The 114171-nt window shown below is 64.4% G+C and carries 104 protein-coding genes and 1 riboswitch (2 of these 105 only partly in view); of the genes, 50 read left to right on the top strand and 54 right to left on the bottom strand.

Annotated features, from left to right (window positions below; all coding sequences use genetic code 11):
* The 4 genes in view from FJ950_RS15825 to FJ950_RS15810 are tightly spaced (each overlapping or abutting the next) and all read right to left on the bottom strand, a layout consistent with a single transcriptional unit that may run on beyond the window.
* A protein-coding gene (locus tag FJ950_RS15825; RefSeq protein ID WP_181171260.1) for a branched-chain amino acid ABC transporter permease crosses the window boundary here: on the bottom strand, window positions 1-614 show its 5' portion. 370 nt of this gene lie to the left of the window's left edge; the window shows 614 of its 984 coding nt (coding positions 1-614); the start codon lies at window positions 612-614; the stop codon falls past the left edge of the window.
* Window positions 611-1519: a branched-chain amino acid ABC transporter permease gene (locus tag FJ950_RS15820; RefSeq protein WP_140617455.1), complete on the bottom strand. Its 909-nt coding sequence runs from the start codon at window positions 1517-1519 to the stop codon at window positions 611-613. The genes FJ950_RS15825 and FJ950_RS15820 overlap by 4 nt, the downstream gene beginning before the upstream one ends.
* Window positions 1516-2265, bottom strand: coding sequence for an ABC transporter ATP-binding protein (locus FJ950_RS15815; RefSeq protein WP_015319025.1), 750 nt, complete (start codon window positions 2263-2265; stop codon window positions 1516-1518). Before FJ950_RS15815 ends, FJ950_RS15820 begins: the two co-directional genes overlap by 4 nt.
* Window positions 2262-3062, bottom strand: a complete 801-nt coding sequence (locus FJ950_RS15810) for an ABC transporter ATP-binding protein (protein WP_140617454.1) — start codon at window positions 3060-3062, stop codon at window positions 2262-2264. The genes FJ950_RS15815 and FJ950_RS15810 overlap by 4 nt, the downstream gene beginning before the upstream one ends.
* Before the next feature lie 127 nt (window positions 3063-3189).
* Between FJ950_RS15810 and FJ950_RS15805 the strand changes: the two genes are divergently transcribed.
* The 7 genes from FJ950_RS15805 (at window position 3190) to FJ950_RS15775 (ending at window position 9154) form a co-directional block, all read left to right on the top strand.
* Complete coding sequence (locus tag FJ950_RS15805) at window positions 3190-3924, top strand: GntR family transcriptional regulator (protein WP_140617453.1); 735 nt, start codon at window positions 3190-3192, stop codon at window positions 3922-3924.
* The gene (locus tag FJ950_RS15800) at window positions 3921-4403 is read left to right on the top strand and encodes a DUF3830 family protein (protein WP_140617452.1); all 483 of its coding nucleotides are present in this window, start codon (window positions 3921-3923) and stop codon (window positions 4401-4403) included. Before FJ950_RS15805 ends, FJ950_RS15800 begins: the two co-directional genes overlap by 4 nt.
* A 1-nt stretch (window position 4404) precedes the next feature.
* Window positions 4405-4758 carry a TIGR04076 family protein gene (locus FJ950_RS15795; RefSeq protein ID WP_140617451.1) on the top strand — a complete coding sequence of 118 codons (354 nt, stop codon included), beginning with the start codon at window positions 4405-4407 and terminating at the stop codon, window positions 4756-4758.
* On the top strand, window positions 4755-5810 hold the full coding sequence (locus FJ950_RS15790) for an aldo/keto reductase (RefSeq protein ID WP_140617450.1): 1056 nt from the start codon (window positions 4755-4757) through the stop codon (window positions 5808-5810). The genes FJ950_RS15795 and FJ950_RS15790 overlap by 4 nt, the downstream gene beginning before the upstream one ends.
* On the top strand, window positions 5807-6238 hold the full coding sequence (locus FJ950_RS15785) for a DUF4440 domain-containing protein (protein ID WP_140617449.1): 432 nt from the start codon (window positions 5807-5809) through the stop codon (window positions 6236-6238). The genes FJ950_RS15790 and FJ950_RS15785 overlap by 4 nt, the downstream gene beginning before the upstream one ends.
* Window positions 6239-6285: 47 nt before the next feature.
* On the top strand, window positions 6286-7545 hold the full coding sequence (locus FJ950_RS15780) for an ABC transporter substrate-binding protein (RefSeq protein WP_140617448.1): 1260 nt from the start codon (window positions 6286-6288) through the stop codon (window positions 7543-7545).
* 214 nt (window positions 7546-7759) lie between these two features.
* A complete protein-coding gene (locus tag FJ950_RS15775) occupies window positions 7760-9154 on the top strand; it encodes an FAD-binding oxidoreductase (RefSeq protein ID WP_140617447.1) in 1395 nt (464 codons plus the stop codon).
* A 3-nt stretch (window positions 9155-9157) separates the two neighbouring features.
* Here the strand turns inward: FJ950_RS15775 and FJ950_RS15770 are convergent, their stop codons facing one another.
* From FJ950_RS15770 to FJ950_RS15735, 8 genes are all read right to left on the bottom strand, one after another.
* Complete coding sequence (locus FJ950_RS15770) at window positions 9158-9958, bottom strand: ABC transporter permease (RefSeq protein WP_015319016.1); 801 nt, start codon at window positions 9956-9958, stop codon at window positions 9158-9160.
* The gene (locus FJ950_RS15765) at window positions 9955-10827 is read right to left on the bottom strand and encodes an ABC transporter permease (RefSeq protein WP_140617446.1); all 873 of its coding nucleotides are present in this window, start codon (window positions 10825-10827) and stop codon (window positions 9955-9957) included. The genes FJ950_RS15770 and FJ950_RS15765 overlap by 4 nt, the downstream gene beginning before the upstream one ends.
* Window positions 10824-11927: an ABC transporter ATP-binding protein gene (locus tag FJ950_RS15760; RefSeq protein ID WP_140617445.1), complete on the bottom strand. Its 1104-nt coding sequence runs from the start codon at window positions 11925-11927 to the stop codon at window positions 10824-10826. The genes FJ950_RS15765 and FJ950_RS15760 overlap by 4 nt, the downstream gene beginning before the upstream one ends.
* A gap of 76 nt (window positions 11928-12003) precedes the next feature.
* Window positions 12004-13029 (bottom strand): ABC transporter substrate-binding protein, encoded by a 1026-nt coding sequence (locus tag FJ950_RS15755; RefSeq protein ID WP_023782299.1) that lies wholly within the window; start codon window positions 13027-13029, stop codon window positions 12004-12006.
* Between the two features lie 53 nt (window positions 13030-13082).
* A complete protein-coding gene (gene araD1, locus FJ950_RS15750) occupies window positions 13083-14081 on the bottom strand; it encodes an AraD1 family protein (protein WP_140617444.1) in 999 nt (332 codons plus the stop codon).
* Between the two features lie 32 nt (window positions 14082-14113).
* A complete protein-coding gene (locus FJ950_RS15745; protein WP_140617443.1) occupies window positions 14114-14893 on the bottom strand; it encodes an SDR family oxidoreductase in 780 nt (259 codons plus the stop codon).
* A gap of 11 nt (window positions 14894-14904) precedes the next feature.
* Window positions 14905-16632: an IlvD/Edd family dehydratase gene (locus tag FJ950_RS15740; protein WP_140617442.1), complete on the bottom strand. Its 1728-nt coding sequence runs from the start codon at window positions 16630-16632 to the stop codon at window positions 14905-14907.
* Window positions 16629-17429: a FadR/GntR family transcriptional regulator gene (locus FJ950_RS15735; protein ID WP_224622742.1), complete on the bottom strand. Its 801-nt coding sequence runs from the start codon at window positions 17427-17429 to the stop codon at window positions 16629-16631. The genes FJ950_RS15740 and FJ950_RS15735 overlap by 4 nt, the downstream gene beginning before the upstream one ends.
* Before the next feature lie 71 nt (window positions 17430-17500).
* On the opposite strand from FJ950_RS15735, the gene FJ950_RS15730 reads away from it, so the two are divergent.
* Window positions 17501-18412, top strand: coding sequence for an aldose 1-epimerase (locus tag FJ950_RS15730; RefSeq protein ID WP_246681321.1), 912 nt, complete (start codon window positions 17501-17503; stop codon window positions 18410-18412).
* A gap of 219 nt (window positions 18413-18631) precedes the next feature.
* Here the strand turns inward: FJ950_RS15730 and FJ950_RS15725 are convergent, their stop codons facing one another.
* Both FJ950_RS15725 and FJ950_RS15720 read right to left on the bottom strand, forming a co-directional pair.
* The gene (locus FJ950_RS15725; protein WP_140617441.1) at window positions 18632-19915 is read right to left on the bottom strand and encodes a D-tagatose-bisphosphate aldolase, class II, non-catalytic subunit; all 1284 of its coding nucleotides are present in this window, start codon (window positions 19913-19915) and stop codon (window positions 18632-18634) included.
* Window positions 19912-20865: a sugar kinase gene (locus tag FJ950_RS15720; RefSeq protein WP_140617440.1), complete on the bottom strand. Its 954-nt coding sequence runs from the start codon at window positions 20863-20865 to the stop codon at window positions 19912-19914. Before FJ950_RS15720 ends, FJ950_RS15725 begins: the two co-directional genes overlap by 4 nt.
* Before the next feature lie 257 nt (window positions 20866-21122).
* Between FJ950_RS15720 and FJ950_RS15715 the strand changes: the two genes are divergently transcribed.
* Window positions 21123-22157: a LacI family DNA-binding transcriptional regulator gene (locus tag FJ950_RS15715; protein ID WP_140617439.1), complete on the top strand. Its 1035-nt coding sequence runs from the start codon at window positions 21123-21125 to the stop codon at window positions 22155-22157.
* Here the strand turns inward: FJ950_RS15715 and FJ950_RS15710 are convergent.
* From FJ950_RS15710 to FJ950_RS15700, 3 genes are all read right to left on the bottom strand, one after another.
* Window positions 22145-23098 (bottom strand): alpha/beta hydrolase, encoded by a 954-nt coding sequence (locus FJ950_RS15710; protein ID WP_015319004.1) that lies wholly within the window; start codon window positions 23096-23098, stop codon window positions 22145-22147. The two genes, FJ950_RS15715 and FJ950_RS15710, sit on opposite strands and share 13 nt — an antisense overlap.
* 76 nt (window positions 23099-23174) lie before the next feature.
* Window positions 23175-24323 carry a Gfo/Idh/MocA family oxidoreductase gene (locus tag FJ950_RS15705; RefSeq protein WP_140617438.1) on the bottom strand — a complete coding sequence of 383 codons (1149 nt, stop codon included), beginning with the start codon at window positions 24321-24323 and terminating at the stop codon, window positions 23175-23177.
* A 265-nt stretch (window positions 24324-24588) separates the two neighbouring features.
* A complete protein-coding gene (locus FJ950_RS15700; RefSeq protein ID WP_015319002.1) occupies window positions 24589-25350 on the bottom strand; it encodes a DeoR/GlpR family DNA-binding transcription regulator in 762 nt (253 codons plus the stop codon).
* A 156-nt stretch (window positions 25351-25506) separates the two neighbouring features.
* Here FJ950_RS15700 and FJ950_RS15695 point away from each other — a divergent pair, with 156 nt between their 5' ends.
* The 12 genes from FJ950_RS15695 (at window position 25507) to FJ950_RS15640 (ending at window position 37209) form a co-directional block, all read left to right on the top strand.
* Window positions 25507-26307: a class I fructose-bisphosphate aldolase gene (locus FJ950_RS15695; RefSeq protein WP_023771143.1), complete on the top strand. Its 801-nt coding sequence runs from the start codon at window positions 25507-25509 to the stop codon at window positions 26305-26307.
* A gap of 3 nt (window positions 26308-26310) precedes the next feature.
* On the top strand, window positions 26311-27261 hold the full coding sequence (locus tag FJ950_RS15690) for a PfkB family carbohydrate kinase (RefSeq protein ID WP_015319000.1): 951 nt from the start codon (window positions 26311-26313) through the stop codon (window positions 27259-27261).
* Window positions 27262-27350: 89 nt separating this feature from the next.
* On the top strand, window positions 27351-28496 hold the full coding sequence (locus FJ950_RS15685; RefSeq protein WP_140617437.1) for an ABC transporter ATP-binding protein: 1146 nt from the start codon (window positions 27351-27353) through the stop codon (window positions 28494-28496).
* Window positions 28497-28609: 113 nt separating this feature from the next.
* The gene (locus tag FJ950_RS15680) at window positions 28610-29857 is read left to right on the top strand and encodes a sugar ABC transporter substrate-binding protein (RefSeq protein WP_140617436.1); all 1248 of its coding nucleotides are present in this window, start codon (window positions 28610-28612) and stop codon (window positions 29855-29857) included.
* A gap of 118 nt (window positions 29858-29975) precedes the next feature.
* A complete protein-coding gene (locus tag FJ950_RS15675) occupies window positions 29976-30872 on the top strand; it encodes a sugar ABC transporter permease (protein ID WP_015318997.1) in 897 nt (298 codons plus the stop codon).
* Between the two features lie 6 nt (window positions 30873-30878).
* Window positions 30879-31721, top strand: coding sequence for an ABC transporter permease subunit (locus FJ950_RS15670; RefSeq protein WP_015318996.1), 843 nt, complete (start codon window positions 30879-30881; stop codon window positions 31719-31721).
* 196 nt (window positions 31722-31917) lie between these two features.
* Window positions 31918-32739, top strand: a complete 822-nt coding sequence (locus FJ950_RS15665; protein WP_140617435.1) for a sugar phosphate isomerase/epimerase — start codon at window positions 31918-31920, stop codon at window positions 32737-32739.
* A 4-nt stretch (window positions 32740-32743) separates the two neighbouring features.
* Window positions 32744-33820: a Gfo/Idh/MocA family oxidoreductase gene (locus FJ950_RS15660; protein ID WP_140617434.1), complete on the top strand. Its 1077-nt coding sequence runs from the start codon at window positions 32744-32746 to the stop codon at window positions 33818-33820.
* On the top strand, window positions 33820-34638 hold the full coding sequence (locus tag FJ950_RS15655) for a sugar phosphate isomerase/epimerase (RefSeq protein WP_140617433.1): 819 nt from the start codon (window positions 33820-33822) through the stop codon (window positions 34636-34638). The genes FJ950_RS15660 and FJ950_RS15655 overlap by 1 nt, the downstream gene beginning before the upstream one ends.
* Entirely contained in the window at window positions 34638-35468 is an 831-nt protein-coding gene (locus tag FJ950_RS15650) for an alpha/beta hydrolase (RefSeq protein WP_140617432.1), read from the top strand. The genes FJ950_RS15655 and FJ950_RS15650 overlap by 1 nt, the downstream gene beginning before the upstream one ends.
* Window positions 35465-36187 carry a ribulose-phosphate 3-epimerase gene (locus FJ950_RS15645; protein WP_140617431.1) on the top strand — a complete coding sequence of 241 codons (723 nt, stop codon included), beginning with the start codon at window positions 35465-35467 and terminating at the stop codon, window positions 36185-36187. Before FJ950_RS15650 ends, FJ950_RS15645 begins: the two co-directional genes overlap by 4 nt.
* Window positions 36187-37209, top strand: a complete 1023-nt coding sequence (locus tag FJ950_RS15640; RefSeq protein WP_140617430.1) for an ROK family protein — start codon at window positions 36187-36189, stop codon at window positions 37207-37209. Before FJ950_RS15645 ends, FJ950_RS15640 begins: the two co-directional genes overlap by 1 nt.
* Before the next feature lie 173 nt (window positions 37210-37382).
* On the opposite strand, the gene FJ950_RS15635 is transcribed toward FJ950_RS15640, so the two are convergent.
* Window positions 37383-38711, bottom strand: coding sequence for a dicarboxylate/amino acid:cation symporter (locus tag FJ950_RS15635; RefSeq protein ID WP_140617429.1), 1329 nt, complete (start codon window positions 38709-38711; stop codon window positions 37383-37385).
* A gap of 165 nt (window positions 38712-38876) precedes the next feature.
* Between FJ950_RS15635 and FJ950_RS15630 the strand changes: the two genes are divergently transcribed.
* Genes FJ950_RS15630 through FJ950_RS15620 form a run of 3 tightly spaced genes read left to right on the top strand, consistent with a single transcriptional unit; the run spans window position 38877 to window position 42637 of the window.
* Complete coding sequence (locus tag FJ950_RS15630; protein ID WP_140617428.1) at window positions 38877-40832, top strand: sensor histidine kinase; 1956 nt, start codon at window positions 38877-38879, stop codon at window positions 40830-40832.
* Entirely contained in the window at window positions 40829-42184 is a 1356-nt protein-coding gene (locus tag FJ950_RS15625) for a sigma-54 dependent transcriptional regulator (protein ID WP_140617427.1), read from the top strand. Before FJ950_RS15630 ends, FJ950_RS15625 begins: the two co-directional genes overlap by 4 nt.
* Window positions 42185-42211: 27 nt before the next feature.
* Entirely contained in the window at window positions 42212-42637 is a 426-nt protein-coding gene (locus FJ950_RS15620) for a GNAT family N-acetyltransferase (RefSeq protein WP_140617426.1), read from the top strand.
* Here the strand turns inward: FJ950_RS15620 and FJ950_RS15615 are convergent, their stop codons facing one another.
* From FJ950_RS15615 to murA, 9 genes are all read right to left on the bottom strand, one after another.
* Window positions 42638-43753: an anhydro-N-acetylmuramic acid kinase gene (locus FJ950_RS15615; RefSeq protein ID WP_140617425.1), complete on the bottom strand. Its 1116-nt coding sequence runs from the start codon at window positions 43751-43753 to the stop codon at window positions 42638-42640. It lies immediately after the preceding gene.
* The gene (locus tag FJ950_RS15610; RefSeq protein WP_140617424.1) at window positions 43753-44760 is read right to left on the bottom strand and encodes a serine hydrolase; all 1008 of its coding nucleotides are present in this window, start codon (window positions 44758-44760) and stop codon (window positions 43753-43755) included. The genes FJ950_RS15615 and FJ950_RS15610 overlap by 1 nt, the downstream gene beginning before the upstream one ends.
* Window positions 44761-45010: 250 nt before the next feature.
* Window positions 45011-46759, bottom strand: a complete 1749-nt coding sequence (locus FJ950_RS15600) for an ABC transporter ATP-binding protein (RefSeq protein ID WP_140617423.1) — start codon at window positions 46757-46759, stop codon at window positions 45011-45013.
* Entirely contained in the window at window positions 46756-47595 is an 840-nt protein-coding gene (locus FJ950_RS15595; protein ID WP_140617422.1) for an ABC transporter permease, read from the bottom strand. The genes FJ950_RS15600 and FJ950_RS15595 overlap by 4 nt, the downstream gene beginning before the upstream one ends.
* Window positions 47595-48554 carry an ABC transporter permease gene (locus tag FJ950_RS15590; protein ID WP_140617421.1) on the bottom strand — a complete coding sequence of 320 codons (960 nt, stop codon included), beginning with the start codon at window positions 48552-48554 and terminating at the stop codon, window positions 47595-47597. Before FJ950_RS15590 ends, FJ950_RS15595 begins: the two co-directional genes overlap by 1 nt.
* A gap of 31 nt (window positions 48555-48585) precedes the next feature.
* Window positions 48586-50097 (bottom strand): ABC transporter substrate-binding protein, encoded by a 1512-nt coding sequence (locus tag FJ950_RS15585; protein ID WP_140617420.1) that lies wholly within the window; start codon window positions 50095-50097, stop codon window positions 48586-48588.
* 120 nt (window positions 50098-50217) lie between these two features.
* Complete coding sequence (gene murQ / locus FJ950_RS15580; protein WP_041163516.1) at window positions 50218-51141, bottom strand: N-acetylmuramic acid 6-phosphate etherase; 924 nt, start codon at window positions 51139-51141, stop codon at window positions 50218-50220.
* Between the two features lie 168 nt (window positions 51142-51309).
* Window positions 51310-52191 (bottom strand): N-acetylglucosamine kinase, encoded by an 882-nt coding sequence (locus FJ950_RS15575; protein WP_140617419.1) that lies wholly within the window; start codon window positions 52189-52191, stop codon window positions 51310-51312.
* Entirely contained in the window at window positions 52188-53444 is a 1257-nt protein-coding gene (murA, locus tag FJ950_RS15570; RefSeq protein ID WP_140617418.1) for a UDP-N-acetylglucosamine 1-carboxyvinyltransferase, read from the bottom strand. The genes FJ950_RS15575 and murA overlap by 4 nt, the downstream gene beginning before the upstream one ends.
* 150 nt (window positions 53445-53594) lie before the next feature.
* On the opposite strand from murA, the gene FJ950_RS15565 reads away from it, so the two are divergent.
* Window positions 53595-54455 (top strand): MurR/RpiR family transcriptional regulator, encoded by an 861-nt coding sequence (locus FJ950_RS15565; RefSeq protein WP_015318976.1) that lies wholly within the window; start codon window positions 53595-53597, stop codon window positions 54453-54455.
* 5 nt (window positions 54456-54460) lie between these two features.
* Here the strand turns inward: FJ950_RS15565 and FJ950_RS15560 are convergent, their stop codons facing one another.
* From FJ950_RS15560 to FJ950_RS15550, 3 genes are all read right to left on the bottom strand, one after another.
* A complete protein-coding gene (locus FJ950_RS15560) occupies window positions 54461-55816 on the bottom strand; it encodes a glutamine synthetase family protein (protein ID WP_140617417.1) in 1356 nt (451 codons plus the stop codon).
* A gap of 242 nt (window positions 55817-56058) precedes the next feature.
* Window positions 56059-56757, bottom strand: a complete 699-nt coding sequence (locus tag FJ950_RS15555) for a GntR family transcriptional regulator (protein WP_140617416.1) — start codon at window positions 56755-56757, stop codon at window positions 56059-56061.
* Window positions 56758-56942: 185 nt separating this feature from the next.
* Window positions 56943-59003: a N,N-dimethylformamidase beta subunit family domain-containing protein gene (locus FJ950_RS15550; RefSeq protein ID WP_140617415.1), complete on the bottom strand. Its 2061-nt coding sequence runs from the start codon at window positions 59001-59003 to the stop codon at window positions 56943-56945.
* Between the two features lie 455 nt (window positions 59004-59458).
* Here FJ950_RS15550 and ftsZ point away from each other — a divergent pair, with 455 nt between their 5' ends.
* On the top strand, window positions 59459-60496 hold the full coding sequence (ftsZ, locus tag FJ950_RS15545; RefSeq protein ID WP_015318972.1) for a cell division protein FtsZ: 1038 nt from the start codon (window positions 59459-59461) through the stop codon (window positions 60494-60496).
* Window positions 60497-60571: 75 nt separating this feature from the next.
* Here the strand turns inward: ftsZ and FJ950_RS15540 are convergent, their stop codons facing one another.
* Complete coding sequence (locus FJ950_RS15540) at window positions 60572-61297, bottom strand: MgtC/SapB family protein (RefSeq protein ID WP_140617414.1); 726 nt, start codon at window positions 61295-61297, stop codon at window positions 60572-60574.
* 264 nt (window positions 61298-61561) lie between these two features.
* Here FJ950_RS15540 and FJ950_RS15535 point away from each other — a divergent pair, with 264 nt between their 5' ends.
* The 10 genes from FJ950_RS15535 to FJ950_RS15490 all read left to right on the top strand — a co-directional run bounded on the left by FJ950_RS15535 (window position 61562) and on the right by FJ950_RS15490 (window position 73376).
* A complete protein-coding gene (locus tag FJ950_RS15535) occupies window positions 61562-62536 on the top strand; it encodes a sugar-binding transcriptional regulator (protein ID WP_015318970.1) in 975 nt (324 codons plus the stop codon).
* Window positions 62537-62581: 45 nt separating this feature from the next.
* Window positions 62582-64027, top strand: a complete 1446-nt coding sequence (locus FJ950_RS15530) for an extracellular solute-binding protein (protein WP_140617413.1) — start codon at window positions 62582-62584, stop codon at window positions 64025-64027.
* Between the two features lie 158 nt (window positions 64028-64185).
* Window positions 64186-65109, top strand: a complete 924-nt coding sequence (locus FJ950_RS15525; RefSeq protein WP_015318968.1) for a sugar ABC transporter permease — start codon at window positions 64186-64188, stop codon at window positions 65107-65109.
* 9 nt (window positions 65110-65118) lie between these two features.
* The gene (locus tag FJ950_RS15520; RefSeq protein ID WP_015318967.1) at window positions 65119-65976 is read left to right on the top strand and encodes a carbohydrate ABC transporter permease; all 858 of its coding nucleotides are present in this window, start codon (window positions 65119-65121) and stop codon (window positions 65974-65976) included.
* A 2-nt stretch (window positions 65977-65978) separates the two neighbouring features.
* Window positions 65979-67097, top strand: a complete 1119-nt coding sequence (locus tag FJ950_RS15515) for an ABC transporter ATP-binding protein (RefSeq protein WP_140617412.1) — start codon at window positions 65979-65981, stop codon at window positions 67095-67097.
* Window positions 67094-68218, top strand: a complete 1125-nt coding sequence (locus FJ950_RS15510; protein ID WP_140617411.1) for an ABC transporter ATP-binding protein — start codon at window positions 67094-67096, stop codon at window positions 68216-68218. Before FJ950_RS15515 ends, FJ950_RS15510 begins: the two co-directional genes overlap by 4 nt.
* The gene (locus FJ950_RS15505) at window positions 68218-69771 is read left to right on the top strand and encodes an FGGY-family carbohydrate kinase (protein ID WP_140617410.1); all 1554 of its coding nucleotides are present in this window, start codon (window positions 68218-68220) and stop codon (window positions 69769-69771) included. The genes FJ950_RS15510 and FJ950_RS15505 overlap by 1 nt, the downstream gene beginning before the upstream one ends.
* Window positions 69772-69781: 10 nt before the next feature.
* Complete coding sequence (locus FJ950_RS15500; RefSeq protein WP_181166358.1) at window positions 69782-70822, top strand: 2-hydroxyacid dehydrogenase; 1041 nt, start codon at window positions 69782-69784, stop codon at window positions 70820-70822.
* 46 nt (window positions 70823-70868) lie between these two features.
* The gene (locus tag FJ950_RS15495) at window positions 70869-72386 is read left to right on the top strand and encodes a glycerol-3-phosphate dehydrogenase (protein WP_140617409.1); all 1518 of its coding nucleotides are present in this window, start codon (window positions 70869-70871) and stop codon (window positions 72384-72386) included.
* 48 nt (window positions 72387-72434) lie between these two features.
* A complete protein-coding gene (locus FJ950_RS15490; protein WP_140617408.1) occupies window positions 72435-73376 on the top strand; it encodes a TIM barrel protein in 942 nt (313 codons plus the stop codon).
* A gap of 54 nt (window positions 73377-73430) precedes the next feature.
* On the opposite strand, the gene fba is transcribed toward FJ950_RS15490, so the two are convergent.
* The gene (gene fba / locus FJ950_RS15485; RefSeq protein WP_140617407.1) at window positions 73431-74495 is read right to left on the bottom strand and encodes a class II fructose-bisphosphate aldolase; all 1065 of its coding nucleotides are present in this window, start codon (window positions 74493-74495) and stop codon (window positions 73431-73433) included.
* A 271-nt stretch (window positions 74496-74766) separates the two neighbouring features.
* On the opposite strand from fba, the gene FJ950_RS15480 reads away from it, so the two are divergent.
* The 3 genes from FJ950_RS15480 to FJ950_RS15470 are packed head-to-tail and all read left to right on the top strand — an operon-like array spanning window position 74767 to window position 76798.
* Complete coding sequence (locus tag FJ950_RS15480) at window positions 74767-75537, top strand: DeoR/GlpR family DNA-binding transcription regulator (RefSeq protein ID WP_140617406.1); 771 nt, start codon at window positions 74767-74769, stop codon at window positions 75535-75537.
* A gap of 36 nt (window positions 75538-75573) precedes the next feature.
* Entirely contained in the window at window positions 75574-76332 is a 759-nt protein-coding gene (locus FJ950_RS15475) for a triose-phosphate isomerase (RefSeq protein WP_140617405.1), read from the top strand.
* A gap of 25 nt (window positions 76333-76357) precedes the next feature.
* Window positions 76358-76798 carry an RpiB/LacA/LacB family sugar-phosphate isomerase gene (locus FJ950_RS15470; protein WP_140617404.1) on the top strand — a complete coding sequence of 147 codons (441 nt, stop codon included), beginning with the start codon at window positions 76358-76360 and terminating at the stop codon, window positions 76796-76798.
* Here the strand turns inward: FJ950_RS15470 and dhaL are convergent.
* From dhaL to FJ950_RS15450, 4 genes are all read right to left on the bottom strand, one after another.
* The gene (gene dhaL, locus FJ950_RS15465) at window positions 76795-77430 is read right to left on the bottom strand and encodes a dihydroxyacetone kinase subunit DhaL (protein ID WP_140617403.1); all 636 of its coding nucleotides are present in this window, start codon (window positions 77428-77430) and stop codon (window positions 76795-76797) included. The two genes, FJ950_RS15470 and dhaL, sit on opposite strands and share 4 nt — an antisense overlap.
* Before the next feature lie 10 nt (window positions 77431-77440).
* On the bottom strand, window positions 77441-78448 hold the full coding sequence (locus tag FJ950_RS15460; protein WP_140617402.1) for a dihydroxyacetone kinase subunit DhaK: 1008 nt from the start codon (window positions 78446-78448) through the stop codon (window positions 77441-77443).
* Window positions 78449-78523: 75 nt separating this feature from the next.
* Window positions 78524-78997, bottom strand: a complete 474-nt coding sequence (locus FJ950_RS15455) for a 6,7-dimethyl-8-ribityllumazine synthase (RefSeq protein ID WP_015318954.1) — start codon at window positions 78995-78997, stop codon at window positions 78524-78526.
* Window positions 78998-79074: 77 nt separating this feature from the next.
* Window positions 79075-79219, bottom strand: a riboswitch (FMN riboswitch).
* A 101-nt stretch (window positions 79220-79320) separates the two neighbouring features.
* Window positions 79321-80496, bottom strand: a complete 1176-nt coding sequence (locus FJ950_RS15450) for an MFS transporter (protein WP_140617401.1) — start codon at window positions 80494-80496, stop codon at window positions 79321-79323.
* Window positions 80497-80544: 48 nt separating this feature from the next.
* Here FJ950_RS15450 and FJ950_RS15445 point away from each other — a divergent pair, with 48 nt between their 5' ends.
* Window positions 80545-81084, top strand: coding sequence for an Lrp/AsnC family transcriptional regulator (locus tag FJ950_RS15445; protein ID WP_015318952.1), 540 nt, complete (start codon window positions 80545-80547; stop codon window positions 81082-81084).
* 17 nt (window positions 81085-81101) lie between these two features.
* Here FJ950_RS15445 and FJ950_RS15440 read toward each other — a convergent pair whose 3' ends face one another.
* Window positions 81102-82430, bottom strand: coding sequence for a four-carbon acid sugar kinase family protein (locus FJ950_RS15440; protein WP_140617400.1), 1329 nt, complete (start codon window positions 82428-82430; stop codon window positions 81102-81104).
* A gap of 2 nt (window positions 82431-82432) precedes the next feature.
* The gene (gene oiaX / locus FJ950_RS15435; RefSeq protein WP_140617399.1) at window positions 82433-83683 is read right to left on the bottom strand and encodes a 3-oxo-isoapionate-4-phosphate decarboxylase OiaX; all 1251 of its coding nucleotides are present in this window, start codon (window positions 83681-83683) and stop codon (window positions 82433-82435) included.
* Between the two features lie 212 nt (window positions 83684-83895).
* Between oiaX and FJ950_RS15430 the strand changes: the two genes are divergently transcribed.
* Window positions 83896-84609, top strand: coding sequence for a transcriptional regulator NanR (locus tag FJ950_RS15430; RefSeq protein WP_140617398.1), 714 nt, complete (start codon window positions 83896-83898; stop codon window positions 84607-84609).
* Here the strand turns inward: FJ950_RS15430 and FJ950_RS15425 are convergent.
* The 10 genes from FJ950_RS15425 to FJ950_RS15380 form a co-directional block, all read right to left on the bottom strand.
* On the bottom strand, window positions 84585-86444 hold the full coding sequence (locus FJ950_RS15425) for a hypothetical protein (RefSeq protein WP_140617397.1): 1860 nt from the start codon (window positions 86442-86444) through the stop codon (window positions 84585-84587). The two genes, FJ950_RS15430 and FJ950_RS15425, sit on opposite strands and share 25 nt — an antisense overlap.
* Window positions 86441-87475: a Gfo/Idh/MocA family oxidoreductase gene (locus FJ950_RS15420; protein WP_140617396.1), complete on the bottom strand. Its 1035-nt coding sequence runs from the start codon at window positions 87473-87475 to the stop codon at window positions 86441-86443. The genes FJ950_RS15425 and FJ950_RS15420 overlap by 4 nt, the downstream gene beginning before the upstream one ends.
* 2 nt (window positions 87476-87477) lie before the next feature.
* Window positions 87478-88542 carry an ABC transporter permease gene (locus tag FJ950_RS15415; RefSeq protein WP_140617395.1) on the bottom strand — a complete coding sequence of 355 codons (1065 nt, stop codon included), beginning with the start codon at window positions 88540-88542 and terminating at the stop codon, window positions 87478-87480.
* Window positions 88542-90083, bottom strand: coding sequence for a sugar ABC transporter ATP-binding protein (locus tag FJ950_RS15410; protein ID WP_140617394.1), 1542 nt, complete (start codon window positions 90081-90083; stop codon window positions 88542-88544). The genes FJ950_RS15415 and FJ950_RS15410 overlap by 1 nt, the downstream gene beginning before the upstream one ends.
* Window positions 90080-90742, bottom strand: a complete 663-nt coding sequence (locus FJ950_RS15405) for a DUF2291 family protein (RefSeq protein ID WP_015318944.1) — start codon at window positions 90740-90742, stop codon at window positions 90080-90082. Before FJ950_RS15405 ends, FJ950_RS15410 begins: the two co-directional genes overlap by 4 nt.
* 138 nt (window positions 90743-90880) lie before the next feature.
* Window positions 90881-91822, bottom strand: coding sequence for a D-ribose ABC transporter substrate-binding protein (locus FJ950_RS15400; RefSeq protein ID WP_015318943.1), 942 nt, complete (start codon window positions 91820-91822; stop codon window positions 90881-90883).
* 269 nt (window positions 91823-92091) lie between these two features.
* Window positions 92092-92919, bottom strand: coding sequence for a phosphogluconate dehydrogenase C-terminal domain-containing protein (locus tag FJ950_RS15395; RefSeq protein WP_015318942.1), 828 nt, complete (start codon window positions 92917-92919; stop codon window positions 92092-92094).
* Between the two features lie 95 nt (window positions 92920-93014).
* A complete protein-coding gene (locus FJ950_RS15390) occupies window positions 93015-94022 on the bottom strand; it encodes an ABC transporter permease (protein WP_140617393.1) in 1008 nt (335 codons plus the stop codon).
* A complete protein-coding gene (locus FJ950_RS15385; RefSeq protein WP_140617392.1) occupies window positions 94019-96496 on the bottom strand; it encodes an ATP-binding cassette domain-containing protein in 2478 nt (825 codons plus the stop codon). Before FJ950_RS15385 ends, FJ950_RS15390 begins: the two co-directional genes overlap by 4 nt.
* Before the next feature lie 72 nt (window positions 96497-96568).
* Window positions 96569-97591 carry an ABC transporter substrate-binding protein gene (locus FJ950_RS15380; RefSeq protein WP_140617391.1) on the bottom strand — a complete coding sequence of 341 codons (1023 nt, stop codon included), beginning with the start codon at window positions 97589-97591 and terminating at the stop codon, window positions 96569-96571.
* A 353-nt stretch (window positions 97592-97944) separates the two neighbouring features.
* Here FJ950_RS15380 and nanR point away from each other — a divergent pair, with 353 nt between their 5' ends.
* From nanR to FJ950_RS15360, 4 genes are all read left to right on the top strand, one after another.
* A complete protein-coding gene (gene nanR, locus FJ950_RS15375) occupies window positions 97945-98661 on the top strand; it encodes a transcriptional regulator NanR (protein WP_015318938.1) in 717 nt (238 codons plus the stop codon).
* A 101-nt stretch (window positions 98662-98762) separates the two neighbouring features.
* A complete protein-coding gene (locus FJ950_RS15370; RefSeq protein ID WP_318011714.1) occupies window positions 98763-100028 on the top strand; it encodes a ribulose-bisphosphate carboxylase large subunit family protein in 1266 nt (421 codons plus the stop codon).
* 46 nt (window positions 100029-100074) lie between these two features.
* Window positions 100075-100920 (top strand): phosphogluconate dehydrogenase C-terminal domain-containing protein, encoded by an 846-nt coding sequence (locus tag FJ950_RS15365; protein WP_140617389.1) that lies wholly within the window; start codon window positions 100075-100077, stop codon window positions 100918-100920.
* An 18-nt stretch (window positions 100921-100938) separates the two neighbouring features.
* The gene (locus FJ950_RS15360; RefSeq protein ID WP_140617388.1) at window positions 100939-101766 is read left to right on the top strand and encodes a sugar phosphate isomerase/epimerase; all 828 of its coding nucleotides are present in this window, start codon (window positions 100939-100941) and stop codon (window positions 101764-101766) included.
* 11 nt (window positions 101767-101777) lie between these two features.
* Here the strand turns inward: FJ950_RS15360 and mtnA are convergent, their stop codons facing one another.
* Together mtnA and mtnK are read right to left on the bottom strand one after the other, a co-directional pair.
* Complete coding sequence (gene mtnA / locus FJ950_RS15355) at window positions 101778-102872, bottom strand: S-methyl-5-thioribose-1-phosphate isomerase (protein WP_140617387.1); 1095 nt, start codon at window positions 102870-102872, stop codon at window positions 101778-101780.
* Window positions 102869-104143 (bottom strand): S-methyl-5-thioribose kinase, encoded by a 1275-nt coding sequence (gene mtnK, locus FJ950_RS15350; protein ID WP_140617386.1) that lies wholly within the window; start codon window positions 104141-104143, stop codon window positions 102869-102871. The genes mtnA and mtnK overlap by 4 nt, the downstream gene beginning before the upstream one ends.
* Before the next feature lie 137 nt (window positions 104144-104280).
* On the opposite strand from mtnK, the gene FJ950_RS15345 reads away from it, so the two are divergent.
* The 3 genes from FJ950_RS15345 to FJ950_RS15335 all read left to right on the top strand — a co-directional run bounded on the left by FJ950_RS15345 (window position 104281) and on the right by FJ950_RS15335 (window position 107968).
* Window positions 104281-105792, top strand: a complete 1512-nt coding sequence (locus tag FJ950_RS15345; protein WP_140617604.1) for a sugar ABC transporter ATP-binding protein — start codon at window positions 104281-104283, stop codon at window positions 105790-105792.
* 81 nt (window positions 105793-105873) lie between these two features.
* Window positions 105874-106869 (top strand): ABC transporter permease, encoded by a 996-nt coding sequence (locus FJ950_RS15340; RefSeq protein WP_140617385.1) that lies wholly within the window; start codon window positions 105874-105876, stop codon window positions 106867-106869.
* Window positions 106870-106918: 49 nt separating this feature from the next.
* A complete protein-coding gene (locus FJ950_RS15335; protein ID WP_140617384.1) occupies window positions 106919-107968 on the top strand; it encodes a substrate-binding domain-containing protein in 1050 nt (349 codons plus the stop codon).
* A gap of 69 nt (window positions 107969-108037) precedes the next feature.
* Here FJ950_RS15335 and FJ950_RS15330 read toward each other — a convergent pair whose 3' ends face one another.
* From FJ950_RS15330 to FJ950_RS15315, 4 genes are all read right to left on the bottom strand, one after another.
* The gene (locus tag FJ950_RS15330; protein WP_224719646.1) at window positions 108038-108343 is read right to left on the bottom strand and encodes a type II toxin-antitoxin system RelE/ParE family toxin; all 306 of its coding nucleotides are present in this window, start codon (window positions 108341-108343) and stop codon (window positions 108038-108040) included.
* Complete coding sequence (locus FJ950_RS15325; RefSeq protein ID WP_181171256.1) at window positions 108318-108578, bottom strand: type II toxin-antitoxin system ParD family antitoxin; 261 nt, start codon at window positions 108576-108578, stop codon at window positions 108318-108320. Before FJ950_RS15325 ends, FJ950_RS15330 begins: the two co-directional genes overlap by 26 nt.
* 109 nt (window positions 108579-108687) lie before the next feature.
* Window positions 108688-110742 carry a bifunctional aldolase/short-chain dehydrogenase gene (locus tag FJ950_RS15320; protein WP_140617382.1) on the bottom strand — a complete coding sequence of 685 codons (2055 nt, stop codon included), beginning with the start codon at window positions 110740-110742 and terminating at the stop codon, window positions 108688-108690.
* A gap of 86 nt (window positions 110743-110828) precedes the next feature.
* Entirely contained in the window at window positions 110829-111794 is a 966-nt protein-coding gene (locus tag FJ950_RS15315; RefSeq protein WP_140617381.1) for a sugar-binding transcriptional regulator, read from the bottom strand.
* A 203-nt stretch (window positions 111795-111997) separates the two neighbouring features.
* On the opposite strand from FJ950_RS15315, the gene FJ950_RS15310 reads away from it, so the two are divergent.
* Complete coding sequence (locus FJ950_RS15310; RefSeq protein WP_140617380.1) at window positions 111998-113638, top strand: acyl-CoA synthetase; 1641 nt, start codon at window positions 111998-112000, stop codon at window positions 113636-113638.
* A 187-nt stretch (window positions 113639-113825) separates the two neighbouring features.
* Window positions 113826-114171: the 5' portion of a TetR family transcriptional regulator gene (locus tag FJ950_RS15305; protein WP_015318925.1), read on the top strand. The gene runs 260 nt beyond the window's last position; 346 of the gene's 606 nt are visible here — the first part of the coding sequence; it begins with the start codon at window positions 113826-113828; its stop codon lies off the right edge, out of view.

Genomic DNA, 114171 nt, shown 5'->3' with positions numbered 1-114171 from the left:
GCGCCGCCGACGGCAAACGCCTGGACGCGGTAGAAGCGCGCGCTCTTGCCGAGAGAAATCGCCGCCCGCTCGTCTTCGCGGAGCGCCTTCAGCACACGGCCCCACGGACTGCGCGACAGGTGCTCCAAGGCGAGATAGGCAATCAGCGTCACAGCACAGACGACGGCGAGGTTCGACAGGTTGAACAGCAGCGGCGTCTCCGCCAGGCCGCCGAAGGGGCGCGGGATGAAGCCGATGCCGAAAGGTCCGCCGGTCAGTTTCTGCGCGTTGAGCGCGACCAATTGCACGACGACGGCCACGCCGAAGGTGGTGATCGCCAGATAGTCGGATCTAAGACGCAACGTCGCCATGCCGGTAAGCGCGGCCGCAATGCCGCCAACGATCATGGCACCCACCCAGCCGGCGAGGATGGGCAGGCCAAAGCCGCCGAGCCGCGCGGGATCGTCCGGTGTCGTCAGCAGCGCCGAGGTGTAGGCGCCGATGGCGACGAAGCCCGCCAGGCCGACATTGAACAGGCCGGTCAGGCCCCATTGCAGGTTGAGCCCCAGCGTGACCAGTGAGAAGATCAGCGCCGTGGTCAGGAAGAAGGCGCCGTATCCGACCAGATCGATCATCTTTCCCGAACTCCGAAAAGGCCGATCGGCCGCACGAACAGCACAGCCATCAGGATGATGAAGGAAACGGCGGCGCGCCATTCGGCGCCGATCAGCTGCACCGCGCCGGCTTCGGCGAGACCGATGATCAGGCCGCCGAGCACCGCGCCCGGGATGCTGCCGATGCCGCCGAGGATGGCGGCGGCGAACATCGGCAGCAGCATGTCGAAGCCCATGAACGGGCGGATCTGCACCAGGATGCCGATCATCACGCCAGCCACGCAGGCGAGCGCGCCGCCGATGATCCACGTCACCCGCACCACGCTGGCAACGTCGATCCCGACGACGCGGGCCAGTGCCGCGTTCTGGCTCAAGGCCTGCATGGCGCGGCCAGTCTGCGTGCGCGTCATCAACAGATGCACGCCGAGCACGAGTATGGCGGTCAACACGAGCAATGCGATCTGGTCGGGCGTGATGCGGATGCCGAAGCCGACCGGCATGGCGATCTGGATCGCCCGGCTGAAATAGGTCGGCCGTGAGGTGAAGGTGAATTCGAGCAGGCTGCGTAGCGCCATCGAGGCGCCGAAGCTCGCCATCACCACGATGATCGCCTGGCCCTGCGAGCGCAGCCGCGAAAACAGGATCTTGTCGAGCAGCAGTGCGAGCAAGGCGGTGAATGCCATGCCGACGATCAGGGCAACAAGAAGCGGCCAGCCGAAGGATAGCGGCCCGATCGGTGCCACCTTGCCGAACATCGCACCGATGGCACTGACCACGGCCAGCGTCGCATAGGTGCCCCAGGCCATGAAGTCGCCATGGGCGAAGTTGGAGAAACGCAGGATCGAATAGGTGAGCGTCACGCCGATGGCGCCGAGGCCGATCATCGAGCCGGTCAGCAATCCGTCGACGATGAATTGCAGGCTCATGCCGCGCCTCCCTTACCTACGTGAGAAGGGCGCTGGCCAAGATAGAGTTCGGCGACGACAGGGTCGTTCCACAATTCGGAGGCTATGCCTTCGTGCCGGTCCTTGCCTTCGGCCAGCACATAGGCGCGGTCGCCGATGGCAAGCGCTGCCTTGGCATTCTGCTCGACCAAAAGGATGGTGACTCCGGACTTGCGGATGCCGGCCAGCATCTCGAATACCATCGCGACGAACTTCGGCGACAGGCCGGCGGACGGCTCGTCCAGCACCAGCACCTTGGGATGGACGATCAGCGCCCGCGCCACGGCAAGCATCTGCCGCTGGCCTCCCGACAGATTGCCGGCGGCGGTGCGGCGCTGGCGGACAAGGTCGGGGAAGGCTGCGTACATTTCCTCGATGCGGGCCGGGATGTCGCGCCGCTCAAGGATGCCGCAGGACACCTTGAGATTGTCCTCCACCGACATCAGCGGAAAGATGTTCTCGGTCTGCGGCACGAAGGCGAGGCCAAGCCGCACCATGGTGTGGGCGGGCGCGGCGGTGATGTCCCTGCCGTCCAGCAGCACCGTGCCGCCGGTGATCGGCACGAGGCCGGCGATCGCCTTGATGAAGCTCGACTTGCCAGCGCCGTTGGGGCCGAGCACGACGACGATCTCGCCTCTGTCGACGGTGATCGAGGCGCCGCGCACGATCGGCACGCCGGGCTCATAGCCGGCTTCGAGGTCGCGCACATCGAGGACGGTCTCGCTCATGCGGTGCCTCCGAGATAGGCCTCGATGACGCGCGGGTCGCGAGCGACCTCTTCCGCCGTGCCTTCGCTCAGCAGTTGGCCGCTCGCCATGACAAGGACACGGTGACAGAGCCGCGTCACCATGTCGATGTTGTGCTCGATCAGCAGGAAGGTGATGCCGCGCGCGTTGATGTCGCGGATGCGGTCGATGATGACTTCGAGCAGCGTCGCGTTGACGCCGGCGGCGGGTTCGTCAAGCAGGATGATCGCCGGGTCGGCCATCATGACCCGGGCAAGTTCGAGCAGCTTGCGCTGGCCGCCGGACAGCACGCGCGCCGGCTCATGGGCGAGATGGCTGAGGGTGACGAGTTCGAGCAGCTCGAGGGCTTTCGTCCGGGCGGCTTTTTCCTGTGCCGCCACCCGCCACGGCGTGAGGAAGTTAGCCAGCAGCTTTTCGCCGGCCTGACCCTGTGCCGCGAGCATGATGTTTTCGATCAGCGTCAGATTGGGCAGCGGGCGCGGGATCTGGAAGGTGCGGCCGAGCCCTCGGCCGATGCGCAAATGAGCGGCTTCGCCGGAGACGCGCGTGCCGTTGAGAAGGATGTCGCCGCTGGTCGGCAGGATGCTGCCTGCGAGCAGGTCGAACATGGTCGTCTTGCCGGCCCCGTTGGGTCCGATCAGGCCAAGGATTTCGCCCGCTTTGACATGAAACGAGACATTGTTGACGGCGACAAGGCCGCCGAACCGCCTGACGACGTTGCTTGCCGTCAGAACCGGGACAAGGGTCTCCTTCCCCTGCCTTTCCGCTGCCTCGCTCATCAAACCCTCTGGCCGAAGACGGTCGTCGCCGTTCTTCTGATTATGATTTGTGATCACACTTGCTTTGATCACGCTATTCGGCTTTAATTTCATCTGCAAGCCGAAAACCCGCCGAGAACGGAATTTCATGCAAAAGGCTGCCATCGAAAAAAACAACGAGGCGATCGCGGCCCAGCTCGCGCCGGTCGGCCGCGAGACGGTGCAGGATCGCGTCTATTCCGAACTGCGTCGCGCCTTGATCGGTGGCCTGTTCGAACCAAGCCAGGTGCTGACCATCCGCGGTCTGGCCGATGCGCTGGTCACTTCGACCATGCCGGTGCGCGAGGCGCTTGGCCGCCTGATCACGGAGAAGGCGCTGGAGGCGCTGCCCAACCGCTCGGTGCGCGTGCCGCCAATCACGCTGGAGCGCCTCGACGATCTCCTGCGCGCCCGCGTCCTGATCGAGGGCGAGGCGATCGCGCTGGCCGCCGCCCGCATGGGGCCGCGCCAGATCTCCACCATCGAAACCATTCTCGGGGAGTGGGACGAGATGCGGGCGCTGAAACACAAGAAGGATGTCGACCGCGAAGTGACGCTCAACCAGAGCTTTCACTTCGAGATCTATCGCTCCTGCGGCTCGGCCGTGTTGATCCCGATGATCGAGAGCCTGTGGCTGCAATCAGGTCCATGCATCCGCGTCGCCATCTACGCTTTCTCGGAAGCCGGCGAGGTCGACACCGCCCAGTATCACCGCCGCATCGTCGAGGCGCTGGCCACGCAGGATGCTCGGGCGGCGCGCGAAGCACTGGTCGCCGACATCAGCCGGCCCTTCACCTTCCTGCGCAGCAAACTGCAATCCGCCGCCGCGAAAGGCCAGATATGACCTCCATCAGGATCAGCGAGCCCTGCTCCAAGCTTTCCGTCACTGCGCTGCTGCTGCCGGAAAAGGCGCCGGAGAATGCGGCCTTTCTCACAGCCTATCTCGCCACGCCACGTGTCGTCCCCGCCATTCACGCCATGTGGACGGGACCTGAGATCTCCTCTCCGGTTCCATCAGCCGATCTCGAGGGGCAGGCCTATGCCCAGCCGCTGCCGGCGGAGAACGCGACCCTGACGCCGCAGCCGGGCGACATCGTGTTGTCCTACGTGCCGCCGCGCATGTGGGGCGGCAACCCCAATGCCATCTTCGACATCGGCCTGTTCTATGGGCAGGGCGCGCGTCTGCTGTTCCCGATCGGCTGGCTGGCCGGCAGCGTCGTCGCGCAGGTGAAGCCCGAGGAGCGCGATCAATTCGCGGCTGCCTGCGGCATCATCCGCCGCAACGGCGCCTGCGACATCACCTTCAGCCTGGTGGAGGCCTGAAATGGCTGACGACAGTTTCGAACTCTTCGATCTCCGCGTCGAGGCGGTCATTCCGCGGGGCAAGCCGATCTATTGCGGCGCCAGGGCCGGCGACTATTTCGAGCTCAAGGGCGAGATGCTGTCGATGCCGGCCGGGCAGGGCTTTTCGATCTATTCGATCTCGGCGGTGCTGCCGCTCCTGGCGGCGAAGCAGCGCCCGACCCACCCGAACGACTGGATGACCTCGGACGCGGAGATCGCCTGTCCCGATCCCAACTGCGCCAGCAGGCTGCGGATCGTCAGGCTGGCCAAGCGGCGATTCAGCCATGCCGAAACCACGGCCGTGCCGCTGCCGAAAGGGAATGACCTGACATGACCGCCAAGACATTCGAGCTCAGCCCGGGCTACACGATTTCGCGCGTCATACGCGGTGGCTGGCAACTGGCCGGCGGCCATGGCGCCATCGATCGCAGCCAGGCCGTGAGCGACCTGATAGCCACCTTCGATGCCGGCATCTGGACCTATGACTGCGCCGATATCTACACCGGCGTCGAGGAATTGATCGGCGCCGCGCGCTTGCGGCTGGCCAATGAGCGCGGTCTCGATGCAGCCGCCAAAATGAAGGTGCACACCAAGCTGGTGCCCGACCTTGAACGGCTCGCTACGATCAGCCGCGACTATATCAGGGGCATCGTCGACCAGTCGCTGCGCAGGCTTAAGACCGAGCGGCTCGACCTCGTGCAGTTTCACTGGTGGGATTATGCGCAGCCGCGCTATGTCGAGGCGATGGGTTGGCTCAACGAGCTTCGGCGCGAGGGCAAGCTGCGCAATCTCGGCACCACCAATTTCGATACGCCCCGGCTTGCCGAAATCCTGTCAGCCGGCATCCCGTTGGTCAGCCAGCAGCTGCAATATTCGGTGCTCGACCAGCGTCCGGCGAACAGGCTCGCGACGCTTGCGGAGGAAAACGGCGTCAGCTTCCTCTGCTACGGTTCTGTGGCCGGCGGCTTTCTCAGCGACAAATGGCTTGGTGTCGCCGAACCCGGCACGCCGCTCGAAAACCGCTCGCTGGTCAAATACAAGCTGATCATCGACGATTTCGGCGGCTGGGACCTGTTCCAGCAACTGCTTCGCGCACTGAAGGCGGTGGGCGACCGCCACGCCGCCGACATCGCCACCATCGCCAGCGCCTGGGTGCTGGAGCAGCCGCGAGTGGCCGCGGTCATCGTCGGTGCCCGCAACCAGGCGCATGCGCTGGCCAACGCCAAGATCATGGATGTCGCACTCGACGCCGATGACCGTGCGCGGATTGCAGCCGTGATAGCGAGGGGCAATGGCCTTGAGGGAGATGTCTACACGCTGGAGCGCGATCGCCACGGCCGCCACGGCTCGATCATGCACTACAATCTCAACGCGGGCCGGATATGAAGACCATCGACGACAGGCTGTTTTCGCAGGCCAGCGCCGAAGTCGTCGCCCTGCATCGCTTTTTCGTCGACTGGTTCGTCGCCTCGCGCGCCGACAAGGTGGATTTCGGCCGCTTCGAAGCCGTCATGGGTGAAGGCCTGACCATGATCGCACCGGGCGGCCAGATCCTCGACCGCGATGCCGTGATCGACCATGTGCGCTCCAGCCGCGCCACTTGCGACGACGGCTTTGCCATCTCGATCGAGGACATCCGGCCCGGCTGGCAGAATGGCGATACGATCGTCGTCCTCTATGTCGAGGCGCAGCTGCGCGCGGGCAAGCACAGCCGCCGCCAGTCGAGCGCGGTCTTCACCACCCGTTCATCGGCGCCCAACGGCGTCCAATGGCGGCATCTGCATGAAACCTGGCTGCAGGCGCCGGAACACTGAGACTTTCCAGACGTCAAATCAGTTCGTGTAACTCAAGGGGAACAACAATGAGAAAGACGTTACTCCAGCTCACCACGGCACTTGCTCTCGTGACGATGGCGGGTGCCGCACAGGCCGCCGACTGCAAGATCACCGTCGGTCTCGTCATGGAACTGACCGGTCCGGCCGGCGAATACGGACAGGCCGGCGCCAAATCGGTCGAAATGGCCTTCCGCGACATCAACCAAGCCGGCGGCGTGCGCGGCTGCGATCTCGTCACCGACACGCGCGACAGCCAGAGCCAGGGCAACATCGCGGTCGATGCCGCCACCCAGCTGGTGCAGGTCAAGAAAGTGCCTGTGATCATCGGCGGCATCATCTCCTCGGTGTCGATCCCGATCCTGACCTCGGTGACCGCGCCGGCCAAGATCGTCCAGGTCTCGCCGGCGTCGTCCTCGCCGACGCTGACGACACTCGGCCGCGACGGCAAGACCAACGGTATTTTTTTCCGCACCATCACCTCGGATGCGCTGCAGGGCGTGGCCGCCGCCAAATATGCCGTCGACAAGGGTTTCAAGAAGCTGGCGATCATCCACGTCAACAACGACTTCGGCGTCAACATGGTGGCCGAATTCTCGCGTGCCTACAAAGCGCTCGGCGGCACCATCGTCTCCGACACGCCCTACAACGAGAAGCAGTCGAGCTACGCCTCGGAAGTCACCGCGGCGATGGGTGGCGAACCGGATGGACTGTACCTGGTCAGCACGCCCGTCGACGGCGCCACCATCGCCCGCACCTGGATTTCGCAGGGCGGCGTGCAGAAATTCCTGCTCAATGACGGCATGAACAGCCCCGATTTCATCGAGTCCGTCGGCGCCGATTATCTGAAGGACGCCTATGGCACGTCTTCCGGCACAAGCCCGACCGCCTCGACGGAGTATTTCACCAAGAACTACAAGGCGTTTTCCGGCATCGAACCGTCAAATCCCGCGGCAGACCGCTCCTATGATGCCGGCGCCATTGTCGGGCTCGCCATCGCGATTGCCGGCTCCGAGGACCCGGCCAAGATCAAGGACGCCATGTACAAGGCAGTCGATCCCGCCGGCACGTCGATTTATGCCGGCAAGGAAGAATTCGCCAAGGCGCTCGGCCTGATCAAGGACGGCAAGCCGATCCGCTATGAAGGCGTCATCGGTCCCGTCGCCTTCGACAAGTTTGGCGACATCACTGGCCCGTTCCGGCTGTGGAAGATCGCCGACGGCAAGGTGACGACTGATGGTGAAATGACCACCGACGACGTCAACGCGCTGCAGGCCAAGCTTCAGTAAGCCGACGCTGTACTTCCGGCATCGATCTCGCCCATCGCGATCGATGCCGGCATAGTCTGAGACAGCTCGATATCGCTTGCACGACAAGCGGGCGCGATTAGGATCGGCTGGCTGCAGTTCAGGGGATGGCGAGCGTGCTGGACAAGGATACTCATCGGGCGATCCGGTTGTTGGATGCTGACGCTGCGCCCTGTCACGCAGGCCCCTGAGCCGGATGTCGCCTGAAACACAACGGCTGCTCTCCGCGCTTGGCAACAGGCTGGGCGCGGGCGGCATGCTCGCCGGCTCCGACGTGGACCAGCGCTATCGTGACGATCCCGACGGCAAGCTCGGCGTGCTTCCCGAAGCCGTGCTGCGCCCGCGCGATGCCGAGGGTGTCGCGGCGGCACTCGCCGCGTGCAACGCTCTTGGCCAGCCGGTCGTCGTCCAGGGCGGGCGCACCGGGCTGGCCGGTGGCGCGCGCGTCCAGCCGGGCGAGGTCGTGCTATCGCTGGAACGCATGACCGGCCTAGCCGCCCCGGATCGTCAAACCGCCACCATCGTCGCCGAAGCTGGCGCGACGCTGCAATCGGTGCAGGAAGCGGCCGACGGCGCCGGGCTGATGTTCGGCGTCGATATCGGCGCGCGCGGCTCCGCCACGGTCGGCGGCAACATCGCCACCAATGCCGGCGGCATCCGCGTGCTGCGTTATGGCATGTACCGGGCACAGGTGCTGGGGCTGGAGGCGGTACTCGCGGATGGCACCGTGCTGACGTCGCTCAAGGGCCTGCCCAAGGACAATTCCGGCTACGACCTCGGCCAACTCTTCATCGGCGCGGAAGGGACGCTTGGCGTCGTCACCCGCGCCGCGCTCCGGCTGCATCCCAAGCCCGCATCCGAGGTGAACGCCTTCTGCGCGCTGCCTTCGCTCGATGCGGCGATTGGCCTGCTTGGGCTGCTGCGGCAAAAGCTCGGCCCGCTTTTGTCCGCCTATGAGGTCAATATCGCGCCGCTCTATGACGTCATGGTCGCCAGCATGGCCATGCCGGCGCCGCTTCCGGCCGGATCACCCGTCTATGTGCTGGCCGAAATCCAGGGCAGTGAGCCAGAACGTGACGGCGAGCGCTTCGCCGAGGTCTTGATGCAGGCGGTCGAGGACGGCGTCGTCGACGATGTTGTCGTCTCCCAATCGCCGCGCGAATTCCGCGCGCTGTGGGATGTGCGGGAGGACGCCAACCGCGTCCTGTTTTCGATGAAAGGCCTGATCGGCGTCGACATCAGCATCCCGTTGGCGCGAATGGGGGCGTTCCTGCAAGAAGCGGATGCCGCCATCCGCGCGGTCGATCCCGGTGCCGACATCTACGTCTTCGGCCATCTCGGGGACGGCAACCTGCACTATCAGGTGCTGACGGCGGACCCGGCGGCGGCCTACAGTATCATCTATCGCGGCGTGGCGGCGACCGGAGGTGGCGTGTCGGCCGAGCATGGCATCGGCCTCGACAAGAAGCAGTGGCTGAATCTGGTGCGCAGTGACGCCGAGATCGCCACGATGCGGCGGCTGAAGACGGCGCTCGATCCGAAGAACATCCTCAATCCCGGACGAGTCTTCGACCTTGACCCAACCGCTTGAAACTCAGGTACGTTCCGTCGCCATTTGCCTGGGAATGAGAAAACGGGCGGCGAGCACGCACAGCAGCACGGTGAACATCAGGATCAGCGCCACCAGCGCGTTGATGTCGGGCGAGAAGCCTAGCCGCATCATCGCCCACAGCCGGACCGGCAGCGTGCTTTGCGTGCCGGTGACCAGGATGGTGATCATCGTCTCGTCGAACGACAGCGCGAAGGCCAGGATGGCGCCGCCGACCATGGCGCTCGACAGGTTCGGCAGGATGATGCGCCAGAAGGTCTGCCAACCGCTGGCGCCGAGATCGTAGGAGGCTTCGACCAGCGTGCGGCTCATCGACTGCAGCCGCATCAGCACAGTGCGGTAGACGATCGCCAGCACGAACACGGTGTGGCCGATGACAACCGTCAGCAGCGAGCGTTCGAGGCCGATCTCGCGGAAGAAGATCAGCAGCGCCAGGCCGCTGATGATAGGCGGCATCAGGAATGGCAGGAAGATGATGAACTGCAGAACCGAACGTCCCGAGCGGCGGCCGTGATAGTAGAGCGCCAGCAGCGTCCCGCTGACCACCGACAGGATCACGGTACAGACGCCGACGATCAGCGTGGTGCGCAACGCGGTCAGGATGTCATGGTTTTCAGCCAGCGCCACATAGGTCGAAAAGGTCGGCGACGACCAGTCGACATTGCCATGCGAAATGGTGAAGAACGACGACACGATCGGCACGAACAGTGGGCTGTAGAGCAGCACCGCGACCAGCGTCGTAATCGCGGCCAGGAAGATGGTGGACGGCCGGGGCAGCGCGCTCATACCGACGTCCCCCGGCTGCGCCCGAACCGTTCGCCAATGAGAATGGCGGCGATCACCACGATCGCAAGCGCCACCGACAGCGCGGCGCCGAACGGCCAGTTATAGGCCGTGCCGAACTGGCTGTAGAGGATGCGGCCGAAGGTGAAGCCGCTGATCCCGCCGACCATCTGCGGTGTCAGGAAATCGCCGATCGCCAGTACGAAGACGAAGCTCGCCGCCGAGGCGACGCCGGGCAGGCTCAGCGGCAAGGTGATGCGCAGGAATGTCTGCAGGCTGCTGGCGCCCAGGTCATCCGAGGCGCGCAGCAAGGTCTGCGGAATCCGCTCCAGCGACAGGAAGATCGGCAGGATGGCGAACGGGATCAAAAGCAGGCTGAGCGTCAAGAGGATGGCGTTCATGTTGAAGACGAAAAGCGTCGACGGCTGATCCAGGATGCCGAGCGCCACCAGCGCGTTGTTGAGGAAGCCGTTGAGGCCGAGGATGCTGCGGATCGCGTAGATCTTGATGACGTAGCTCATCAGCAGTGGCACCAGCAGCAACATCAGCAGGGCATAGCGCCACCGCCCTTTCAGCGTCGTCAGGAAGCAGGCGGCGGGATAGGCGAGAAGGATACAGATGACGGCCACCGATACGCACAGCACGATGGTGTTCCAGAACACCGGCAGAAAGATCGGGTCGGTGAAGAACCTGACATAGTTGCCGAGCGTCGGTGTATGGACGATCGTACCCTGGTCGACGCTGAAGAAACTGTAGACCAGGAAGATTGCCAGCGGCACGAGGACGAAGATAACCGGCAAGGCGAATGCCAGCACCGTCACCAGCCCTGACAGTCGCCGTTGCGCGGCGTGTGTCGAGCCGGTTCCGCTCATGCCAGCACCAGATGGCCTTCATGCGGCGCAAACGAAAGCCAGACCGTCTCGCCGGATTTCAAGATGCTGCCGTCGATCCGGCTCGGCATGCGCAGCCGCAGGCGCTGCGCGGCATCGTCCGCACCCGCCATGATCGTGGCGACCGTCGACGAGCCGGCAAAGGCGAGATCGGCAATGGCACCGGAAAAGCGATTGGCGCCATCACGGGCGTCCGCGAGATGCAAGGCTTCGGGGCGGAACGCCGCGAAAGCCGCGGCGCCATCCGGGGCAATCTTCAGATGCGGCTGGTCGCTGATCGAGCACACCAGCCGTCCAAGTGTCGTCTCGATCGGTCGCTGCTCGCCTTGCACCGGACCGAGTTTTCCGGCCACCAGATTGTTCTCGCCGAAGAAGCGCGCCACGAATTCGCAATTCGGCTTGTAGTAGAGCTCATGCGGCGTGCCGAGCTGGCGGATATGGCCGGCCTGCATGACGCAGATCCGATCGGCCATGCCGATCGCTTCTTCCTGGTCGTGGGTGACGAACAGGAAGGTGGTCTTGATCTCGCGCTGGATGGATTTCAGGAACTCCTGCATCTGCCGGCGCAATTCGAGATCGAGTGCCGCCAGCGGCTCGTCGAGCAGGATCAGGCGCGGCTGGCAGATCAGCGCCCGGGCGAGCGCGACACGCTGGCGCTGGCCGCCGGAAAGCTGTGCCGGAAAGCGCTCGGCGAAACGTCCGAGCTGCACCAGATCGAGGGCTTGCGCCACGCGGCTGGCGATCTCCTTGCGCTTGATATGGCGCACCGAAAGCCCATAGCCGACATTGCCGGAGACGGTCATATGGGGGAACAGCGCATAGTCCTGGAACACCGTGTTGAACGGCCGCTTGTTGATCGGCATGCGGCTGATGTCCTGGCCGTCCAGCCGGATCTCGCCGGACGTCAGCGGCTCCAGCCCGCCGATCAGCCGCAGGACCGTGGTCTTGCCCGAACCCGACGGCCCAAGGACGGTGAGGAACTCACCGTCCCGGAGCGACAGGTCGATGCCGTGCAGCACGGGAACCGTGCCGTAGGATTTCGAGACGGACCGCAGCGTCAAGAGGTCGGTGTTCTGGCTCATGGGATATTCTCGCATACGCTTCGGCGGTCCGGAACGTCCGGACCGCCGGGTCCTTCGAAGTCAGGCGCGGAAGGGATCAGGGCGTCGCCTTGACCTCGTTCCACAAGTCCGAACGCTTGAGCGGATCCTCGACATTGTTGAGCCAGACCAGCTTGTCGTTGCCGCCCGCACTGCTCGACTCGACCACCGTGTTGCCGAATCCGGTGCGCTCGGAAAGCGCGCCGCTGACCTTCTTCGTCAGCATGAAGTCGATCCATTTCTCGGCCGCGGCATTGTCGCGGACACCCTTGGAGATCACCCAGTTGTCGAGCCAGGCAAGCGCGCCTTCGCTCGGATTGACGTAGGCGACATGGGCGCCGATCTTCTGCAGTGCCTTCACCTGCTGCTGGCCATAATTGGCCCAGATCAGCGCAACATCATTGTTCTGGTAGATCTGCTGCGCCTCGTCGGCGGTGGTGTAGAAGCTCAGCACATTGCGCTTGAGCTCGACCAGCTTGGCCTTGACCGCCGCCATTTGTTTTTCGTCGAGGTTGAACGGATCCTTGTAGCCGAGCGTCAGCGCGGTGAACGAGAAATTGTGCTCGCCATTGTCGTAGGCGAGGATCTTGCCCTTGTAGGCCGGATCCCACAGGACGGACATCGAGGTCGGCGCCGGCTTGACCTTGTCGGTGTCGTAGATCAGCCCGATGGAATCGAAGCAGAATGGAATACCATAGACCTTGCCGTCCTTGGTGTCGCCGCTGACCTGAGACAGATCGCGGAAGCGCGGCAGCACGTCCTTCTGGTTCGGCAGCTTGGTGATGTCGATCGGCGACACCAGATCGGCCTTGATGTAGCGCTGCAACTGGGCGGTGTTGACGGCGAAGACGTCGAAGTCCTGCCCTTCGCTGCCCTTGATCTTGGCCCAGATTTCGTCATCGCTGCCGATGAAGACGACATCGACGCCGATGCCGGTGGCGGCGGTGAAGTCCTTCACCCAGTCCGGGTCGGCATAACCGTCCCAGGCCAGCACGCGAAGGTTCGCGGCCAGCGCCGCCGACGTCATCAGGCCGATGCCGAGCCCGATGGTCGCTAGTCTCAGAAACGCTTTCTTCAGTCCCATTTTTAATCTCCCATTGTCGTTCTGGTGGACCGTAATTTCCGGGGCTATCGCCGTCACAGCTGGGTGACGGCGACCAGTCCCTCGTCCGGCACCGACACCATCCGGTTGCGCAACGGCTTGCCGAATGTCTGTGTCTGGATTTCATACTCGTCGCCGGAAGCCGTCTTGACGCCGGAGGCGTAGCTCATCACCGCCGCTCCGAAGAAATAGGCGTGCAGGTCGCCCGCCCTGCGGTGCATCGGGTAGCGGAAATGGAAGTGTTCGAGATTGGCGATCGAATGCGACATGTGCGCTTCGCCCGACAGGAATTCCTGTTCCCAGATAACAGTGCCGTCGCGCAGAATGCGGGAATGGCCACGCACTTCTTCGGGCAGGTCGCCGATCAGAAGCTCCGGTCCGATCGAGCAGGAGCGGAGTTTCGAGTGGGCGAGATAGAGGTAGTTCTCGGCCTCCGTCACATGGTCGGAATATTCGTTGCCCAGCGCATAGCCGATGCGATAGGGGCGGCCATCCGGCCCATTGAGGTAAAGGCCGACGATCTCGGCTTCTTCGGCGCCGGCTTTCGCGAAGGCAGGCATCGGCAGATCGGCGCCAGGCGGCACGACACAGGTGCCGACGCCCTTGAAGAACCATTCGGGCTGGATGCCGATCTTGCCGGCGCCGGGCTTGCCGCCTTCCAGGCCCATGCGGAAGATCTTCAGCGAATCCGATTCCTCGGCGTCCTCGCCATGGGTCAGCACATGCATCTTGTCGCGCGCGGCGGCACTTCCGGTGTGGGTGAGGCCGGTTCCGGTGACCAGGAAGCGCGCCGGTTCCGGATGGTCGACGGGAGCGAGCACGCGGCCACCGCGCAGCAGTTCGCCATAGTCGATCGTGGCCGCACCCGTCCGCTTCTCCACCAGCGCCGCGATCGATGCACCCTGGGCGACCGCCGCTTCGGCGAGCTCCAGCACGGTGCTTGTCTTGTCGAGTGGATGCAGGCGATTGCCGTCATCGGAAACGCGGCCGACCCGCCTGCCGCCATCGATCGTTGTGTACTGAACAAGACGCATGAAATACCTTTCTTCCCTAGGGGCCGTACCGGTCACACCCAGCCCGCGTCGACGATGAACTGTTGGCTCGTGCACATCAGGCTGTCGTCGGCGGCGAGGAACAGCGCCATGCGCGCAATGTCGGATGGCTGCAGCCGGTCGGGCAGGCACTGCCGCTCCGCGATCTGGCGTTCGCCGGCGGGGTTCAGCCATAGCCGCATCTGGCGCTCTGTCATCACCCAGCCAGGCACCATGCAGTTGACGCGGATGCGCTCGGGGCCGAGTTCGCGGGCCAGCGCCCGCGTCATGCCGTAGACAGCGGCTTTCGCGGTGACATAGGCAGGGCAGTCGGGATCGCCGACCATCCAGGTAATGGAACCGAAATTGATGATCGAGCCGCCGCCCAGCGAGCCCATTTGCGGGCGCACCGCCTGGGCGGCGAAGAACTGGTGGCGCAGATTGACCGCCATGCGGTCGTCCCAATAGGCCACCGTGACGTCCTTGGTCTGGTGGCGGTCGTCATTGCCGGCATTGTTGCACAGCGCCTGGATCGGACCGTTGTGCCGCATCGCCTCGACGGTCGCCGCCTGCAGCTGCTCGACATTGCGCAGGTCGCAGGGAATGAACAGCGGCGCGGCATGCCCTTCGGCCGCGATCGTATCGACCAGGCGCCGTGAAGGCTCCTCGGCCAGATCGACGAAGGCGACGCGGCTGCCTTGCGCGCAGAAATGGCGCACCAGGCTTTCACCGATGCCGCTGCCGCCGCCGGTTATGAACACGCTGCGGCCCTTCAGGCTGGGGTAGGTCGCGTAGCTGCCGATCTGATCCGTCATCGCGCCCCTCTCTAATGGGAATGCCGGGGAATGCCGGCATCGCGCCGACCGACGAGAAAGTCGAAGTCGCAGCCCTTGTCGGCCTGCAGCACGCGCTCGACATAGAGGCTCTGGTAGCCACCCTGCGGCGGCTCCGGCGGCTTCCAGTCACGGCGGCGGATCGCCAGTTCCTCGTCCGAAACCAAAAGCTCGAGACGGCGGCCGGCGACGTCGAGCTCGATGAGATCGCCGTCGCGCACCAGGGCCAGCACACCACCGGCCGCGGCCTCCGGCGCCACATGCAGCACCACCGTGCCGTAGGCGGTACCGCTCATGCGCGCGTCCGAAATGCGCACCATGTCGGAAACGCCTTCTCTGAGCAGCTTGGTTGGCAGCGGCATGTTGCCGACCTCGGCCATCCCGGGATAACCGCGCGGTCCGCAATTCTTCAGCACCATCACCGAGGAGGCGTCGATATCCAGCTCCGGATCGTCGATGCGGGCATGGTAATGCTCGATGTTCTCGAAAACGACCGCCTTGCCGCGATGCTGCATCAGTTCGGGCGTTGCCGCGGACGGCTTGATGACCGCTCCGTTGGGCGCCAGATTGCCACGCAGGATCGAGATGCCGCCCTCCTTGGTCAGCGGCTCGCGCAGCGGCCGTATGACCTCACGGTTATAGTTGGGCGCGCCGTCGATCAGTTCACCGATGGTCTTGGCGCTGACGGTCATGGCGTCGCGATGAAGAAGCCCCACTTCATCAAGCGACGCCATGACCGCAGCTAGCCCCCCGGCATAGTAGAAATCTTCCATCAGGAACCGGCCCGACGGCATCAGGTCGACAATGGTTGGCACGCCGCGGCCAAGGCGGTCCCAGTCATCGAGGCCGAGATCGACACCAACCCGGTTGGCGATGGCGATCAGATGCAGCACCGCATTGGTCGAGCCGCCGATCGCGCCATTGACGCGAATGGCATTCTCGAAGGCTTGCCTGGTAAGGATCTTTGCAATCGTCACGTCGCGGTGGACAAGATCGACGATCTGCCGTCCGGCCAACTGGGCAAGCACGCTTCGGCGCGAATCCACCGCCGGGATCGCGGCGTTGTCGGGCATGCCGATGCCGAGCGCCTCCACCATGCTGGCCATGGTCGAGGCGGTGCCCATCGTCATGCAGCTGCCGGCCGACCGGCTCTGGCCCTGCTCGGCGGCAAGGAAGTCGGCGACCGGCATGCGGCCGGCCTTGACCTCCTCGGCGAATTTCCAGACATGCGTGCCCGAGCCGATATCCTGTCCGCGGAACTTGCCGTTCAGCATCGGCCCACCGGAGACGGCGATGGTTGGCAGGTTGCACGAGGCAGCCCCCATCAAGAGCGCCGGCGTGGTCTTGTCGCAACCGACAAGCAGGATGACGCCGTCGATCGGATTGCCGCGGATGGATTCTTCGACATCCATGCTGGCAAGGTTGCGAAACAGCATGGCGGTGGGGCGCATGTTGCTCTCGCCCAGCGACATCACGGGAAATTCGAACGGCAGGCCGCCAGCCTCATAGACGCCGCGCTTGACGTGATCGGCGAGCGCCCGCAGATGCGCATTGCACGGGGTCAGTTCCGACCACGTGTTGCAGATGCCGATGACCGGGCGGCCGTCGAAGGCGTCAGCGGGAATGCCCTGGTTTTTCATCCAGCTGCGGTGCATGAAAGCGTTCTTGCCTTCACCGCCGAACCAGGCTTCCGACCGCAATTTGCGTTTGGTCTCGGTCACGATTGCAGACCCCGCTCGTTGCGGCGTTTGTTGCGGTTCTCGACGCTGCGGCGCACGTCATCCTCGGCATTGTCGATAAGCACCAGCAATGCCTTTTGCGCGCCGGCGGCGTCGCCGTCGGCAATCTTCTCGGCGACTTTCCGGTGCAGCGGCAAGGAATGGCGCTGCCCTTCCGGATTGTCGTTGGAGAGGCGAAAGCTCATTACCAACGCGGTCTCGACCAGTGCGGCCAGCGAGCCGATCAGCTCGTTGCCGGTCATGCGCAATATGGTCTGGTGGAACACCAGATCGGGCTTGGCGAAGCGGTCTCCGTCATCGCTCAGTGCTTCCATTTCGGCCAGCGCTGCATGGATCTCGGCGATCTGAGCCGGCGTCGCACGCTGCGCGGCAAGAGCCGCCGACATCGGCTCGATGGCGCGGCGCAGTTCAAACAGCGCCCGCACATCCTCCGCACTGACACCGCCGGTATAGCGCCAGGACAGGACGTCGGGGTCGAGGAAATTCCAGTCGGCGCGAGGACGCACCCGCGTGCCGGTCTTCGGCCTGGATTCGACCAGCCCCTTGCCCGCCAGCACCTTGATCGCCTCGCGCAGCACTGTGCGACTGACCCCCAGCATCTCGCTGGAATCGTCGGCATTAGGCAGCGCCTCGCCGGGCAGGAAGTCGCCCTGCACGATGCGCAGCCCGATCTGCTCGACGACCGTGGCGTGCAGCGCGGTGGAACCGCTGGAAACCGCGACCGCGACTCGTGACGTGCGGGCTGTGCTGAATGATTTTCTATTCTTCATACTATTCATATGATATGTCTTATAGCCGTGGGGATTGGAGTCAAGGGATTGGAGGAGTGCCGATGACAAAGAATTTCGCTGTGGCCGTCGCGCAGTACACGGAACTGGTCTCGATCAGCGACGGCATCGCGACGGTCGAAATTGCTCCCGCCGCTGGTGGAGCGCTGGCGTCGTATCGATGGTGGCAGGATGGTTCGGCCGTGGATTGGCTGCGTGCGGCTCACCCAGCGGCGATCGGCCATGGCGATGCCGGCGCCATGGCCTGCTTTCCGCTCGTGCCCTATTCCAACCGCATAAGGAATGGCCGCTTTGAATTCGCGGGGCGCCCCATTCAATTGCCGACGGCCCCGGACGATCCACATCATGAGCACGGCCATGGCTGGCGTCACCCGTGGGCCGTCGTGAGCCATGAAGCGAGCATGATCGTCCTGCGCTATCGCCACGCCGCCGATTCCTGGCCATGGAGCTACGAAGCCGAGCAAGTGATCTCGCTGGCCGAAGGCAGGCTTTGCATGACCATTGCCGTGCGCAACCTGTCGGACGCGCCGATGCCGGTTGGCCTCGGTCTCCATCCTTACTTCCCGTCGACGCCGTGGACGCATGTCCAGGCACGGGTATCAGGCATGTGGGAAACCGATGCGGAGGTGCTGCCCATCCGGCATGTCCCGCCGCCCGTGGGGGCCGATCCATCCATCGGCTTTGACGTATCGGAAGTGGAGTTCGACACGGTCTTCACCGGATGGGCGCGCCGCGCCCGGATCACCTGGCCCGAACACGGGCGGCAGCTGGACATTGAGGCAGAGGCGCCGCTCGACTTCCTCGCCCTCTACACGCCGCCGGGCGAACCGTTCTTTTGCGCCGAGCCGGTCAGCAACATTACCGATGCTTTCAACCGGAGGGGCGACAAGGAGATCGACACCGGTTGCATTGTGCTGGCCCCTGGCCAGAAACAATCCGCAAGCGTCCGCTTTATACGGTCGCTGGCTGTTTGATCTTCGCCGCGACTTGCCCGAAGCGAGGCCATTGCAGAACGGATAGTGCTGGCCCGGGTCCTCGATCGTCACGCGGCGCAAATCGGTGAATTCGGCGATCGAGGCCTTGCCGCCGAAGCAACCATAGCCGGAGCCCTTGACGCCGCCGCTGACGCGCATCGCGATCTGGCGTTGCGCCGCACCACGCGCGCCCTGGTGCCACAGCCATGAAAGTCGGGATCAGCCGGTTGCGCTGGCATAGATGTCGAGAACGTCCGTCACGCCTGCGATGAGGAGTTCCCTAGCCTTTGGCGCGACGGATCCGCTCGCTACCGCGCTGTCGAGGCGGCCGAGATACTGGCTGATCAGGGGTGAGGGGATGTCGCGCTCGCCCAGCGCCTGCATCAGCGCGTTCACGGACTGCCGCGCCGCCGGCGCAGGCCAGTAGTAGCGGATACGGTCGCTGTAGGAAAAATGCCGCTCGATCCGCTGCTTGGCCTCGGAGCCGTGATAGTAATTCTTCCAATTGCCGGGCGCCGCCAGCATGACGCGCTCCATGGCCGCCGGCAGGCTTTCCCGCGATGGATCGGGAACCAGAATGTCGGCGATGTGGCTCAGGCCGTAGAGGGCTTCCCGCAGCGCGAAGGTCAGCCATGGCCCGACCTTGAGTATGGCAAAACCGTCGTCGACCAGCGCGCTCAACGCCATGACCGGCTGGTAGTCGGTCGAGTGGGCCTCGAAGACGAATTGCGACAGGTCTCGCAGCGTGCCGGCAAGCGCCCGGGCGCGTTCCGGCCGGTAGGTGATGACCTCGGCATTGCCGAATTCGACGCCCGGCTGCACGACGACGCCGATCGCCCGCGAGAAAGCCTGGTCGAGGCCGCGCCGGCTAAAGGCATCGTGGTGGATGCGAACCGTCTCACCCGCGGCCTCCGGTGTCGTCACCGCCAGATGGTCCATGGCCTCCTGTGCGCCGCCCGGCACCGGCACTTCCGTGCCGATGACGTAGACAGGCCTGGTGCCGCCTGTTCGTTCAACCGCGGCCTCCGCCACCTCGGCCAGTTCGGCGGCGCGCGCGGCGATGGTGGCGTCGGGCGGTGCCGCGCCTTCGCCGGCGCAGCCCATGCTGGCGTCCAGGTGGATCTTGGTGAAGCCGGCCTCGGCATAGGCATCCACCATGCGTGCGGCTTTTTCCATCGCCGCGGGCGCCGGCAGGTGCTTCCAAGGATTGGGGCCCAGATGATCGCCGCCGAGCACCAGCCTGTCCAGGGGAAAGCCAGCCTTGCCGGCGATCGTCTCGACGAAGCGGCGGAAATCGCGCGGTGTCATGCCGGTGTAGCCGCCCTCGTGGTTGACCTGGTTGCAGGTGGCCTCGATCAGCACATCGGCGCCGCGCGCCTTGCCGTGGCGCAGCGCCGCTTCGACGACCAGCGGATGGGCCGAGCAGATCGAGGCGATGCCACAGCGTTCGCCGGCCGCACGGCGCGTGGCGATGCCAGCCAGTCGATCGGTCGCCTGGCTCATGCCGGTGCTCCGGTCCGGGCGGTTTCGATGAACGCCTCGACGGTGGCGAGCGAGGCGATGCCTTCCATTGGTCCCTTCTTCGTCACCGCCAGCGCGCCGCAGCCATTGGCTATTCGCAGCGCCCTTTCCGGTGCCTCTCCACGCAGCCAGAAGGAGACAAAGGCCGCGGTAAAGCAGTCTCCGGCGCCGGTCGGATCGATTTCCTCGACGACGAAGCCGGGTGAGGCTGTGCGCCCCGACTGGGCGTAGTGGACGGCGCCCTGCGCGCCCTTCTTGACGACGATAGTGGAGATGCCGCGGTCCAGCATTTCGCGTACCGCGCTTTCCTCGTCGTTTGCCTCGGCGAAGGTGAAGAGTTCCGGCCCGCTCGGCAGGAACACGTCGGTCTTTGACAACACGAAGAGCAAGGCGTCGCGCATGCCCGGTAGATCGAGCATCTCCTTGCGGATGTTGGGGTCGAAAGAGACCGTGCCGCCGCGCATCTTGACGGCTTCGATCCCGTTGCGGGCAATTTCGATCACCTCGGGCGAGAACAGCGATGTCCCCATGACGTGAAAATGGTCGGCGCCGGCCAGCAGCGCGCGCGCTTCCGCGCCCATCTCGATCAGGCCGGCGGCACTCTGCTTGATGTTGTAGACGAAGTGCCGGCTGCCATCGCTCTCATAGGTGACGAAGGCGGTTCCGGTCGCGGCACCGTGATGGACGGCAATGGCCGAGATGTCGGCGCCGTCGGCACGCAGGCGCTCGATGTTCAAATGGCCGAAATCGTCGTCGCCCACTGCCGCGATCAGCCCCGCCGGCTGGCCGAGCCGCGCCGCCTGATCGACGAAGATGGCGGGAGCGCCTGAGGGAAACGGACCGACCAGCGGGCCGGGGGCGCGAAAACTCTGGCCGATCCGCTCGGCCATGATCTCGACCAGGATCTCGCCGGCACAAACCAGTTTCTTCATGTCCTCACCATCTGCCGGACGGACGGCCTCCGCTTGGCCAGAAATTCCTTTATCCGTGCATGTTCAAAACCTAAGTTGTCGTTTTCGGAGCGTCAATAAATAATTTGACGTGCGCAATGCTTTTGCGTTGTACTGGAAATATGGAAATTTGACTGAATAAGTCCGCTCAAGCAATGCTGCCTCACCGCGACGATCGCAAGACTGATTCTCGCCAGAGCGTTAAGGCTGGCATCGAGGATAAGGGGCCTGAAATATAGATGGCGCAAAAGACCCACCGGACGATGGATGATTTCGCCAGGGCGTCCGGCGTTTCGCGGCCGACCCTGTCGAAGTATTTCGACGATCCGGCCAGCGTGAAGCCGGCGACCCGGGCGCGCATCGAGGCGGCGCTTAGTTCGTCCGACTATCAGCCGAATGTTTTTGCCCGCAACCTCAACCGCAAGCGCACCCGCAATGTCGGCATCGTCGTACCGGCGATCACCGATCCGTTCTACGCCGAGATGGTCAGCCGCATCGAACGGCGCTGTCGCGACGAAGGGTTTTGGCCGATCGTCATCTCCTCGCACGGTTCGCCGAAACTGGAGGCGGAATCGGTCAGGACGCTGATGTCGCTGAAGGTCGCGGGCGCCATCGTCGCGCCCTTGGGCTTGGTCTCCGAACCCGGCGTCTTCGAACGGATGAGCGAGGACATCCCGATCGTCTATTTCGACACCTATATCGAAGGCGACACGCCATTCGTCGGGAATGACAACCACCAGAGCACCTCGACCATCGTCGATTATCTCTGCCGGTCCGGCGAACCGCCTGTCTATGTCGACATCCCGCACGTCAACCACAATTCGGGCGAACGCCTGCAGAGCTATATCGACGCGATGCAGGCCGCGGGCCTGGAGCCCACCGTTCTCAAGGCGGCGGGCGACTATAGCTGGGACTTCGAGCGCATCGGCCATGAATGGATGGACAGGACGCTCGAGAAAGGCGGCCTGCCGGCCCGCACGCTGCTCTGCGCCAATGACCGTCTCGCCTTCGGTGTGATGGCGGCCGCCTTTTCGCGCGGGCTGAAGATCGGCCGCCGCGCCGATTGCGATTTTCGCGTCGCCGCCCACGATGATCATCCGTTGAGCCGCTACACCTGTCCCGCGCTGACCACCATGGCACAGGACTTCACCGCCATGGCCGGCCGCAGCGTCGAGATCCTGCTGGCGTTGCTGGACGAGGCCGATCCGTCCGGCCATGATCTGGCGCGCAACGTCAAGCTTGGCGCCACCCTGGTGATGCGTCAGTCGGCCTGAGTGATCGGCTCCGGCGTCTGTAGGCGGAGCCAGGCCGCCGCCTCGCTTACCGTTTGCCGCGCGGCCAGGATGTGGCGGCCCATCGAGACGAAGCCGTGGATCTGACCCGGCCAGTGTCGCAACGCCAGCGGCACTCCGTCGGCGCGCAGGCGCTCGGCATAGGCCGTGCCTTCGTCGGCAAGGATGTCGTGGCCGGCGATCACGACGAAGGCCGACGGTGCGCCGGCGAGGCTGGAGGCCAGCAGCGGCGATACGCGCCAGTCCGCGATATCATCGGGCGTTCGCACATAGTGGTCGCGGAACCAGGCCATGGTGGCGGCGGTGAGTCCGAAGCCTTCGCCGAAACGCCGGTAGCTGTCCGCCGTCTGGCGGGCATCGGTGTTGGGATAGATCAGGATCTGGGCGGCGAGCGGCGGCGCCAGCCTGTCTCGGGCGAGCAATGCCAGCACGGCGGCAAGGTTGCCGCCGGCACTGTCGCCAGCGACGGCAATACGGGTAGGGTCGATGCCGAGTTCTCCAGCGGCCATGAAGCGCAGCGCTGCCGCGCAATCCTCGAGCCCGGCGGGAAACTTGTGCTCCGGCGCCAGCCGGTAATCGGGACAGACGACGACGGCGTTGCCGAGATTGGCCAGCCAGCGGCAGATATCGTCATGCGAGGAGAGATTGCCGATCACCCAGCCGCCACCATGCAGATAGAGCACGGCGCGCGCCCCCGTCCGCGGCGCGCCGATACCGCGATGGATGCGGATCGTCACCGGGCCGTTCGGCCCGTCGATCTGCTGCTGCTCGGTTGCCGCGACCGGCTCGTGCTCGCCCTGCAGCGTCGGGAACGAAGCGTTGTACGTGGCCCGCGCCGCCGCGACGCTGTCATTCTCGAAGGGTTCGCCGCCGGCGGCACGGCCGATTTCCAGGGCACGCAGCGCATCTGGGTCGAGCGTCATCGTCATCTCCGTCAAAGCAATTCCAGGAAAAGTGTGCAGCGGTTTTCCGTCCGGATTGCGTGAAAACAAGGAACGCTTAGGCGAGCAGGCCGCGCGCTTCGTCTTCGCCAAGCAGGGCCGGCTGGACGACGTCACCTGTCATGGCGACCGAACTCCCCGTCTCGCCCGAATGCAGGATCGCTTCCATGATCTCCAGCACATGCAGCGCCAGATTGCCGGAAGCGCGGGGCGTCGCGCCTGTCTGCAGCGAACGCACCAGGTCGGCGACGCCGAGCATGCGGTAGTTGGCGCGGTCGGGCGCCGCGTAAGGCCAGTTGCGGGCGCCGTAGAGTTCGCCTTCGCTGGCGAAATCCTTCCAGTCGGCGCCGCGTTCCGACAGCGACACCGTGCCACCGAACGTATCCGGGTCGGGCAGCCGCAGCGAGCCTTCCGTGCCGTGCAGTTCGATCGGATGGTTGGAATGCCTGAAGACATCCCATGAAGCGCCGAAAGTGACGGTCGCGCCGGAGCGGAATTCGAGCAGCGACAGCACATTGGTCGGCGTGCCGACCTTGAATTTGGTGTTCTTGAACGGCCCTTCGGCCGATATCAGCCGTTCCTCCTGGCCCTTCGTCGCCATCGCCATGACGCGCGCGACCGGGCCGAGCAGGTTGACCAGCATCGTCAGATAGTAGGGACCCATGTCGAACACCGGGCCGCCGCCCGGCTGGTAATAGAATTGCGGATTGGGATGCCAGTGTTCCATGCCACGCCCCATCATGAAGGCGGTGCCGGTGACAGGGCGGCCGATGGCGCCCTCGTCCATCAGGCGGCGCGCTTTGCGTCCGGCTGCACCAAGGAAGGTGTCCGGAGCCGAGCCGAGCAGCAGGCCGCGTTTGGCCGCCTCCGCCACTAGGCGGCGGCCGTCGCCGGCCGAGGTTGCGAGCGGTTTTTCAGTGAAGACATGCTTTCCCGCCGAAAGGGCGGAGAATGAAATGTCGAAATGAGCCGCCGGAATGGTCAGGTTGAGGACGAGGTCGATCTCGGGATCGGCCAGCAGCGCATCGACGCCAAGGGGCCGGATGCCGTATTCCTTGGCCCGCAGCGCCGCCATCTCGGCTGAAATATCGGCGCAGGCGCGCAATTCGATGCCGCCGAAAAGCGCGGCATTGCGCAGGTACGTCATCGAGATGTTGCCGCATCCGATGACGCCGATGCCGAGTTTGGCTTGTGAGTTTGCCTGCATTTCTGTCGTACCTCCCAATGCGATCACGTCTGCCCGATCCCTCGCGACGGTGCCGGATCGGGCTCGAAATGGCTATACAACATTTTAAATATTGACGCGCGTAAAATTTTTATAGAACATGCGGAAATGCTGGCGCGGTGTCGGGAGGCTGCTGGCCCTGGGAGGAGAAAATGACTGACATGAAAACCGGCCGATCGCAGGCGCCAAAGCCCGTGGGTCATCCGCGCGTCGGACATTTCGAGGGCGGCCAGGGACCGCGACCGGTTCAGGCATAGATCACCATGGCCCCGATCCTATCAAGCTGGCTGCGTATTGGACCGGGCAGGCCATCGTCGGTGATCACCACATCGACGCCCGACAGCGAAAAGGCCTTGGAGGTCCCGCTGACGCCCCATTTGCTCGAATCCGCCAGGAGGACAACGCGCCGGGCCATGCGCACGAGGATTCGCTTCGTTCGCGCCATGTCTTCGTTCACGTCGACCACATCCAGTGACGAGTCGATCGCATGCGCTCCGACAAAGACCTGATGCGCTACCAAGCCGCCGAGAGCCGTGTCGGCATCGGTAATCAGCGTGCTCACCGTGTCTGGATAGACCCGGCCACCGATCATGTGAACGTCGAGCCCGGGCCGATGCATCAGATGCTGCACGATATTCATCGCCGTGGCCGCGACCACGACATTGTTGAGCGGCGGTAGCTGCATGGCAACCTGCATCAATGTCGAGCCGCCGTCGAAGATGACCGACTGGTTGTCCTCGAACAGCTCTACCGCTGCCCGGGCGATGCGTTTCTTCGCATCGAGGTTGGTTTGCATCCGGCGGGCGAACGCGGCCGTGGTCGAATCCGTGGTCCGGGTCACCGCCCCTCCACGGGTCTTGGTCAGCAGTCCCTTGCGGTCCAGTATCTCGAGGTCGGAGCGGACCGTGACTTCCGACACGCCAAAATCGTCTGACAGGTCCTTGATGCGAACCTGTCCGCTGCGTTGCACCTCACACAGGATCGATTGGCGTCTCTGCTCTGACAACATTGCCTTGTCCTTGCCTCCATATGCCAAGCCCTGGCCTCGGCTCACGCTACCGAAAATACGCGAATTCGAAAGATTTCGAAAGATTGCATTTATCCTTTCTTTCGAAAACACTGGATCCAGGATTTGGAAATCAATCGATTGGAGAATTTTGCACTCATGAGCCTCGGAACCCAGGTGCGCCTTGCGCGCCTCTTCTCGCATCCATCGGGCAATCTTTTTGGCGGCGCGGTCGACCACTTTGTCGGCTATGGCGACGTGCGCAAAGGCGGTCTTGCCGATCTGCCCGGTGCGCTCGCCCGCGTCATGGTGGGCAAACCCGACTACGTCAGCATCCAGCCTGGCACAGCGCGCCATCTATGGCCGCAATACGCGGGCAAGGCCTGCCTGGTGATCCAGGCCGGCTGCTTCACCCCGGACGATCGCATCAGTGAGCTGATCGCAACGCCCGAGGATGCCGTGCGCGCCGGCGCCGATGCCTTGGCCGTGGCCATTCCGGTACGCGGCGCGACCGAGGGCAAATACATACGCTGGCTGACCGATTCGGTGAATGCAGCGGCCCGCTACGGCATGCCGGTGGTCGCGCATATCTATCCTCGCGATTTCACCGACGGGGCAAAAATCGTCTTCACCCCCGACGAGATCGCCTATGCGGCGCGCATCGGCTACGAGTCTGGCGTCGACGTGATCAAGATCGGTTACACGGGAGATTTCGAATCGTTCCGAGAGACCGTTCGGACATGCCCGGTGCCGGTTGTGATCGCGGGTGGCCCGAAGACCGATACGCTGCTCGGCGCCCTCCAGCAGACGGCGGACGCCATCCGTGCCGGTGCGCGCGGTGCCGTGGTGGGCCGCAATCTCTGGGGGCATGGCGATCCGGAGAAAGCAGCGATAGCCTTTCGGGGCGTCATCCATGACGGCCTTTCGGCGCAAGACGCCCTGGCAAGGGCGGGTGCCTGAACGATGCCCGCCGTCCCTTCAATCCTCGGCTTCGGAGCTATTGCGATCGACGACATCGTCTATGTCGATCAGCCGTTGTCGGCGGGCAAGGGGAAGGTTCTGCAAAGCGCCCGGGCTTTCGGCGGAAATGTCGCGACGGCCCTTGCCGCCGTCGCGCGGCTCGGCGGCACCGCCGGGTTCGTCGGATGGCTGGGCAGTGCCGCGGACGACGCCGTGCTGTGCGATCTCGTTGCGAGCGGTGTTGAAACTGCATTCGCGCCGCGCCACCCGCACGCACGCCCGGTGCGCTCGCGGATCACCGTCGGCTCGGATGGGGAGCGGTTCATCGCCTATGACGACGAAGCGATGCTGGGCACCGCGCCGGACTTTCCGGACGAGGTCCTCAGCCGCGCGACAGTCCTGATCGTCGATAGTTACGCGATCCGGTCGCTGGATGTCGTGGTTCGGGCTCGCGATCTCGGCCTTGCGATCCTCGGCGATATCGAATGGAGCAGAGGCCCAGCCACCGAGAAGCTGATCGCGCTCTGCGACCACCTCATTCTTCCCCTCGGCTTTGCGCGGATCGCCACAGGGTGCCGCTCGCCCGCCGAGATACTCGATGCATTGTGGTTGCCGTCGCGGTCCGCCGTGGTTCTGACGGATGGCGGCAGGGGCGTCTATTATCGCGGACGCGACGAGAAAGGGCTCTGGCACCTGCCTCCCCATCGGGTTGCCGTTGTCGATTCGACCGGCGCCGGTGACTGCTTTCATGGCGCCTATGCCCTGGCATTGACGCGCGGGGCCGACACCCCACGCCGGGTCGCGTTCGCGGCCGCGGCGGCGGCCCTTTCGATAACGGGGCGGGGCGGGCGCGAGGCGCTGCCGACCGACGGCCAGGTCACGGAATTCCTTGCATCGACGAACGCGCCGTCGGCAGTCGAACTGAAATATGCGCCGCTCGATACTGGTACATAGCCTGAACTGTCCGAGCAAATATTTCGCAGGCGAACATAAGCCAAGGAGAACTATAAAAATCGGCGGGCTGTACTTGTGGAGGGAGGAATATGGCTCAAGTCATTCTTGAGAATATCTGCAAAACCTACGGGAACAATTTTAACGCGATCGACCACTTGAACCTGTCGGTCGAGGACGGCGAGTTTTTGATTCTCGTCGGGCCGTCAGGCTGCGGCAAATCCACCGCGTTGCGGATGATCGCTGGGTTGGAGGACATTACCAGCGGCAGCCTTCGGATCGGCGGCATCGACGTCGTCGACATGCCGCCCAAGGACCGCGACATCGCGATGGTCTTCCAGAGTTACGCGCTCTACCCGCATATGACCGTGTTCGAAAACATTGCTTTTTCGATGAGGCTGGCAGGCAAGCCAAAGGCCGAGCGCAAGAAGCGCGTCGACGAGATCGCCAAAACCCTGCAGCTGACGTCGCTGCTGGACAGCAAACCCGCGAATCTTTCAGGCGGACAGCGTCAACGGGTTGCCATGGGCCGCGCCATGGTGCGCGACCCGGCCGCCTTTCTCATGGACGAGCCCCTTTCGAATCTGGACGCGAAACTGCGTGTTCAAATGCGCGCCGAAATCACCAGCCTGCAAAAGCAGCTGGGCGTCACGACCATATACGTCACCCACGACCAAACCGAAGCGATGACGATGGGGGACAGGGTCGCGGTGCTGAAAGGCGGCGTGCTGCAGCAGGTCGACACCCCCAAGAGACTCTATGAATCGCCGGTGAACGCCTTCGTCGCCGGCTTCATCGGTTCTCCTTCGATGAACCTTTTCGAGGCGACCCTGGCGGGCGACGACCTGATTTCCGGCACCTTCGCCATCCGGCTGCAGGATGAGGCCTTCGTCCGCGGGCCGGGCTTGAGATCGTATGCGGGACGCAAGGTCGTGTTCGGGATTCGACCGGAGCATCTCTATGACAGCAGCCTCGAATCCGGTCGCAAGTACCAGACGATCCCGGCAAAGGTGACCTCGATCGAAGAACTCGGATCCGAGCACATCGTCCACCTGAACATCGACGCGGTCCGGGTAGATTCCGGCGACCCGGACGCGGTGGAGGATTTCGGCCGGGCGTCGAACGCGGTGGCGAAATTCGAACCGGTCAGCGCAGCCCGCTCCGGTTCGGAAATCCGGGTGGCCCTGGATGATGCCAAGCTCCATTTCTTCGATCCCGAGACGCATCTGGCGATCTGAAGATCCGTGGCAAGGCCCGCGGGCGAGGGCGAGGCGTCCGCGTAAGAAGACTTCTGAATAACCAGACGATCGGCGGCATTGTGCGGTCGATCATAAAAGAGAAGGAGGAGAATATGACGTTTCATATGAAATCCGCGATGCTGAAAATAGCCGCGGCCGCGTGGTTGCTTGGCGCAACCGGTGCCATGGCGGACACGACGCTGGAATTCACCCAATGGTGGGAGCCCGAACTGCCGGCCGGCTCGCTCAAAGCAATCATGGATGGCTTCGAGGCCGCAAACCCCGGAATCAAGGTGACGCTGGTCAGCGGCCCCTACGCGACCACGCGGGACCAGATCTCGGTTGGGGCTGCAACCGGAACGCTCAGCGACGTCGTCGGCCTCGACGGCGCCTGGGTGAACAATCTGAACGCGCAGAACGCACTCGCCGACATGAACCCGATGATGGATGCGAGCAAGTTCGACAAGAGCCAGGTCGCCGATATCATCAAGGTCGACGGCAAGGCGGTGATGTTTCCGGTCGCCTCGTTCGTTTATCCGGTTTTCGTCAATCTGGACCTTGCCGCCCAGGCAGGCGTGACCAAGCTGCCGTCGACGCGCGCGGAATTTCTCGAAGCCGCCAAGAAGATGACGCACGCCGACAAGAACCAGTATGGCTGGGTGCTGCCTCTGTCGCTGCAAACGCCTTCCGGTGTCCAGAACGACATGATGTCGTGGGTCTGGGCTTCGGGTCAGTCGATGATGGCGAACGGCAAGCCCGCCCTCGAGGGCAAACCGGTGGTGGATATGCTCTCCTTCGTCAAATCGCTCAATGACGCCGGCACCATCTCGCCCGGCATCGCCACCAAGACCGAACAGGAAAAAGTCGAGGAATTCGTCAACGACCGCGTCGGGATGATGATCGACTCGCTCGCGCATGTGAACCTCATCCGCAAGCGCAATCCCAAGCTGAACTTCGACCTCATCCCGGTCCCGGTTGTGGAGGGCTATACGGGCAAGCGCGGCCTTCCCTATGCCTCCTGGGGCATCGGCATCTCCGCTGCCTCGAAACATCAGGAGGAGGCTTGGAAACTCGTCCAGTATCTGATGAGCGAAAAGGTGAACGCCAAGCTCGTCTCGCTTGCCAACGCCTTCCCGGGCAACGTCAACGCCAAGCCCGATTTCGTGACCTCCGACAAGGCTTTCGGCAAGGCTTTCGAGATCTTCAAGACCGGCTATCTCGCCAACGAGTTCACGGGCCTGCCGGTGGCTGAAGACCTGATGACCCAGTTCGACGTGCAGGCTCAAAAGATGCTTGCCGGCGAGCAAACGCCGGAAGAAGCAGCCGCTGCCGCGCAAAAGGGCTGGATAGCGAAATTCTGACCCTCGTGCTCCGCTCTTGCGGCCCATCTACCGGTTGGCCTGCCATTAGGCGGGCCAGCCGGCAAATGACCACTCCGAATGGTTTGAAGCTCTTTTCTCTTGTCGCGAGGTTGGCCCTATGACCCGGCAGAAGCGCTCCCATCACAAGCTCAAGCGAGCCGTGACACCTTATCTCTATCTGTCGCCCTCGCTGCTCATAGTCGGGCTCCTGATGCTGTTGCCGATGGTTACGGTGATTGCCTATTCCTTTCAGAACAGCGCGGTCCTGCGTCGTGATCCATCCTTTGCCGGGCTAAAGCACTACCAGGCGATCTTTGACGATCCGGTGTTCTGGGCTTCGCTGTGGCATACGCTCTATTTCACATGCATGAGTGTGGTTTTCCACATGACCATCGGCATGATCTTCGCGCTCATGCTGAACAGCGACCGCATCAATCCGACGCTGCGCAATGTACTGCGCGTGCTCTACATACTGCCTTGGCTGTTCACCGCGGTGATCATCGCCGTGATCTGGCGCCTCCTGCTTGAGCCGAACGGCGTCGTGAACAGCATCCTCATGCAGATGGGCATCATCGGTTCCAAGGTCGAGTGGTTTTCCTCGCCCGAGACCGCGCTGCATGCCGTCACTTTCGCCAATATCTGGGCGGGCTACCCACTTTTCATGGTCAGCCTGCTCGCAGGCCTGCAAGGCATTCCCAAGGACTTCTACGAGGCTGCCGATATCGACGGGGCGAAAGCCTACCAGAAGCTGATCTTCATCACCATCCCGCAGCTGATGCCGATCATCATCAGCATCTCGCTGCTCGACTTCATCTGGACCATGCAGGTCTTCCCGTTGATCTGGATAACCACGGGCGGCGGCCCGATCTACGCGACCGAGGTCCTCAGCACCTACACCTACAAGCTGGCGTTTTCGAGCTACAACCTGTCTCAGGCATCGGCGAGCGCCGTGGTCATCCTGCTGATCTCTCTCGGCCTGACGCTGTTCTATATTCGCTATCAGCGGGCCAGGTAGGACGCCATGAGGAAACGGAACTCCGGCAAGGACAAACTGACCACCGTCGCGCTGCATGTTGCTCTTGCGGCAGGGCTGTTCTTCGCAGCCTTCCCGATTTACTGGATGCTCAGCAGCTCGTTCAAGTCGAATACCGAAATCTTTGCCCTGCCACCGACCATCCTGCCGAAGGCCTTCACCCTGGAAGCCTATGCGGCCATCCTTGGCGACCCGGTAAAGCTGCGCTTCTTCTTCAACAGCTACTTCGTCGCGGGGGCGGTGACCGTGCTCACGGTGCTGATCGCCTTGCTGGCGGCCTATGGGTTCAGCCGCTTCAACTTCCGCGGCAAGGGCATTCTGAACACACTCATCATCAGCACGCAGACGATCCCTCCGATCACGCTTCTGATCCCTTTCTTCGGGCTTGTCGTCTCGTACGGCATCTTCGACACCTATGTCGCGCTGATCCTGACCTACCTGGTGTTTACGTTGCCCTATGCGATCCTGCTGATGACAGGGTACCTGAACACGTTGCCACGCGATCTCGATGAAGCCGTTGCCGTTGACGGCGGCACCAGTTGGACGGCGCTCTGGCGGGTAATCGTGCCGATCTCACTGCCTGGTATCGTGGCGACGTCGGTCTACACCTTCCTGTTATGCTGGAACGAGTTTCTCTTTGCGCTGACACTGACGAAGTCGACCTCCATGCGCACCGTTCCGATCGGCATACAGCTGTTGATGGGGCAGCACGCCTTCGAATGGAACCAGATGATGGCGATGAGCGTGCTCGGCTCGCTACCGCTCTTGCTCATCTACCTCGTTGCCCAGAGGTTCTTCCTCGCCGGCATGACCGCGGGCTCGGTCAAGTAGGATGTCCATCCCAAGGAGACTGACGGAGCAGGGTCCGTGTGTTGCAATGGATGATTGGACCCTGTCTGCTGGCGGGCGATATCGCCGCGCCTCTGCCGTCGTCACCGTTCCGCCAATTGCACTCGTGCCGTTCTTGCATCATCGAAGGGCCGACAAGGGCGGCATCAAGGAATAGGCGGGATCAAGGAATGAAAGGATGAACGTGGAAGACCTCAAAGTCGGCTGCCAGACCTTCACCTGGGAAATGCTGGGAGACCGGTTCACCGGCGGCCCCGACGATCTGTTGAAGGCGATCGCCGATGGTGGCTATGCCGGCATCGAGATCACCGACACCATGATCGGCCACTATGCCGGCAAACCCACCGAGTTCGCCGCCGCGCTGAAGTCGTCCGGTCTGGCGCTCGTTTCCTTCGCCTTTGGCTCCAGGAGCGGCTTCACGCTCAAGGACGGGATCGGCACCGATCTCGAAACCGCCAGGCGCTGGATCGATTTCGTGGCAAACTTTCCCGATGCGCTCGTGTCGATGGGCTCGGCCACCGTCGTCTCCGACGGGCCACGCCACGACAAATTCGCTGTCGCGGCCGAGGTTTACAACAAGGCCGGCGAACTCGGCCGCAAGGCGGGTGTCCAGGTGGCGGTGCATCCGAGTTCGCACCACAACACGCTGCTGTTCGACCGCGCCGATTACGACGCGATTTTTGCCTTGCTCGACCCCGATCTGGTCGGCTGGGTGCCGGACACCGGTCACATCCTGCGCGGCCACAGGGACATGGCCGACACGCTCACCACCTACCGCGACCGCATCCGCTACATCCACCTCAAGGACGTCGATGCCGACGGCACCTGGGCGATGCTGGGCCAAGGCGTCTGCGACACGCCTCAAGTCATCGAGATCGCCGGTACCGCGCCGAACTTCAACGGCTGGCTGGTGCTGGAAGAAGAATCCGACACCGCCGCCGCCGATCCGGCCGGCGCGGTCAAGACCAACCGCCGGACCATGCGCGGCTACGGGGCCTGAGACGATGATCAAGAAACAGGACAGACGCCTCAGGGTCGGTGTGCTCGGCTGCGGCCCGATCGCGCAGTTCGCGCATCTGGAATCCTGCGTCAAGGCCGGCAATGCCGACCTCTACGCCATCTGCGATGCGGCACCCGATTTGCTCGCCCGCATGGGCGCCACCTATGAACCAAAGAAGATGTATGCCGACTATGACGCCATGCTCGCCGATCCCGAGCTCGAAGCGGTCATCGTCGCCACGTCGGATGCCTATCACGTGCCGATGTCGATCAAGGCGCTCGATGCCGGCAAGCATGTTCTCTGCGAAAAACCGATCGGTACCTCGGTCGAGGAAGGCGAGGCGCTGGCCGAGGCGGTGAAGCGCTCCGGCAAGGTGCTGCAGGTCGGCCACATGAAGCGCTTCGATCCGGCGCTGGAGGCCGCCCGCGACTTCGTCCGCGACGAGATGGGCGAGGTGCTGGCACTGAAGGCCTGGTATTGCGATTCCACCCACCGCTACACCAACACCGACGCCGTGCAGCCGCTGCCCGTCACCAGCAAGCTCGCGAAAAAGCCGGGCGGAAATCCCAAGGCTGATCTCAGGCAATATTTCATGCTGGCGCACGGATCGCATCTGGTTGACACCGCCCGCTTCCTCTGTGGCGACATCGTTGCCGTGCGCGCCCGCCTCAACGAGCGCTTCGGCGCCTATTGCTGGTTCGTCGAAACCGAATTCGCCAGCGGCGCGCTCGGCCATCTCGACCTCACCGTCGCCGTGCGCATGGACTGGCACGAAGGGTTTCAGCTCTATGGCGAGAACGGCTCCGTCATCGCCAGGACCTTCAACCCCTGGTATTTCCGCGCCAGCGAGGTCGACATCTTCCATGAGAAGGACGCGACCTCGCGAAAACCGCTTGGCGCCGACGGCCACTTCTTCCGCCGCCAGCTCGAGGGCCTTGCCGACACCGTGCTCACCGGCGCGCCGATGCGCGGCGCCAATGTCGGGGACGGCATTGCGTCGATCCGCGCCATGGTGGCGATTGCGCGCTCTGTGGAGACTGGCGAGCGGATCGAGCTTGCCTCGGTTTCGGGTGCGGTCTGATGCGCCTCGGCATCTTCGCCAAGACATTTGCGGGCACCGATCCGGCCACCGTGCTGGCTGCCGTGAAGCAGGCCGGCTACGAGACGACGCAGTTCAATCTCGCCTGCGCCGGCCTGCCGTCGATGCCGGATGCGGTGCCGGCGAATGCCGTCGCCGCCATTGGTGCCGCCGCGCGATCGTCAGGCGTTTCGCTGGCCGCGCTGTCGGGCACCTACAACATGGCGCATCCCGACAAGGCTGCGCGCGACGAGGGGCTGAGGCGCCTGGCGGTGGTAATCGACACTGCAGCCACGCTCGACATCCCGCTGGTCACGCTCTGCACCGGCTCGCGCAACGCAGCCGACCAATGGGCATACCATCCCGACAATGCCGATCCGTCGGCCTGGTTCGACATGGCCGTCGAAATGGCGAAGGCACTGGCGCTGGCCGAGGAGGCCGGCGTCGATCTCGGCATCGAGCCCGAGCAGGCAAATATCGTCACCTCGGCCATGGATGCGACCCGGCTGATCGCCGAGATGGGTTCGAAGCATCTGAAGATCGTGCTCGATCCCGCCAACCTGTTCGAGCATGCAAAGCCCGATGAAGCGAGAGCCATCGTCGCCGCCGCGATCGATGAGGCCGCCGGCCACATCGCCATGGCGCACGCCAAGGATCGTTTTGTCGACGGCCGCTTCGCCACATCAGGCCAGGGTGTCGTCGACTTCCCGGATTTCGTAGCGCGGCTGAAGGGGGTGGGTTTCGATGGCGCGCTCGTCACCCACGGCTTGTCCGCCGACGAGGCTCCTGGCGTCGCAATCTTCCTGCGGGGGCTGCTCTGATGGGTGCCGCGCCGACGATCATGCTGCGCGACGACGCTGCGCTCCACGTCTTCGACACGGGGCAGGGGCTTCCCATCGTCTTCCAGCATGGTCTCGGCGGCGATGCCGCGCAGGTGGCGCTGAACTTTCCCGACAGTCCGTCGCGCCGCCGGCTGACGGTGGAATGCCGCGCGCAGGGCGGCTCAGGTGCCGGCAGCAAGCGTCCGTTCTCGATCGCGATGTTCGCCGACGACGTGCTGGCCGCCGCCGATGCGGCTGGAATGGAGCGCTTCCTCGCCGGCGGTATCTCGATGGGCGCCGCCATTGCGCTGCACCTGGCGGCCCGCCACCCGGCTCGCGTCACCGCTTTTGTGCTGGTGCGCCCGGCCTGGACCTTCGACGCGGCCCCGCAAAACATGCGCCCTTATGTCGAAGTGGCGGAACTCATCCGCGACCACCCGCTGGAAGAGGCGCGCGACATCTTCGCGGCTTCGGCAACGGCGGCCCGCCTTCGCAGCGAGGCGCCGGACAATCTCGCCTCGTTGCTCGGCTTCTTCGCGCGTGACAACGCGAGCGTTTTTGCCGAGGTGATGCAGGCGATCGCAAATGACGGGCCGGGCGTGACGCGGGCGATGGCGACCGGCCTCGCAATCCCGACGCTTGTCATCGGCAGCGGCATCGACCTCGTCCATCCCTTGGCGACCGCCCGCGAACTGGCTGAGACCATCCCCGGCGCCGCCTTCTCCGAGGTGACGCCGAAAGCCGCCGACAAGGATCGCCATTTCACCGAAATCCGCGCCGCCATCGGCGGCTTTCTCGATAGAAATTTCAACAACCAGGACCAATCATGATCTCGAAACCTTTGTCAGGCCCGGCCGCCATCGCCGCATTGCCGCGCGACCGTCTGATCGCCGAATTCTCATCGTGGTCGGCCAATCTCGCCAATTTCGAGAGCGACTTGCAGCGCATCGAACCCTATGCCGATATGCACCACATCGACGTCGCGGACGGCCATTTCGCGCCGTCCTTCCTGTTCTTCCCCGATCTCGTCGCCCGTATCGCCAAACTGACGGCCAGGCCCGTCCACGTCCATCTGATGGTCGACCAAGCAATCGTCGAAGAACAGACGCGCCAGTTCATCGAGGCCGGCGCCGACATGATCAGCGTCCATGCCGAGAACGGCGAGGCGGGTCTGCGCGCGGTGCGGCTGGCGCATGAACTCGGCGCCGAGGCCGGCGTTGTGCTGAGGCTGGAGACCCCTGTAGAGGCGATGAAGCCTTTCGTCTCCGAAGTGGCGTTCGTCACGCTTCTTGGAACCGCGATCGGCGTCAAGGGCCAGGGCCTGTCGGAGAAGGCCTGTGACAGGCTGGGCGAAGCCCGCGCCATCCTGAGGAACGCTGGTCGTGAGTCGGCCGTGGTGCTCGCCGCCGATGGCGGCATCCGCCACGAAACCGTGCCGCTGCTGCGCGCCGCCGGCGCCGAGACCGTGGTGCTCGGTTCGCTCGCTTTCGGCGACAAGGATCTCGCCAGCCGCATCGGCTGGCTGTATGGTCTGAAGGTCGCGGCCTGATGAGCATTGAAGTCGCCCTCGCGATCGATCTTGGCGGCACCGAGCTTCGTGCCGCCCTGGTCGACCGTGACGGCAAGATCCTGGCCTTCGCGGCTGTGCCGACGCAGGCGCAGGCCGGCCCCGACGTGGTGATCGCCCAGATCGAGGCGCTGGCCGCGACCGTCCATGCCGAAACGCCGGGGCTGTCGATCCTCGGCGTCGGCGTCGGCGCACCGGGGCCGCTCGATCCGCTGGCCGGCATCGCCGTCGGACCGCCGACACTGGCCGGCTGGCAGGACGTGCCGCTGGCCGACATCCTCGAGCGGCGGCTCGGCCTGCCGGTGCGGCTGGAGAACGACGCCAATGCGGCAGCGCTCGGCGAATGGCGCTTCGGCGCCGGCCACGGTGCGCGCTCCCTGGTCTTCGTCACCGTCTCGACCGGGATCGGCGGTGGCGTCGTCGCCGACGGACGCATCCTGCACGGCCGTCGCGGTCTTGCCGCGGAGATCGGCCACATGACCATCACCAACGAAGGCGAGCGCTGCGTGTGCGGCGTCGTCGGCTGCTTCGAGGCCATCGCTTCGGGAACCGCGCTCGGCCGCCGCGCCAATGCCGCAACGTCTCCTTTGGACGGTTCGACGCTGCGCCGCCTCTCGGCCAACGCCGAGGTCACGGGTCGCCACGTGGTCGAGGCCGCAGGGCTGCAGGACGACCTCGCTCTGGCTCTGCTCGAGGAGGAGGCGCGCTGGCTGGGCGTCGGCTTCACCAACCTTTTGCACCTCTATTCGCCCGACGTGCTGGTCGTTGGCGGCGGCATCGCCAATGGCTTCGACCTGATGGCGCCCGTCATCGGGGCGACCATCCGCCAGCGCGCCATGCGCGCCTATCGCGACGTGCCGGTCGTCCAGGCCCGGCTCGGCCGCCATGCCGGGCTGGTCGGCGCGGCCAGCCTCGTCCTGTTCGATGATTTGGGCACGTTGGCGGCTCCCATGCCTGTCGGCCCAAGCACATATCCGGACACGCGGAGGGACTTCAACGGCTGAGCTCAAGCTGGCGCGGTCCTGTCTCGCCGCAAGCCGGTCCGTCGCGCTGCGACCCCTCGTGGCAGATGGCAAGGCCGTGCCACCGCTGCGCAAAGCCGCCTGATAGCGATGAAACATAACCATGGCCGCAAGCGGCGTGCTTGCGGCCATTGTCCGTCGTATGAAACCGTGGATCACTCGGCGGGAACGATGTCCGCCGGCAGGCTGTCGTCGGCGGTCCCAGCCAGCGCTCTCGCCAGCTTCGCTTCGTCGAGTTCGCCTTCCCAGCGCGCCACCACCAGCGTCGCCACCGCATTGCCGACGAAGTTGGTCAGCGCCCGGCATTCCGACATGAAGCGGTCGACGCCGAGGATCAGCGCCATGCCGGCGACCGGCACCGAGGGAACCACCGAAAGCGTGGCGGCCAAGGTTATGAAGCCTGCCCCGGTGATGCCGGCGGCACCCTTGGACGACAACATCGCCACCAGCAGCAGCAGGATCTGGTCTGATATCGACAGATGGATGTTCGTCGCCTGGGCGATGAACAGGGCGGCAAGCGTCATGTAGATGTTGGTGCCGTCGAGATTGAAGGAATAGCCGGTCGGGATGACCAGTCCGACCACCGAACGCTTGGCACCGGCCTTCTCCATCTTCTCCATCAGCGAGGGCAATGCCGCTTCCGACGACGAGGTGCCGAGCACCAGCAGCAGCTCTTCCTTGATGTAGCGGATCAGGGACAGGATCGAGAAGCCGTTGTAGCGGCACACGGCACCGAGCACGACGAACACGAACAGGAACGAGGTCGCGTAGAAGGTTCCGACCAGCATGGCGAGGTTGATGACCGAGCCGATACCGTATTTGCCGATGGTGAAGGCCATCGCACCGAAGGCGCCGATCGGGGCTGCCTTCATCAGCACGCTGACCAGCTTGAACATCGGCGCCATCAGCGCCTGCAGGAAATTGAGCACCGGCGTGCCCCTCTCGCCGACCAGCGCCAGCGCGATGCCGAACAGGACCGAGAAGAACAGCACCTGCAGGATGTCGCCGTCTGCGAAGGCGCCGACGATCGTGCCGGGAATGATGTTCATCAGGAAGCCGGTGACCGACTGGTCATGTGCCTTGGCCGCGTAAGTGTTGACCGTCGAGGCGTCGAGCGTCGCCGGATCGATGTTGAAGCCGGCGCCTGGCTGCACGACATTGGCCACGACAAGGCCGATGATCAGCGCCAGCGTGGAGAAGGTGAGGAAGTAGAGCATCGCCTTGCCGGCGACGCGGCCGACCTTCTGCAGGTCGCTCATGCCGGCGATGCCGGTTGCGACGGTCAGGAAGATGACCGGGGCGATGATCATCTTGACCAGCTTGATGAAGGCGTCGCCGAGCGGCTTCATGCCCTCGCCGATCGACGGATAGTAATGGCCGAGCAGGATGCCGACGGTGATCGCCGCCAGCACTTGCACGTAGAGCTGGGCATAGAGGGGCTTGCGCTGCGCGGCGGGCGCGGCGGATTGGTCTGCGATATGCATCGAACTCTCCCTGGCCGGATGGACGGAACCCGCCCTGCGTGACTTCTCCCATCGCGGCGTTCCGGTCGCCCGCCGCTACAAGAACTTTGCAAGCGCTGTGCCAGATGCCGGATAGGCCGGAATCCCTGGGTTCAGCCGTTCCTGCCTTGCCTTTGACGGGGAGTTGTGCGGATTTCCGCACAGGCCTTGTTTGCCCGGGCGGAATTTCGCATTAGACTGGGGGCAAAGCCGGGGAGCAAAGGGAGAGGGCCGACGCCACAACAGCGCATCGATAGCGGATCCCCCGGGTTTGCCGGCCGCGACCTGCTGCGCGAAGCGGTAGCGCGCCTGCGCGGCCGTTGGCTGTTTGCGGCAATAGCGCTCGCTCTGCTTGCCGGCGCGGTTGCCACCACCGGGCGCATCGCCGAGGGTCAGGCCGCCGATGACCTGCGCGACGGGGCATTGGCCGCCTTGCCGCTGGCGGCCGGAACCCTGACCGGCGAAATCGAAAAGCAACGTCTCGTGCCGCTGGTGCTGGCGCGCGACGATGCGGTGCGTGATGCGCTCCGCCGTGCCGGGAAAGTCGAGGAAACAGCGCTCGACGCCAAGCTGAAGGCCATAGCCGGCGATGCGTCGGCCTCGGCCATCTATGTCATCGATACGGCGGGCATGGCGATATCGGCCAGCAATGCCGGCCAGCCGGACAGCTTTGTCGGCATCGATTATAATTTTCGCCACTATTTCACCGATGCGGTGGCCAAGGGCGCGGCCAGCCAGTATGGCCTCGGCACGATCAGCGGCAAGCCGGGACTCTACCTTGCCGGCCGTGTCGACGACGGTGGCAAACCGCTTGGCGTCGCGGTTCTGAAGGTCGAACTCGGCGGTGTCGAAGCCAATTGGCGGGCGAGCGGCTTTCTCGTTTTCGTCACCGACGAGCGCGGTGTCGTTCTGGCCACCAGCCAGCCCGACTGGCGGTTCCATGCGCTGGCGCCGCTCTCCGCCGCGGATGCCGCCGCGGCGCATGACCAGCTTCAACTGGTCGACGCCGCCTTCGAGCCGCTGCCGATACGGCGTGGCGCCGGTGACGGCCTGGCGACGATCGAAGAAGCCGGAAAATCGCGCCGGTTCGTCGAGGTGGTGCAGGACTTGCCCGGTGCCGTCCCCGGCTGGCGCCTGTGGCTGCTGACGCCCGCCGATGCCGCCTTGACCGCCGCCGCCAACACGGCGCGCCTGACGACACTGCTCGGGCTGCTGCTGATGGGGCTGCTTGCCTATGTGTTCACCCGGCGCCGGCGCACACGCCGGCTGCGGCAGGAGGCGCTGGCGCGCATGAATGCCGAACTCGAAAGCCGGGTCAGTTCCCGGACCGCCGAACTGACGCGATCGAACACGGCCCTTGCCGGCGAAATCGCCGAGCGCGAAAACGCCGAGGCCAAGGTCCGCCGGCTGCGCGACGATCTTGCCCAGGCCAACCGGCTCTCCATCCTCGGCCAGATCGCCGCCGGTGTGGCGCATGAGATCAATCAGCCGGTCGCCGCCATCCGCACCTATGCCGAGAATGCCCGCCGCTTTCTCGAGGCCGGCAAGACCGAACCGGCAAGCGGCAACCTGACCTCGATCGTCTCGATGACCGAGCGCATCGGCGCGATCACCAGCACGCTGCGCACCTTTGCGCGACGGCCTGGCGTCGCTGCCTCGCCCTTGCCGGTACGCGAGGCGATCGAGGGCGCGCTGTCGCTGCTGTCCGGCCGCATCCGCGATTCCGGCGTCACCATCGTCAAGCCGGGCGGCACCGCATCGCCATTGGTGATGGCAAGCCGCATCCGGCTGGAGCAGATCCTCGTGAACCTGTTGCAGAACGCGCTGGACGCCATGAAGGACCGGCCTGATCCCCGCATTGAGATCGACCTCGCCGAACGCGGCAACCGCGTGCTGATTTCGGTGCGCGACAATGGCCCCGGCCTCGATCAGGACGCCGCCGCCAATCTGTTCATGCCGTTCCAGACCACCAAGGAGAAGGGGCTTGGCCTCGGCCTGGTGATCTCGCAGGAGATCGCCCAGGAATTGGGCGGCACGCTGCGGCTCGACCCCGGCACCGCCAGCGGCGCATCCTTCACCATCGACTTGAGGCGGATCGAATGACGCAGGGATCAGGGCTGGTCGCGCTCGTCGACGACGATGCGGATCTGCTGCATGCCACCACGCAACTGCTCGAACTTGCCGGCTTCACGGTGATCGGGCTCGACGCTGCCGAGGCAGCGCTTGATGTCGTCGGCAGGGACTTCGAGGGTGTGGTCGTCAGCGACATCCGCATGCCTGGCATGAATGGGCTGCAACTCTTCGACCGCGTCAAGGCTGTTGATCCCGACTTGCCGGTGATCCTGGTCACCGGGCACGGCGATGTCGATCTTGCGGTCGCCGCGCTCAAGGATGGGGTCTATGATTTCATCCCGAAACCCTATGCGGGGGAGCGTCTGGTGGAGGCGCTGAAGCGTGCATCGGAGAAACGGCGGCTGGTGATGGAAAACCGGCGGCTCCGCGAAGCCGCCGCACTTGCCGCGGACGGCATGCCGTTGATCGGCGAAGCGCCGGCCATAAGGCGGTTGCGCGAGACCTTGCGCCAGATCGCCGACATGGACGTCGACGTGCTGGTGGAAGGCGAGACCGGAACCGGCAAGGAAGTGGTGGCCGACCTCCTGCACCGGTGGGGCCGGCGGCGTGCAAAGCCGTTCGTGGCACTGAACTGCGGCGCTCTGCCCGAGACCGTCATCGAAAGCGAGCTGTTCGGCCACGAGGCCGGCGCGTTTACCGGGGCGCAGCGACGGCGGATCGGCAGCATAGAGCATTCCAGCGGCGGCACGCTGTTCCTCGACGAGATCGAATCCATGCCGCCGGCCCTGCAGGTCAAGCTGTTGCGGGTGCTGGAGACGCGCAGCCTCACCCCGCTCGGCTCGAACGAAACAAGGCGCCTCGATCTCCGGGTCGTCGCGGCGACCAAGGTCGATCTCGGCCGGCAGGACCAGCGCGGCGGTTTTCGCGAGGATCTCTATTTTCGCCTTAACGTGGTGACGCTGCGCATTCCGCCGCTGCGCGAGCGGCGCGGCGATATCGAGATGCTGTTCGGCCACTTCCTTGGCAAGGCGGCGAAACGGTTTGGCCGGCCTGTCGCCAAGGTGAACGCCGCCGTGAGCCATCATCTCCAGTCGCATGACTGGCCGGGCAATGTGCGCGAACTCGCCCATTTCGCCGATCGCGTCGCGCTCGGTCTTGGTCCCGATGACGAAACCAGGTCCTCGCCCGCACGACTGCCAGCGCCTGCCGCCGCACTGCCGGAGCGGGTCGGGCATTACGAGGCGCAGCTCATCCGCGACGCGCTGCGCGACCATGGCGGCGACGTGCGCGGCGCCATCGACGCGCTCGGCGTGCCGCGCAAGACGTTCTACGATAAGCTCAAGCGCTATGGCATCGCCGCATCTGATTTCCGTCCCTCTTGATCTTTCCAAGTGAGTATCGCGAAAGCCATGAACACGACACTTGAAACGACCGCCGCTCCCCTTCCGGAAGAACTCGCCTTTCTCAGCGAACGGCTGACGGCGTTCAACGACGGCGATGTCGGCGCGTCCGAAAGGAAGGCGCTGGCGGTGTTCGTGCGCGACGAGATCGGGGCGATCGTCGCCGGCATTTCAGGCTACACCGCCTGGGGCTGGCTCTACGTGCAGTGGCTGTGGGTCGACGAAAGGCTGCGCGGCCAGCACATGGCAGGCCGGATGCTCGACGCGGCCGAACGCGAAGCCGTGGCGCGCGGCTGCCAAAACGCCTGGATCGACACATTCAATCCCAACGCCGCCAAGGTCTATCAGAGGCAAGGCTACCAGCCTTTCGGGACGCTGGCCGATTTCCCTGTCGGCCGCAGCCGCATCTTCCTGCGGAAGAAACTGGTCGACTGATCAGCCAGCCAGCTTTCCGCCACGCATCGGCCGCGGCGCGCCCGTCGTGCTCGGGAAACTGATCGGCAGGCCGCGCAGCACGCGAACCGCGAGGAAGGCAAAACACTCCGCCTCCACCGCGTCGCCGCTCCAGCCGAGGCTTTCGGCCAGTACGACCTCGACCCCGGCGCGGCTGGCGAGCATCGCCATCATTGTCGGGTTGTGGCGACCGCCACCGCTGACCACCAGCTTCTTCGGCCGGCTGGGCAGAAGGTCGAGCGCCTTGCCGACAGCCGACGCGGTGAAGGCGGTGAGCAGGGCCGCGCCATCCTCGGCGCTCAGGCCGTCGGCCATGGCCGCGCCGAAATCGAAACGGTCGAGTGACTTTGGGTACGGCTTGGTCAGATAGGGATGCTGCAGCAGCTTGGCGAGCCGGGCTTCGTCCACCTTTCCCGCCCGGCCAAGCGCGCCGTCGCGGTCCATTTCGCCGAGCCCTTTCGACTTGATGAAATCGTTGAGCGGCGCGTTGGCGGGGCCGGTGTCGAAGGCGATGACATTGTCGGCACCGTCCCACCAGGTGATGTTGGCGACGCCGCCGAGATTGAGCACGGCCACCTCGCCGCTGGCGCCGGCGCCGCGCATCAGCGCGGCGTGATAGGCGGCAGCCAAAGGCGCGCCCTGTCCGCCGGCGCGCATGTCGGCCGAGCGGAAATCATAGGCGACCTTGGTGCCGAGGATGGCATGCATGAGCTCGCCGTCGCCGAGCTGCCGGGTCTGGCCGAGCCGTCCGACCTGCGGCGCGCGATGCAGCACTGTCTGGCCGTGAAAGCCGACGACTCCGATCTGGGCCATCGTCATGCCGTAACCTTTCACGAGTTCCTTCACCGCCGCCGACTGCGCGCGCGTCAGCGCCTCTTCGGCCTTGCGGAAAATCGCAGGTTCCGGCCCAGTGAAATTCCAGGCCCGCGCCGCCGCCAGCGTCTCTTCCAGCAGCGACCGGATCGACGCGGGATAAGGCATCAGCCGGTAAGTGCCGAAATCGTCTATCCGCTCGCCATCGGTCTTGATCAGGGCGACATCGATGTTGCCGTCAAGCACCGTGCCGGTCATCAGGCCGACGGCCCAGATTGGTTCCATCATTGAGCTCCATTGATGAGGTCGCCGACCGCTTGCCGAAGCTGAACGATGCCGCTGTCGAAATGACGTGTCGGATGGATCCGGTTGGTAAGCAAGGTCCATGCCTGACCCTTGTCGAAGTCGATCCACAATCCTGTGCCGGTGAAGCCGGTGTGGCCGATCGTTCCCGGACCGCACAGCGCACCGCCGGACCAGCCTTGGTAAGGGCGCTCCCAGCCATGGGTGCGGGTGGCCGACAGGGGCTCGCGCATCAGCGCGATCAACCGTTCGGATGCGCCGGTTCCGTCCAGCAATCCCCAGGCGAAATCGAGCACCGAAGCGGCCGTGCCGAACAGACCGGCATGGCCGGCGCCCTGCAGCGCCGAGCAATTGTCGTCGTGGACCTCGCCGGACAGCACGCGATGGCGCCAGGTGCAGTCCTCGGTCGCCGCGGCGGCATCGGGTTCCGCGAACCAGGCAAAGCCCGGGCCGGGTTCCACTGCGCGGATGCTCTTGCCCGACAGCCGCTCCATCGCAAAGCCGAGCAGGATGAAGTTGACGTCGGAATAGACAGGGTCGCGCGCCCGCCATTCGCGCTGCAGGACGAAGGCGCGCAGCAGTTCGGGGTCGCGCCCATAGGTGTAGATCGGCTCGACGGCCGGAAAGGGCGTCTGGTGGCCCAGGCACTGGCGAAACGTCACCTCCCGCTCCCATGCGTTCGCGTCATACTGGCGAAGGTCGGGAAGCAGAGAGATCAGCGGCGCGTCGAGATCGATGATGCCGTCCTGCGCCAGCGCCAGGATACGCGGCGTGGTAAAGATCACCTTGGTCAGCGACGCCAGGTCGAACCAGGTCTCAACAGTCATCGGCCTGACCTTAGGCACAAGCTGCGCGGAGCCGATCGCTCTGGTGATGCGCTCGCCATTTCTGCCGACCAGGCCGAGCACGCCGCCGGGAATGCGCTTGGCCGCCACTGCCGCCGCGAGCGGTTGGAACGCGCGGTCGAAGAGCTGGGCGAGGGGGCTCAATGCCGGCCTCCGCACGTGGGCATGTCGTCAAACGGAAAAGTCGGCGATCCTTCGCACCCCCCTCTGTCCTGCCGGGCATCTCCCCCGCAAGGGGGGAGATTGGCCGTAATAGCGGCTTTCGCCAATCGCCGACGTCGCAGGAAGGGGCGGGATGCCGAAGCTGCTAATCTCCCCCCTTGCGGGGGAGATGGCCGGCAGGCCAGAGGGGGGTGCTGTCCCGCCGACCTTGCATATCCCAGTGCACCGTCCATCACAACTCCACCCTCGCCATATGATCCCCGCCAAACTGCTCCCATCGCGCCGGCGCCGGCTCAAACCCTCTCGGGCGCACCAGCGAAGGCACCTGGCGCGTATCCAGTTCGAAACGCTCATGTCGCCGGTCGATGGTCGGAACGGCTGATATAAGCTTCTTCGTATAGGAATGCTTCGGCTTCGACAGCACGGACTGTGCGTCGCCGATCTCGACGATCTGGCCGGCATAGATGACGGCGATGCGATGCGCGATCCGCTCGACCACCGCCATGTCATGCGAGATGAACAGATAGGCCAGCCCAAACTCGCGCTGCAAGTCGACCAGCAGCTCCAGCACCTTGGCCTGCACCGACACATCGAGCGCCGACACTGCTTCATCGAGGACCACGACGGACGGGTTGAGCATCAGCGCGCGGGCGATGCACAGCCTTTGCCGCTGGCCACCGGAGAACTCATGCGGATAGCGCTCGAGGCTGTTCTTGGGCAGGCCGACGCGTTCCAGCAGGCGCGCCATTCTGGCCCGCGTTTCGGCATCCACCCGGCCGCCGGTGGCGATCACGGGTTCCGCCAGAATGCTCTCGATCGCCAGCCTTGGATTGAGAGAGGCATAAGGGTTCTGGAACACCATCTGCATGGGCCTGGCGCCGCGCCTCGGCGAGGCCGCTCGGGCGCCGACCGAGAAGCTGCCGCGCGCCGGCCGCACAAGCCCCAGCACCGCCTTGGCGGCAGTGGATTTGCCCGAACCGCTCTCGCCGACGATGGCCAGCGTCTCGCCGTGCATCAGGTCGAAATCGACGCCGTCGACGGCATGCACCGCGCCGGTGGCGCGGCTGAAGAAACTGCTCTTGAGGGGAAACCGAACCACGAGGCCATCGACCTTCAAGGCCGGTTCGGCGCTCGCGCCGTTGTCACGTTGCCCATCCGAGCGCGTCGCGCGACCGCTGGCGAAATGCGGCACGGCGTGCAGCAGATGCTGGGTGTAGGGATGCTGGGGGCTGTCGAGGATCCGGTTGAGCTCACCCTGTTCGACGGCCTGTCCGTTCTGCATCACCATCACCTTGTCGGCGATGCCGGCAACCAGGCCGATATCGTGGGTGATGAAGATGACGGACATGCCGCTTTCGCGCTTCAGCTCGGCAAGCAGCGCCATGATCTGCGCCTGCACCGTAACGTCGAGCGCCGTCGTCGGCTCGTCGGCGATCAGCAGGCGCGGGTTGCAGGCCAGTGCAATGGCGATCATCACCCGCTGCAGCATGCCGCCGGACAGCTGGTTGGGCGTGTATTTCAGCCGCCTTGCGGCATCGGGAATGCGCACGCGGTCGAGTGCGTCCTTGGCTGCCGCAGTAGCCTGCCGGCCGGTCAGGCCGCGATGCAGGCGGAACGATTCCTCGATCTGGGTGCCGATGGTCAGCACCGGGTTGAGCGAGGTCATCGGTTCCTGAAAAATCATGCCGATCTCGGCGCCGCGAATGCCGGTCAGTTGCGGTTCGGTCGCGGTCGTCAACTCGAAGACGGTCCCATTGGCCCGCTTGAGCTTCATCGAGCCGCCAGTGATGCGGCCGCCACCGAAATCGACGAGCCGGTTGATCGACAGCGCCGTCACCGACTTGCCCGAGCCGCTTTCGCCGACAATGGCCAGCGTCTCGCCATCGGTGATATCGAAACCGACGCCGCGCACCACCTCGTTGGCCCGGGGGTCGCGGCCGAAGCCGACGCGCAGGTCCGAGACTGACAAGAGCGGGGTCATGCGAACGCGCTCCGCATCCTCGGGTCGAGGATGTCGCGCAAGGCGTCGCCCAAAAGGTTGAAGCCCAGAATGCTGATCATGATCGCCAGGCCTGGGAAGATCAGCAGCCAGGGTGCCGTTTCCATCAAATTGCGGCTGTCGCTCAGCATCAGGCCGAGCGACGCGGCGGGCGGCTGCGTGCCAAGGCCGAGAAAGCTCAAGCCGGCTTCGGTCAGCAGCGCCCAGGCGAGCGCCAGCGTCACCTGCACGGTCAACGGCGCCACGAGGTTGAGCAGCAGGTGGCGCGTGACGATATAGCTCGAACTGCTGCCGAAGGTTCGCGCGGCATCGACGAATTCGCGTGTCTTGAGCGACAGCGCGGGGCCGCGCACCACGCGGGTGAAGATCGGCGTGTAGACGATGCCGATGGCAACGACGCTAGTCCAGGTGCCGGGGCCGGCAACGGTGACGATGAGCAGCGCCAGGAGGATCGCCGGGAAGGCCAGCAGCACGTCCATGATCCGCATCACGACGCCGTCCCAGCGGCGCCCGAGCCAGGCGGCGGCCAACCCCAGGATCGTTCCGGCAAGCGCCGCGAAGGCCACCGAGAAGAAGGCGACGGTAAAAGACTGGCCGATGCCCGCCATCAGGCGGCTGGCGACGTCGCGGCCGAACAGGTCGGTGCCCATCCAGTAGGCGGCGCTGGGCGCATGCAGCCGGTCGATACGGTACTGCGTGATCGGATTGTGCGGCGTCAGCCCGAGCAGGCCGAGGATGGCAAGCAGCAGATAGACGCACACGATGACGCCGCCGATGCGGCCGCTGCCATGGCCGAAGATGGCACGCAGGATGCGCATCACTGTTCCCCCAGCCGGATGCGCGGATCGAGCGCGACATAGGCGAGGTCGACCAGGAGATTGACGATCATGAAGTTGAAGGCGATGAACAGCACGCTGCCCTGCACCAGCGCGTAATCGCGCTGCAGGATCGCGTCGAGCACCATGCGTCCGAGGCCGGGCAGGGCGTAGATCTGTTCGACGATGACGGCGCCGCCCAGGAGGTAGCCGAATTCTATGCCGCTCAGCGTCACGACAGGGATCAGCGCATTGGGAAGCGCATGCCGCCAGATGACGCTGCGCGCCGAAGCGCCCTTGCTGCGCGCGGTGCGCACATAATCGTCGCTCAACACGTCGAGCATTGCCGAGCGCGCAATGCGGGTGACCGATGCCGCGAAGGCAAAGCCGAGCGTGATGGCGGGCAGGATCAACTGGCTGAGATTGCGCAAGGGATCCTGCCAGAGCGGCACGAATTCACCCATCGCCGGCAGTACGCCGAAGCCCGCCGACAGCGTGTAGATGATCAGCAAGCCAAGCACGAAGCTCGGCGTCGACTGGCCGATCATGGCGACGACGCGCACACTGAGGTCGGACAGCTTCTCGCTGTGGGTGGCGGCGTAGATTCCCGCCGGCATGCCGACCAGGAGCGCGATGATCATAGAGAGGAGCGCCAGCTCCAAGGTCAGCGGGAAGCGATCGAGGATGACGTCGAGAACCGGCCTGCCATAGGTGACGGATATGCCGAAATTGCCGTGCAGGATGCCGCCGATCCAGCGCCAGTACTGGACGAACCAGGGCTGGTCGATGCCGAAATAGGCGGCGAGCGCATCGCGCTGCGCCGGCGTCAGCAGGCCGGCCTCGGTTCCCAGCATCGCCGTGATCGAATCGCCAGGCACCATCCGGATCGCGACGAAGACCAGGATGGACACGCCAAGCAGGACGAGAGGAAACGTCGCCAGCCGTCGCAGGAGATAGTTCACGCCAGGAAGACCTCTCGTCCCGTTGCCGAAGCTACTGGATCGTCACCTTGCTCAGGCTGAACAGCGTGCCGGTCGGCGTCGGCACGAACCCGGATATGTTCTTCTGTTGCGCCGTATAGCTATAGGAGGTGTAGAGCCAGATCCACGGCGACATTTCGGCGAGGTGCTTCTCGAATTCGGCGAAGATCGCTTTGCGTTTGGCCGGATCGGTCTCTGCGCGGCCCTGCTGCATCAGGCTGTCGAGCGTATCGTCGATGTAGTTCGCCACCTTTTGCAGATTGCCTGATTTGGTCCAGTAGCGGTTGTACATGGTATAGGGGTCGGCCCGGCCGCCATTGAGCGCGATCGCCATGTCGAAATCGCCCTTCAGCCAGGCGTCGACATAGACGTTGAGCTCCATCATCTTGATATCGAGTTTGACGCCGATTTCGGCGAGCTGCGACTGGATGACCTGGGCTTCCGCGGCTGCCGTCGGCGGCTCGCCCGTGGCGCCGATCACGGTCGCCGAAAAGCCGTCGGCAAAGCCGGCCTCGGCCATCAGCTTCTTGGCCCTTTCGACATCGCGCTTGTAGCAGAACAACTGGCTGGGATCGGTGGCCAGCGCCGGGATGGTCAGCGGTCCGGTGACCTTGCCTTCGCCCAGCGCGGCGGTGTCCAGCACCTCCTGCCGGTCGATAGCGCAGGAGATCGCCTGGCGCACCTTGAGCTCGGTCATCGGCTTCCGCGACGGGTTGAGCTGCAGCACGTTGTAGGCCAGCACCGGCACGCGGTTCAATTGCAAGTTGGCTTCCTTCGGCACCAGCGTGGCGACGAGCGGATCGTTGAGCAAGGCGAAATCGATCTGCTTGGTGCGCATGGCGGCGAGGATCGCCGCCTCGTCGGGCAGCACACTGATCTCGATGCCGTCGACGCCGGTCGCGCCGCCGGCCCAGTTCTTGTTGGCGCTCAAGACTTCCTTGGCGTTGGGATCCCACTTGTCGAGCTTGAACGGCCCCGAACCGACCGTCCTGGTGCCGATCGAGCCGGCCTTGATCTCGGCCACCGGAACGATGGCCGCGTTGACGTCGCTCATCGCCGTCAGGATCGGCGCGTCGGCCTGCGACAGGTGGAACACGACGGTCGCCGCATCCGGCGTGTCGATGCTGGCGATCGACAGGAAGTTGGCGCGGGCGGCGGCACCGGTCTTCTCGTCGAGAATGCGCTCGAATGACGCCTTAACGTCGGCGGCGGTCACGGCGGTGCCGTTCTGGAATTTCGCCTTGGGATCGAGCTTGAAGGTCAACTCCTTGCCGTCCTTCGAAAACTCCCAGGAGGAGGCGATGGCGGGAATGATCCGCAGGCTGGCGTCGACGCGCACCAGCGGCTCATAGATCAGCTCCAAAAGCCGCAGCGAGGAAAAGGCCGTCTGCTTGTGCGGATCAAGCCCGGTGGCGTCCTGGGACCAGGCCATGTGCAGCGTCGCCGCCTGCGCCGAAACCGTCGCGATGCCGAGCATCGCGGCAAGGGTGATGCCCGAAAGCAGCCTTCTTGTAAGATGAACCATTCTCGTCTCCCATTATTGAACTCGATGCCTTGCAGTTTCCGAGGACCGCTTCCAAGGCACACATGCTATGGAGTGTCGGCCCAGTCTATGCGGCTTGACGCCGTCTTGTCTAAAGGGGCTTCAGGTTGCTTCGTCGCCGATCGCCTTTCGCAGGAACCCTCCGGCCCTGGACAAAGCGGCCCGCGCCGCGTCCACGTCGAGGCCGGTGATGGTCACCAGGATCGCCAACTTGACGTCCTTGCCGGTCCGGTCGAGCGCCTGCCGCGCCTGCGGCGCGGTACAGCCGGTCGTCTGCATGACCATCCTGATCGCCCGGGCCACCAGCTTCCTGTTCGATGGGTTCAGGTCGACCATCAGATTCTGGTAGCTCTTGCCGATCCGGATCATCGAGGCCGTGGTCAGCATGTTGAGCACCAGCTTCTGCGCGGTTCCCGATTTCAGCCGGGTCGAGCCGGTGAGCACTTCGGGGCCGACGACGGGCGAGATCGCGATGTCGGCGATACCGGCAATGGTGGATGCCGGATTGCAGGAGAGGGCGACCGTCGTTGCGCCGATCTGCCTGGCATGGGTCAGCCCGCCGATGACATAGGGCGTGCGTCCGCTGACCGCGATGCCGACCACCACGTCGTCGGGTGTGAGTCCGATCCCCTGCAAGGCCTTGGCGCCCGTCTTCGGGTCATCCTCGGCGCCTTCGAGCGAGCGCACCAGCGCGTCGGACCCGCCGGCAATCAGGCCGACCACCATGCCTTCGGGCACGCCGAATGTCGGCTGGCATTCCGAAGCGTCGAGCACGCCAAGCCGACCGCTGGTGCCGGCGCCCATGTAGATGAGGCGTGCGCCCCTCTCGAAGGCAAGCACGATCCGGTCCACCGCGGCGGCAATCTCGGGCAGCACCTTTTCGACGGCCGCTGGGACGATCTTGTCCTCGTCATTGATCCTGCGCAGCACGTCGAGGGTCGGCAGCAGATCGATGTCGACGGTCCTTGGGTTCCGACCCTCGGAAACCAAGCGATCCAGCTCAGACATCAACCCTTGCTCGGTCATCCCAGCGCTTTCAAAAGTTCTGCCACACGGCGCCCGGCATCGCTCGACTGGCAACCAGTGCAGACGGACCTTGGGTCTGTCATCGCAGTTTTTCTTTGTTAACTTTTTAGAATTTGATATTCACATCGTCAACAGAGATTTGGAATATTTTATTCCTGCGCGTGCTGGCTATCCCTTGCAAACCGAACGCTTGGCAAGAATGATCGCGCCGGATACGGCGTCGCCGTCGGCGGGCTTCAGGCGGCGGCGCACATCGGGAGAAAGCCAGGGCTCCAGCGGGCTGGCGAGGCCGCCCAGCAACGTCACGCGCAGCGCGCCTTTTTCGAACAATACCCGCACCAGCGTGTCGATCTGTTCGGCGGCACCTTGCACGATGCGGCGCCCAACGGGATCCCCCTGGTCGGCATGGCGCATCACCATGGGTGCAAGCGCGGCATAGTCCGTGGCGCTGGCGCGGTCCATCCAGGCGACAGCCTCCATGGGGTCGCCCGCGAAGCGCTGCATGACCTCCGCCAGCAGCGCCGTGCGCTCGTGGCGGCCGTCATGGGCGCGCAATGCCAGTTGCACGGCTTTCAGTCCAAGGTCGGCGCCGCTGCCCTCGTCGGAGATCGGAAACCCGTAGCCGCCGGCGCGCAGGTCGCGGCCCTCGACGAAGCCGAGGCCGATCGAGCCGGTTCCGGCGATGACGATGGCGCCGTCCCGGCCGGAATGCGCGCCAAGGCAGGCACCGATGCCGTCGCTGACGAAGTCGATGCTGGCAAAGGGATGCGCGATTGCCCGCAACGCCTCAAGCGCGCCTTTGCGGCCGATGCCGGCAAGGCCGATGCCGGCATGGATCTTGGCGGTTTCGGCTGGCGCGAAACCTGCTTCCTCGATCGCCGCGCCGAAAGCTTTGGCGATGGAGGCCCAGGCTGCCTCGATGCCGAGCCGCGTCGTCGCCGGCCCCGACAGGCCCTGTCCCAGCACCGTGCCTTGCGCGTCCTCGAGACGGGCGCGGCAACCGGTGCCGCCGCCATCGACGCCGAGAAAATAATCCGCTTCTGTATTCATGCGCCCAGCCGCTCGATGTCGGCGCCGCACAGGCGCAGCTTGCGGTCCAGCTGCTCGTAGCCGCGGTCGAGGTGATAGACGCGGTTGATTGTCGTCTCGCCTTCACAGACCAGCGCCGCCAGCACCAGCGACACCGAAGCGCGCAGATCGGTGGCCATCACCTGCGCGCCGTGCAATTTCTCGCCGCCGCGCACCAGCGCCATGGTGCCTTGCAGCTTGATGTTGGCCCCAAGCCGCATCAGTTCGGGCACATGCATGAAGCGGTTCTCGAAAATGGTTTCGCGCAGCAGCGACGCACCCTGGGCGCAGCACATCAGCGCCATGAACTGCGCCTGCAGGTCGGTCGGAAAGCCCGGATAGGGTTCCGTCGTCAGATCCGCGGCCTTGAGCGGCCGGTCGCGCGACACGATCAGACCGCGGTCGCCTGGCCAGACGCTGACGCCGGTCGCCTCCAGCAATTGCACCACCGAGGCCATGTGCTCGAGCCGGGCGTGCGTCAGTTCGAGCTGGCCGCCGGTGATGGCGGCCGCGATGGCATAAGTGCCGGCCTCGATGCGGTCGGGGATGATGTCGTGCCTGGCGGCGTGCCAGCTGGTGTCGCCCGCGATCAGGATACGGTGCGTGCCGGCGCCCTCGATGCGCGCGCCCATGGCAACGAGGCAGGCGGCGAGATCGGCCACTTCCGGCTCGCGCGCCGCGTTCAGGATCTCGGTTTCGCCCTTGGCCGCGGTTGCCGCCATCATGGCGGTTTCCGTCGCGCCGACCGATGGCGAGGGGAGCACGATGCGCGTGCCGGTCAGCCCGTTCGGGGCCGAGGCGACGATCAGGCCGTTCTCGACGGCGATCCTGGCGCCGAGCGCGGCGAGTGCGGCGACATGCATGTCGACCGGCCGCGCGCCGATCGCGCAGCCGCCCGGCAGCGAAACCCGGGCATGGCCGAACCGCGCCAGCAACGGCGCCAGGACGAGCACCGTCGCCCGCATTTTCCGTACCGTGTCGTAGGAGGTCTCCTTGGAAACGGCGGTACTTGTGTCGATTGTGGCGGCATGGGCGGACCGGGTGATTTCGGCGCCGTGAAGTCGCACCACGCCGAGCATGTTTTCGACGTCGGTCACATCGGGCAGGTTGGTCAGTTCCAGCGGGTAGGGGCTGAGAAGAGCGGCCGCGATCTGCGGCAAAGCGGCATTCTTGGCGCCCGATATGGTGACCGCGCCTTCCAATCTCTGTCCGCCGACGATCCGCAATCTGTCCATGGCTGAAACCTTGACGGCCACGTCCGGTGACCTGCCCGGGATCCCGAGCGATGACCTCGGGTCGGTCGAGAATTAATTCTGCGTTCTTGGCTGTCAATCAAAATTGGAATAATTTATTCCTCGTCTTGCAGTGAAGAGCGAGGGGTTTCCGTGTCCGTCTTAAGCAGGATCAGTGCCGAGCTCGACGGCATGGCGCCCGGCGATCGCGAGATCGGCCGTTATATCATCGACAATCCCGACCAGATGCTGCGGCTGTCGACGGCGGCACTTGCGGCCGAGATCGGCCGCAGCCAGTCTAGCGTCGTCAAGTTCAGCCAGAAGCTCGGCTATGACAGCTATCAGGAGCTCAAGCTCGCCGTCAGCGAGGCCAAGGCGCAGGATTGGCAGGTGCCGGCCGGCGTCATCCACGGCTCCATCGAGGTGGGTGACGGTTTTCCGGTCATCCTGAAGAAGCTGATCGGCAGCAAGCTGCTGTCGATGCAGCAGACCGTCGCCGCCAACAGCGAGCGCATCCTTTCCAGGACGCTGGACCTGCTGGATGGCGCGCGGCGCATCCATCTGGTCGGCGTCGGCGCCTCCTCGCTGGTGGCGCGCGATTTTTCATACAAGCTGATGAAGCTCGGCCGCAATGTGCTGCATGACAGCGACAGCCACATCCAGATGGCCAACGCCTCGACGCTCGGGCCTGACGATGTGCTGTTCGCGCTGTCCTATTCCGGCGCCAGCATCGAAACCTTGCGTATCGCGGAGCTTGCCAGCAAGCGTGGCACGACGGTGATCGCCGTCACCGGCCTGCACGACAATCCGCTGAGCCGCGTCGCCGACATCCGCCTCTACACCCTCGCCGACGAGGAACGCGCGCGCTCTTCCTCCATCACCGCGCGCGACGCGCAGCTGACGCTGACCGACCTTCTGTTCATCCTGCTGGTACAGAAGCAGCCCGACGCCAACGACTACGTTCACAACAGCGAGGCGGCGGTCACGGTGCTGAAGGCCGAGCGCTCGTCGTAAAGGCCTCAGACGCTTTCGAGATAGGTCTCGATCTCGAAATCGCTGACGTTGAGGGCAAACGTATTCAATTCCTGGCGTTTGCAGGCGACGAAGGAGTCGCGCAGAATCGCCGGGAAGATCTCCGCCACATGCGTCCCGCCTTCAAAGGTTGCAATCGCCGACGCCCAGTCCGGCGGCAATTTGGCCGGGGCAACGCCTTGCCCGTCATTCCCCGCCGGGTCGCCTGGCGACATCTGCTTCTCGATGCCGATCAGCGCGGCGCCCAGTATGGCGGCAAGCACGAGATAGGGGTTGGCGTCGGCTCCCGAGACGCGATGTTCGATGCGGCGCGCGCCGGTCGGGCCGCCGGGGATGCGGATCGCGACCATGCGGTTCTCGTAACCCCAGGCGACCGCGGTCGGCGCGTAGGATCTCGGGCGCAGCCTGCGGTAGGAATTGAAGTGCGGCGCGAACACCAGCGTGCTTTCGGCCATCGCCGCCAGCAGCCCGCCGACCGCGTGTCGCATGGTGTCGGAACCCTGGTCGGTGCCGTCGTCGAACACGTTGCGCCCATCGGCGTCGACCAGGCTGAAATGGACATGGAAGCCGTTGCCGGCGCGGTCGCCATAGGGCTTGGCCATGAAGCAGGCGGCAAAGCCGTGCTTGCGGGCAATGCCCTTCACCGTGCGCTTGAACAACACCGCATCGTCGGCGGCCCGCAAGGCGTCGGCGACATGGTTCAGGTTGATCTCGAACTGGCCGACGCCGTTTTCGGCGATTGCCGTATCGACGGGAATGCCTTGCGCGCGGCAGGCTTCATAGATGTCGTGGATGAAGGCTTCGAAATCGTCGATCTCGTCGATCGACAGCGCCGCGTCGGAATCGAGACGCCGCCCAGTGACCGGCGAGACCGGCCCGACCGGCCGCTGCGATTGCGGATCGACCAGGTAGAATTCCAGTTCGGTCGCCGCGACCGGCGTCAGGCCGAGTGCCTTGTAGCGATCGAGGATGCGGGCCAGTGCCCGCCGGGGGTCGCCGAGATAGGGCGCTCCGCTCTCATCGGCGAGCCAGAGCGGGACGAGCGCCGTCGGATGCGCCGTCCATTCCACCGGCAGAATGCCGCGACCCGTCCATTGGCAAAGGCCATCGGCATCGCCGGTCGAGAAGACCAGGCTGTTGCCTTCGATGTCCTCGCCCCAGACGTCGAGCCCGATCAGCGAGTAGGGCATGCGCAGCTTGCCCTCCAGCGCCTTGCGGGCCTGCTCGACGGGGATGCGTTTTCCCCGCATGATGCCGTTGAGGTCGCACACCGCGGCCCTCAGGCTCTGGATGTCGCTTCGGCTTTCAAGCCAGTTCAAAACGTCCGCAATTGCATCGCTCAATTTCAAACCTCTGGTTCCCTGCGGTGTCGCGTCTGAGGCGAGCACCCTATTTTTACGACAAAGCGGCTGATGAGTTCATGAAGGCATCTCCGACATCGGTCGGAAAAGTTTCCTTCATTTTTTCAAGTCATTAGCCGGTATGTCGGGAGGCATTTCAGGAACCAATTGCGCGATCTGCGATCGCAACATAGCGACAAGGCAAGGGAAAGCCAAGCGGCATCTGGGGTCCAGGAGACACCGGCCTAGCTCCTCGCTTCCGGGAATCTGACCTGCCGCAGGATGTGGGCAGCACCCTCGTCGATGTCGCGAACGATGGCCGCCCGCGCTCGCGCACCGTCCTGCGCCTCGATCGCGGCAACGACTTCCTCGTGATAGTCGATATCCAGGATGGAGGAGAGGTCGTCCTCGAATCCCACGGCGAGGTTTCTGAGAAACGGGCCGACCTGCATCCACACCGTCTCGATCAGGAAGATCATCTGCTCGTTGCCGCAATGGCGATAGATCGAGAACTTAAAATCGTGGTTCTTCCTGAGATAGTCGCCGATATCGCCTTTGCGGGCCGTCAGGGTCAGTTCTGTGCAATGGCGTCGGATCGCCCGCAGATTGTTGCCGTTGATCAGTTTCGTCGCAAGCTCGGTCGCCGGGCCTTCGAGCAGTGTGCGCACGGCGGTCAATTGCGAGAATCGCTCGGCCGAGATCACCGGCACCTCGACGCTGCCATTCGGCATCGGGCTCAGTGCACGCAATGCCTGCAGCCGCATGAAGGCACTGCGCACCGGCATGTCGCTGGTGCCGAGTTCCCTGGCGAGCTTGCGCGAGGTCAGCTTCTGGCCGGGCAGGAATTGGCCCGACATCAGGGCTCGCACAAGCTCCAGATAGATCTTCTCGTGCAAGGGCACGGTGTCGACGGCGGTCAAACCGAAATGTGTTCTGCCGGCCATTGGCGGGGCGCACCTTCATCCGTTCTGAAAATGACCTGACGACACGCGCCGTGGACAAAGCTTAGGCTCGGCATGGTGGGAACACCCAAGCCGCCGATTGATCGGGCATGATAGACGCTTCGATCGTTGCGCGGCAAGCCAACCGCCGGAGCCGGCCCGGTGCGGCGGGCTGCCTTCCTTTCCGGCTATCGATCCGGAGCCGGCCCGCTCTTTTCCAACGCCAGATGCGTCAGCAAATTCCTGGTGATCCGGCCGACGTCGTTCATGGCATCGCCCGCGGGCAAGGCGCCGCACCAGGCGACCGAACTCGCGCAGAAGATCAGGCCGCCCGAGGGCAGATGGCGCAGCGTCATCTCCGCGCAGCGGCGCCCGTCGCGCTCTCTGTCACCTCCTTCGTACCAGCGCGTCGCGTCATGGACGAAGCTGTCCGGGAACCCGGTCGCGCGGGCAATGACCATGGTGTCTAGGGATGTGCCCAGATGCGGGTCGGTGGCATCGACCTCGTAGCCGGCGGCGCCTCCAAGCACGATGCCCTCGTCGCCGAAGGTCTCGCTGGTGACGCCGTCGAACAACCACGCGGCCGAGGGCTGACGGCTTTCCGGCGTACGCGTGAAAGGCCGCGCGCCGTCGAAACCCATCAGCGAGATGGCGACGCCGGTCAGCGAGAACTCGCCGCGCCCGCTGGCGCGCAGGTAGCCTCCCGGCTGGTTTGTAATCGACAGTGACTGTTCGGCGATGGGACCGTCCCATGTCCGGCCCGCCTCGAGCGGCGAGCGGCGCAATTCCATCAGATCGTCCTGGAACGCCACCTTGCCGGCAAAGCCATTGCCGCCGAGATAGGCGATGCTGCCGCCCGCCGCCGCGAATTGGCGCAGCGCATGCTCCATCTCGACCGACATGTATTCGGGATGGCTGCCGGTGATGACCGCCTGATAGCCCTGCAGGCCGCCAAGACCCAGTTCGTGCAGGTCGTGGTCGGTGATGAGATCGAAGGCGATGTCATTGTTGTGGCAGAAGCGTAGAAAATGCAGGTCGACGGGCAGATTGTGCGGGCAGCCGCAGAGCGGATACTTGTAGTCGTCGCGCAGCGTCGCCTTGGGCTTCCTGGTGGAACAGATCGACACGCCGCTGAGGTCGCTGTGGTAGTCGTAGAGTGACTTCAGATTGTTATCGATCGCGAAGCGATGGCCGCGATCCTCGCACATCCATTCGTAGAGATGCGCCGGCAGGAATTCATCCGCGTAAGCGAGATAGGTGGCCGTCGGCACCAGGAACAACAACGTCGCCCGGCGCTCCGACGAAGTGATGAAGAAGACGATACGCTCCGATCCTTCATCGTGACCGACCTCGAAGGCATAGACCCCGGCCGGCGCCTCGGCGGGAACCTGCAATTGGTATGAGGCCGGCCACTGCAACGCCTGCATGTCGTCGTCGTGGCAATGCACGGCGTCGTAATGCGACGGCACCAGCCGGGGGTCGAAACTCGACCCGTCCCAGCGGCGCGAGGTCATGCAGAAGGCGGGCTGGTTGACCGTTTCCAGGAAGAGGACGCGATCGGTGCCTGTCGAGGCGAGCGGGCCGCTCGGCAGCAGGGTCGGAAACGTCCAGGCGATACGGCCAGCCGCGGTTTGCAGCGAGATCGTCGAGAATTTCGCGTTGAGCGACCTGACATCGTTTGCCGTGCTGGTGCCGAAGACCATGTCACCGGTCAGGAGCCGCCACGGCAGGTCGAATCGACGATCCAGGCGAAACGGCGACAGGAGATCGTCCGAATCGATCCGCAGCACGGTCGCGCCGTCGTTCGACGAAATCTCGACCTTGAGCCAGGTGTTTGCCGGCAAGACCACGTCGCTATCGGGCGAGTTGCCGTCGTCGCCTGATATCAGCCGCCCGTCCTGCAAGCCGAGGCGCAGGTTTCCGCTTTCGAACAGCACGCGGGCGCCATCGTTGCGGGTCAAGTATACTTCGAAGGCGACGCCTTCGATCTCGGTGGCCTTGGCAAGTTCCGCCGCCGCGACCCTGAGGAAGGATCCGTGATCGAAATCGCGACGGGACACGGCATTTCCCGTCGGCTCGACGCGCCAGCCCATCGGCTCGGCCGCTTGCGTGTCGAGCCGCACGACGTGCACGTCGCGTACCGGCCGCGACGACGAGACATGGAGGGCGACTGGTGTTCCTGCCGCTGTATGCCAAGGAACGGTATAGCCTGAGACGGCCATGGCGCCGTGGTCGACGGGGCGTTTCATCGCCGCAAAAATCCGCGTCGCGATCCCGGCTGTCGCACTCTCCCCGGCTGTCGCACTCTCATTGATGGCAAACTGGACAATTCTTTCATACCTTTGGGTCTGGAGGGCGCATATATCCCCTCGGCCTTGCTTGCTGATGAAGTCCGTAGAAATCTCGCTCAGCCATCGATGGCCTCGGCAAATGCGAGTTCTAGGCATCCGTCGCAGGCATCTGCTTGGTGCCTGATCCACGACGACATTATCGCGATCGTCCGAAACCGGACAGTCGTTCTCGAAGGTCGGCCTCTTCATCACAAAACTTGACCTTCACGCACTTGCACGTCCGGCCGCTCTCTGGCTTTTTGGGGTACCCATCCGAACGGACTGATTCGCGTCATGCCGCTCGATTGCAATGTCTTGCAGGCAGTCTGCTTGTGGGTCGTGAAGCGCACGCAATTGGCGAAGGAGAAGCAGGCATGGCCGAGTTCAAGAAGCCGGAAATCTCCGAGATGAGACCCAAGATCACCGTGATCGGCGTCGGCGGCGGCGGCGGCAACGCGATCAACAACATGATCGTGGAACAGCTTCAGGGAACCGAGTTCATTGCCGCCAACACCGATGCCCAGGCGCTGACTATGTCGAAGGCGACGCGGCTGATCCAGCTTGGCGCGCACGTCACGGAAGGCCTTGGCGCCGGCTCGTTGCCCGAGATCGGCCGTGCCGCGGCCGAAGAATCGCTCGACGAGATCATGGATCATCTGGCCGGCACCCACATGTGTTTCGTCACTGCCGGCATGGGCGGCGGCACAGGAACCGGTGCGGCCCCGATCATCGCCCAGGCGGCGCGCAAGGCCGGCATCCTGACGGTCGGCGTCGTCACCAAGCCGTTCACCTTCGAGGGCAGGCGCCGCATGCAGATGGCCGAAGAAGGCATCGAGCGGCTGCGCGAGGCCGCCGACACCGTCATCGTGATCCCCAACCAGAACCTGTTCCGGATCGCCGATGCCAAGACCACTTTTGCCGATGCCTTCGTCATCGCCGACAGGGTGCTTTATTCCGGCGTCAGCTGCATCACCGACCTCATCGTCAAGGAAGGCCTGATCAATCTCGACTTCGCCGACGTCAAATCGGTGATGCGCGGCATGGGCCGCGCCATGATGGGAACCGGCGAGGCTTCGGGCGACGGCCGGGCGATGAAGGCGGCGGAAGCCGCGATCGCCAATCCGCTGCTCGACGAAATGTCGATGAAGGGCGCCAAGGGCGTGCTGGTGTCGATTTCGGGCGGCCGGGACATGACCCTGTTCGAGGTCGACGAGGCGGCCACGCGCATCCGTGAAGAGGTCTATGAGGACGCCGACATCATCGTCGGCGCCATCTTCGACAAGAGCATGGAAGGCCGCTTCAGGGTCTCGGTGGTGGCGACGGGCCTCGATCGTTCGCTCAGCGAGGGTGATGCCGATGCCGGCATGGCACATGGCCATTCCGTGCCGTCCGCCGCACGGACCTTGCAGTAACCTTTCTCTTCGATTGACCTCCCGGGCAGGCGACCCGCGGTATCTGCCGCGTCCCCGGGGCGGAAAAATTGCTCTTCAGGACGCCTTCTCGCCGATGAACTCGAATCGCTCGATCTCGCATTCGCGCGCGACCAGCGCCAGGATTTCCGTCGAGGGTTCGGCGGCGTCGGACTGTCTCCATTCGAGATTGAACGAGTACACGAAGCGGTCGCGGCTGGGATCATGCTCGATCTTGGCAAGGCGCGCGCCGTAGCCGAGCGGCCGCACCATCTCCGGAAGGTCAGGTGGGGATTCTTTTGCCCAGGAAACCGACAGGATCGCATGGTGGTCGCGCGGCAACTTGAGGTCGACCCATTTCAACACCTGAAGTGTCAGTAGCGTCAGCACGGTCGCAATTGCCGCAAGACCAAACTGGCCGCCGCCAACGGCAAGTCCGATCATCGTCATGATCCACATGGTGGCCGCGGTGGTGATTCCAGTCACGAGATCGCCGCGCCGAAGGATGGCGCCGCCGCCGATGAAGCCGACGCCGGTCAGCACGCCAAGCGGCAGACGCAGCACGTCCATGCTGGCGAAGAAGTCCATTCCCTTGCCCGTGGTATCAAGCAGTATGTTGGCCTGGATCATGGCCACAGCGGCCGCCAGGGCGACCAGGATGGTCGTGCGAAGCCCGGCGGTGTGGCCGCGCGCTTCCCTGTTCAGGCCGATGAGGAAACCAGCCAGCAGCGCAAGCAGCAACCGGGCGACAAGATCGGGCCATGTCGGATGAAGTGGCATATCGCAGCAAAGCGGCTCGAACATCGCCCTGTCAGGGCGGCGCTGGTGCTCCGCCCTCCATTTTTCCCAGGATTTCGGCGCCCTCGCTGCGACGTTGCTTGCGGCTGGCCGGTACGTCGCGACCTCGGGCTGTCGATGTAAGAACCTTTTTGCCCTCCTGAGGTTCCCGGCCGAACCGTCGCGCGGCAGCGGACCAAACGCCACGCGATTTGAAGGTGGCGCTTGACTTCGGCCGATCCGTGTGAAAAATTTTGCAGCAACTGATAAAAATATCACCGGGACGGAAACGTGGTTGGTTTTGGAAACGGCCTTTTGCGGGACGATGATGCCAGCATGGCGGCGCGGGCCGCGTGGCTTCATTACGCCGGCGGCCTGACCCAGTCCGAGGTCGCCAAGCGGCTGGGGTTGACCAGCCTCAAGGCGCACCGCCTCATCACCAAGGCCAACCAGGAAGGCCTGGTGAAGGTCTATATCGACGGCGAAGTGTCGGAATGCGTCGAGCTCGAGGACGAATTGTCCCGCCGCTACGGCCTCGACTATTGCGAGGTGGTCCCGGATTTCGATTCCGAGGATCTGCCGCTCAAGGCGCTCGGCATCGCCGGCGCGCAGTTCCTCAAGCGCGAGATCGAGCGCGGCGAGCAGGCGCTGATCGGCGTGGGCCATGGCCGCACGCTCGCGGCCTGCGTTGAATATCTGCCGCGCACCACCACCGACCGCATCCGTTTCGTCTCGCTGCTTGGTGGCCTGACGCGGAAATTCTCGGCCAACCCGCATGATGTCATCCACCGTCTCGCCGAACGCACCGGTGCCGAAGCCTATGTGATGCCGGTGCCGATGTTCGCCAACACGGCGGAGGACCGCATCGTGCTGCTGGGCCAGAAGGGCATCAGCGAGGTCTTCGATCTCGCCAGATCCGCCGACCTGTTGTTTGCGGGCATCGGCACCGCCGAACGCGAGGCTTCGCTTGTCGCCACCGGCATGATCGAGAAGGGCGAGATGGAGGAGATCCGTCGCAATGGCGGTGTCGGCGAATTGCTCGGCCATTTCTTCGACGAGGCCGGCAAGGCAGTGGCGACGACGGTTTCCAACCGGGCGCTGGCACTGGCGCGCGAGGATATCGCCAGCCGCCGGATTGTCGCCGTCGCCGGCGGCAGGATCAAGGTTCGCGCCATCAAGTCGGTGCTGGAGGGGCGCTATCTCAAGGGCCTGATAACGGACGAGCGCACGGCGCGATCGCTCGTGGAAGAGACGCCGGTCGGGTAGCCGGCAACAGTCCAGTTGAAACTACCCTGTGGAGGAGAAGACGAAATGCATGAGAAAGAGAAAGACCTGATAGACGCCTTCCTGCGCGGACAAGTCGACCGTCGTGGACTGATCAAGGGCCTGGGTGCCATGGGTCTCGCCGCCGGCACCGCCGGCACGCTGCTCAACCTCGGCCAGACCCGCGCGCTCGCCGCCGACTTCGACTGGCAGGCGCATAAGGGCAAGACCATCAAGCTCCTGCTCAACAAGCATCCCTATGCGGATGCGATGATCGCCGACCTCGAGAACTTCAAGAAGCTGACCGGCATGAACGTCGTCTATGACGTCTTCCCGGAAGATGTCTATTTCGACAAGGTGACGGCGGCGCTGTCGGCGAGCTCGCCCGAATACGACGCCTTCATGACCGGCGCCTACATGACTTGGACCTATGGCCCAGCCGGCTGGATCACCGATCTCAACGAATGGATCAAGGACCCGGCCAAGACCAACCCGAACTATGCCTGGGACGATATGCTGCCGGGCGTGAAATCGTCGTGCGCCTGGAACGGCAAGCCGGGCGGCGCGCTGGGCTCCGAGGACGCCAAGCAGTGGTGCATTCCATGGGCCTTCGAGCAGAACAACATCACCTACAACAAGGGCATGTTCGACAAGGCCGGCGTCGGCGTTCCCGGCAATCTTGACGAGATGATCACGACGGCGGCCAAGCTGCAGAAGGATATTGGCGGCGGCGTCTACGGCATTGGCGTTCGCGGCTCGCGTTCCTGGGCGACGATCCATCCGGGCTTCCTGTCGGCCTACTCGAACTTCAACGAGAAGGACCTGACCGTTTCCGCCGATGGCAAGCTCGCGGCGGCGATGAACACCGCCGGCTCCAAGGCCTTCCATGCCAAATGGGTGCAGATGATCCAGGAGAGCGGCCCCAAGGACTGGTCGACCTATACCTGGTACCAGGTCGGCACCGATCTCGGCGCCGGCGCCTCGGCGATGATCTTCGACGCCGACTGCCTCGGTTACTTCATGAATGGCGGCGACAACAAGATGGCCGGCAAGCTCGCCTATGCCGCCTTCACCGCCAATCCGGCAGCCAAGGCCTCGACGCCCAACATCTGGATCTGGTCGCTGGCGATGTCCAACTTCTCCAAGGACAAGGACGCGACCTGGTACTTCCTGCAATGGGCCTCCGGCCCCGAGCACGGCCTGTTCGGCGCCACCAAGATGGACTTCGTCGATCCGGTCCGCCAGTCGGTGTGGAAAGACGAGATGTTCCGCGAGAAGCTGAACAAGAGCTACCCGGGCTATGTCGAGATGTTCGACGCTTCGGCACCTGGCGCCTCGATCAAGTTCACGGCGCAGCCGCTGTTCTTCGACCTCACCACCGAATGGGCGGCGACGCTGCAAAAGATGGTGGCCAAGGAAGTGCCGGTCGACGAGGGCCTCGACAAGCTCGCCGAGAGCATCAACGGCCAGCTCAAGGAAGCCGGTCTCGGTTAAGTCGCAACGAGGGCCGGCCTGCTTGGCGGTTCGGCCCTCGCCACATCTTTCATGTTTGCGATGCGGTGCCGAAAGGTGACCGCCATTTCGCCCCACCGGCCGCCTTGCTCCCTTGGGCGGCCGGCAGGGCGAAGCGACAGCAACAACGGAGCAGCTCGATGACTGCGGTGGTATCGCAAAGGCTCAAGCCATCCGGCTTCAGGATCAGCAAGCGGGTGCTGCCCTATGTGCTCAGCCTGCCGGCCTTGCTGGTCTGCATAGGCATCCTGATCCCGTTCCTGACGTCGGTCGTTTACTCGTTCCAACGCTATCGTCTGAGCCAGCCTTGGGCGCGCCAGTTCAACTGGGGCGACAACTACATTTCCTTCTTCACCGACCCGAAATTCTGGAACACGTTGAAAGTGTCGCTGCTCTATGCCGGCACCACGGTCGTGCTGGAACTGCTTCTCGGTCTCGCCATCGCGCTGCTGCTGCAGAAGCGCTCGACGCTCAACAACTTCATCTCGATCATGCTGTTGATGCCGCTGATGACGGCGCCGGCGCTCGCCGCACTGATGTGGAAGCTGATGACCAATCCGGGCTTCGGCGTGCTGAGCTATCTCGCCAGCCTCATCGGGCTGCAGGATTTTCGCTGGGCGTCGTCACCGTCGACGGCGCTGTTCACCGTCGTGCTGGTCGACATCTGGGTCTACACGCCCTTCATCATGATCCTGCTGCTTGCCGGCCTGCGCAGCCTGCCGACGCAGCCCTTCGAGGCCGCCGCGCTCGACGGCGTGCCGAGGAGCTTCGTCTTTTTCCGCATCACGCTGCCGATGCTGACGCCCTACATCCTGACGGCGACCTTGTTCCGCCTGCTCGATTCCATCCAGCAGTTCGACATCATCTACGCGATGACGCAAGGCGGGCCGGGCGACACGCTGACCGTGTTCCAGGTCGAGGCCTATCTCAACTTCTTCCAGTCGACCAATGTCGGTCGCTCGGCGGCGCTGATGATCATCCTTTGGGCGATCACCTATTTCCTCTCCAACATCTTCATCAAGAACTGGCTCAGGCTGCGCGAACGCGCCCGCGGCCAGGCATAGGAGGCGGCGATGGAACATACCTCGCTTCTCGAACGCATCCTGCGCGGCGCGGCACTGACGCTGGTCGTGATCTTCTTCATGTTCCCGATCCTGTGGATCTTCATGATGTCGTTCCAGACCAACGAGACCATTCTACGCATCCCGCCGCAGCTCATCTTCGAACCGACGCTCGCCAACTACACGGCGTTGATCACCGGCAAGCTGATGACCGCCGCCGGCACGCTCGACATCGCCTTCATGCGCAACCTCTGGAATTCGGTGTTCCTGTCGGTGACCTCGGTGGCGGTTTCACTGCTGCTCGGCGTGCCGGCGGCCTACGCCTTCGCACGTCACAAATTCCGGGGTTCGGAGGACATCGCCTTCACGCTGCTGTCGTTCAAGTTCGCGCCGGCACTTCTGGTGCTGCTGCCGCTGACCCTCTATTTCCAGAAGCTCGGCCTGGCCAACACCTATATCGGGCTGATCTGGGTCTACCAGTTGATCTGCCTGCCGCTGATCCTGTGGATCGTGCGCGGCTATTTCGAGGATATTCCGGCCGACATCGAATATGCTTACCGCATCGGCGGCCATTCCTGGTTCGCCACCTTCCGCAAGATCGCGCTGCCGCTCGCCGGCCCTGGCATCGCGGCGGCCGGCCTGCTCGCCTTCATCTTCGCCTGGAACAATTTCGTTTTCGCGCTGGTGTTGGCTTCGGCCGACAAGCAGCCGGTGACGGTCGGCGCGTTGGCCTTCATCACTTCATCGGGCATCCAGTACGGCCAGATTTCGGCGGCCATAGTCTTGTCGATCACGCCGACGCTGGCGCTCGCCCTTTACGCACAGCGCTATCTGGTCGAGGGCCTGTCGCTCGGCGCGGTGAAAGGATAGAAATGGCCAGCCTCGAACTCAGAAACGTCGTCAAGCGCTACAAGAGCCAGACCGTCCTCGACAATCTGTCGCTGACCGTCGCCGATGGCGAAACGCTGGTGCTGTTTGGTCCCTCGGGCGCCGGCAAGACGGTGCTGTTGCGGCTGGTCGCCGGCGTCATCGATCCGGACGAAGGCAAGATCCTGATCGGCGGCGAGGACATGACCGATGTCGACGCGGAATTCCGCGGCGTCGGCATGGCGTTCCAGAATTTCGCGCTGTTTCCGCATATGAGCGCTTTCGACAATATCGCGACGCCGCTGGCGGCCAAGCGCTCGTCGCAGAGCGCGATCAAGGCCGGTGTCGAGAGCGTCGCCAAATTGTTGAAGATCGGCCATGTGCTTTCCCACAAGCCGCGCGCGCTCTCCAACGGCCAGAAGCAGCGCACGGCCCTTGCCCGCGCTTTGGTCGGTTCGCCGCCGCTCCTTCTGCTCGACGATCCCTTGCGCAATGTCGACGCCAAGCTGCGTTTCGAGATGCGGCTCGAACTGCCGCGGCTGCTCGCCGATCGCGGCGCCACCGTCGTCTACGTTACCCAGGACTACAAGGAAGCCATGGCGCTCGGCGACCGCATCGCGGTGATGTCGCAAGGCGTCATCAGGCAGCTTGGTACGCCCGAGCAGATCTATCGTGAGCCCGCCAACATCGAGATTGCGCGGCTGTTCGGCGATCCGACCATCAACCTGCTCGACGTCAAGCCCGCGCGCGATGCCCGGGGGGGCTATGTCGGCCTGTCCAATGTGCAGGTCCATCTCGCCGATGCTCCCGAGGCCGCCATCGGCCGCGACTGCATCATCGGGCTGAGACCCGAGGCCCTGCATTTCGTTGGCGAAAACGAACCCGGCGCCATTCCGGTGACGGTCGAGGCGGAGACGCCGCTCAACGAAAAGATCGTCACCCTGGTGCGCACCGTGCGCGGCCGTGAAATCCTGGTCTCGCGCCCGGCCGGAACGCCGGGGCGCAGCGAAGGCAAGGCGCATATCGCCGTCGACGGCAAGAGCGCCCTGCTGTTCGATCGGGCGAGCGGCGAGCGCATCGGCGCCAGGAATGTCGTCAAACTGCGCAACGGAGAAGCGGCATGAGCCCGAGCGCGCTCACCATATCAGGCGTCGACAAATTCTATGGCCCGATCGACAGGGGCGTTCACGCCGTCAAGAACCTGACGATGGAGATCGGCAAGGGCGAAATCGTGGCGCTGCTCGGCTCGTCGGGCTGCGGCAAGACCTCGACCTTGCGAATGATCGCTGGCTTCGAGGAGGTGTCGCGTGGCGCGATCGCGGTCGCCGGCCGCAAGGTACACATCTTGCCGCCGGTCAAACGCAATGTGGCAATGGCCTTCGAGGGCTATTCGCTCTATCCGCCGCTCACCGTGCGCGAGAACATGGCCTTTGCCCTCAAGGCCGCAAGGCTGCCCAGGAGCGAGGTCGACGCCAAGGTCGCCAGCATCGCCAAGCTGCTGGAAATCGAGGACATATTGGAGCGCTATCCCAGCTCCATTTCGGGTGGCCAGCAGCAGCGCGCCAGCCTGGGCCGGGCGCTGATCCGCGAGGCCGACCTGCATCTGCTGGACGAGCCGATGGGGCAGCTCGAGCCACAGCTTCGCGCCGTGCTGCGCGGCCGCATCAAGCACTTCATCAAGGAACGCGGCCTGACCGCGATCCTGGTCACCCACGACCAGACCGAGGCGAACGCGCTGGCCGACCGCATCGCGGTGATGGAGGGCGGCGTGCTGCAGCAGTTCGACACGCCGGACAGGATTAAGGAGCGCCCGGCGAACCTGTTCACCGGCACCTTCGTCGGCGAGCCGCCGATGAACGTCTTCGAGGCCTTTGTCGGCACGGCCGCAGGCCGCATCAGTCTCAGGCTGCCCGACGGGCTGTCGCTCGACTACGACAAGGACGCCTTCAGCGCTCCGGTTCGCGACCAGCTGCTCAGCCGCGAGCGGGTGGTCATCGGCATCAGGCCCTATGCGGTCAGGCGCTCGAAGGAGGGTGTTCCGGCCAGGGTCTCGGCCAACCAATGGCTCGGCGACCAGACCCACATCGCCGCCGACTTCGCCGGCGGCTCGCTGGTCCTGGTGGAGCATGACCGCACCCGGCTCGACCTCGGCGCGCCCATCAATGTCAGCATCGATCCCAAAAACCTGCACGTCTTCGACCAGGCGAGCGGCAAGGCGATCTCGCACGGCATGGAGATCGCGTGATGTGCGACGTACTGATCGGCATCGATGCCGGCACTTCCGTCATCAAGTCCATCGCTTTCGACACGAAGGGCCGCCAGATCGCGGCCGCGGCAACGCCGAACCATTACGAGACGCTGCCGGGCGGCGGCGCCGAACAGGATCTGGCCCGCACATGGGCCGATGCCGCCACGACCTTGCGCCAGCTTGCCGACAAGGTGCCCGATCTCGCCAGCCGGACCGTCGCCATCGCGGTGACCGGGCAGGGGGACGGCACCTGGCTGATCGACGGCAAGGGCGAGCCGGTGGCCAAGGGTTGGCTCTGGCTCGACGCGCGCGCCGCGGGCGTCGTCGAGGAAATCCGCGCGCGGCCCGATGACCGGCTGCGCTTCGAGAAGACCGGCAGCGGTCTTGCCGCCTGCCAGCAAGGCTCGCAGTTCGCCTTCATGAAGCGCACCATGCCCGAAATGCTCGGCAAGGCGGCGACCGCGTTCCACTGCAAGGATTGGCTCTATTTCAAGCTGACCGGCGAACGCGCCACCGATCCGTCCGAAGGGACCTTCACTTTCGGCGACTTCCGCACCCGTGACTACAGTGGGGACGTGCTCGACGTCCTCGGCGTCGCCGATCTCAGGCACCTGCTGCCGCCGATCGTCGACGGCACGAGCCACAGCGCCGGACTGTCGCCGGCCGCCGCCGAAGTCACCGGCATGCTTGCCGGCACACCCGTCGTGCTCGGTTATGTCGACGTCGTCTGCACCGCGCTCGGCGCCGGCCTCCTCGACCGCGAGCGCAAGCCCGGCTGCTCGATCATCGGTTCCACCGGCATGCACATGCGGCTGGCCGAGACCCCTGATGATGTGCAGCTCAACGAAGCGGCGACCGGTTATACGATGGCGATGCCGGCGCCGGGCGTGTTCGCGCAGATGCAGTCCAACATGGCGGCGACGCTCAACATCGACTGGGTGCTTGGCCTCGCTTCGGGCATTCTCGCCTCGCAAGGCATAACCCGCAGCAATGGCGAGATGATCGCGCTGGTCGATGCCTGGATCGCGGCCTCGCGGCCGGCTTCGCTGCTCTACCAGCCCTACGTGTCGGAAGCCGGCGAGCGCGGACCGTTCGTCGATGCCAATGCCAGGGCAGGCTTCGTCGGCATTTCGTCGCGTCACGGCTACGCCGATCTGGTGCGCGCCGTCTTCGAAGGCTTGGCTTTCGCGGCGCGCGATTGCTACGCCGCCATGGGCCCGCTGCCGCGCGAAATTCGGCTGACCGGCGGCGCCGCCAGAAGCCCGGCGCTGCGCAAGATCCTGGGTGCGGCCATCGGTGCCGACACGCGCACCAGCGCGCGCGAGGAGGCCGGTGCGGCCGGTGCCGCAATGATCGCGGCGGTCTGCGTCGGCCAATACGCCTCCATGGACGAATGCGTCGGCGAATGGGTGACGCCGCTGCTCGGCGAGGCCGAGCCGAGCGACCCGGATCTCGCCGCGATCTACGACAGGATGACCCCGTCCTACATGCTGGCGCACCAGGCCCTGCGGCCGGTCTGGCGTGCCATGGCGACATCGCAGGAAAATTGAGAAGTCGAGTATGCTGAGGAAAATAGCGATCATTGGCGACAACTTCATGCTGCCGGAGGTGTTTCGCGTCAAAATCGAGAAGGTGGCCAGTGGCGACCTCGATATCAGGACATTGCGGACGGCCTGGCCCGACGAGCCGATGGAGTTCGGCAACGCCGCGCTGGGCCTCGACAAGGTCAAGGAATATTTCGGCCATCCCGACGAGGTCGTCGACTTCATCGACGATGCCGAAATCCTCGTCACCCAGCTTGCGCCCCTGTCGGAGGGCATGATGCGGCGCCTGCCAGGGCTCAAGCTGGTCGCGGTGTCGCGCGGCGGCCCGATCAACATCGACATGGAAGCGGCCCGCGCGCATGGCATCACCGTGGTCAATGTGCCCGGCCGCAACGCCACCGCCGTGGCTGAGTTTACCATCGGCGCCATCCTGGCCGAGACGCGGCTGATCCGAGTCGGCCACGAGGCCTTGCGCAAGGGGGAATGGCGCGGCGATCTCTACCGCGCCGACCGCACCGGCCGCGAGCTCGGCGAAATGACCGTCGGCGTGGTCGGCTACGGCAATATCGGCACGAAGGTGGTGCGCCTGCTGCGCGCCTTCGGCTGCCACGTCCTGGTCAGCGATCCCTATGTGCAACTGAGCGCCGAGGACCGCAACGCTGGCGTCGAACTGGTTGCGCTCGACGACCTCCTGTCGCGCTCCGATGTGGTCACGCTGCATTCACGGGTGACGCAGGAGACACGCGGTCTGATCGGCAAGGACACCATCGCGCGGATGAAGCCGGGCGTGATCTTCGTCAATACGGCGCGTGGCCCGCTGGTCGACTACGACGCACTCTACGAGGCGCTGGTTTCAGGGCAGATCGCCAGCGCCATGCTGGAAACCTTCGCGGTCGAACCGGTGCCCTCGGACTGGCCCTTGCTGCAGCTGCCCAACGTGACGCTGACGCCGCATATCGCCGGCGCTTCGGTGCGCACCGTGACCTATGCCGCCGAGCAGGCCGCCGAGGAAGTGCGCCGCTACCTGGCCGGCCTGCCTCCGGTCAATCCGTGCTGAGAGCGATGGCCATGATGCGAAAATCAGGCAGCGGGGCGACGGCAAGATGAGCGTCGGCCCTGACATAGTCGACCTCTTCGTCATTGGCGGCGGCATCAATGGCGCCGGCATCGCGCGCGACGCCGCCGGCCGCGGGCTTTCCGTCATCCTGTGCGAAAAGGACGATCTCGCCGAAGGCACCAGCTCACGCTCGGGCAAGCTCGTCCATGGCGGTCTGCGCTACCTCGAATACTACGAGTTCCGCCTCGTGCGCGAGGCGCTGATCGAGCGCGAGGTGCTGCTGGAATCGGCGCCGCACATCATCTGGCCGATGCGCTTCGTGCTGCCGCACAGCCCGGACGACCGGCCGGCATGGCTGGTGCGGCTCGGCCTCTTCCTCTACGACCACCTCGGCGGCCGCAAGCGGCTGCCCGCCACGCGGACGCTCGACCTGCGCACCGCGCCCGAGGGCGCGCCGATCAAGGACAGCTTCAAGCGCGGCTTCGAATATTCCGACTGCTGGGTCGACGATGCCCGCCTCGTCGTCATCAATGCGCTCGACGCCGCCGAACGGGGAGCGAAGGTCCTCACCCGCACTGCCTGCACCGCGGCCCGCCGCGAGGGCGGCCTCTGGGTTGTCGAGATGCGCGACGTCAGGACCGGCATCAAGACCAGCGTACGGGCCCGCGCGCTGATCAATGCCGCCGGCCCTTGGGTCAACGACATCGTCAACCGCGTTGCCGGCCAGAATTCCAGGCGCAACGTCCGCCTCGTCAAGGGCAGCCATATCGTCGTGCCCAAATTCTGGGAGGGAAGGCAGGCTTATCTCGTCCAGAACAACGACAAGCGCGTCATCTTCATCAATCCCTACCAGAACGATCTAGCCTTGATCGGAACCACCGACATCCCCTACGAGGGCCGGCCCGAGGATGTGAGGGCGGATGAGAGCGAGATCGATTACCTCATCAAGGTGGTCAACCGCTATTTCAAGCGCGGCCTTGCGCGGGGCGACGTGGTCCATTCGTTCTCCGGTGTCCGGCCGCTCTATGACGACAACGCCGACAATCCGAGCGCGGTGACGCGCGACTATATTTTCGAACTCGACGCGCCGGACGCGCAGGCGCCGCTGCTCTCCGTCTTCGGCGGCAAGATCACCACCTTCCGCAAACTGGCCGAGCATGCGCTGGACAGGATCGCACCGTTCTTTCCCAGCATGGGCAAAGCCTGGACCGCGAGGGCGCATCTGCCCGGCGGCGACATCGCCAATGCCGACTTCGAACAATTTCTTGGCAACCTCGCAAGCGAGTATCCATGGATGCCGGCATCGCTGCTCAAGCATTACGGCCGGCTCTACGGCACCAGGACGCGGTCCGTGGTCGGCGGCGCCCGATCGCTCGCCGCACTGGGGCGGTGCTTCGGCAAGGATTTCTTCGAGCGCGAGGCGAACTACCTCTTCGAACAGGAATGGGCGGAAGACGCGGCCGACATTCTCGAACGGCGCACCAAGCATGGCCTGCATTTGTCCGCCGAGGAGAAGTCGGCCTTCGAGCATTGGTGCGCGAGCCGGCAGGCGAGGGCAGGCTGATGGCGCTCATCGCCCCTGTTCTGCGCCGGCGTTGACGGGATCGCGACCTTGGCTTTCACGCTCTCCCTCAACACCAATCCGCTGGTCAACCGCTTCGCCGAGCCGGACGATCTGATCGATACCGTCGCCTATGAGATCGGCATTCGCGACGTTCAGCTCACGCATGAATTCGTCAACCCAGGCTGGCCGGCGGCGACGATCGTCAAGTTCGTCCGCCTGTTCCGCAACGCCTTGGATCGCACCGGCGTGCGCGTCACCTCCGGCATGACCGGCCCCTATGGCCGGCTGAACCATTTCGGCCATCCGGATGCCGATGTGCGCCGCTACTATGTCGACTGGTTCAAGACCTTCGCCGATATCTCGGCCGAGCTTGGCGCTGGCGGCATGGGCACGCAGTTCGCCATTTTCACGCATCGGGACTATGACGACCCCGCCCGTCGCGCCAGGCTGTTCGACATCGCGCTGGACTGCTGGCGCGAGGTCGCCGAGCACGCCCGAGCGGCAGGCCTGACCTATCTGTTCTGGGAGCCGATGTCGGTCGGTCGCGAATTCGGTCACACGATCGAGAATTGCCGGATGCTGCAGGACGCGATCGACGCGGCCGGCATGGCCATTCCGCTGGAGATGATGGTCGACATCGACCATGGCGACGTCACTTCCTCCAATCCGGCCGACGTCGATCCCTATGCCTGGGCCGAAGCTTTTCCCCTGAAGTCGCCGATCATCCACATCAAGCAATCGTCGATGAACAAGGGTGGCCATTGGCCATTCACCGCGGCCCACAACAAGGACGGCCGCATCACGCCTGAGAAGCTGCTGGAGACGGTACGACGCGGCGGCGGCACCGATAACGAAATCTGCCTCGAACTATCCTTCCGCGAGCGCGAGCCGGTCGACCATCAGGTGGTCGCCATGATCCGCGAGTCGGTCGATTATTGGGCACCGTTCATCGACGCCGGCAGGGCGGGGATTTCGCCGAAGGCCGGATAGAAATCGGACAGGAGCCGATGCGGCTCCTGTCCATGAAATGCAACCGGATCGAGCTCAGGCGAATTTCGGGTCGAGGCTGCCCGACTTGTAGCGCTTGGCCATTTCCGAAACCGGCAGCGGCTTGATCTTCGGCGCATTGCCGGCGGTGCCGAACTGCTCGAAGCGCTCCTTGCAGAGCTTCCTCATCGCCGCCATCGCCGGCGTCAGAAATTTGCGCGGGTCGAACTCGCTGGGATTTTCGGTCAGCACCTTGCGGATCGCGCCGGTCAGCGCCATGCGGTTGTCGGTGTCGATGTTGATCTTGCGCACGCCATGCTTGATGCCGCGCTGGATCTCTTCCACCGGGACCCCCCAGGTCGGCTTCATCTGGCCACCATATTTGTTGATGATCTCCTGCAAGTCCTCCGGCACCGAGGACGAGCCGTGCATGACCAGATGCATGTTCGGCAAGCGGCGGTGGATCTCCTCGATCACGTTCATCGCCAGCACCGCGCCGTCGGGCTTGCGCGAGAATTTATAGGCGCCGTGGCTGGTGCCCATGGCCACCGCCAGCGCATCGACATGGGTGTCGCGCACGAACTGCTCGGCCTGCACCGGATCGGTCAGGAGCTGGTCGTGGCTGATCGCGCCTTCGACGCCGTGGCCGTCTTCCTGCTCGCCGCCGCCGCTCTCGAGCGAGCCCAGCACGCCGATCTCGCCTTCCACCGACACGCCGCCCCAATGCGCCATATCGACGACGCGCCGTGTGATACTGGAATTATAGGCATAGTCGGCTGGCGACTTGCCGTCTTCCTTGAGCGAGCCGTCCATCATCACGGAGGTGAAGCCGTGCTGGATCGCGGTGACGCAGGTGGCTTCGTTGTTGCCATGGTCGAGATGCATGCAGACCGGGATGTCGGGATGGATTTCGACCAGCGCGTCGATCAGCTTGGCCAGCACCACGTCATTGGCATAGGCGCGCGCGCCGCGGCTCGCCTGCAGGATGACCGGGGACTTGGTCTCCTCGGCAGCCTCCATGATGGCGAGGCCCTGTTCCATGTTGTTCATGTTGAAGGCCGGCACGCCATAGCCGTATTCGGCGGCGTGATCGAGCAATTGTCTCAGTGTGATGCGAGCCAACGATTAGTCTCCCGTATCTGGTTTCGAACTGTGGTTGCGGGCCGCCCGCGCATCGTTCAGCCCACCGATGCTTCTGGCCGGAATCCCGCGCAACCGCAACCGTGACAGACCGTCCCGGCAGCAATTCTTGTTACAGCGGCGCGATAAAAGCTGGCGAAATATCCCACAAAAATATCCCATTATCACAAAAATCATGATAGCTATGCGATCATATCTGTTATATCTTCGTTCGATCAAGGAGCCAGGCTTCTGCGTTGGCGGGTCGGCGAGAATGAAGAGCGACAACAGACGCCAAGGCATCATGGACTTCCTGGTGGATGCCGGCGCGGCGAGCGTCGACGATCTTGCCTCCCGCTTTGGCGTCTCCAGGATGACCGTGCATCGCGACCTCGACGAGCTCGAGGAGAGCGGTTTGCTGCGCAAGGTGCGCGGCGGCGCCTCGATCCAGCCGAGCAGTCTGTTTGAAAGCGATTTCCGCTACCGGCAGAAGCAGGCGATCGGGGAAAAACAGCGCCTTGCGGCGGCGGCCGTGGCTATGATCGAACCCGGCCAGACGGTCATCATCGACGACGGTTCGACCGCGGGCGGTATCGCGCGGTATCTCGCCGATCTCAGGCCGCTGACGGTGATCACCAACAATCTCGCCGTCATCCAGGATCTGGCCGGTGCCGCAGGCATCAACCTGATCGCGCTTGGCGGCCAGTACTCGAAGAAATTCCACGGCTTCTTCGGCCTGCTCGCCGAGGCTTCGCTGCGGTCGCTGCGCGCCGATGTCGCCTTCCTGTCGTCGTCCGCCATCCATGGCGCCTCCGCCTTCCATCAGGACCAGGAAGTGGTGCAGGCCAAGCGACTGATGATGGCCGCGGCGACACGCAAATATCTGCTGGTGGATCACGGCAAGTTTGGCCGCAGCGCGCTGCATTTCCTGGCCGATCTCAAGGCATTCGACGCCGTCTTCACCGGGCGCGGGCCGGAGCCCGGAATGCGCGACACGCTGGATGCGGCCGGCGTCTCGCTGACAGTGGTCGCCGACAAGGATTGATGATCAAACGGGGACTGAGGACCAAGGAGTGTACGCGTGGTTTACTGGGTCGGTACAAGCTGGAAGATGAACAAGACGCTCGCCGAGGCGCTTGATTTTGCAGGCGCACTGGCCGGCTTCGTGGCGGGTTTCGACGATCGCATCCAGCCTTTCGTCGTCCCGCCTTTCACGGCGGTGCGCGAGGTCGGGCAGGCGCTGTCGACGACGCGCGTCAAGGTCGGCGCGCAGAACATGCATTGGGCCGACGCCGGCGCCTGGACCGGCGAGATCTCGCCGGTGATGCTGAACGATTGTGGCCTAGACCTGGTCGAACTCGGCCACAGCGAAAGGCGCGAGCACTTCGGCGAGACCGACCGCACGGTTGGGCTGAAGACGGCGGCGGCGGTCAAGCACGCACTGATACCGCTGATCTGCGTCGGCGAGACGCTGGCCGAGCGCGAAGGCGGCAAGGCCGATGCGGTGCTGACCAGCCAGATCGAGGGTGCACTGCAATTCCTCGAGGGCGAGGCGAGGGGAGCAAAAATCCTGTTCGCCTACGAGCCGGTCTGGGCGATCGGCGACAAGGGCATTCCGGCCAGTTCCGACTATGCCGACAGGCAGCAGGCGCTGATCAAGACGGTCGCCGGCGGCCTGCTGCCGTCCGTGCCGCCGGTGCTCTATGGCGGCAGCGTCAATCCCGGCAATGCCGCGGAACTGATCGCCCAGCCCAACATCGACGGCTTGTTCATCGGCCGCTCGGCCTGGCAGGCCGAAGGCTACATCGACATCCTGCGCCGCGCGTCGGCCGCCATCTGAATCATCGAACTGGAAAGGACAAAAAATGAAAATAGCCATTGGAGCCGACAGCGCCGGCAAGCCGCTGCTCGACGTCATATCAGCGCATCTGGCGACCAAGCCGGGGCTCACCGTCAGCGACCTCAGCCAGGCCGGCTTCTATGCCGATCTGTCGCGGAAACTTGCCCAGACGATCGTCGACGGCGAGAACGATCGCGGCATCCTGTTCTGCGGCACCGGCATCGGCGTCTCGATCTCGGCCAACAAGGTGCCGGGCATCCGCGCCGCACTCACCCACGACACCTATTCGGCCGAACGCGCGGCGAAATCCAATAACGCCCAGATCATCACCATGGGCGCCCGCGTCATCGGCCCGGAACTGGCCAAGGCCATTGTCGATACCTGGCTGGCCTCGGAGTTCGACGAGAAGGGACCGTCGGCCGGCAACGTCCAGGCGATCGACAGGCTCGATGCGGCGAAGAGCTAAGCGAGACTGTCGCGCATCGCGCCGATGACGGTGACGGCCGAAGCCGCACCGGGATCGATATGGCCGAGCGAGCGCTCGCCGAGCCGCGACGAGCGGCCCTTGGCGGCGATCATGTCCTTGGTCGATTCCGCGCCGCGCTCGGCGGCGGCAAAAGCGGCCTGGAGGCTTTCGGCAAGGTTTTTTCCTGCTGCATTGCTGGCGCCGGCCGCTTCCGCCGCCGGTTGCCAGGCGTCGACCATTGTCTTTTCGCCGGTTTCGGCCTTGCCGCGATCCTTGATGCCTTGCGCCATGGCCTGCAGCAGCGCGACGACATCGGCATCCGCCAGCGTCGCCTTGCCCTTGACGGCGGCGGCGGCGCGCATGAAGGCGGTGGCATAGAGCGGGCCGCAGGACGCGCCGACGGCATTGAGAAACGATTTCGCCGCGGCGTTGAGGAGCGCGGTCGGCTCGGCCGCCGTAAGGTCGAGCGATGCCAGAGCATCGCGCGCGGCGTTGAACCCGAGCGCCATGGCAATGCCGTGGTCGGCGTCGCCGATGACGCCGTCGAGCTGGCAAAGCCGGTCCCTGTCGGCTTCCATCGCCACGGCGATCGCATCGAACATTCTTTTCAGGTCGAACGCGGCGATGGTCATGGAGCGCTCCTCAGCCGGCACGGAACATGGCGCAGTCGCAGGGGTGGTCGAGCATCGCCTGCAATTCTTCGTCGAGATGGAAAAGCGTCACCGAAGCGCCGGCCATTTCCAGCGACGTGCAGTAATTGCCGACCCAGGTCGCGTGGACGGAAACGCCGATGGCGTCGAGCCTCTGCTTGACCCGGCGGTTCATGATGTAGAGCTCCATCAGCGGCGTCGATCCCAGAGAATTGACCAGCACCGCGACCTTGCCGCCGCGCTTCGGCGCCATCTCGGCGAAAATCTTGTCCAGCATCGCGTCGGTAATTTCGTCGGCGGTCCCGAGCTTGCCGCGGGCGATGCCGGGTTCGCCATGGATGCCCATCCCGATTTCCATCTCGTCCGCGCCGATCTCGAAATTCGGCCGCCGGGTCTGCGGCAGCGAGCAGGGCGACAGTGCCACGCCCATCGTGAAGGTGCGGTCGTTGGCCTTGCGCGCGACGCGCTCGCATTCGTCGAGGGAGAGCATCAGGTCGCAGGCGGCACCGGCCGCCTTGAAGATGAAGAAATTACCCGCGACACCACGGCGCTTCCGCCGCTGGTCACGCGGCGCCGAGGCAACGTCGTCGGTGGTCAGCACCGTGCGCACCTCGATATCGTCCATGGCGGCCATCTCGGCCGCCATGTCGAAATTCATCACGTCGCCGGCATAGTTGCCGTACATGAACAGCACGCCGGCGCCGCCGCTGACCGCCTTGGCGCATTCGAGGATCGGATCGGGCGGCGGCGAGGCAAAGACGTTGCCGACAGCCGCCGCGTCCGCCAGCCCCTTGCCTACAAAGCCGAGAAAGGTCGGCTCGTGGCCGGAGCCGCCGCCGATCACCAGCCCGACCTTGCCGGGCCGTGGTCCATCGCGGGCGATGATCGAGCGCGGACTGCCGTCCACGCTCCCGAGATGGCGAGGATGCGCGGCCAGGATCCCTTCGAGCATTTCGTCGACGGCACGGTTGCCGTCATTGATGATCTTCTTGGTCTGCACCGGCATCCTCCCGAACTCAGTATTTTCCGGGATACTACAGCCCGTTACCGGGATTTCCACCCCGGCAGCGCCGCTTCAGGCCGCGATCTTTTCCCGCGCGGCGAGTATCTGCACACAGGCGTTTGCCGCTTCCTTCCCCTTGACCGTGAAATGCTCGAAGAAGAAGCGATGATGCTCGGCGCTGTCGTGGAAATTGTGGGGCGTGAGCACCGCCGAAAGCACGGGCACGCCGGTCGACAGCTGCACGTTCATCATGCCGTCGATAACGGCGTTGGCGACGAAGTCGTGCCGGTAGATGCCGCCATTGACGACGAATGCCGTGCCGAGGATAGCGGCGTAGCGGCCGGTCCCGGCAAGCGTCTTGGCATGGAGCGGAATCTCGTAGGCGCCGGGCACGTCGAAGATATCGACGGCAAAGCGTCCGCCGCCAATCTCGGCCAGTTCCGCCCCAAAGGCTTGCACGCACTGGTCGACGATGTCGGCATGCCAGCGCGCCCTGATGACGGCGATGCGGATTGTTTCATAGTCTTTGTGGGAATGCTGATTCATGGGTCCATCCTTCCGTTTCGAACCAGAATCAGGACGCACGATACGAAATGCGGCCCGCCGGGGCGGTCCGTCTTCCGTTTCGTTCTCTTTCATCCGGACTGTAACCGTCGGCTCCGGAATCACACCGGATCTGCTGACCTCTCCGATACCGGAGAGCGCTCGCGGGCTTCGGCCGAAACCGTTACCGCCGGTGGGGACTTTCACCCCGCCCTGAGAACATTAACGCGCTTTGTATGGGAGGATGGTGGGGCCGCTGTCAACGCAGCAGGTGCCCTTGGCCAATCACGTTTTGCCGACTGGAGCAATGCAACAGGCGGATCGTTCTAGCGTGTGCGCCATGCCGCCGCGCCAGCGGCAATCAGCATCAGCAAGGCCGCAACTGCCGCGCATGTGGCGAAGCCGAAGCCGGAATAGAGCGGCCCGAAGCCGGTGGTGCCGACGAACACCGCGAGGTAGGTCACCGCGCTGTTCAGCCCCATGATCGTGCCCCGCCGCGACGGATCGAGCGCCGACAGGCGCATCACCAGCACGTTCAGCCCGAAATGATTGGCAAGTCCCCAGGCAGCCACCATGGCGAGCGTCAAGCCATAGCTGCCGCTGGTCGCGGCGATCGCCACGTAGACGATGGCGACGAGAAGGTAGGCAAAGGGCATGACGCGTCGGGCGCCCAGCCGATCGATGATGCCGTCGAAGAGCGCCGCCGTGCCAAATCCCGCGCCATAGGCGAGGGCCGCCAGCCCATTGGCGCTGACGGGCTGCCCCAGCCCGCTGTGGAGGTGGTCGCCAAGGTAGCCATAGACACCGTAGAAGGCGGTCATGAAGGCGCCGCATGCGATGAGAAGCGGCACAATGCCGGGAATGTTCAACGCCACCAGCGGGGCGGGTGCCGGTCCGGCCTTCCGGACATCCGGGAGCGACGATGCGCTGAGGCCGCCAAGCGCCAGTGCCGCCAGCACGGCCACGGCGACAAAGACGGCGCGCCAGTGCACGAGATCGGCAAGCACCGCCGACAGCGAAACGCCGGCCACCATGCTGAGCGTCCACCCGGTCAGCACCACGCCGATCGTGCCGCTTTCCCGCCCGGGCGGGGCGATGGCCGCGGCACTGGCATAGATTGCCGGCATGGCGACGCCGGCGGCGATCCCAGCGACAAGCTGCGCGGCAACCAGCGCGCTCACCGTTGGCGCGACCGCGCTGCCGACCAAGGCCAATGCCAGCAGCAGCAAGGCCGCCTGCAGCATCCGCCGCGCGCCGAGCCGGTCGATATGGCGTGCCAGGAACAGGGCGCTCGCGGATGTGCCGAGGCCGAACGCGGCCGCCGCCATCATCACCATGGGGACGCTGGTCGAGAACGACACGGCCACTGCCGGAGCGATCGGACCTAGCACAAGCGAATTCGAGCCGATCACGGCGATGCACCCGGTCAAGAGATAGGCGAGGGCCGGGATGGGCGGCCTGGTGTCCGCGCCCAAGGCTGTAGCTTGATCGTTGTTCGACATATCATCATAATGGCCGTATTAAATTCCGTGACAATCGGGAATACCGCTATGGATGAAGAAACAGATGGCATTCCGCGGAACAGGCCGGCGGCCCGGGATGTCGACGCGACCGACCGAAAAATATTAGGCGTTCTCGTCGAAGACGCGACCGTCAGCTATGCCGAGCTCGGCGATCGCGTCGGCCTGTCGCCGCCGGCAGCGCACGAGCGCGTCAAGCGGCTTCGGCGCAGCGGCGCCATTCGCAACACGGCCGCCATCATCGATCCCAACGCGGTGCGAAAGCCGCTGCTCACCTTCGTTCACATAGACACCAGCGGCTGGGGCAAGACCCCGGAACTGATGGCGATCTCGGAATATCCCGAGGTCGAGGAAATCCACACCGTCGCCGGCGATACATGCGTATTGCTCAAGGTGCGCACCGAGGACACCAAGGCGCTCGAAGGCCTCCTGTTGCGTCTCTACGAGACACCCGGCGTCACCTCGACGCGCAGCTACGTGGTTCTGGCGACCTACCTCGAACGGCCGGTGCAACCCGGCATCACGGCGCAGTGGCCGACGCCGAAGCACATGGGCAAGCCGTTGTATTGAACGGCTTGGCTCGTCGCTTAGCTTCCCAGCCGGATCGTCTCGAAATAGGCGTCGGTGCCGACCTGGCCGCCTTTCAGCGCTATTTCGAGGCCATCGATCTCACCGCCGCCATGGGCGACGCAGAGCGGAGATCCCGGCGATTGCGGTAACGGCATGCGCACGGTCAGCGCGTCGATGGCCAATTGTCCGAGCGCGTGGCTGGACGTATCGCCACCGGCGATCACCGCGCGCTTGAGTTTCTGCTCGGCGATCAGACGGCGCAGGATGGTCCCCAGTGCCCGCCCGAGCGTATTGCGGGCGCCCTCGATCCGGTCGATCTCGGCACCGCGATCGGCCTGTGGACCAAGCGCGGTGTAGAGGATGACGCTGCGGCCCTTGGCAAGGCTCGCCAGCCCGGCCGCGACCGCCTGCTCGATCGCTTCGCCGGCGCCCTCGCGGACCAGCCGCATCGCATCCATCCCAATACCGTCGAACCCGTGGGCGAGTGCGTGGCGGATTTGCTTTTCCGTGGTCGGGGAGACGCTGCCCGACACCACGGCGAGCCGATCCACCGGACCGGGCGACGCGAATGCCGCATGCCCCGACACGATGCCTTTGGCGGCCCACTCGGCAAGCAAGGCATATTCGGCGCCGGAGGATCCGACGACAAAACCATGGCCCTTTTCATGGATGCGCCACAGCTGTTCGCCGACCCGCCGCTGAGTCTGGAGGCTATCGACGTCGAACAGGACGATGTCCTTGTCTCGCAGGATCTGATCGACCGTTTGCGAAAGATCGTCCGCCTGCAGCGCCGCCAGGTCGACCAGACCGGAACTTAGGCTGGTCTGGCGCGAAAGGTGGATGAGCAGGTCGGCCTCGTCCATCGGCGTCACCGGATGCCTGCTCATCACCGGATGCCGGTCGATGCGGAAATACGCGCCGCGGAATGCCGCGAAGAGATTGCCGAAGGCGGTGTAGCGCTTGAGCTGCGGCGCCCCGACCACCATCGGCACGCTCGCTCGGCCGAAAATACGCCTGCCGATTTCGGTGGCGCGGCCAATGCTGCCGACCGCCGGGCTGGAATCGAAGGTAGAGCAGATCTTGTAGTGGCAGATCGCCGCCCCGAGGCCTTTCAGCCATTCGAAGGCCGGCGTCAGGTTTTCCTCCATCCATTGCGGCGTTTCGCTTCGGCTGGTGCCCGCCAATCCAACCGCGCGGCAATGCGAAAATCGCGCCAGCAAGGACGGATCGGGCTGGTTCATGAACAGCACCGTCGGAACGCCGCCGAGCTCAAGCGCCTCCATGACGTCCGTCGAACCGGTAAGGTCGTCGCCATAATAACTGAGGAGCAGGTTTTGCGCGGCCATGCTCATGCTGCCTTGCCGTCGCCGAACTTTTCGATCGATCGGGCCAGTTCGATGTGATCGCGGGCATAGTCCGCCAGCGCAATGCCCTCGACCGCCGCCTGCCAGGCTTGCAGCACGGCCCGCACGCCGGCACCGGGTCCGTCCGGATGGCTGACGATGCCGCCGCCGCAGAGGTAGAGGAGGTCGACCGTGCGGCCGGTGCGCTCATAGGTTTCGGGTGCCTGGCCGCCCCATTGGCCCGAGCAGGCCACGGGCAGCGCGCAATCGTCTGATGAAAACAGCGGCGTCGTCACTGCCTCGAAGGAGCGGATGAAGGAATCGTCCGGCTCCCAATATTTCGAGCCGATGCCGTTGATCTGGAACTGGTCGACGCCGAGCAGCCGCCAGAATTGCTGCCAGACCTTGAAGTCCATGCCGAGGCCGGGGTGGCGTGTGAGAATGTCCCAGCCATTGCGGTGGGCATGCAGCACCAAGCCGGAACGCTTCCGCAGAAAAGCCATGCCACCGAAGCCGATCGAGTTGATGTTGACGACCGCGCAATTGCCGCCGGCTTGGAGCACAAGATCGTGGTTGCGCATCATCTCGTCGGGATCGGCATGCGAGATGCCGAAGGCATACATCACCTTCTTGCCGGTCTTCTGCTCATGGTCGAGAATCCCTGGCATGATCGCCTTCACCCGCTCCGCCAGCGGCGAATAGGCAGGGCTCATCAGCTTCTCGTCGTCCTTGATGAAATCGACGCCGGCCTCGATCAGTTCGCCCACCATCGCGGCCGTCTCGTGCGGCCTGAGACCAAGCGCCGGCTTGACGATGGTACCGATGATCGGGCGGCCCTCGACACCGGTCAGCCCGCGGCTGCCCGCAACGCCGAACTGTGGACCCGGATGGGCACCCCGGTATTGTTCCGGCAGCTTCATGTCGATGACGCGGATGCCGGACAGGCCCCTGATCGAATAGGTGCCACCAATGGCAATGGTCATCAGTGCCGACAGGTCGGTGCCGATAGCGTCGAAGGGGAAGGCGATGTCGACATCGGCGCGCCGGAAGGGCCCGCTGCCGGATCCCGGGAGAGAGGGTTGCGTGGCATCCGGCAGGTGCCGGATCGCCAGCACGCGCGCCGCCACGCGCGCCTTCAGCTCCTCGGTCTCGCCCGGCAGCGCGACGAAGGTGCCGGTCGACTGGTCGCTGGCGATCTTGGCGGCCAGCGCCTCGATGCTGCCAGGGGTTTCGATGCGATAGGTAAGCGTGATCATGGTCGGTCGGCCGATCGAAAAGGGTTCGAAAAAAGTTTCGTCGCGCAGGAAATCTGGTATAATGAGTACATAAGTATTGCAAGAAATATCCGCGCCTCGACAAGAGCGGTGGGCTGCGGCAAAGCTGGAGCGAACCCGCTCCAGGCGCGGGCATTCCGGTAATCCTGCCGGGAATGCTAAACAGGAACCGGGCCAGGGAGTGATTCGTCACGATGAACCGTTCGGAGCCGATCGTCCGGCGCAAACTTTCCGACGAAGTCTTTGCAAGACTGAAGCGGCTGATCACCAGCGGCGAACTGCAGCCGGGCGACGATATGCCGTCCGAGCGCGAGTTGATGGAGCGCTTCGAGGTCGGCCGGCCGGCGATCCGCGAGGCCATGCAGGCGCTGAGCAATATGGGGTTGGTCGCCATCTCGCATGGCGAGCGCGCCAAGGTGCTGCAACTGACCGCCAAGTCGATCATCAAGCAGGTCGACGGTGCGGCCAAGATCATCCTGTCCTCGTCCCGGGACACGCTGGAGCACCTGAAGACCGCGCGCATCTTCTTCGAGCGCGGCATGGTCAGGGAAGCCGCGGAAAGGGCCAAATCAGAGGATGTGCAATTGCTGAAGGCGACCGTGGCCGAGCAGCGCGCCGCGCGCGGCGATTCCGAAGCCTTCATCTCCGCCGACATGAAATTCCATACCCAGATCGCGTCCATTTCAGGCAATCCGATCTATGTCGCCGTCAGCGAAGCCACACTGGGCTGGCTGAAGGAATACCACACCGAAATGCTGATCTGGACCGGCAAGGAAAAATACACGCTGACCGAGCACGAAGAGATCATCGACCGCATCGAGCACGGGGATGCCGACGGCGCCGAGAAGGCGATGATCAAGCACCTCGAGCGCTCGCGTGCGCTCTATGTGATGAATTCCGAGAAGTAACCGATCCTGGTAATCGCATACGGAGACATCACGAGATCGCCCCGGCCAAGCGCGGAAGTGTCGACCCGCATGTCGTTCGGGGTCAGGTTCGCCAGCCAGACGATGGTCTCGCCCGACGCGGAGCGGCCGGCCAGCGCCAGGACCCGCGTCTCGTCGCTCGTCATGGCGGAAACATGCGTCAGCCCGGCCAACTCACAAAGCCCTTTGACGGCCTGGAAAATCGGCCGCGGCGATCCCTCTGCGACGGGTTCGCCCGATCCCGCGACCACGCCGAACGGTCCGGCGAAACTGGACAGTGTCAGCATCTCCAGTCCCGCCGGTGCGACGCGCGCGGCACAGCCGATCGTCCATGCGGCGGCGAACTGCGCGGCGTGGCGTGGATCGCGGTTCGCCATGGCGATGCGCTGTCCCTGAGGATTGTCCTTGGTCGCACCACCATACGGGTTCTGGCGCATGGCGATCGTCGACGGTCCGATCCGGTACGGCTTTGTCCCGAAGATCGCCCGCGTGGACCGGGTGATGAAGGGCAGCGCCTCCAGCGATTGCATCACGCTGAGATCGTCGGCGGCGTGCACGATCGGATTGGTGCAGTGGGTGATGAAATCGAGCTGGCTGGCTGGAACGCGCTTGCGGTTGAGTTCGGTGAAATAGCTGAACATGCCGCCGCCGAGGCGGAGGCCGGGAAAGCCCCGGCGGGCGGCCGCGTAGACGTCCTCGAGCGGTGGGCATGCCGGCCAGGCACTGCCCGGCGGCGTCGACTGGCGGTCGACCGCAGGCGATACCGCGATGGCGTCGAGCCGCAGGCCTGCCCGGCACACCATGTCGGCGATCTCGGAAAGTTCGGCGTCCAGATCGCCGGCACAAGCGACCACGCACTCCAGCGTCGTCGAAACAGGATAGGCGGCCGCCAGCCGGGCATGGGCGCGCAGCGCCTCGAGGCCGTGACCACGCGTCGGGTCGAAGTGGAAAAGCAGTTGCCGGGGACCGAGCCCTCGCAGCAACGGCAGGTCGGCAAGTGCCGCCTCGATCTCCTCGGGATAGACCACGATGCCGATATCGGGCAGCTTCGCGCCGGCTTGCCCGAGCTCGACGCGGACCGGTTCGGCCGGCGCCGCCGAGGCAGGCACATTGGCATCGCCGGTGATGCGCAGGCTGATCGTCTGGCGCATCGGTTCGCCGGCTGGCAGCACATACGGCCATGGCAGCGCCAGCGGCCGCACATAGGCTTTGTACGAGGCGTCGGACCAGTTGCGCTGGTCCTCCATCTCGAATGCTTCGCCTTCCATCCGGCATTGCGCGACAACGCCGGGCCGGACCTGATGCGTGATGGCGCGCAAATCCTTGAACGGTTGCCAGGGGTCGATCAGATCGGGGAGTTCCGTCTCGACCACGCTGCCGTCGGTGTGCTCGACCGTCACCGGGCTGCCGGCGAGGCCGGCGATCGGGTGCAGGATGCAGAAGCCGCAGCGGTTGGTTTCGAAATCGCTCTCGGGGAGCGCGGTCACATCGAAGACCAGCCTGCCGTCGGCCGAGCCTTCGATCGTGGCGTCGAAGCCGAGCCGGCTGCCGTCCGGACCGAGGCAGCTTGCCGCGTAGCTGACGGAGAAACGGTCGTCCGTCTGGTCGATGGTCAGGTCCGTGAGGTCAGGCTCATAGGTGCCCCAGTCGCGGTCTCGCACAATGTAAGCTATGGCACGCAGCACTTCGGTGCCGCCGTGGCGGATGGTGCGCAGATTGCCGTTGACCAGTTCCGCGCTCAATGCGCCCGCACGCAGCGTGACCGGCTTGGGCTCGGCCGCGCGCGTGCCGTAGAGCTGGAAAGCGTCTGCCGTCATCTCAGCAAGGCTTCGATCTGCACCGGTTCTCGGCTGGCGGCACCGGCATAGGCGGCCTCGACCAGGGCGAATGTCCTCAGATTGTCCGCGCCTGACGTCGCCGGTTCCTGGCCTGATGCAAGGCAGTCGACCCAGTGCCGCTGGATGGCCAGCACGCTTTCCTGGATGTTGTGCCAGGGCCGCGAGGCCCAGGGCAGCAGCGGCGGCGAGACGTCGCTCACCCTGGTTCCGCTCTTGCCGGTGACGGTCAGCCGGTAGCCTTGCGCCAGCCGGATCGTGCCGTCGCTGCCATCGAGTTCGATGAGCGTCTCCGGGAACGGCTCCGCGGCAAGCTTGGTCGCATAACTGCAATCGACCACCGAGGTGGCGCCGCCAGCGTGGTCCATGAGGATCGTGGCGACATCCTCGCCGGCGATGGCCGGGTTGATGCGTTTGGTTCGCGCGGTCAGGCTCGACACATCGCCGAGCAGGAAGCGGGCGATATCGAGGATGTGGATGCCGAGGTCCTCGATGATGAAGCGCTTGCCCGTCGCGAGATAGGGCTGGCCGGAGAACACGTCATAGCCGGAGCGGAAGGAGATGCGGCCGAAGAAGGGTGTGCCGATCTCGCCGCTGTCGAGCACCGCGCGCACCGCCTGGATCGGCGATTGCCAGCGAAAATTCTCATGCACCATCAGCGGCACGCCGGCATCCGCGCAGGCTTTCACCATCGCCTTGGCGTCGGCCAGCGTTGGCGCGAACGGTTTCTGGCAGATCACGGGAACGCCATGCGCGGCCGCCATCTCGACCAGCGGCCGATGGCTGCCGACCGTGGTGGCAACGTCGACGAAGTCGAGCGTCTCGGCGGCGAAAAGTTCCGCCGCGTCGGTGTAGCGCCGCGTCACGCCGAACTGGTCGCCGATTATCTTGAGCCGCTCGGGATCGCGGTCGCAGATAGCGACGATCGAGGCGCCCTCTATGTCGTGCCAGGCATGCATCTGGTTGACGGCGAAGAAGCCGCAGCCGATCAACGCTCCACTTAAGCTCGCCATGCTCAACCCGCCTTGGCCATCTGCATGAGGGTGACACGCTGCTGCAGCCGGCGCTGCGCCTGGTCGACGACGACGGCGACGATGATGACCAGCCCCTTGATCACCATCTGCCAGAAAGAACTCACGCCCATCATCACCAGCCCGTCCGACAGGATGCCGATGACGAAGGCGCCGACGATGGTGCCACCGATCGTGCCGCGCCCGCCCGACATCGAGGTGCCGCCGAGCACCGCCGCGGCGATGGCGTTCAATTCGAAGCTCTCGCCCGTCGCCGGGTGCGAGGCCATCAGCTCCGACGAGATGATCAGCCCGACGATCGCCGCGCAGAAGCCGGAGAACATGTAGACGAACATCTTGACCATGTTGACGCGCACGCCCGAGATGCGCGCCGCCCGCTCATTGCCGCCGACGGCGAAGATGTGCCGGCCGAGCGGGGTGTAGCGCGCGAGATAGGCAGCCCCCAGCGCCACCACGATCAGAATCCAGATCGACACCGGCAGGCCGAGCAGCCGGCCGGCGCCGAGGAAGCCGAAGCCGGTGGTGCCGAGTTCCGGCTTGCCGACCAGGTTGGGGAAGGTGCGGCCGTCGGAGGACAGCAGCGCGAAACCGCGCGCGACATAGAGCACGCCAAGCGTGGCGATGAAGGGGGCGACGTTGAGCCTGGTGATCAGCAGCCCGTTGACGGCGCCGATCGCTATGCCGACCAGAAGCGTGACCAGGGCGATCTCGACGACGTTGAAATAGATGGTGTAGCCGATCTGCAGGTCGATGCCGTTGAGCACGAGATAGCCGGCCACCATGCCGCACAGGCCGACGATCGAGCCGACCGAAAGATCAATGCCGCCGGTGATGATGACGAAGGTCATGCCCATGGCCAGGAAGGCGTTGAGCGCCACGTGCTTGGCCATCAGGATCAGGTTCGCCGCAGACAGGAAGTTCGGCGCGGCGATCGAGAAGAACACCAGGACCGCGATCAGCGCGATAAAGGTCCTGAGCTTCATCAGTGTCAGCAACGCGGAGCCGCCGGAGGCGGAAGGAGCGGTCGCCTTGGCCGGAATGTCAGTCATCAGCGTTGCTCCCCATGTGCGGCCGGTCCGTGGCCCAGCGCCGACGCGGCGACGATCGCCGCCTCCGTCGCTTCGGCGCGGTCGAACATGCCGGTCAATCTGCCATTGCTCATCACCGCGATGCGGTCGGACAACGCCATCACCTCGTCGAGGTCGGAGGTGGCGAACAGGATGCCCAGCCCGTCGCGCGAAAGCTTGCGCATGGTGCGGAAGACATCGGCCTTGGCGCCGACATCGATGCCACGGCTGGGCTCGTCCATCAGAAGCACTTTCGGTCCGGTGAGCAGCGCCTTGCCGATCACCACCTTCTGCTGGTTGCCGCCCGACAGCGACGAGACTTCCTGCGCCGGGTCGGCGACCTTGATTGCCAGTTCCCGCACCATCTGCATCACGGCCTGCCATTCGACGCCGCCTCGGATATGGAACAGGCGCACGAAACGCGACAGGCTCGCCAGCGTCAGGTTGCTGGCCACCGAGAGGCTCGACACCAGGCCTTCGCGCTGGCGATCCTCGGGGATCAGTGCGAGCCCGCGCTGGATACGGCGCGTCGTGTCGCGCTCCTTCACTTGCCTTCCGGCGATGAAGATCTTGCCGCTGGCATGGCCGTGACGGCCCATGATGCAGTCGAACAATTCGCTGCGCCCGGCGCCCATCAGCCCGTATATGCCGAGGATTTCGCCGGCGCGCAGCGACAGCGAGACATGGTCGACCGCCAGCCCGCCGGTGACGCGCGGCAGGCAGATCTCCTCGGCGCGGAAGATTTCCTCGCCTGGCTGGTGGCCGTCGGCCTTGGCGAAATCCTTGGCGTCCGAGCCGATCATCTGCCGCACGATCCACTGCGTGTCGACGTTCTTCATTTCCTCCTGGCCGGTGATGCGCCCGTCGCGCAGCACGGTGACCGTATCGCCGATGCGGATCAGTTCTTCCAGCCGGTGCGAGATGTAGACGATAGCGACGCCGCGCGCCTTGAGGTCGGCGATCACCTTGAACAGGATTTCGACTTCCGTGGCACTCAGCGCCGAGGTCGGCTCGTCCATGATCAGGATCTTGGCGTCGAGCGATACCGCTTTGGCGATCTCGACCAGCTGCTGCTGGCCGATGCGCAAGTCCTCGACCAGCATGTCTGGCCGGATGCCGGCCTCGAGCCGGTCGAGGAATTCGCCCGCCCGCTTTTCCTGTGTCTTGCGATCGATCTTGCCCAGCCGGTTGGTGATCTCGCGTGTGGCGAAGATGTTCTCGGCCACGGTCATATTGCCGAACAGGTTCAGCTCCTGGAACACCATGCCGATGCCGCGCGCGACCGCGTCTCCCGACGAGGAGAAGGAAACCTCTTCGCCTTCGAGCAGGATACGGCCGAGGGTCGGCTGCTCGACGCCGGCGATGATCTTCATCAGCGTCGACTTGCCGGCGCCGTTTTCGCCGACCAGCACGTTGACGGCCCCCTTGTGCACCTCGAAGTTCGCCTGCTTGACCGCGACCGTGCCGGCATAAACCTTCGAGACGTCCTCCAGCTTGAGGATAACCTCGTGAGCGGGGCTCATGGCTTCGGCCCGATCTCGGCCTCCGCCGGGGTCACCAGCGGCAGGTCCTGGCCGCCTTCGATCGTATAGGCGCCGATCACCTTGGCGGTGCGGCCCTCAAGCGCCTCGCGAGGCAGTTTGGACAGCACGGTCTTACCGGCATAGGCGTTGAAGGCCTTGCCGAACTGGGCGAAGTCGATCTGATTGGTGAAGTCGTTGAACTGGACGAAATCGAGGCTGTCTCTAAGTGCAGTGCCGCGTATCGCCGGCCCGATCTGGACGCGCGCATCGGCCTTGTCGTCGCCGTCCACGTCGACATCCATCGTTGCCGCGCGCGACTGCGTGTTGGCGGCGACGATCTTGCCCTCGACGCGGACCGCGAAGGTCCATGGCGAATTCGCCTGCTTCCTTGGATTGCCGTATTTGGCGCCGGCCGCCGCCGGATCGGTTTTCGCCAAGGCATGGACCTCGGCGAACGGCCCAGCCTTCTGCCTGAGGTAGGGGATGACCTTCGGGGCCCAGATGTCCTCGACCATCTTGTCCGGGTTAAAGGCAGACGCGCTGTTTTCACTCTGCGCCACCGGCGTCGGCAGGATTTTGCAACCGCCGAGGCCAAGGCCCGCGAGCGCGACAAGCGTCAGCCAACTAAAAGGGGTTAGCCAGGTCAATGTCTTCGGCATGGCGGTCAAAAGCACCCGGAACGTGAAATTAGAGCAATTCCAGGAAAACTGTGAAACGGTTTCCCGTCCGGAATTGCATCAAAATAAAGCACTGAGGGGCGAACGCGTGTCCGCCCCTCGCAATTATATCGTGCCGGCTCAGTTCTTCAGCGCGAAGGTTTCCAGCTTGGCGGCATTGTCGCCATTGATGAGCACGCAGTCCATCAGCTGCTTTTCCTTCTCGGGCGACTTCTTGTTCTTGATGAAGTCGTTGGCCTGTTCGACCGCCATCTGCGCCTGGGCGTAGGCCGGCTGCAGCACCGTCGCCTTGATGCCGCCCGAGGTGATGGAATCACGCACGTCGTTCGAACCGTCGAAGCCGACGACGATGACATCCTTGCGGTTCGCCGCCGCGAGCGCCGCATAGGCGCCCATCGCCATCGTGTCGTTGCCGGAGATGACGCCCTTGATGTCGGGGTTGGCCTGCAGGATCGATTCCATCTTGGAATAGGCCTCGGTCTGGCTCCAGTTGGCCGATTGCTGCGCGACCATTTTCAGGTCCGGATAATCGTCGATGACGTCATGGTAGCCCTTGGAGCGGATGCCGGCATTGGTGTCGGATTCCTTGCCGACCAGCTCGACGAAATTACCCTTTTCGCCCATCAGCTTGACGAACTCCTGCGCGCCGAGCTGGGCGCCCTGGTAGTTGTTGGAGACGATCTGCGCCACGGCAACGCCTGTGGCGTTGATCTCGCGATCGATCAGGAAGGAGGGAATACCGGCGTCCTTGGCCTTCTGCACGGCGGCGACGGTCGCGTCGGCGCCGGCATTGTCGAGGATGATCGCCTTGGCGCCGCGGCCGATCGCGGTATCGATCAGCTCGGACTGCTTGTTGGCGTCGTCGTCATGCACCAGCACCAGCGCCTCGTAGCCGAGTTCCTTGGCCTTGGCCTCGGCGCCGACGGCTTCCGCCTTGAAGAACGGATTGTCGTGCGATGGGGTGATGATGGCGATGAGGTCCGCCGCGTAGGCGGGCATCGCCGTGCCGAGCGCCAGCACGCCGGCGAAGGCGGCAAGCGTCATTCTGCGTGTCAGTTTCATGAAGTCCTCCCGTTTGAAAAGCCTGTGTCTCGATCGTTCGAGCCACTTGTCTGTGTTTGAATTCGTCAGCGTGTGAAGGTTGCGGAACGCCCGGGCTCAAGCCACCAGCTCCGCCAAGGCAAGTTCCTATTCCCCCATCCTCCACCCGTCTCAGCATCGAACTCCCGGCGAAGCGTGATCCGAGCGAGCATTAGCTTAGCTAACTGGTATGATGAGTCAACCACAAATTCAGGTGATCTGTACCTAAGGCAGATCTGTACCTAAGACGCTCAAGTGATCCGCTGGATGCTGGCCGCGATCTCTTCGGGCTCGAAGACGCGCTTCCAGTCGTCGCGCATCAGCACCGGCTTGCCAAACTCGATCGCCTTGTTGCAGGCATCCGAGAACACCCCCTTGGTTTCGCCGAAGATGACGGCGCCGAGCACGTTCATGTGGCCAAGCAGGAAGTCGAGTGCCGCCTGCTGGTCGACGCCGCGCGCCACCACCTCGTCGACCGCTTCCTTCATGACGACCAGCAGCGAGGCGCACACGGTTTCCGAAAGGCCCGGCTCGAGCAGCGCCATCTGTTCGACGGAAACGCGGTGCGAGCGCATTACCGGCGCCCAGATGATCTTGGCGATGGCCTCCCCCTTGGCGTAGTCGGCCTCCGGTCCCTGCATCAGTGCGCTGACCATGTGCTGCTTGGCCTTGACGCCGCCGAAATAATCCTTCTTGGCCGCCATGTCGGTCTCGTCGTTGAAGATCGGCGGATGACAGGGATGGGTGACGAAGTAGGTCAGGTCGGGACGATTAGGCAGATGGCCGGCAAACGGTGCGGCGGCATCGAGCACGATGACCATCGTGCCCGGCGCAAGCTTGCTCTCGATGCCGGCCGCGACCTTGCCGATATGGGTGTCCGGCACGGCCAGGATCACCACGTCGGCGCCTTCCAGCGCCTCGTCGGCGCTGACCGTGTCGAAGCCCAGTCCGGTCTTCAGCCGCTCGCGCCCGGCCTCGCTGACCTCGACATGGCGGATCGTATAGGGCGAACCGCGGAAATTGGTCGAAAGGCGGTAGCCCATTTTGCCACCGGCACCGAACAGCGCAATCGTCGTCATCTAGCCCTTGCTCCTTGGTCGCGGACGCCGGCATTGCCGATCGTCACCTTATCTACTGGTATGATCACTCTACCAAAGCTTGGCAAGAGAAATCATCACTCGGATTTCAGCGTGCCGTCGTCGCCTGCGCGGTCGACGGCGGCTCGCCTCGACAGCACCTGGCGGCCGGCCAGCGCCAGAACGAAGATGACGACGATGCCTTGCACGATGTCCTGCGCACCTGGCGGCAGGCCGACGATCTGCATGGTGGTGACGATGAGGATCAAAAGGATGCTGGCGAACAGCGTGCCGACGGCGCTGGCCGAGCCGCCGAAGATCAGCGTCCCGCCCAGAACCACCGCGGCGATCGACTGCAGGAGATAGGGCTGGCCCATTTCGAGGAAGGCGCCGCCTATATAAGCGCCGAGCAGCAGCCCGTTGAGCGAAGCCAGCACCGCCGAGATGATGAACGCCGACGCGATGATCCGGTTGTTGCGGATCGCCGCCAGTCGCGCGGCGGTGCGATTCTGGCCGACCGCCGACAGCAACTGTCCGAACACCGTGTAGCGCAGCACGAACGCGGTCGCGGCCACGCCGACAATGGCGATGACGGCCATGATCGGCACGCCGGAGACGCGGCCCGTCGCCAGCGTCTTCAAGAGCGGGCTGACGGCGAAACCCGATATGGCGCGGTTCGACAGCAGCGTTGCCGTCGCCAGCACATAACCCGTCGCCAGCGTGGCGATGATGGCTGGTATGTTCAGCCCGACGACGAGCAGCGAGTTCAAGCCGCCGACCGCAAGGCCGAGCAGGATCGCCGCACCCACGCCGATGGCGAGGTTGGCATCCTGGCCCTTGATGGTGAGCAGCGCCACGAAGGCGCTGAGCGTGATCACCGACGCCACCGAAAGGTCGATATTGCCGCGCCCGGTGGTGACGACGAACATCTGGCCTATGCCGACAACGGTCAGGAACGACGCCGATAGAATGATGCCCGACAGGCTGGAGAGGCTGAACCGGTTGGTGACGATGGACAGCACCAGCCAAAGCACGAGCACGCCGATCGCCGACCAGACCCAGCGGTTCTTCTGCGCCCACAGGCTGAAGGCGGCGAGGCCGTTCATTGTTCGCTCCTGCGGTCGGCGGTCAGGCTGCGCAGCGTCAGCAGGGCGATGAGGATCAGCCCTTGCGTTGCCGCGTTGAAGTCGCTGCTCACGTTCAGCGTGCCGAGCAAGGCGCCGATCAAGGCCAGCGTGACCGCCCCGGCGACGGCGCCGACCGGCGAGATGACGCCGCCCAGCAGCGAGCAGCCGCCCATCACCACGGCGGCGACGCTGAGCAGCGTGAACGAATTGCCGGAATTGATATCGCTTGCCGTGTTGATCGCGGTCAGCGACAGGCCGGCGGCAGCCGCGAACAGTCCGGCGACGAGGTAGCGCACCAGCGCATAGCGCGTCGGCGACCAGCCGGAGCGGATCATGGCGGTCGGATTGTTGCCGAAGCCGCGCAGCACCACGCCGAGCGGCAGCCGGTCGATCACCAGCACCACCAGCGCGACCGCGGCGATTAAGATGATGGAGGTGGGCAGGAAACCCAGTGACCAGCTGAACATCGCCGACAGCCATTCGGGGCTGGCGCCGCCCGGCGTCGGCTGCAGCGCGTAGCCCAGTCCCATCCAGATGAAAGAGGCGCCAAGCGTGACGACGATGGCTGGGATCTTGCGTGCCTGGATCAGGCCGCCAAGCCCGGCATAGGCGGCGACCGCCGCCACCAGCGCCAGCGCGCCGAGCCATGGCTGATCGTAGAGCAGCGTGGCGGAAAGCACGCTGACCAGGCCGGCAAAGGCGCCGACGCCGAGATCGATCTCGCTGCCGCCGACGATGAACATCTGCGCCGCCGTCACTAGCACCAGCGACAGCGCCGGCATCAGGAGCAGGTCGAGCCCGAAGATCGAAGCGACCGCCGGGTTGGCCGAGATCATCACCGCCAGCACGGCGGCGAGGCCGATGAAGGGAGCCGCGTTCACCAGCCGGCGGGCAAGCCCGGCGCCGGCAGAGCCGCTGCGACCGGCGCCGATGGCTTTGTCCGCCTGCTGGGCAAAGGACGCTCCAACGATGGCTGATTCCGTGATCGCCTCGCCGGCCAATTCCTTGACGATGCGGCCGCCGGAAAACACCAGCACGCGGTCGCAGGCCAAGAGTTCGGCATCTTCGGTGGTGTGCCACACCAGCGTGCGCCCGCTGCGCGCGATCTCGTTGCAGAGCCTGTAGAAGTCCTGCTTGGTGGCGATATCGACGCCGCGCGTCGGATCGTCGAGCAGCAGGATCGGCGTGTCGGCGACGAGCGCCCGGGCAACCAGCGCCTTCTGCTGGTTGCCGCCGCTGAGTTCGAGGATGTTGGAGCCGAAGCGCTTGTCGTCGAGCCGCAGCCGGCCGGCCGCTTCGGCCGCCGCCTCGCGGTTGGCACGCTGCGAAACCAGCCCCAGTGCCGGACGGCGGGCAAGGCTGCCAATGCTGATGTTTCCAAGCACGCTCCACAGCGGGAACACGCCTTCCTTCTGGCGGTCGCCGGCAATGAAACCGGCATCGCCGCTCCGGGTCACCGCGGCCCCTCTGGCGGAATCCGGCTCGAAAATGGCGTGCAGCAACTCCTTCTGTCCGCTGCCCTCGAGCCCTGCCAGTCCGATGATCTCGCCGCGGCCGATCTCGATGTCGCGGCCGAGCCCGGCAGTCAGGAAGCCGGACAGTTTGACCAGCGCCTCGCCGCTGCTGGCGGCAGTCGCGCTGTGCTGGTGGATCGAATTGGCGTCGCCGCCCATGAGCTGCACAAGTTGGCCAATCGAAGTGCCGGCGACATCGCCGCGCCAGGCGGTGCGCCCGTTGCGCAGCACCATCACCTGCGTGGCGATGTCGATGATTTCCTGCAGCTTGTGGCTGATGAAGATGAATGCAAGGCCGGATTTGGCTCGTTCGCGGATGAAGGCCCGCAACTGCCTCGAGCGGTCGAGGTCGAGCGAGGAGGTCGGCTCGTCGAGCACGATCAGCTTGACACCCGGCGTGGCGGCGGCGCGCGCGATCTCGACCATCTGCCGCTCGGCGATGGAGAGATGGCCGACTTCGGCGTTCACATCGATGCCGTTGGCGGGAAAGACGGCGTCCAGCGCCGCCCGGGCGCGGGCTCGATAGAGCGCGCGCCAGCCCGGCCGGTTGCCTGCGTCGCCTGGCGTCTCCAGGAAGAAGTTCTCGGCCACGGAAAGGTTGGCGCACAGCGACAGTTCCTGATGCACCATGCGGATGCCGCGCCTTTGCGCCTCCGCCGTGTCGTAGTCGGCGAAGCCCACATCCTGGCCGGTGAACGAAATCGAGCCGAGGGTCGGTGACGTCGCCCCGCACAGGATGCGCATCAGTGTCGATTTGCCGGCGCCGTTGCCACCGACCAGGCCGATGATTTCGCCGGCCGAGACGGCGAGGTCGATTTGCGCATTCGCCAGCGTCGGCCCGAAGCTCTTGGTGATCCGCGACAGCGAGACGACGTTTGGCCTGGTGTCGGGCACCGTAGCGGCTGCACCCTCCGGATCGGTTACGGCGAGATGGGACATTCGTCCTCCGTTTCTTACGGGCAGGGACCGGGCGCGGCCGTTTGGCGCGCCCGGTCCCTGGCAATGGCAGCCTTACTTGCTGAGCAGGTTCTGCTTGACCCAGTCGAGCGAATAGGTAGGGCTGATGATCTGGCCGCCCGGCAGCTTCGCATACTCCTTGAGATTGCTGGCATCGACCGTCGCCACCGGCATGATCATCAGCTTCGGTGCCTTGCCGCCCTTGAGCAACGAAAGGCCGAGCCAGAACGCGGCGCCGCCAATGCCCGGCGTGGTGTTCATCGAGACGGTCTGGTAGCCGTTCTTGGCATTCTCTTCGGCCCACCATTTGACGAAGTCGGTGCCGCCGCCGCCTTCGATGATCGGCATCTTGCCGGCATAATCGCCGCCATACTGGACGAAGGCCTGGGCGATGCCGACATCGTCGCTGCCGCCCTGGCCGAGCACGGCGTCGACATGTGGCAGCGAGGGCAGGACGTTGGCGATCGCCGCCTGCGCGACCGAGGCGGTCGCCTGGCCGTAGACGGTGGCGACAACCTTGATGTCGGGATATTTCGCCAGCACCGACTGCTGCGCGTTGAACATGTCGTTGTCGGGCGCAGAGCCCTTCACGCCGCGCACCTGGATGACGTTGCCCTTGCCGCCGATCATCTTGAAGACGGCTTCGGCCTGGGCCGCCTTGTAGCCCTTGAAGTCGAAGTTGAGCTGGTAGTTGCAGGGCGCCGAAGCAACCGAATCGAAGGAAACGACGATGATGCCGGCCTTGCAGGCCTTTTCGATGATGCCGTTGACCGCGGTCTCCGAGGCGGCGTCGACGGCGAGCACATCGACCTTCTTGAGGATCAGCTCGGCGATCTGGCTGTTCTGCTGCGCCACCGAGCCGTCACCGTTCATGATGATGTAATCGGCGATCTGGCCACCTGCCTTGGCTTCCTTGGCCGAGGCCTCGAACGCCTCCACCATCTGGTGGCGCCAGGTGTTGCCGTAATAGGCGTTGGCGAGCGCGATCACCGGTTTGTCCGACGATGCGATCGCCGGCAAAACAGAAGCACTGGCCAGCGCGGCGCCGGCAAGCGCCGCCACAATTGAAAACTTCATGATCTCTCCTCCCAAAAATCGGCCGACCTGATCGGCTCGTCTGTCACTCCGTAAAGGTGTCTCTTCCGAAGGACACCATACCAGCTACATGTTATACCAGCATACCAAATAGGCAAGTCACTCGGAACCTCATTTGACTGCGTCCACGGGAGCAACGCGCCCGCCGGGTTCTCCGTCTCATCCCTGGCCAGTCGGGCCGTGCCGACACTATGTTTGCCGTCACGCGCCGCATTGAGACTGGCCACACTGGACGCTAGGTCATCGTATATGTAATGTCAATTATTAGCGGGGACCTTGCCTGTTGGTGCGACTCGGGATCGATTGCCCCCGGGAAACGATCAGGAGAGATGCGGATGGAACCGGTCCAGAAGAAGAAGTTGTATGTCGAGGTGCTCGATCGGCTGATGGCGGCGATCTCGACATCCGAATTTCCGCCCGGTTCCCAATTGCCGTCGGAAAAGGAACTGATGACGATGATCGGCGTCGGGCGGCCGTCGATCCGGGAAGCGATGCTGACGCTGCAGCAGATGGGGCTCATCCGGATATCGCACGGCGAACGGGCGCGCGTCATCAACCCGACGCCGGAGGTGATCGTCGATCAGGTCTCCGCGGCAATGGTCATGATGCTGGCGACGAATTCGCGCGGCCTCGAAGAACTCAAAGAAGTCAGGCTCTTGCTGGAAACGGGCCTGGTTCGGATCGCCACGCGACGCGCCACGGCCAAGAGCCTGGAACGGCTTGCCGGGACCTTGCGCCACCTACGCGAGGCGAAGGGCGACCAGGCTCGGTTCGTAACCGCCGACATGGAATTCCACGCCGTCATAGCGGAAATGAGCGGCAATTCGATGATCGCGGCCGTGGCCAAGGGCATGCTCGAATGGCTGTCGCGCTTCAAGCGCGATCTCGTGGCCGTGAAAGGCGCCGAGCGTCTGACGGTCGAGGAACACGAACGCATCTACAAGGCGATCGCCAGCGGCGACGCCGAAGGCGCCAGCGCCGCCATGGCGGACCATATAGGCCGCGCCAACGAACTCTATTCGAAACTGGCGGGCAACGACGGCGGGGACTGACAGTCGCAAATTTTTTGACCGGGAAAACTCATGTGATGACATGATGTCTTTTTGATGCTATCGCTCCCGTTATGAAGTTCATTCCAGCCGGGAAGCCTGCATTGACCGGTCGTCTTAACGCCACCTACCTGATCGAAACCCGCTATCCCATGGAGGTCGCCGCGGCCGCGATGGCGGGTGAGCAATCGAGCGGGACATTCCGTCCGATCCCTGGGGAGACGCCGGAACTGCTGCTCAGATTTGGCGCGCGCGTCGAATTCATGGAGGATCTTGGCGAGGTCGATGGCGAGGCGTTGCCGTTTTCGCGCGCGCCCGGAGATGCGGCGGCCGTCAGGCCGCGCCGGGCCAAAGTGGGTCTTTCCTGGAACATCGAGAACATGGGCACCGTGCTGGCTTCGGTCTGGTCGACGGTGCTCGGCAATCTGTTCGAGCTGCATCATTTCTCGGCCATGCGTCTGCTCGACGTCAGCTTTCCCGATGTCTTCGCTGATGCCTATCCGGGGCCGGCTTTCGCTGTCGAAGGCACGCGTCGTCTGACCGGCGTCACGGGACGGCCGCTGATCGGCACCATCGTCAAACCGAGCGTCGGCCTTACGCCGCGGGAGACCGCGACCCTGGCCGATACGCTGATCTCAGCCGGCCTCGACTTCATCAAGGACGACGAACTGATGGGAGATCCCCCGCATTCGCCGTTCGAACAGCGGTTCGAGGCGGTCATGGCTGTCATCGACCGGCACGCCGACAGGACCGGGCGCAAGGTCATGTACGCGGCCAACATTTCCGGCGACATCGACGCCATGCACCGCCAGCTTGACCTGATCGAGCGCCGTGGCGGCACCTGCGCCATGCTTGTCCTCAATTCCGTCGGCCTGTCGGGTGTCGTCAAGATGCGCCGGCATTCCGCCGTCGCGCTGCACGGCCATCGGGCGGGCTGGGGTCTCTTCAGCCGTTCTCCTGACGTCGGCATGAGCTATCTCGCCTACCAGAAATTCTGGCGCCTGGCCGGCATCGACCACATGCACGTCAACGGGCTGTCCAACAAGTTCTGCGAGCCCGACGATTCGGTGATGGCATCCGCCCACGCCTGCCTCACTCCGATGTTCGGCCGCGCCGACCGGCCCGATACGGTGATGCCGGTGTTTTCGTCCGGACAGACCGCGGTGCAGGCGGGCGAGACCTATGGAAGGCTCGGCACGAACGATTTCATCTATTGCTGCGGCGGCGGGATCATGGCGCATCCCGGCGGTCCGGCCGCCGGCGTTCAAAGTCTGCACGATGCTTTCGAAGCCGCCGCGGCAGGCATTCCCGCGCGCGACTACGCCGCCACGCATCCGGAGCTCGAGGCCGCGCTGCAAGCGTTCGGCTGAATCTGCGCCATCGGCGCGCCATCAAGAGGAAATGGGAGAGAAGCAAATGACGACATCCGTGGCGGTGCTTGGAGCCGGAGGGAAGATGGGCTTCCGCGTGACACGCAAGCTGATCGAAGCAGGTTACGATGTCCGCGCCGTGGAGATCGGCGAGGCCGGCCGCAAGCGGTTGGGAGAAGCCGATATCGCCGCCGTCGCCATGGAGGAAGGCATTCCCGGCGCCAAGGTCGTGGTGATGGCTCTGCCGGACAACATCATCGGCCAGGTGACGCGGCAGGTCTCGCCGATGCTTGCCAAGGGCACCATGATCCTCGTTCTGGATGCGGCCGCACCCTATGCCGGCGACCTGCCGAAGGACAGGCCAGATCTCACCTATTTCGTCGGCCATCCGTGCCATCCGCCGCTGTTCGGCGACGAGACGGAGTGGGCCGCGCGTCGCGACTATCATGGCGGCATCGCCAGGCAGTCGATCGTCTGCGCCCTGATGCAGGGACCTGAAGAGGACTACGCGCTTGGCGAGGAGGTGTGCAAGGCGATGTGGTCGCCGATCATCGACAGCCACCGGGTGACGGTCGAACAGCTGGCGATCCTGGAGCCCGGCCTGTCCGAAATGGTCGCCATGCCCTTCGTCGACACGATGGTCGAGGCCGTCGAGGAGTGCGAGCGCAAATATGGCATTCCAAGGCAAGCCGCGCTCGACTTCCTGATCGGTCATCTGAATGTCGAGATCGCCATGTGGTTCGGTTTCTCGCCGAAAGTGCCGTCCGACGCCGCACTGCGCCTGATGCGCTTCGCCAAGGGCGTCGTGGTCCGTGACGACTGGCGCGAGGCACTGTCGCCGGCCAAGGTGAAGGAAGCCTCGGAATTGATCGTCTACGGCAAGGGAGCCTGAGCCCTGCCTTCGCGGATCATGTCGGTATCGACCGCTCTCTTCGACGGCTATTCCATGGAATTGGCCGTCGAGGAGATTGCCGCTGTGGGTGCCGCCCATGTCGAGCCGGCCTTTATCAGCGGCTATGTCGATTTCGACGAGGGTCTGTTTGCCGAGGCGCAGGCACTGAAGCTGTGCCGGACGGCGCAAAATGCCGGGCTTGGCATCAACGCCGTATCGGCTCATCTCGACCTGTCGGGGGCCGATGCCGCCGACGCCTTGTCCCGGCGCATCGGCTTTGCCGCCGGTCTCGGCGCGTCGTTCCTGATCACCAATGCCGGCCCGGCGAGAAACAGCGCGGCGATCCGCGCGACGATCGACGCTCTCCTGCCGAGGCTGGAGGAGGCCGGCATGGTTCTGGCGCTCGAAAACCCCGGACATGGCAGTGGCGATCTGCTCGGCGGCGCGCGATCGGGGGCAAGCTTCGTCCGCGACATCGGATCGCCGTACGTCCGCCTGAACCACGATGCCGGCAACATCTTCACTTACAGCGGCGAGACGATGCAGCCGGCGCAAGATATCGCCGATGCCATCGATACGGTTGGACATGCTCATCTGAAGGATGTCGTCAGCACCGGCGAGGGATGGGCCTTCTGCGCCATCGGCGACGGCTCTGTCGACTATGCATCCTACTGGGCCGTGCTGCCCGCCACGCTGCCAGTCAGCATCGAACTGCCGTTGCGGCTGCAGCGCCCGCAGCGCAATGATCCCCAGCGGCGAAGCACGCCGGTGGATATCGGCACCATTCGCGGCGCCTTGCGGCGCTCGCTGGAATTCGTGAACGCGCTGGACAATGCCGAGTTCTGAGCGCGGCCCGCCTATCCCCGCTCGGGGAACATCGCCTTCAGCCCCTCGCGCGACGCCTTCGCGATGCCGCGCTCGGTGATCAGCCCGGTGACCAGCCGCGCCGGCGTCACGTCGAAGGCGGGGTTTGCCGCAGGCGTTGCTTCGGGCGAGACGCGTACCTGGGCGATCTCGCCGCTCGCGGTCTTGCCCCACACCAGCGAAACCTCGTCGCCGGAACGTTCCTCGATCGGGATTTCGGCAAGTCCGTCGCCCACCGTCCAGTCGATGGTCGGCGAAGGCAGCGCAACGTAGAACGGCACGTCGTTGTCCGCGGCGGCGAGCGCCTTCAGATAGGTGCCGATCTTGTTGCAGACGTCGCCGTCGGCGGTGGTGCGGTCGGTGCCGACGATGACCATGTCGATTGCGCCGCGCTGCATCAGATGGCCCCCGGCATTGTCGACGATCAGCGTGTGCGGCACGCCGTGGCCAGCCATCTCCCAGGCGGTGAGTTGGGCGCCCTGGTTGCGTGGGCGTGTTTCATCGACATAGACATGGACCGGAATGCCGGCTTCGACAGCGAGGTAGATCGGTGAAGTGGCTGTCCCGTAGTCGACCGTCGCCAGCCAGCCGGCATTGCAGTGGGTGAGGATATTGACCGTCTCACCCGGCTGCTTGCGCGCCGCGATATCCTTGATGATGGCGAGACCGTTCTCGCCGATGGCGCGGTTGAGCCCGACATCCTCGTCGGCGATCTCATTGGCACGCCGGTAGGCGGCCGCGGCGCGTTCACCAAGCGGCAACGGCCGCAGAAAGCGCCGCATCTCGTCGAGCGCCCAGCGCAGGTTGATCGCCGTCGGCCTGGTATCGTGCAGTATCTCCCACACAGTGTCGAGCGCTTCGTCGGATGCATCATCCGTCATCTGCATGGCGACGCCATAGGCCGCGGTGACCCCGATCAACGGTGCGCCACGCACCCACATGTCGCGGATCGCGGTGGCGATGCCGGCGACCGTGACGAGCTTCTCGATACGGAACTCATGCGGCAGCCAGCGCTGGTCGATAATCTCCACCGAGCGGCCGTCGTCGCTCAGCCAGATGGTCCGAAAGTGGCGGTCGCCGACGTTCAAATGCTGTTCTCCTGTTCGATCAGCGCGGCCAGATTGTTGACCTCGTCGATGCTGTGGATCTGGCGCCGATTGACGGCGATGTGGCGGCCGAATTTCAGTGCCTTCGCCTCACAACTGGCGCGCAGATCTTCATCGGCAATGGTCTCGAAGTCGGCATTGTGGGCGAGGCCAAGGATGCGCCTGTGAACCTCGATGCCGGCAAAGCCGAGCAGATCGTCCCAGATCTGATGCAGGACATTATCGAGTGCCTGCTCGGCGCCCAGCCGGTCGCCCTGATCCTCGAACAGGCTTTTTTGATAGAGCATGCCGGTGCGCTCGGTGCGCCATAACAGCGAGAACTCGGCGCGGAACACGGCCCAGGTCTCGGCCGTGACGCCGAGCAGATAGGCACGCATGGCGTCGCGCCTGCCGTTCTGCTCATGCCCGCGCTGCGAGAAGAAGGACATCCAGAAATTGGCGAGCAGCATGCCGACGTCGAAGGCCATCGGGCCGTAGAAGGCGAACTCCGGATCGATCATCCGCGTTTCCTGATCGGTGACCATGATCGAGCCGGAATGCAGGTCGCCATGCAAAAGCGTCTCGGCATTGGCGGCGAACATATGCTTCAGCCGCTGCGCCTCCACCTTGAGGTCGCGGTCGGCCCGCAGTTCCGCCACCAGCCTATCGAGCTGCGGACTGGTGTGGCGGTTCATCTTGGCGTCGAAATAGGGGTCGGAAAACACCAGGTTCTCGGTGATGTCGCAAAGCTCGACATTGTCGGCGAACAGCGCCAAATCCGCCTTGCGCTCCTTGGTCACCATCGACAGGTCCGAACCGCGAAACAGCGTGCGGGCCATGAACAGGCCGATATCCCTGGCAATGTTCGGCAGTCGGCGCCCATCGATCAGGGCGCGCCTGAGAATGATGTGGGGCGGTGCCAGATATTCCATGATGATCAGCGCCTGGACCTCGTCGAAGTAGTAGATCGCCGGCACCGAGCCCGGCGCGCGCGCCTCTTGCCGGGTCAGTGCGTGGTATTCGAAGAAGGAGCGTTTTAGCGGCAGCGGCCAGCTGTCGCCCACCAGGCGGACATAGGGCAGGGCCTGCTTGACGATGGCGCCGCCACTGGCGCCTTCGACGATGAACACCAGGTTCAGATTGCCGTCGCCAACCTCGCGAACTTTCCAGGCGCTCGCATCCTTGCCGATCTTCGCGCACAGCGCTTCGTTCGTGCCGAGACGGGTTGCGAGCGTCTCCACCGACAATGCTTCGAACGGCAAGTTCCCAGTCATCCTTGTTCCCTCCCGCCTATGTGCTCCGATCATAAGGAGCCCAAGCGGCGGGGCCAAGCTAGGAAGCTGTCTGGCAATTGTCAATCGTGTTGACAATTGCCTACATTGACCATAGCGTCATGACCAGGGAGGAACGCATGGTCGGCAATGCCGTGTTCCGCGTAGAGGGACTGAGGAAATCCTTTGGCCGCAACGAGGTGCTTGGCGGCATCGCGCTGGACCTCCATGCCGGTGAAGTGACCGTGCTGATGGGCGCCAACGGCGCCGGCAAATCCACCCTCGTCAAGATCATCAGCGGCGTCTACGAGCGTGGCGGCGGCTCTATGACCCTCGCCGGTGCGGAGTTCGCGCCGAACACGCCGGCGGAAGCGATCCGCGCGGGTGTCGTCACCGTGCACCAGAACATCAATGACGGCGTGGTCGCCGATCTCGATGTCGCCACCAATCTTACGCTCGACCGGCTGAGCGGCCGGGGCGTGCCGACCCTGTTCAATCCCGCTCGCGTGCGCCGTGAGGCCAAGGCGGTCGCCGACCGCATGGGGCTGGCCATCGATTTGAAGGCGCGCGTCAGCGATCTTTCGCTGGCCGACCGCCAGATGGTGGCGATTGCCCGGGCGCTGGCGCACCAGCCGAAAGTGCTGATCCTCGATGAGCCGACCTCGTCGCTCTCCAGTGCCGAGGCCGACAGGCTGTTCGCGCTGGTCGACCGTCTGCGCGAGCAGGGCGTGGCGATCCTCTACATCTCGCACCGCATGTCGGACATCAGGCGGCTCGCGGATCGCATCGTCTCGATGCGCGACGGTGTCGTCTCGGGCGCCTTCGATGCCAAGCCGCTCGATTATGAAGGTGCGGTCAACGCCATGCTCGGCCGCAAGATCCATCTCGACCGGATCGTGGCCAGGAGTTCCGCCAGGGCGGTCCTGAGCGTCGAAGGCCTGCGCATCGCGCAAGGGGCCAAGCCGATGTCGCTGACACTCGGCGATGGCGAGGTCGTCGCCATCACGGGCCTCGTCGGCGTCGGCAAGACCGCTCTTGCCGAGACGCTGTTCGGTGTGCGCCGGCCGCTCGACGGCACCATGACGATGAACGGCAAGCCTTACGCGCCGCGCTCGGCGGGCGACGCGATCGCCGCCGGCGTGTTCCTCGTCGCCAAGGATCGTGCGACCAGCGGCATCGTCGACGGCTTCAACATCGAGCGCAATGTCAGCCTGCCGTTTCTGAAGCGCATGTCCAGTCTGAGCGTGCTCAGGCGCCGCCTCGAACGCGCCACCGCACGCCGGCAGATCGAGCAACTGGGCATCGTCTGCCGCTCCGAGAAGGACGAGATGTCGGCGCTGTCGGGCGGCAACCAGCAGAAGGTGATGGTCGCCCGCTGGATGGCGCAGAATGCCGCGCTGTTCATCCTCGACGAGCCGTTCCAGGGCGTCGACATTTCGGCCCGGCGCGACATCGCCGCCAAGCTGAGGGCCAGCGCCAATGGCCGCGCCACGCTTCTGTTCGTCACTGAACTCGACGAAGCGCTGGAGACGGCAGACCGCATCCTGGTGATGTCGGAGCACACGATCGTCGGCGAACACCGCAATGCCGATGTCGACCTCGACCGCCTGCTGGCCGAGGTTGCCGGTGGACCGCTGCACAGCGCTGCCTGAGCGTGGCGGCCGATGGAATTAGAATGGAGAGACCATGGCTGCGAGTTGGGTAAATGGGGCAGCGGCGCCGGGGTGCGCCGAATGACGCTGCGCGACTACGCCATCCGCTATGGGTTCATCGTGCTGCTGTTCGGATTGGTCGCCTATTTCGCGATCGCCGCCGACGGCTTCGTTTCGCCGCAAAGTGCCGTCTTCATCTTCCAGTCTGTCGCCATCACCGGTGTGCTGGCGCTCGGTGTTACCGCCACGCTTGTCGTCGGCGGCTTCGACCTGTCGATCGGTTCGGTCGCAACCTCTGCCATGATGGCTGCGGCCTATGTGATGGTGGTGCTGGAGCAAAACGCGTTCGTGGCGGTCATCGTCTGCCTGTTGATTGGCGCCATTGTCGGCCTGATCAATGGCTGGCTGATCGTCTACATGCGTGTACCCGATCTGCTGGCGACGCTCGGGATGATGTTCCTGCTGGTCGGCCTGCAACGCATCCCCACGGAAGGCCGCTCGATCGCCACCGGCATGACCATGCCCGATGGCTCGGTCGCCAGCGGCAAGTTCTCCGATGGTTTCCTGGCGCTCGGCCGCCACCGCTTCGACTTCTTCATCCCAAACCTCATCCCGGTCTCGGTCGTCGTGCTTCTGGCGCTGGCCGTGCTGATCTGGTTCTTCCTCGAATACACCCGCTTCGGCCGCATGATGTATGCGGTCGGCAGCAATGAGCGCGCCGCCGAACTCGCTGGCGCGCCTGTCAAGGCATACAAGATCTGGGCCTACGTTATTTCGGGCGTTTTTGCCTCGATCGGCGGCATTTTGCTCGCGGCCCGGCTTGGACGCGGCGACATCGCCTCGGGTAATAATCTGCTGCTCGATGCGGTTGCCGCGGCGCTGATCGGCTACGCGGTGCTCGGCGCCGCCAAGCCGAACGCCTTTGGCACCGCCATCGGCGCGCTGTTCGTCGGCATCTTGCTGCAAGGCCTGACAATGATGAACGCGCCTTACTACACGCAGGATTTCGTCAAGGGCGTGGTTCTGGTCGTCGCCCTTGTCTTCACCTTTGCCCTTTCGGGCAGGGGCAGGAACTAGCATTCGGCCGGATAGGATTTTGGGTTCAACAAAAGTGGAGGAAAACAAGGTGAACATCACTAGAAGACTTCTGGGGAAAGTGGCGCTCGGGCTCGCCGGCGCAACCATGCTGATGCAGGGGGCATTTGCCGCCGACAAGCCGGCGCCGTTCGACAAACCCGGCATCAAGATCGCACTGGTTCGCTATCTCTCGACCGGCGACTTCTTCCAGGCGTATCTGTCGGGCGTCGAGGCGCAGTCGAAGGCGCTCGGTATCGACCTGCGCGTGCTCGACAGCCGCCAGGACGCCGCCCTTCAATCCGACATGGTCGACCAGGCCATCGCGCTCGGCGTGCAGGGCATCATCATCCAGCACGGCCTGACGGAATCGATGAAGGACGCCGCCCAGCGCGCCGTCGACGCCGGCATCAAGGTGGTGGCATTCGACGTCAATGTCGAAAACCCCAAGATCCCGCAGATCGAACAGTCGGACAAAGACCTGGCACGGCTGGCGCTCGAACAGGCAGTCAAGGACAATGGCGAAAGCTGGAACGCCGGCTATGTCTATGTCGCCGGCATCGCGCCGCTCGACCGCCGCAACGAGACCTGGGTCGACGTCAAGAAAAAATATGCCGGCATAAAGGAAGCCGCCATGTTCGGCACGCTCGACAATCCGATCGCCAACTCCGTCGCCAACCAGGCGCGCTCGGTGCTGTCGGCGCACCCCGACATCAACGTGATGTTCGCGCCCTATGACGAGTTCGCCAAGGGCGTGAAGATCGCCGTCGACGAGGCCGGCCTGAACAAAAAGATCAAGATCTATTCGGCCGATATTTCGACGTCCGACATCGCTGCGATGCGCGAGCCCGACAGTGCCTGGGCGGCTACCGCGGCGACCAACCCGGCCGTCGTCGGCCAGGTCTCGGTGCGCGCCCTGGCGCAACTGCTCGCCGGCGAAGATCCCGGCCACAACGTCATCGTGCCGCCGACGCTGATCACCCAGAAGGAGCTGATCGACAAGGACATCAAGAACATGGAGGACCTGTCGGCCAAGCTGCCGCAGTTCGCCCATGCCGATGTCGCCATGCCGACATGGATGCCGAACCCGAACGCGAAGTAGCGCGGCACCAATAGGAAAGCGAAAGGGCGGCTATGAACCGCCCTTTCGTATCGATGTTCAGCCTTCCGGTTACAACCAGTGTTCCGGATCGCGCATTCCATGAACGATCGCTACGACCAGTACACCGTCCGGCTGTGGTTCATAGATGACGATATAGCGGCCTTCGATGAGCACGCGGGCCGTCGCGCTCAATTCCGGCCGGGCCGAACCCATCTTGGGATGCCCTGCCGCCAGTTCCATCTTGTCGAAAATGCGCATCAGCAGCTTATCGGCTGCCTTTTCATTGTCGATTGCGATGGTGTGCCAGATGTCGCGCAAATCCTGCGAGGCGCGCGGAGTAAGCCTGTATTTAGCCACCGGCGCGGCGTTCTGCATTCAGGCCCCGAATGAACTCGACGGGTTCGACTTCGACTGGGTTGCCGCTGGCCATGCCGTCGGCGTAGGCCCGTTTCAACTGATCCAGTTCCAGGGCACGCAATTGCTCGCGCTGCTCCCAAAGGCGCAAGGCTTCGCGGACGATTTCACTGTTCGAGGCGTATCCTCCGCCCTCGACGGCGCTCTGCAGGCGGGCGACCTGCTGCGGCGTAAGCGATATGGTCAGGGTGCGCATAGGTTCAGCTTTCATACCGACTATATATAGCGCACCTCACAAGGACTAACAATGTTTACTAGTCTTCGTCTCGATCCTGCCTGGCGCTAAAAGGATAGCAGAGATTGCCTTATCGCAGCGCCGCCGCGATGTTGCCACCGTCGACCGTCGTCACATCGGCGGTCGTCCGGTCGGCCAGGGCATGGTGCAGGAAGGCCTGCGCCACGTCCTGCGCGGTCACTTCCTGGCCGAGCAGATTGCCGGACATGTATTCCTTCTCTGACACGCCGCGTGCGCCCGAGCGGCTGGCGATCATGGCGTCGGTCAAAAGCCCGGAGCGGATGCGGTCGGCGTTGACGGCGTTGGAACGGATGCCATGGGCGCCGTAGTCGAGCGCGTATTGCCTTGACAGGAACAGCGTCGCCGCTTTCGGCACGCCATAGGCGCCGAATTTCGGACCCGGATTGACCGCCTGCTTGGAGGTGTTGAACAACAGCGCCCCACCTGTACCTTGTTCCAGCATGATGCGCACGGCGTTCTGCGCCGCCGACTGGTGAGCGAAGAAATTGAGCTCGAAGCTCTTGCGCAGCAGCGTATCGTCAAGCTCGCCGATGCGGCCTTCCCAGGCAGCACCCGCATTGGACACCAATATGTCGACGCCGCCGAAGACGGCGACCGCCTTGTCGAAGGCGGCACGCATCTGGTCCGGGTCGGTGATGTCGGCGCCGACGCCAATCGAATTGTTGCCAGCTTTCCTGGCGGCATCGGCGGCCTTTTCGGCGTCGAGATCGACGACGACGGCATGAGCGCCATTGTCGGCGAACAGTTTTGCGGTCGCCGCACCAATCGCACCGGCACCGCCGGTGATCAGCACCACCTGGCCGGTCAGCGGCTTCGGCTTGTTGGAGGCGAGCTTGGCCTGTTCCAGCGACCAGTATTCGAGCGGGAACAGGTCGGCCTTGGATAGCGGGTGGAAACGCCCGACGGCCTCGGCGCCGCGCACGGCCTCGATCCACATCTCGCCAACGTCCGAGGCGATCCTGGCATCCTTCAGCGTGCGGCCATGGCCGAACATGCCGAGCCCCGGCACCAGCGTCAGCCGGGGCATCGGATCGAGCATGGTGCGCTTGACGTCGTCGAGCGCGTCATTGGTCTCGAAATAGGCGCGGTAATCCTTGGCGAAAGCGTCGACATGGTTCCGGATTACGGCCTTGTAGTCGCCGATCTTGTCGGCATCGGGCGCTGGCACGGCCATCGGTCCGGTCTTGATCCGGATCGACAGATCCGGCGTCGACACGCCACGTCCGGCATAGTCGGCGATCTCTGCGGAATTGATGAAATCGACAATCGCGTCCGAGGTGCGGAAGTCAGAGATCATGCGGTCGAAGCGGCCTTCGCCGCGTGGGGCCGCTACAGCGCCGCGCAGCATGGGCGCGATCGCCGCTGGTGACGCTAGTCTTGCCGGCAGCGCTGTCTTTGCAGCCTTCGGCTTGGCATGCTCGGCCACATAATCCTCGGCGACGTTCACATAGTGGATCATCCGGTCATAGGCCTGCCTGGCATCCTCGCCGAAAGTGAAGATGCCGTGCTTGTCGAGGATCAGGCCTTCCACCGTCGGGTCGGCGTCGAAGACATCGGCCGCCGCCTTGGCGAGATCGAAGCCCGGCATGATGTAGGGCACATAGCCCATTTTGGCTCCGAACACCTTTGCCACCAGCGGCTTGCTGTCTTCCTGGTCGACGATGGCCAGGATGGCGGTCGAGTGGGTGTGGTCGACGAACTTGTGCGGCAGGAAGGCATGCAGCAGGGTCTCGACCGAAGGGTTGGGCGAGGCGGGGTCGATCAGGTTGGCCCGCTGCAACGCGACCATGTCCTCGTCGGAAAGCCTGTCCAGCTTGCGCGCCTTGAGCAGGGCGCCCATCTTGACCGCCGGCAGGCCCTGCGGCTCGATGACCGCCATATCCCAGCCGCTGCCCTTGACGCACAGCACGTCCCATTCGTCACCGACGAGATCGGTCGCCTTGATCTTGCAGGAGGTGTTGCCGCCGCCATGCAGGACCAGTTGCGGCACGCCGCCCAGAAGCCGCGTCGTGTAGACACGCAACGCCAGATCGCGGCCGACGCCCTTCTTCGCATAGTCGGCAACGAGTTGTTCGGCCACGTCGTCGTTCCACAGATTCTTCATGTTCGCTTCGTCCAGTTGCTGTCTTTGATGGTGAACAGGAATGCCGCGACGCCTTGATGACAAATGCGTCGGCAAAGGATTGGTTTTCAGGACGCCTTTTCTGCTGACGTTCCGGCATGATCGAGCAGCCGCTGCGCCATATGCGCGCCGACCACCAGATGCGTGCAGAGGCCGCCGGCGATCGCGGCGAGCAGCGGCTCGAACTTGCTGTCTTCCTGCACGACCATCAGCCGCTTACCGATGACGCGCAGTGAAGCAAGCCCCGCCGAGATGACCCGCCGGTTGTAGCTGCAGTCGAGCAACCCTCCACGGGCATCGATGATCTGCCCGGCAATGACACCCGCGGCACCTTCCCTGCGCAGCGCCGCCATCTCGGCTGCCGTCAGCGCGCCGCACTTCACCAGATGGCTGTCGGCATCGACCGCGCCGATGGAGTAGAGCGCAAGATCGCAGTCGCTGATCCCGGCAAGCTGGTCGCGGATCACAGGTTCGGCGCGCAGGCCTTGCGCCAGTTCCTCGGTCGACAGCACCAGGGGCGCGTAGAAGTTGAGGCCCTTGGCATTGAGCCGGCGCGCGATTTCCATAGTGCATTGATCGGGCCGGTAGGAATAGGGTGCGCCGAGATTGCCGCAGAGCTGCACCACGGTGACGTCCTGCAGGTCGGCATAGGACATGATGTCGGCGATGGTGTAGATGGTGCGGCCCCAGGCGACGCCGATGCGGTCGCCTTTCCCGACGAGTTCCAGGAAAACGCTTGCCGCCAGCACCGCGATATCGGCCGAGGGGTCGGCGAGATAGGCGTTCTCAGGCGCGATCCAGACGGCGTCGAGCTTCAGGGCGTCTTCCAGCCTACGCGCCATGACGTCGTCCGTGAAGAGCTGCGTCGAGGTCGAGATGTTGACGATGCCTGTCTCGCGCGCCTTGCGCAGATACATAGCGACGGAGGCGCGCGAAATGTTGAGTTGATTGGCCACTTCGTCCTGGCGAAGCCCATGGGCATAGTAAAGCCAGGCCGCCTTGTGGATGAGCTGTTCTGCCGGTCGGATCGCCATGCCGCCTCCTTGGCTGACATTAGTCACGGCTCTCGACAAAAGTCAAATTTGGAATAGCCGGGAAGAGATCTCCTGCCGGCGCGGCACAATCGAAATCCCCATTCTAGCAAGTCGGTGCAGGATAGCATTCTCAGCCCTTCAGGGGGATAGCGTGACGACGAGCGTAAGGTTAGAAAGCTCGAAAAGACTTTGGGGAGAATGGGATGGCCAATCCCTACGAACAGGATCTCGACAGGAACGCGGCCAATCACCAGCCGCTGACGCCGCTCACCTATCTGGAGCGCGCTGCAAGAACCTATCCCGACCATGTCGCCGTCATCCATGGCAGCCAGCGCATCAGCTACCGCGATTTCTGGCGCCGTTCGTTGAAGCTCGCCTCGGCCCTGCACAAGCATGGCATCGGCAAGGGCGACACGGTGACGGTCATGCTGTCGAACACGCCGCCGATGCTGGAAGCGCATTTCGGCGTGCCGATGACCAAGGCGGTGCTGCACTCGCTCAACACGCGTCTCGACGCCGCCGTCATCGCCTTCCAGCTCGACCATGCCGAGACCAAGGTGCTGATCGTCGATCGCGAGTTTTCCGGCGTGGTGCGGGAAGCGCTCGGTCTGGCCGTGGTCAAACCGCTGGTCATCGACTACGACGATCCCGAATACGCCACCGACGCGCCCTATCCGAAAGGCGAGAGGGTCGGCACGGTGGACTATGAAGCCTTTGTCGCCAATGGCGACGAGGCGTTCGCCTGGTCGATGCTGGACGACGAATGGGACGCCATCTCGCTCAATTATACTTCGGGCACGACAGGCAATCCCAAGGGCGTCGTCTACCATCACCGAGGTGCTGCGCTGATGGCCTACACCAACACTATCCATGCCGGCATGGCCAAGCACGCGGTCTATCTCTGGACCTTGCCGATGTTCCACTGCAATGGCTGGTGTTTTCCCTGGACGCTCGCCGTCCAGGCCGGCACGCATGTCTGCCTGCGCTGGGTGCGGCCGAAGCCCATTTATGACGCTATCGCCGATCATGGCGTCACCCATCTGTGCGGGGCGCCGGTGGTCATGTCGGTGCTGATCAACGCCAAGGACGAGGACAAGCGCACGTTTGCGCAAACGGTCACCTTCAACACGGCGGCCGCCCCGCCGCCCGAAGCCGTGCTGTCGGGCATGGCCGATGCTGGCTTTGCCGTCACCCATCTCTACGGCCTGACAGAGACCTATGGTCCCGCTGTCGTCAACGAATGGCATAATGGCTGGGACGCACTCGACAAAGGGGCGAGGGCGGGCAAGAAGGCACGGCAGGGCGTGCGCTATGCCGCACTCGAAGGCCTGACGGTAATGGACCCCGAGACCATGGCCGAGACGCCCGCCGACGGCGAGACCATCGGCGAGGTGATGTTTCGTGGCAACATCGTCATGAAGGGCTACCTGAAGAACCGCAGGGCGACTGACGAGGCTTTCGGCGGCGGCTGGTTCCACTCAGGCGATCTCGGCGTCATGCACCCGGATGGCTATATCCAGCTCAAGGACCGCTCCAAGGACATCATCATCTCCGGTGGCGAGAACATTTCCTCGATCGAGGTCGAGGACGCGCTCTACAAGCATCCCGCCGTCGCCTCCTGCGGCGTCGTGGCGCGCCATGACGACAAATGGGGCGAGGTGCCTGTCGCCTATGTGGAACTGAAGCCGGGCAAGGAGGCGAGCGAGGCCGAGATCATCGAGCACTGCCGGACGCTGCTCGCCCGCTTCAAAGTGCCGAAAGCGGTGATCTTTGCCGAGATACCGAAGACCTCAACCGGCAAGATCCAGAAGTTCCGGCTGCGGGAAATGGCCAAGGTCGCCTGAAGCCCCCGGGGATTTTCGAGAGAATATTTTCAATGGTCCGCATCCTGAGGGCGCCTTGTGACGTCTACTGGATGTCACCAATTGTCACCTATCGTACGCGTACACCGAATCCGCGTTGACACCTCGCTCATTTAGATTTACGAGTGATGAAAATCGAAATTCGTCACTCGTTATTTGACAGAGAGCTATGTCCGAAGCCGCCAACATCGTCGCCGACGTCGCCCGACAGGAAAATGTAACGCGCATACTCGATTGCGCCGAGCGCCTGTTCCGGCACTATGGCTACGGCAAGACCAATGTCGCCGACATCGCCCGCGAACTCGGCATGTCACCGGCCAACATCTATCGTTTCTTTGCCTCCAAGGTCGAGATCCACCAGGCCGTATGTGGCCGGATGCTCGGCGCCAGCTACAAGATGGCTTACGAGATCATGCACCTGCCGATCAGCGCCGAGGAGCGGCTGCGTCGTTATGTGCATGCACAATACAAGCTGACGATGGAGGTCATGCTCGACGACCAGAAGGTCCACGAGA

This window comes from Mesorhizobium sp. B2-3-14 (genome assembly GCF_006442175.1).
Taxonomy (GTDB): Bacteria; Pseudomonadota; Alphaproteobacteria; order Rhizobiales; family Rhizobiaceae; genus Mesorhizobium; species Mesorhizobium australicum.
Note: the sequence above shows the minus strand (reverse complement) of the source record. Positions and strands in the feature narration are given on the sequence as shown.

Excerpts from the sequence above, each read along its gene's own strand:
- FJ950_RS15805 (WP_140617453.1), top strand. The coding sequence starts at position 3,190 with ATGCAAAAGGCTGCCATCGAAAAAAACAACGAGGCGATCGCGGCCCAG.
- FJ950_RS15345 (WP_140617604.1), top strand. The coding sequence starts at position 104,281 with ATGGTCGGCAATGCCGTGTTCCGCGTAGAGGGACTGAGGAAATCCTTT.
- FJ950_RS15695 (WP_023771143.1), top strand. The coding sequence starts at position 25,507 with ATGAGCCTCGGAACCCAGGTGCGCCTTGCGCGCCTCTTCTCGCATCCA.
- FJ950_RS15625 (WP_140617427.1), top strand. The coding sequence starts at position 40,829 with ATGACGCAGGGATCAGGGCTGGTCGCGCTCGTCGACGACGATGCGGAT.
- FJ950_RS15410 (WP_140617394.1), bottom strand. The coding sequence starts at position 90,083 with ATGAGCCCCGCTCACGAGGTTATCCTCAAGCTGGAGGACGTCTCGAAG.
- FJ950_RS15635 (WP_140617429.1), bottom strand. The coding sequence starts at position 38,711 with ATGCATATCGCAGACCAATCCGCCGCGCCCGCCGCGCAGCGCAAGCCC.
- FJ950_RS15520 (WP_015318967.1), top strand. The coding sequence starts at position 65,119 with ATGGAACATACCTCGCTTCTCGAACGCATCCTGCGCGGCGCGGCACTG.
- FJ950_RS15680 (WP_140617436.1), top strand. The coding sequence starts at position 28,610 with ATGACGTTTCATATGAAATCCGCGATGCTGAAAATAGCCGCGGCCGCG.
- FJ950_RS15525 (WP_015318968.1), top strand. The coding sequence starts at position 64,186 with ATGACTGCGGTGGTATCGCAAAGGCTCAAGCCATCCGGCTTCAGGATC.
- FJ950_RS15555 (WP_140617416.1), bottom strand. The coding sequence starts at position 56,757 with ATGGCCGGCAGAACACATTTCGGTTTGACCGCCGTCGACACCGTGCCC.
- FJ950_RS15415 (WP_140617395.1), bottom strand. The coding sequence starts at position 88,542 with ATGACTGACATTCCGGCCAAGGCGACCGCTCCTTCCGCCTCCGGCGGC.
- FJ950_RS15800 (WP_140617452.1), top strand. The coding sequence starts at position 3,921 with ATGACCTCCATCAGGATCAGCGAGCCCTGCTCCAAGCTTTCCGTCACT.
- FJ950_RS15670 (WP_015318996.1), top strand. The coding sequence starts at position 30,879 with ATGAGGAAACGGAACTCCGGCAAGGACAAACTGACCACCGTCGCGCTG.
- murA (WP_140617418.1), bottom strand. The coding sequence starts at position 53,444 with ATGGACAGATTGCGGATCGTCGGCGGACAGAGATTGGAAGGCGCGGTC.
- FJ950_RS15310 (WP_140617380.1), top strand. The coding sequence starts at position 111,998 with ATGGCCAATCCCTACGAACAGGATCTCGACAGGAACGCGGCCAATCAC.
- FJ950_RS15810 (WP_140617454.1), bottom strand. The coding sequence starts at position 3,062 with ATGAGCGAGGCAGCGGAAAGGCAGGGGAAGGAGACCCTTGTCCCGGTT.
- FJ950_RS15500 (WP_181166358.1), top strand. The coding sequence starts at position 69,782 with ATGCTGAGGAAAATAGCGATCATTGGCGACAACTTCATGCTGCCGGAG.
- FJ950_RS15665 (WP_140617435.1), top strand. The coding sequence starts at position 31,918 with ATGAACGTGGAAGACCTCAAAGTCGGCTGCCAGACCTTCACCTGGGAA.
- FJ950_RS15785 (WP_140617449.1), top strand. The coding sequence starts at position 5,807 with ATGAAGACCATCGACGACAGGCTGTTTTCGCAGGCCAGCGCCGAAGTC.
- FJ950_RS15660 (WP_140617434.1), top strand. The coding sequence starts at position 32,744 with ATGATCAAGAAACAGGACAGACGCCTCAGGGTCGGTGTGCTCGGCTGC.
- oiaX (WP_140617399.1), bottom strand. The coding sequence starts at position 83,683 with ATGATCACGCTTACCTATCGCATCGAAACCCCTGGCAGCATCGAGGCG.
- FJ950_RS15700 (WP_015319002.1), bottom strand. The coding sequence starts at position 25,350 with ATGTTGTCAGAGCAGAGACGCCAATCGATCCTGTGTGAGGTGCAACGC.
- FJ950_RS15480 (WP_140617406.1), top strand. The coding sequence starts at position 74,767 with ATGAAGAGCGACAACAGACGCCAAGGCATCATGGACTTCCTGGTGGAT.
- mtnK (WP_140617386.1), bottom strand. The coding sequence starts at position 104,143 with ATGACTGGGAACTTGCCGTTCGAAGCATTGTCGGTGGAGACGCTCGCA.
- FJ950_RS15760 (WP_140617445.1), bottom strand. The coding sequence starts at position 11,927 with ATGAGCCAGAACACCGACCTCTTGACGCTGCGGTCCGTCTCGAAATCC.
- FJ950_RS15765 (WP_140617446.1), bottom strand. The coding sequence starts at position 10,827 with ATGAGCGGAACCGGCTCGACACACGCCGCGCAACGGCGACTGTCAGGG.
- FJ950_RS15550 (WP_140617415.1), bottom strand. The coding sequence starts at position 59,003 with ATGAAACGCCCCGTCGACCACGGCGCCATGGCCGTCTCAGGCTATACC.
- FJ950_RS15470 (WP_140617404.1), top strand. The coding sequence starts at position 76,358 with ATGAAAATAGCCATTGGAGCCGACAGCGCCGGCAAGCCGCTGCTCGAC.
- FJ950_RS15690 (WP_015319000.1), top strand. The coding sequence starts at position 26,311 with ATGCCCGCCGTCCCTTCAATCCTCGGCTTCGGAGCTATTGCGATCGAC.
- FJ950_RS15430 (WP_140617398.1), top strand. The coding sequence starts at position 83,896 with ATGAACCGTTCGGAGCCGATCGTCCGGCGCAAACTTTCCGACGAAGTC.
- FJ950_RS15780 (WP_140617448.1), top strand. The coding sequence starts at position 6,286 with ATGAGAAAGACGTTACTCCAGCTCACCACGGCACTTGCTCTCGTGACG.
- FJ950_RS15585 (WP_140617420.1), bottom strand. The coding sequence starts at position 50,097 with ATGGTTCATCTTACAAGAAGGCTGCTTTCGGGCATCACCCTTGCCGCG.
- FJ950_RS15795 (WP_140617451.1), top strand. The coding sequence starts at position 4,405 with ATGGCTGACGACAGTTTCGAACTCTTCGATCTCCGCGTCGAGGCGGTC.
- FJ950_RS15620 (WP_140617426.1), top strand. The coding sequence starts at position 42,212 with ATGAACACGACACTTGAAACGACCGCCGCTCCCCTTCCGGAAGAACTC.
- FJ950_RS15745 (WP_140617443.1), bottom strand. The coding sequence starts at position 14,893 with ATGACGGATCAGATCGGCAGCTACGCGACCTACCCCAGCCTGAAGGGC.
- FJ950_RS15330 (WP_224719646.1), bottom strand. The coding sequence starts at position 108,343 with ATGCAGAACGCCGCGCCGGTGGCTAAATACAGGCTTACTCCGCGCGCC.
- FJ950_RS15495 (WP_140617409.1), top strand. The coding sequence starts at position 70,869 with ATGAGCGTCGGCCCTGACATAGTCGACCTCTTCGTCATTGGCGGCGGC.
- FJ950_RS15315 (WP_140617381.1), bottom strand. The coding sequence starts at position 111,794 with ATGGCGATCCGACCGGCAGAACAGCTCATCCACAAGGCGGCCTGGCTT.
- FJ950_RS15790 (WP_140617450.1), top strand. The coding sequence starts at position 4,755 with ATGACCGCCAAGACATTCGAGCTCAGCCCGGGCTACACGATTTCGCGC.
- FJ950_RS15735 (WP_224622742.1), bottom strand. The coding sequence starts at position 17,429 with ATGAATAGTATGAAGAATAGAAAATCATTCAGCACAGCCCGCACGTCA.
- FJ950_RS15615 (WP_140617425.1), bottom strand. The coding sequence starts at position 43,753 with ATGGAACCAATCTGGGCCGTCGGCCTGATGACCGGCACGGTGCTTGAC.
- FJ950_RS15360 (WP_140617388.1), top strand. The coding sequence starts at position 100,939 with ATGTCGGTATCGACCGCTCTCTTCGACGGCTATTCCATGGAATTGGCC.
- FJ950_RS15400 (WP_015318943.1), bottom strand. The coding sequence starts at position 91,822 with ATGAAACTGACACGCAGAATGACGCTTGCCGCCTTCGCCGGCGTGCTG.
- dhaL (WP_140617403.1), bottom strand. The coding sequence starts at position 77,430 with ATGACCATCGCCGCGTTCGACCTGAAAAGAATGTTCGATGCGATCGCC.
- FJ950_RS15540 (WP_140617414.1), bottom strand. The coding sequence starts at position 61,297 with ATGTTCGAGCCGCTTTGCTGCGATATGCCACTTCATCCGACATGGCCC.
- FJ950_RS15645 (WP_140617431.1), top strand. The coding sequence starts at position 35,465 with ATGATCTCGAAACCTTTGTCAGGCCCGGCCGCCATCGCCGCATTGCCG.
- FJ950_RS15395 (WP_015318942.1), bottom strand. The coding sequence starts at position 92,919 with ATGACGACGATTGCGCTGTTCGGTGCCGGTGGCAAAATGGGCTACCGC.
- FJ950_RS15405 (WP_015318944.1), bottom strand. The coding sequence starts at position 90,742 with ATGCCGAAGACATTGACCTGGCTAACCCCTTTTAGTTGGCTGACGCTT.
- FJ950_RS15725 (WP_140617441.1), bottom strand. The coding sequence starts at position 19,915 with ATGAGCCAGGCGACCGATCGACTGGCTGGCATCGCCACGCGCCGTGCG.
- FJ950_RS15685 (WP_140617437.1), top strand. The coding sequence starts at position 27,351 with ATGGCTCAAGTCATTCTTGAGAATATCTGCAAAACCTACGGGAACAAT.
- FJ950_RS15770 (WP_015319016.1), bottom strand. The coding sequence starts at position 9,958 with ATGAGCGCGCTGCCCCGGCCGTCCACCATCTTCCTGGCCGCGATTACG.
- FJ950_RS15420 (WP_140617396.1), bottom strand. The coding sequence starts at position 87,475 with ATGGCGAGCTTAAGTGGAGCGTTGATCGGCTGCGGCTTCTTCGCCGTC.
- FJ950_RS15515 (WP_140617412.1), top strand. The coding sequence starts at position 65,979 with ATGGCCAGCCTCGAACTCAGAAACGTCGTCAAGCGCTACAAGAGCCAG.
- FJ950_RS15325 (WP_181171256.1), bottom strand. The coding sequence starts at position 108,578 with ATGCGCACCCTGACCATATCGCTTACGCCGCAGCAGGTCGCCCGCCTG.
- FJ950_RS15505 (WP_140617410.1), top strand. The coding sequence starts at position 68,218 with ATGTGCGACGTACTGATCGGCATCGATGCCGGCACTTCCGTCATCAAG.
- FJ950_RS15455 (WP_015318954.1), bottom strand. The coding sequence starts at position 78,997 with ATGAATCAGCATTCCCACAAAGACTATGAAACAATCCGCATCGCCGTC.
- FJ950_RS15595 (WP_140617422.1), bottom strand. The coding sequence starts at position 47,595 with ATGCGCATCCTGCGTGCCATCTTCGGCCATGGCAGCGGCCGCATCGGC.
- FJ950_RS15510 (WP_140617411.1), top strand. The coding sequence starts at position 67,094 with ATGAGCCCGAGCGCGCTCACCATATCAGGCGTCGACAAATTCTATGGC.
- FJ950_RS15340 (WP_140617385.1), top strand. The coding sequence starts at position 105,874 with ATGACGCTGCGCGACTACGCCATCCGCTATGGGTTCATCGTGCTGCTG.
- FJ950_RS15775 (WP_140617447.1), top strand. The coding sequence starts at position 7,760 with ATGTCGCCTGAAACACAACGGCTGCTCTCCGCGCTTGGCAACAGGCTG.
- FJ950_RS15530 (WP_140617413.1), top strand. The coding sequence starts at position 62,582 with ATGCATGAGAAAGAGAAAGACCTGATAGACGCCTTCCTGCGCGGACAA.
- FJ950_RS15365 (WP_140617389.1), top strand. The coding sequence starts at position 100,075 with ATGACGACATCCGTGGCGGTGCTTGGAGCCGGAGGGAAGATGGGCTTC.
- FJ950_RS15715 (WP_140617439.1), top strand. The coding sequence starts at position 21,123 with ATGGCGCAAAAGACCCACCGGACGATGGATGATTTCGCCAGGGCGTCC.
- murQ (WP_041163516.1), bottom strand. The coding sequence starts at position 51,141 with ATGACCGAGCAAGGGTTGATGTCTGAGCTGGATCGCTTGGTTTCCGAG.
- FJ950_RS15390 (WP_140617393.1), bottom strand. The coding sequence starts at position 94,022 with ATGAACGGCCTCGCCGCCTTCAGCCTGTGGGCGCAGAAGAACCGCTGG.
- FJ950_RS15650 (WP_140617432.1), top strand. The coding sequence starts at position 34,638 with ATGGGTGCCGCGCCGACGATCATGCTGCGCGACGACGCTGCGCTCCAC.
- FJ950_RS15450 (WP_140617401.1), bottom strand. The coding sequence starts at position 80,496 with ATGTCGAACAACGATCAAGCTACAGCCTTGGGCGCGGACACCAGGCCG.
- FJ950_RS15705 (WP_140617438.1), bottom strand. The coding sequence starts at position 24,323 with ATGCAGGCAAACTCACAAGCCAAACTCGGCATCGGCGTCATCGGATGC.
- FJ950_RS15755 (WP_023782299.1), bottom strand. The coding sequence starts at position 13,029 with ATGGGACTGAAGAAAGCGTTTCTGAGACTAGCGACCATCGGGCTCGGC.
- nanR (WP_015318938.1), top strand. The coding sequence starts at position 97,945 with ATGGAACCGGTCCAGAAGAAGAAGTTGTATGTCGAGGTGCTCGATCGG.
- FJ950_RS15600 (WP_140617423.1), bottom strand. The coding sequence starts at position 46,759 with ATGACCCCGCTCTTGTCAGTCTCGGACCTGCGCGTCGGCTTCGGCCGC.
- FJ950_RS15815 (WP_015319025.1), bottom strand. The coding sequence starts at position 2,265 with ATGAGCGAGACCGTCCTCGATGTGCGCGACCTCGAAGCCGGCTATGAG.
- FJ950_RS15575 (WP_140617419.1), bottom strand. The coding sequence starts at position 52,191 with ATGAATACAGAAGCGGATTATTTTCTCGGCGTCGATGGCGGCGGCACC.
- FJ950_RS15675 (WP_015318997.1), top strand. The coding sequence starts at position 29,976 with ATGACCCGGCAGAAGCGCTCCCATCACAAGCTCAAGCGAGCCGTGACA.
- FJ950_RS15425 (WP_140617397.1), bottom strand. The coding sequence starts at position 86,444 with ATGACGGCAGACGCTTTCCAGCTCTACGGCACGCGCGCGGCCGAGCCC.
- FJ950_RS15710 (WP_015319004.1), bottom strand. The coding sequence starts at position 23,098 with ATGACGCTCGACCCAGATGCGCTGCGTGCCCTGGAAATCGGCCGTGCC.
- FJ950_RS15655 (WP_140617433.1), top strand. The coding sequence starts at position 33,820 with ATGCGCCTCGGCATCTTCGCCAAGACATTTGCGGGCACCGATCCGGCC.
- FJ950_RS15380 (WP_140617391.1), bottom strand. The coding sequence starts at position 97,591 with ATGAAGTTTTCAATTGTGGCGGCGCTTGCCGGCGCCGCGCTGGCCAGT.
- FJ950_RS15320 (WP_140617382.1), bottom strand. The coding sequence starts at position 110,742 with ATGAAGAATCTGTGGAACGACGACGTGGCCGAACAACTCGTTGCCGAC.
- FJ950_RS15720 (WP_140617440.1), bottom strand. The coding sequence starts at position 20,865 with ATGAAGAAACTGGTTTGTGCCGGCGAGATCCTGGTCGAGATCATGGCC.
- araD1 (WP_140617444.1), bottom strand. The coding sequence starts at position 14,081 with ATGCGTCTTGTTCAGTACACAACGATCGATGGCGGCAGGCGGGTCGGC.
- ftsZ (WP_015318972.1), top strand. The coding sequence starts at position 59,459 with ATGGCCGAGTTCAAGAAGCCGGAAATCTCCGAGATGAGACCCAAGATC.
- FJ950_RS15440 (WP_140617400.1), bottom strand. The coding sequence starts at position 82,430 with ATGGCCGCGCAAAACCTGCTCCTCAGTTATTATGGCGACGACCTTACC.
- FJ950_RS15640 (WP_140617430.1), top strand. The coding sequence starts at position 36,187 with ATGAGCATTGAAGTCGCCCTCGCGATCGATCTTGGCGGCACCGAGCTT.
- FJ950_RS15820 (WP_140617455.1), bottom strand. The coding sequence starts at position 1,519 with ATGAGCCTGCAATTCATCGTCGACGGATTGCTGACCGGCTCGATGATC.
- FJ950_RS15385 (WP_140617392.1), bottom strand. The coding sequence starts at position 96,496 with ATGTCCCATCTCGCCGTAACCGATCCGGAGGGTGCAGCCGCTACGGTG.
- FJ950_RS15445 (WP_015318952.1), top strand. The coding sequence starts at position 80,545 with ATGGATGAAGAAACAGATGGCATTCCGCGGAACAGGCCGGCGGCCCGG.